Genomic DNA, 114,997 nt, shown 5'->3' on the forward strand with positions numbered 1-114,997 from the left:
CGAGGTAGCCGCCCTCCACCAGCCAGCTCACGGACACCTCGTCGCGCAGTTGGGGCGACTCGGGGATGAGCCTGCTCACCAGGTGGTACTGGTCCCCGCCGCCCGGCTGCTGGAACGCCGAGGCGATCGGACCGGCGTCGACCGCGAACTCCCTGCTCACCCGGTACGCGTGGTAGCTGCAGGGATACTGCGGCGCGGCGGGGAAGGTCTCCAGGTTGGTCGGGGGAATGCCGCGCTGGGAGAACGGTGTGCCGAGCGGCGCCAGGAAAGCCCCGTCCTCGCCCCCGAATCGATCCACTTTCTCGCCGACGAGGAGCGTCATCGGCGTGATCAGGGGCCGGCCGCTCGTGTATCCCCCCGAATGGGCGAAACCGAAGTCGGGCGGATAGCGATAGGAAGCCTCCGCCCAGTTCCAGTAACGGTTGAGGAACTTCTGCGGAGGGAGACCGCCAAGCGGCACGTAATCGCTGAGGATCTTGCCGAGGGCCCCGTACATCGGAAGGTTCTTCGGCCCGAGCCGCTTGTCCTCATTGACGTACGGCGCGGTGCAGACGGGTTCGGCCGGGTCCTCCGTCGCCACCGGCGTTCGGCCGGGCGGGAATGCGGAGACGGCGGGAGCCCAGGCGGAACCGGCCCGCGAAGCAGCGGCGGCCCTGGTGCCGGCCTGTGCCGGGACAACGCTGAGAGAGATGGCGACGATGCCGAGAGCGGCGGCCAGCGACGCGCGTCGGCGAAAATTTCGCAATGGATCCTCCTGATGATGGGAAGCCGGATTCCGGCATGTCTCCTCGATGCGTTAATCGAGAGAAACGGTGGGATCTGCCCTTTTCATCTGGACGGCTTCCCGCCGGTTTCCACAGCCGTCCGGAGACCGGCGGCCCGGGAATTCGAGCCGTTTCCGAGATGAGCGGAGCGATTGATCCCTGCGTACCCGTTTCTTGATCAGGAGTCCTGCGAGCGAAGCAATGAAACCACAAAAAACAAACGCCAAAAGGCGCAATCAACTGGAAATGTTAATCACAGTCGGGATACGCCTGGCCCGGGCCCACCGCGACGGCGCGGCAGGCGGATGCCGCCGAGCCGGGCGCCCCATGTTGGGTGAACCCGGCTCAGGCGGAAGAATGCAGGCAAGCGCCCATGCGAGGAGGTCAACGGTGACCCGCCAGATCGTCTCCGTCGTCGGTGGCAAGGCCGCCGACGACCCCAACGCCACGACCTACGACTCGGTCAACCCGGCCAGGACCGCCGAGACCGTGGCCCGGGTCCAGCTCGCCGGGGCCGCCTCCTTCGCCTGGGCCTGTAGCGTCGCCGCCGCCGCGCAGCGCGAGTGGGCCCGGGTGCCCGCGCCCGTACGCGGCCGGGTGATCGCCTCGATCGGCCGGCTGGTCGAGGCCAACGCCGAGACCCTGGCGCGGCTGGTCACCGCCGAGATCGGCAAGCCGTACGCCGAGGCGCTGGGCGAGGTGAGGGAGATCGTCGACACCTGCGACTTCTTCCTCGGCGAGGGCCGGCGCATGTACGGCCAGACGATTCCCTCGGAGATGCCCGACAAGAACCTTTTCACCTTCCGGGTGCCCGTCGGGGTGGCCGCGGTGATCACGGCGGGCAATTTCCCCGTCGCGGTGCCGAGCTGGTACCTGGTCCCCGCCCTGCTGTGCGGCAACGCCGTGGTGTGGAAGCCCGCCGAGTACGCCTCGGCCTCCGCGCACGCGCTCTACCGGCTGTTCGTGGCGGCCGGGCTGCCCGACGGGGTGCTGAACGTCGTGTTCGCCGACGGCCCCTCCACCTTCGCCGGGCTGGACGCGGCGCTCACGGAGGGCACCGTGCAGAAGGTCGGCTTCACCGGGTCGACCGCCGTCGGCCGCGAGATCGGCGCGCTGTGCGGGCGGCACCTCCAGTCGCCCTGCCTGGAGCTCGGCGGCAAGAACCCCATGGTCGTCATGCCCGACGCCGACCTCGACCTGGCCGTGGAGGGCGCGCTGTTCTCGGGGTTCGGCACGGCGGGGCAGCGCTGCACCTCGCTCGGCACCGTGCTGGTGCACCGGTCGGTGCACGACGAGTTCGTCGGCCGGTACGCGCGCGCCGTGCGGGAGGCGACGGTCGGGGATCCCGCCGGCGACGTCCTCTACGGCCCGATGCTCGACCACCGCTTCGCCGAGCGCTACGAGGAGTACCTCGGCTGGATCCAGCCGCACCACACGGTGGTCACCGGCCCGACCGGGCGGATCACCGGGGACAACCCGCGCGGCGGCTTCGACGGCGCCGGCGGACTGTACTACCACCCGGTCGTCGTGGACGGCCTGCGTCACGGGGACCGCCTGTTCCTGGAGGAGACCTTCGGGCCCATCGTCGGCGTCACCTCGTTCGGCAGCCTGGACGAGGCGGTCGAGCTGGCCAACCGCCCCGGCTACGGGCTCTCGTCCTCGATCTACACCACCGACCCGAAGGCGGCGTTCCGGTTCCGCGCGGGCATCGGGGCGGGCATGGTCAGCGTCAACAACTCCACCTCGGGCGCCGAGGCGCACCTGCCCTTCGGCGGCAACGGCAAGTCGGGCAACGGCAGCCGCCAGTCGGGCGTGTGGGTGCTCGACCAGTTCACCCGCTGGCAGGCGATGAACTGGGACTACTCGGGCCGCCTCCAGAAGGCCCAGATGGACGTCGCCGAGATCATCCCCGACCTGGAGTTCCGCCTCTAGACGACCCCGGCCGCCGCGCCCGCCGGAATGTCAGGCTCCGTCCCGCCGACGTCGGTTCCAGTCGTCGCGCCCGCCGGAAGGTCAGCCTCCGTTCCGGCCGACGCGGCCGTCGCGGTCGTCGTTCAGCCTCCGTTCTGGCTGTCGCGGCCGTCGTAGCCGAGGAGGCGCATGGCGGTCTCGGGCTCCATGGCGGCCGCGAGCAGCTGTGCCCGCTCGACGGCGCGGTCCCTGGACTGCTCGGCCCTGAGCCGCCCGGCCTGCTGGCCGCGGATCATGAGGGCCGCGACGCCGGCCCCGGCCAGTAGCAGCACCGCCACGACGATCACCGCCACGATCCCGCCCGTGGACGAGGCGGTCGCCGCGCCGTCCGCGCCCGTCGCCGGGTTCCCCCCGAACAGGACCAGCCCGAGGAGCACGAACACCACGAGCGCCGCGGCGGACGCCAGGGCGATCAAGACGGGCCGTCGCGACCTGCGCGGAGCCGGAGGCGGGACGGGCAGCGGCGGCGACTGGGCGGCCTGGGGCCGTTCGGGGCTCCACGGGATGAACTCCGGCGAGGAGCCACCGTTGGCCGAGGGAGCCACGGCGGCGGTGTGACCGTTGCCGGGCGGCGCGAACCACGGGCCGTCCGCGACGCCCGGCTGCGGTGTGCCGTAGGGGCCGGTCTGCGGGGCGCCGTACGGGCCCTGCTGCGGGGCCACCTGGCCGGCGATGACCGGCTGGGGAAGCCTGGCCGGCCTCGGCTGGGGCAGCGCGGAGGTGACGTGGCTGTGCGTGCGGTGCGCGGCGGCGGCCACCTCGTGGTAGGCCTCCAGCTCCTCGTAGAACTCCTCCGAGGTGTAGAGCGAGCCGTCGACCAGCGGGCCGCGTGTGCCCTCGATCACCGCGATCACGTCGTCGCCGTTGAGCGTCTTGTGCTGCTCCAGCGCGTGCGCGACGCACAGCACCTCGCGGCGGTTGTCCTTCAGCAGTTCCTCGGTCTTCTTCAGGATCCTGGCGAGGTTGTACTCGATGCGCTCGGCGAGCATGTCGGGGGTGAGGTGATCGCGGCGCCCGCCGGGCTCCTGGGTGTACCCGATGCCGCCGGTGCCGCCCGGCCGGGGGGCCGCCTTGCCGTCCCTGATGCCGAGCTGCTGGAGCGCGGCCAGCGACGCGACGCCGACGCCCATGCCCCAGTAGGCCTCCATGAGGCCGGTGACCATGGTCGCGCTCTCAAGGTCGCCCGAGACGCCGGAGGAGTTGTCCTCGCCGAAGAACATGCGCTCGCCGGCCAGGGACGCGAGCGACACGATGATGTCCGACTCGTACTCGCTGCGCCAGCGGGTGAACTGGTCCTCGGGCTTGATGCTGGAGACCATGCCGAGGTAGTCGGCGCCCTTCTCGATGGTCGCGATGTCGATCTCCAGGTGCTGGCGGGTGCGGTAGGCGGCCACGGCGTGGCAGGCCTCGTGCACGGCCACGGCGTGGCGCTCGCGCTCGATGTACTCGACGTCCTCGGGCGGCCCGAGCTGCTTCAGCCGCTTGGCGGTCGTGACGTCCGCCCAGGTGATGACCTCGCGCCCGCCGCGGATGGCCGTGATGAGCGACTCGTTCACCAGGTCCTTGATGGTGGCGCCCGTGGCGTACGGAGTGATCGTGGCGAGCTTGTCCATCTGCTCGGGGGTGAGCTCGTGGCGGACCTTGTCGAAGTAGCCCTGGTAGGTACGGACGCGCCCGGCCTTGGACGGGTAGCCCACCTTGTAGATGCGGTCGATGCGGCCCGGCCGCAGCAGCGCCTCGTCGAGCGAGTTGGGCATGTTGGTGGCCATCATGACCATGATCCGGTACTTCGGCGGCGGCTTGGGGCGCATGCCGAGCAGCCGCCGGACGTAGCGGTTGATGAAGCCGCGCGGCTTCTTCAGGCCGGACAGCTCGGTCAGGAGCGCCTGCAACGTGCCCTGGTCGCCGCTCCCGCCCATCATGCCCATCGGGGAGACGACGCGGTCGCGGCCGGGCTCGGACGCCGCGGCGCCGGACCCGGCGAGCGCATGCCTGGTCAGCACGTCCCTGGTGTCGCTCGACAGGTAGGTGAACCCGTGGCAGCCCGCGGTCTGGAACGGCGCGCCCACCGCGAAGCCGCCGCCTCCGGGCGGCCCCTGCTGGGCGAGCGCGCCGCGCCTGCCGAGCGAGTCGGCCTCGTCGAAGAAGACGATCACGCCGCCGTACCGGAGCGCCAGCTTGCGCAACTTCCTGAACAGTGACTTCACCTTCAGGATGCCGATGCCCATGAACATGTTGACGAAGGCGCCGGGGTCCACGAAGACGTACGGCCGCCCGGTCTCGCCCGCGACCGCCTCGGCCATCAGGGTCTTGCCCGTGCCGGGCGGGCCCCACAGGAGCAGGCCGCTCGGCACGTACCCGCCCTTGGCCTCGATCTCGTCGGGCTTCTCCAGGAAGACGATGTTCTCCTTCACCCGCTCGACGACGTGGTCCTGGCCCCACACGTCGGAGAAGCGGGTCTTGATGTCGTCGGGGAAGTAGGTCTCGACGCCGCCCCTGGACATGAACCAGAAGAGCCCGACGAACTGGATGATGACGAAGAAGAACCCGAAGGCGAGCTGCAGCCCGTACGGGAGCACCTGCCAGAGCAGGGCGGGCGCCTGGAAGAGCGCGAGCGCCGGGGAGACGTCGAGGATCTGGCCCAGCACCAGCGCGAGGAGCACAATCCAGAACAGCCACTTCAGCGCCCTGGCGATGCGGTAGCGATTCCAGTCGCTGAACCGGCGCCGCGTCCACCTTTCGAAGCCTCCGAAGATCTTCGTGGTCCAGAACCGGTGGTAGGACGCCGACCGCTCGCTCATCAGGAAGTGGATCTGCCGTACGACCTCCGCGCCCATCAGCGACAGGATGATCGACCCGGCCCGGCTCGCCGTGACGTCTCGCACGGCGTCGCCGAACGGCATGATGCCCTCGAACGAGGCCATGTCATGCCAGACGAGCACGAGCAACGCGAGCGCCAGCACGAGCAGGATCTTGATCCGGTCCCAGAAGGCCATGGTGCGCCTGGTGGTGGAGTCGGGCCCGGAGTCGGGTGCGCGCAGTCCCGTGGGCTGCTCAGGCGCGGGGGCGTGTGTCATCGGGGCTCCTCATCCGGTCACCCAGGAATTCGCTTGACCTTGAAGGACTGCGCGATCCTGTCGAGTTCCTGCGTCCGGCTCTGGTAGCACGTGGCGGAGCAGCGGATGAGGAGGACGGATACGCGACTGCCGTCCGCGGCGAGGTAGGCGGTCTGGTCGAAGGTCTGAACCGGGCCTCCGAGCACCTTGAAGTTGTAGACCAGGTGGACGCCTCGCACGCCGTCCTTGGGTGGGAGCACCTCGTCGCTGAGGAGTTCGAAGTCCTTGAAGGGATACCCGGCGGTCTCCTCCATCTGCTTGCGGAGGTCGTCGCTGACCACGACCGGCAGCATCGCCGCGTTGCGCAGGACGTCCAGGGAGACCGCGTCCCGCTCCGACTCGGTGAGGTTCGACACCATCGCGAAGGCGAAGGGCTCGTCGGAACCTTCCGAGTCGAGCAGGTGGTCGGCCGACGGCCGGCTGAAGCCGTCGTAGGCGACCGTCCAGGAGAGCTGTTTTCGTACCTGGGCCGTGGCGGAGGTCATGTCGCCGAAGACCTTCCGGTCGAGCGCTTTCTGGTCTACCTTCTGCCACGTGGCGGGCACCTTGAAGTAGCTCTGCCCGTCGTTGCCCATGACGTATGTGAAATCGGCACCACCACAACCGGCCACCCCGGCGATCAGCACAGCGGACATCGCCGCCGACCTGATCAGCCGAGACCCCACCCGCGCTCTTTCCACAGGGGCCTTACCTCCGCTTTGCGGGCCAACATGGTTGTTGTGCCCGCTTTCCCGGCGTCCTCCCCTCCGAAGATTTTGGAAATCTTGACCAAATCTTGCCGGAAACCTAGCTCGTCTTGTTACAGAGCCCAGCATCGCGACCGCCGGGAATAGTTGAAACGTCAACTTCTGTTGTGCGGAGCATCCTCGTCCACGAGGCGCGACGCCCGACCGGGAAGGTCGGGCGACGCACGCCACAGCCAGGAAGAAGGGCTCCCATGCCGGCCGTCACCGCTGACACCCTGACTCTCGCAAGGCTCCCGCGACTGCCCGAGGCCACCACGGCCTGGCGTCCGGTGGCCAGGGTCATCACCGCGCGGCACCACCTTGAGGGGGAAGGTTTCGCCGTGCGCCGCCCCTTCCCGGGAGTCGACCTCTCGCTGGCCGACCCCTTCCTCCTGCTCGACCATATGGGCGCGGTGGAGTACGCGCCGGGCGAGGCGATGGGCACGCCCTGGCACCCCCACCGAGGCTTCGAGACGGTGACCTACATCATCGACGGCGCCTTCCAGCACCAGGACACCACGGGCGGCGGCGGCCTGATCTCCGACGGCGACACGCAATGGATGACGGCGGGAAGCGGGTTGCAGCACATCGAGCAGCCGCCTCCGGAGCTGGTCGCCTCGGGCGGCCTCTTCCACGGCGTGCAACTGTGGGTCAACCTGCCCCGCGAGCAGAAGTGGGTGCCCCCGCGCTATCAGGACATCAACAGGAGTGACGTCAAGCTCCTGTCGAGCGCGGACGGCTCGTCGCTGGTCCGGGTGATCGCGGGCTCCCTCGCCGGACACGAAGGGCCGGGCGTCACCTACACGCCGATCACCTACCTGCACGCCACCGTGGCGCCGGGCGCGCGGCTGGACCTGCCATGGCCGGCCGACTTCAACGCGATGGTGTACGTCCTCAACGGGCGGGGCACCGTCGGTGCGGAGAGCACTCCGCTGGACGAGGGGCGGCTCGCCGTCTTCGGGCCGCGCGGCGAGGCGCTGACCCTGCGCGCCGCGGATTCCCAGCCGGTGGCCGGCGCGCGTGGATGGGAGGTCCTCGTCCTCGGCGGCCTGCCGATCAGGGAGCCGATCGCGCGGTACGGCCCGTTCGTGATGAACACCCGGGACGAGATCGTCCAGGCCTTCGAGGATTTCCAGGCGGGACGCATGGGCGTGGTCCCCGCCGAGAGGATCCCCCACCGCTCCAGCCGCGACGAGACCCTCTGATCCCGTGACCCCCGGTGGCGGGTGTGCCGACGCCTCTGCCACCGGGGGCCGGCGCGGTGCTCATGCCCCGTACCGGGCCGGCATGCCCGCGCGCCGGGCCGCCCGCGTGGGTCCGGAAAGCCCATATCCTGACGGGCATGCCTACCGCACTGATCACGGGCGCGACCGCCGGCCTCGGCGCCGCCTTCGCACGCAGGCTGGCCGCCGACGGGTTCTCCCTCGTGCTGGTCGCCCGCGACGAGAAGCGACTCGCCTCGGCGGCCTCCGAGCTGCACCGCCGGTACGGCGTGGCGGCCGAGGCGCTCGCCGCCGACCTCGCCACCGGCGAGGGGGTCACCGCCGTGGAGATGCGGCTGCGCGAGGGGGTCGACCTGCTGGTCAACAACGCGGGCTTCGGCCACTCCGGCGCGGCCCTCGACGTGCCGGTGGCCGACGAGGTGACCATGCTGCGTGTGCACTGCGAGGCGGTGCTGCGGCTGACCATGGCCGCGCTGCCCGCCATCCGGGCGCGGGGTCGCGGCGGAGTGATCAACGTCGCCTCCGTGGGGGCGTTCTTCCCGCATGGCACGTACAGCGCCTCAAAGGCCTGGGTGGTCACCTTCAGCGAGTCGCTCGCCTCGCAGGTCCCGGAGTCGCGCGTCCACGTCATGGCCCTGTGCCCGGGGTTCGTGCGGACCGAGTTCCACGAGCGGGCGGCGATCGACACCTCCGGCATTCCCGCGTTCCTCTGGCTCTCCGCCGATCGCGTGGTGGACGCCGCCATGCGCGACTTCGCCCGCGGCCTGCCCGTGAGCGTGCCGGACCCGAGGTACAAGGTGATCACGGCGATCGCGAGGTACGTGCCGCGTGGCGTGGTCAGCCGGGTCTCCGCGGGCATCGGCCGCTGAACGGCGTGGCCACAGGTGCCCGGCCCCCGGGCGATCACCCGGGGGCCGGAAGCACCCGGACTCACAGGCACTCGACGTTGGGGCCCCTGCAGCGGTTGCGCGCGTCGAAGACGAAGGGGCTCGCCCGCTGCACGAGGCCGTAGTCGAAGCAGTCGTGGTCGGTGAGGACCAGGACCGCGTCCGCCTGGGCCAGCTCTGTCTCGGTGAACCGCACCATGTCCATCTCGGCCGGAAGCAGGGAGCTGTCGACGTACGGATCCACGACTCTCACATCCGCGCCGAGCTTGCACAGGGCCTTGGTCACCTCGATCGCGGGCGACTCGCGGCAGTCTCCCGCGTTCTTCTTGTAGGCGACTCCGAGCACGAGGACCCGGCTGCCGTTGATCGCCTTACGCCTCTGGTTGAGCGCGAGGCTCAGCCGCTGCACGACGTTGTCCGGCATGTGGTCGTTGATATCGTTCGCCAGCTCCACGAACCTGAAGTTGTGCCCCAGACTGCGCTTGACCCTCCATGACAGATAGGACGGGTCGATCGGCAGGCAGTGACCGCCGACGCCGGGCCCGGGGGTGAAGCGCATGTAGCCGAACGGCTTGGTGGAGGCGGCGTCGATCGCTTCCCAGACGTCGATCCTGAGCTGCTGCGCGAAGATGGACAGCTCGTTGACCAGGGCGATGTTGACGTGCCTGAAAGTGTTCTCCAGAAGCTTGCAGAGCTCGGCGACCTGCAGGGAGGAGACGGGGACGACCTCCTGCACTATTCGCCGGTAGAACGCCTGAATCCTGTCCAGGGAAGCCTCGTCGATGCCGGACACGACCTTCGGCGTGTTGTCGAGCCGCCACCGGCCGTTCCCCGGGTCGATCCGCTCCGGGCTGTAACCGAGGAAGAAGTCCTCGGGCGTGCGCAGACCGGAGCCTGTCTCGAGCAGCGGACGCAGGTGCTCCTCGGTGGTGCCCGGATAGGTGGTGGACTCGAGGATCACCGTGGCGCCCCGCCGCACCAGCGGCGCGATGGACTCGCCGGCCGAGCCGATGTGACGCAGGTCAGGAGCGCCGTCGCGGAGAGGCGTGGGCACGGTGATCACGCAGACGTCGAACCCTTCCGCGGCGGTGTAGTCCGTACTGGCGAGATAACGTCCAGACGAATGCGCGGCGGCGAGCACGCGGCCGCTGACGTCCTCGACATAGGACTCGGCGGCGTTCAGCCGCTTGACACGCCACTCGTCCACGTCGATGCCCACGACGTCGAATCCGGTCTCGACCGCCCGCATCGCCAAGGGCAGGCCCACATAACCCTGCCCGACGACGACCAGCTTGTCTCCCATATCAGATACCCCCGACGTTTCGAAAAAGTACAGGAACGACTGTAAAAGGCGGGCCTTCTTATACCGTCGATCCTGCGGCGATCCGGGCGTGTCGTTCGGGCAGGCGCCGCAAGACCGGCAATAGTGACGTGGGTCGCCGATTCAAATGACATTGATAACGGAGAAGGAACGACAGCATGATAAGTACCACTTGCCCGCGTATTCTCGGCAGGAATACCGGTCGTTCCCGGTCGGCGGTGATCGTCTCGGCCGTCGTCATGGCGGTCCCGTCCCTCGCTCCGCCCATCTCGGGCGCCGTGGCGGTCGGCCCGGCCGCCCCGCGCTCTTCGAGCGCCACGGCGGACGCGTCCCGCGGCCCGAGTGCCGCGGTGCGACCTGTCGAGCTCGGCGACGCGATGGACTGCACGGTCATGGCCGGGAGGGCGGTGACCGCCAGGAACAAGGTCACGGTGACCGGGGACCTCAACGTGACCCCGGGAACCTTCGTGAGCGGCTTCCCGCCCGGCCAGGTGCGGGGGTCAATGGATCTGAACAACGCCGAGGCGCAAAGGGAGATGGCCGCCGCGGCCGCCGCCTACAACGACGCCGCGAGCCGGACGCCCACGGCGACCGTGCCCGCGGCCCTCGGCAACGGCTCGACGATGACCTCCGGTGTCTACCGCACACCGGGCGGCAACTTCACCCTGAGCGGGACGCTCCACCTCGACGCCCAGGCGAACCCGGACGCCACCTTCATCTTCCAGGCCACATCACTGGTCGCGGAGAGGGTCAGCAACATCGACCTCGTCAACGGCGCCCAGGCCGACAATGTCATCTGGCAGGTGGGCGACTCGGCGACCCTGGGAAGGTACGCCACTTTCCGGGGGAACCTCATGGCGGCGAACTCGATCGCGGTGACCACGGGCACGGCCATGTACGGCCGCACCATCGCCCTCCACAACATGGTCACGATCGACGGCACCACCAGCGGGCCGGCCACTCGCATCACCGCCCCGGACGACCCGCCGACCACCACGACCTTGACCTCCTCGCCGAACCCATCCCAGCAGGGCGATCCCGTCACCTTCACCGCCACGGTTCACGGGAACGTCGATTCGTTCCTCCCCACCGGTGTGGTGAGCTTCAAGGACGGCGCCACCGTCATCGGCTCGGCGCCACTCAACAGCTCGGCGGTCGCGACGTTCACGACCTCCGCACTCCTTGTCGGCCCACGCCAGATCACCGCCGTGTACGTCAGCGGGGGCACCGCCGTCGACGATCAGTGGGTCCACTTCGCGCCGAGCCAGTCACCCGTACTGGTCCAGCAGGTGCTCAACCGCGGGAGCTAGCGACTCGCGCACACCAGGTGTCTCCCCACCACCTCGCTTGAACGGGCCGAACGCCAGACTCCCCTAAATCACCATATGAAACACGCGAAGTCTATTCGAGCCCCTTAAGTAATGGAGATAAGGCCATGCGAGTGTAAAGTCCACAACACAGCACAACACCAGAAATCTCCTATGATCGAACGTGGGCCCGTAGTCGACATCATTAAAAGGCGCAATTGTTACACATCCGATTAATTGTCAATCTGTGTAACAACCGTTTCTTCGCCATGTACGACAGATAAGACGACTCGGACACCAGCTCCGCCACGATCACAAGGCCGAGCCTCAGCACGGCTCAGGCCGGCCACTGACCAAGCGCCACGTCGTCGAAAAGTTGATTACCATGTCGAAGCCCAAGCGCAGCGCCAGCAGTTCCTCCATCCGTCCACACATCGGCAGGTCGTGCCTCGCCGCCGTCCTCTCCTCCCTGCTCGCGATGGTCGTGGTCGTCACGACCCCATCCGGCGCGAGCGCGGCACAGTCACCGGTGAGCCTCGGCAGCGCCGCGTCCTTCGGGGTCCTGGCCGGCACCGCGGTGACGAATACCAACCTCACCTCGATCACCGGAGACCTCGGAACCAGCCCCGGCACCTCGGTGACGGGCTTCCCTCCCGGCACCGTGAGCGGCGCGACCCACGCGGGTGACGCCACCGCCTCGGCGGCCAAGAGCGATCTGGTCGCCGCCTACAACGACGTCGCCGGACGGACTCCTGTCGTCACCGTCGCCGCCGAACTCGGCGGGACCACCCAGACGCCTGGGGTCTACACCCCCACCGGCGGGAACTTCCAGATAACCGGGACGCTCACGCTCGACGCGCAGAGCAACCCGGATGCCATCTTCATCTTCCGATCCGTCACCCTCACCACCGCGAACGTCAGCAACATCGATCTCATCAACGGCGCCCAAGCGAACAACGTGTTCTGGCAGCTCACCGATTCGGGCACCCTTGGCACGCTTAGCACCTTCCGGGGGAACGTGCTGGCCACGAACTCCGTCACGGTGAGCAGCGGTGCCGCCGTCTTCGGCCGGATCTTCGCCCTCAACGGCACGGCGGCCCTCCAGGGCACCAGCAACCCTCCGAACACCCGCGTCACCGTGCCGAACGACCCTCCGACCACGACCACTCTGACCACGACGGCCAACCCCGCCCAGAGGGGGCAGTCGATCACCTTGACCGCCACGGTCAGCGCGGTTTCCGGCTCGGTCGTGCCGCAAGGTCAGGTGGCCTTCAAGGACGGCGCGACCATCATCGGCTCCGGCACCCAGTCAGGCTCGGGACCGGCCGTGCTCACGGTATCGAGCCTCGCGGCGGGACAGCATCCGATCACCGCCGTCTACCTGGGTGGCGACACTCCCAACGGACAGGCGATCATCCACTTCGCCCCGAGCTCATCGGCCCAGGTGCTCCAGGCCGTCACGACCGCTCTCTGGGACAGTACGGCCACGCCGGCCGTCGCATCCAATACCGACACCCTGCCCGTCGTGCTCGGCGTGAGGTTCAAGGCCACGGTCAGCGGCACGATCACCGGCATCCGGTTCTACAAGGGGTCGCTGAACACCGGCACCCACACCGGCAGCCTGTGGACCAGCGACGGCTCGCTGCTCGCCAACGCGACCTTCACCGGCGAGACCGCGTCCGGCTGGCAGCAGGCGAACTTCGCCACCCCCGTGCCGATCACCGCCGGCACCAGTTACATCGCGTCCTATCTCACGACGAGCGGGCATTTCTCGTACACGCTGCAGTACTTCACCACGCAATACACGAATGACCCGCTGCTGGCACTCGCGGACGGCGCGGAGGGCGGCAACGGAGTCTACAACTACAACTCGACGAACGCCTTCCCATCCAACACCTATCAGTCCAGCAACTACTGGGTCGACGTCGTCTTCGTGCCGTCGAAAAGCCTGTGGGACAACTCGGCCACGCCGGCCGTGCCGTCCGTACCAGACTCCCGTCCCCTCGTGGTCGGCGTGAAATTCAGGGCCACCACGAACGGGACCATCAACGGCATCCGGTTCTACAAGGGGTCGCTGAACACCGGCACCCACACCGGCAGCCTGTGGACCAGCGGCGGCTCGCTGCTCGCCAACGCGACCTTCACCGGCGAGACCGCGTCCGGCTGGCAGCAGGCGAACTTCGCCACCCCCGTGCCGATCACCGCCAACACCACGTACGTGGCCTCTTACCAGACCACATCAGGGTTCTTCTCGGCCACGGTCCCCTACTTCACTTCTCAATACACGAGCGGCTCCCTGTACGCGCTGGCGGACGGCGATGAGGGCGGAAACGGGGTCTATGTCTACACTCCGACGAACACTTTCCCCACCAGCACCTACCAATCCGCGAACTACTGGGTGGACGTCATGTTCACCGCCAGCTAACGGGCGCACCGGGGTGAGCCGGAGGGCGGCTCCGCGATGTAGGCGTAAGGCTTGGGTAAGAGCTTGCCACGTGGTGCGGTCACCTCGTGTGTCGGCAAGGCCGGTCAATGTTCAATGCGATGGTGAGCATGACCGGTCTTGCGACCATTCCATTCAATCGACCGCATATCTCGAAGAACGAGCTCCCTTACCTCGCGGAGGTCCTGCGCCAGGGATTCACCTCCGGCGACGGGCCGTTCACCCGGCGGGCGGCCCAACTTCTGCGGGAGATGACGGGGTCGTGCCAGGTCCTGCTGACCACGTCCTGCACTCACGCGCTGGAGATGTCGGCGATCCTGCTCGACCTGCGACCCGGCGACGAGGTCATCGTCCCGTCGTTCACCTTCGTGTCGGCGGCCAACGCCTTCGCCCTGCGCGGGGCGGTGCCGGTGTTCGTCGACTGCCGGCCTGACACCCTCAACATCGACGAGAGGCTGGTCGAGGCCGCGATCAGCGAACGGACCCGAGCCATCGTGGTCGTCCACTACGCCGGTGTCGCCTGCGCGATGGAGGCCGTGGGCGAGATCGCCGAACGGCACGGCCTCACCGTGATCGAGGACAACGCGCACGGACTCGGCGGGCACTACCGGGGCCGGCCCCTCGGGTCGTTCGGCCGCATGGCCGCGCAGAGCTTCCACGAGACGAAGAACGTGCAGTGCGGCGAGGGCGGCGCGTTGCTCCTCAACGATGCCGCCCTGGTGGCCCCGGCCGAGATCATCCGGGAGAAGGGCACGGACCGCAGCCGGTTCTTCCGCGGCCAGGTGGACAAGTACCGGTGGATCGACATCGGCTCCAGCTACCTGCCGTCCGACGTGCTCGCCGCGCAACTGACCTCCCAGCTGGAGTGCTTCGACGACATCCAGTTCCGCCGCCACGCCATCTGGCGCCGGTATCACGAGGAACTGGCGGGCTGGGCGGCGAAGCACGAGGTCGCCCAGCCGGTGGTCCCGGATGGGTGCGCGCATCCGGCCCATCTGTACTACCTGCTCCTGCCTGACCTGCGGAACCGCCAGGCGCTCATCGACCACCTGGCCGGTAAGGGCGTACAGGCGGCGTTCCACTACCAGCCGCTGCACACCGCTCCCGCCGCCCTGCGGTACGGGCGCGTGGCCCCGGGCGGCTGCCCGGTCACCGAGCAGGTCGCCGACCGCCTGGTACGGCTGCCGCTGTTCGCCGATCTCGGCGAGGCCGGGGTGACACGGGTGATCGACGCCGTCCAGACCTACAAGATGCGCTGACGGTGGGGTGTGACGGGCTCGGCACGCGGGCCGTGGCCTCGCCTCTGGAGTCCGCTCGTTTCGGATGCTCGGTCGAGCGCCTCACCGTCCACGCCGAGCACCCCGCCTCGTTCACCATGGTCCGGGAAGCCGTGCTCCTGTCCGCGGCGGACGTCATCGTGCTCCGTTACCCGGCGGACCGGGTCGACTGGTTCGCGAAGCTCGCCCTGCTCGGCCGCACCGCGATATTCGCCGACTCCCTTTCGTACTGGCGTCTGCGGCCGGGGGACGGCCGCCGGCCCGAGCCGGCACAGGGCCTGCGGACGACCACGCTCACCGACGCGGCCGCCGTGGCCACGCTCGTGTCCGAGATCTTCGCCGCTTACGGCAGTCACTACTCGGCCAATCCCCTGTTCGGCGCCACCGAGGCACTCGCCGGGTACCAGGAATGGGCGCTGAGGTCCGCCGCCGAGGGGAGTTGCCTCGCACTCGGGACCGCCGCCGCCCACCTCGGACTCGCGACGCTCGACGAGCAAGGCCCGCGGACGGAGATCCTGCTCGCCGGGGTCGTGCCCGAGGCGCAGGGGCAGGGCCTGTACGCGCACCTGCTGAAGGGAATCGAGGACGGCACGCTGGCCCGCGGCGCCGAAGAGATCCTCATCTCCACCCAGGTGCACAACACCCGGGTGCAGAGGGCGTGGGCGCGATACGGGTTCGAGCCCGTGAGCGCCGTCCTCACCGTTCACCTGGTCAAGAGCAGGCGCATCATCCCCTGAACGCTGTGCTACTTGACTCCGCCCTGCTGCCAGGGGACGTCGGCGGGGGCCGGTGAGCCGGCACGTTCACGCACCACATAGGTGGGCCGGCCCATGCCGTTGCCGTGAATCCGGCCGACGTACTCGCCGAGGACTCCGATGGACAGCAGCTGGGCGGAGGAGAAGATGGCGACCATCGAGGCGATCGTGGTGAATCCGGCCACCGTGGTGTCGCCCGCGAGGAAGCTCCACAGGACGGCGCAGCCGAGGAGCAGGCCAACGACACCGACGAGGAACCCGAGGCAGCTCGCCACCCGGAGGGGCGTGGTGCTGTAACCGAGGAGCATGTTCATCGCATGCCGGACGAGCAGGCGCGGCGTGTAGGCGGTTCGCCCGTGATGGCGCTCGCTCATATGGACCTTGACCGAGCCCACCCGAGTGGTCGCCCAGGACAGAGCCACATCGATGGACGCATGCGGTCCCGACAGCTCCTCGAATCCGTCGCGCAGGCACGTACGGAAGGCACGGAAGGCGCTGATCGCGCGGGCGGCCCGCACTCCCAGCGCGACCGCCATGGCGCCCTTCACCGACCGGGACGCGAGGCTTCGCACGGACCCGTGCTCCTCCTCGTGCGGCACGCCGTACACCAGATCGAGCCGGTCGCCTTCGAGAGTGGCCAGCAGGAGAGGAATCTGCTCCGGCAGGTGCTGCAGGTCGTCGTCCATCGTGACGACGACGTCGAACACCGCCTCCCTGATGCCCGCCACGAGGGCGTTGTGCTGGCCGTAGTTGCGCGAGAGATGGATCGCGCGGACGGCGCCGACCCGGGAGGCGAGCTCGGCCGCGGTCCTCCAGGTGTCGTCCGGGCTTCCGTCGACGACGAGGATCACCTCGTGACGGACGGAGAGCTGACGGAGAACCGGTATGAGCCTGCCCACCAGCGCCGGAAGAGTTCTCGCGGAGCGGTAACACGGTATAACGACCGACACCGACATTGATCCCCCGATCATCTCCCAGATGCCGCCCACAATCCTCTCTCGTGGACCTTCCGCGGTCGCGGGAAGGCATGCCTGGTACCGGCAATCCGGCGCACATTCTTCGGCAAAGGCGGACGTCGTCCGGGAGCTCTGAATCCCGTCGGCCATAGATTCGGGCCGACAGCCGGCCCACCGTGGCCATGTGCTCCCCGGGAAGGATGAGGTCAGCGATGAGAGCGCTCGTTCTGGCCGGCGGCAAGGGGACGAGGCTACGTCCGCTGACCCACACCTCGGCGAAGCAGCTCGTCCCCGTCGCCAACAAACCGGTGCTCTACTACGGGCTGGAAGCGATCCGGAACGCCGGGATCACCCAGGTGGGCATCATCGTCGGCAGCACCGGCCGTGAGGTTCGCGACGCGGTCGGCGACGGCTCGGCGTTCGGTCTCGACGTCACCTACATCCAGCAGGAGGCCCCCCTCGGGCTCGCCCACTGCGTGCTCATCGCACGGGAGTTCCTCGCCGACGAGCCCTTCGTGATGTACCTGGGCGACAACTTCCTGGTCGGCGGCATCACCGATCTGGTCGACGCCTTCCGCGAGGGAGACTACGACGCCCAGATCCTGCTCACCAAGGTCACGGAACCGCAGTTCTACGGGGTCGCCGAGCTCGGACCGGGAGGCGAGATCCTCGCGCTCGCGGAGAAGCCGGACGATCCACGCAGTGACCTCGCGATCGTCGGCGTCTACACCTTCTCCCCCCGGATCCACGAGGCGGTCCGGGCGATCTCGCCGTCCGCGCGCGGCGAGCTGGAGATCACCGACGCGATCACGTGGCTCGTCGACAACGGCTTCCGGGTTCATTCGCACCTCGTCAGCGGCTACTGGAAGGACACCGGCCGCCTGCAGGACATGCTGGAATGCAACCGCATCGTCCTGGAGGCCCTAGAGCCGCGGACGCACGGAACAGTGGACGCACTGTCGGACATCACGGGGCGCGTCGTCATCGAGGCGGGAGCCTCGGTACGGGACTCGGTGATCCGCGGCCCCGCGCTCATCGGCGCCCACGCCCGGATCAGCGGCTCGTACGTCGGCCCGTACACCTCGATCGGGGACAGGTGCGTGGTGGAGGACGCGGAGGTGGAGTACGCCATCGTTCTGCAGGACTCCACCATCAGGGGGGTCTCACGGCTGACGTACTCCCTGATCGGCCGCAACGTCGAGGTCACCAGGTCCGAAGGCGTGCCCAACACGCTCCAGCTCATGGTCGGCGACCACAGCAGGGTGCAGGTGCGGGGATGAGGATCCTGGTCACCGGCGGGGCCGGGTTCATCGGCTCCCACTACGTGCGGTCGCTGCTGTCCGGCGCCTACCCCGCCTGGGACGGCGCCCACGTGACGGTGCTGGACAAACTCACCTACGCCGGCAACGAGGCGAATCTCCAGCCCGTCGCCGGACACCGGCGCTACGTCTTCAGCAAGGGGGACATCGCCGACGCCCGGCTGCTCCGCGAGGTCGTGCCCGGCCATGACGCGATCGTGAACTTCGCGGCGGAGACACACGTCGACCGGTCGATAACCGGCGCCGCGGACTTCGTGGTGACCAACGTGCAGGGCACCCAGCGGCTCCTGCAGGCGGCTCTGGAGGCCGGCGTGCCCACCGTCGTCCACGTCTCCACCGACGAGGTGTACGGGTCCGTCGCCGTGGGGTCCCGGAGCGAGTCGGCGCCCCTGCTCCCCAACTCGCCCTACTCGGCCGCGAAGGCCGGAGCCGACCTGCTGTGCCGCGCCTACCACCAGACCTACGGACTCGATGTACGGGTCACGCGCTGCACCAACAACTACGGCCCCTACCAGCACCCGGAGAAGATGATCCCGCTGTTCGTCACCAACCTGGTCGACGGGCTGCGGGTCCCCCTGTACGGAGACGGCGAGAACGTGCGCGATTGGCTCCACGTCGACGACCACTGCCAAGGCATCCAGCTCGTGCTGGAAAAAGGCCTGCCCGGCGAGATCTACAACATCGGCGGCGGGGTGGAGCTCACCAACCGGGCGCTCGCCGGACGGCTGCTCGCCGCGTTCGGCGTTGGCCAGGAGCGGATCGCCCGCGTGCCGGACAGGCTCGGCCACGACCGGCGCTACTCCGTGGACAGCACCAAGATCCGGGCGATGGGGTTCGAACCCCGGGTCGACTTCGAGCGGGGACTGGCGGAGGTCGTGGCCTGGTACCGCGACCGTCCGGACTGGTGGCGCCCGCTGAAGACAACCGGTCACTGATCGCTTGGAGGGAACATGGATGCCACGGAGATCCGCCGCACGTTCGAACTCGAGGACCGGCACTGGTGGTTCCGCGAGCGCCGTGCCATCCTCGCCCGTGAGCTTCGCCGCCTCGGCAGGCCGGGCCGGGCGCTGGACATCGGTGCGGCCGGGGGTGGCAACACCCGCGTTCTCATCGAGCACGGGTGGGACGCGCTGGTCGCGGACTTCTCGGAGACCGCCGTGCAACTCGCGCGCACGCGCGGCCTGCCGGCGATCCACGCCGACGCGAGGCACCTGCCTCTGCCCGACGGGCACTTCGACCTCATCCTGGCGTTCGACGTGCTGGAGCACATCGAGGAGGACGACAGGGCCGTCCGCGAGCTCGTGCGCGTGCTCCGGCCGGGAGGCACCGTGCTGGTCACGGTGCCCTGCGACATGGCGCTCTGGTCGGCGCACGACGTCGCGTCCGGCCACTTCCGCCGCTACACCCGGGACGGGCTGCGCGCGCTGATGACCGGGGAACGCCTGGTCCTGGAGCGCATGTGGAGCTGGAACGTCCTGCTGAGGCCGATCGTCGCCCGCCGCAGGAAGCACATCTCCGGGTCCGACGTCATGAAGACGCCGCCTCTCGTCAACATGGCCCTCTCCGCCGTGGTCGTCGCCGAACGCTATCTGCCGGTCAGGTCGCTGCCGGGAGTCTCGCTGATCGCGAGAGCGCATCGCCCGTGCGACTCAGGAGTCTCTGGCCTCATGGCCTCCGACGCGGGAGAGTGGAATGCCGGCTGAGGTGACGGTCGCCGACATCGGCATGGTGCGGCCGTCCACCCTGGTCGACACCTCGGGCCGGAGATACGTGGATTTCCGCCGTACTCTGCGCCCGCGCTGGGGCGTGGTGTGGGGAACCCTTCTCGCGGGGCACCTGGGACTCGCGCTGTCCGCGGTCGCGGTCGCATGGCTCGGGAGCACCGCCGCCGGCAGGCTGCCCACCGCGATCGCGCCGGCCGTCGCCGGCGGCCTCGCGATCGGCTTCTGCCTGCACTACCTGACGACCTACCTCCACGAGGGCGCCCACTACAACCTCGCGCCTGCCCGCCGGGCCAGCGATGTGCTGACGAACATCTTCGTCGGGAGCCTCGTCGGAATGGACGTCAAGGCCTACCGGAAAGTGCATTTCGATCACCATCGCTATCTCGGGACGACGCGGGACCCCGAGCGCAGCTACTTCCTTCCGCTCGATTCGCGGTTCCTCCTCGAAGGGGTCACCGGCGTCCGCCTGGTCCGCGCCCTGAAGGAGTACCGCGAGCTGATGAGGAGCAAGTCACCGACCGCGGAGACCGGCAGGACCGCGTCCTTCGGCCCGGTGTTCCTGGCCGCCTGCCTGGTCAACGGCTCGATCGTGGGCTGCGCCCTGTGGCGGGGGGCGTTCGCGCTGGCCGTCTCCTGGGTGCTCGGCCAGCTCGTGTTCCTGCCGCTGATCAACACGGTGCGCCAGGTGCTCGAACATCGCAGCGAGTTCGCCGATGACAGCACCGACTACCGGCGCGTCGCCCACGGGCCGGTGAACCGGCTCTTCGGCGGCGGCCCGTTCGCGACGGTCTTCGGTTCGGCGGGATTCAACCGCCACCTGCTGCACCACTGGGACCCGAGCGTGTCCTTCACCCGGCTCGGAGAAGTGGAGAGATTCCTGATGGGCACCGAGATCGCCCCTCTGCTGCGGCAGCGCCAGACCACCTACTACCGCGCCTGGCGCCAACTGGACCGGATATGAGCGAGTCCACCGCGCCGCGGCCGGTGGCGGGCCGGTACAGCGGGAATCCGGCGCCCACGTGCCCGGCGTGTGACGGTGAAACGGCACGCCGGTGGGCGCGGGCGCGCGACGTCGAGTACCGCACCACCGACGAGGAGTTCGACTACTACCGCTGCGACTCGTGCGGCGTCGTGTTCATCGACCCCATGCCGGTCGACCGGCTCGGCCAGATCTATCCCCCCAACTACTACGCCTACAGCGCCGAGGAGCGGTCGTTCGTCCACCGGATCAAGGACTCCCTGGACGCCCTGCGCTTCCGCCGCATCCTGTTCGGGCTGTCCGGCACACGCCTGAGCGTTCTGGACGTGGGCGGCGGGGACGGCCGGCAGCTCGACGTGGTGCGCGGGCTCGACTCCCGCGTCACGTTCACACAGGTCGTCGACCTCGACCCGGAAGCCCGTACCCGGGCCGTCTCGCGGGGGCACCACTACTTCTGCGGCCGTGTCGAGGACTACGCCACAGACGACCGCTTCGACCTCATCCTTCTCATCAACCTGATCGAGCACGTCAGCGAGCCTGGCCAGGTGCTGCGCACGCTGCGCCGCCATCTCACCCCTCAGGGCACGGTTCTGATCAAGACGCCGAACACCGACAGCTGGGACGCGCGGCTGTTCCGGCACCGCGACTGGGGTGGCTACCACTGCCCGAGGCACTGGGTCCTGTTCGACCGGCGGAACTTCACGAAGCTGGCCGAGGCGAGCGGGTTCGTCGTGCGCCGGTTCTCCTACACGCAGGGGGCGCCGTTCTGGGCCACCAGCGTACTGGCCGCGCTGGCGCGCAGGGGGTGGGTGACGATTTCGGCCGAGCGGCCGGTGACGCGGCACCCGCTGTTCCCCCTGCTCGCCTCCGCGTTCGCGGGCCTGGACCTGGTGAGGATGAGGATGAGCGGACGCCCCTCCCAGATGTTCCTCGAACTGGTGCCGGTCGAGTACGGCAGCCGCCCGTAGGTAACGCGGCAGGACCCTTGCCCGGCCCCTTCTCCCCGTCTTCCGCCCCCCACCTGACGTCCCCTCCCCCTCCCCGATCTCAGGGAGGGGGGAACCCAGGGCTAACTGCTGGGATCGAACAGCACGTCGACCCAGTAGTTGGTGGCCTGGTAGGTGTTCGACGGGAACGCGTTCGTCCCGCTGTAGTTGTACACGCCGTTGCCGCCGGACGCGCCGTCGGCCGGCGCGAGGAGCGGGTTGTTCGTGTACTGGGCAGTGAAGTACTGAAGTGTGTACGAGAAGTGCCCGGTCGTCGTGTTGTACGAGGCGACGTAGGTGGTGCCCGCGGTCACCGGGACGGGAGTGTCGAAGAACACCTGCTGCCAGCCGGAGGCGGTCTCGTTGCTGAAGGTCGCGCTGGCGAGCAACTGGCCGTCGGTGGTCCACAAGCTACCGATATGGGTGCCGACGTTGAGCGAGCCCTTGTAGAACCGGATTCCCCTGATCGTCCCGCTGGTGGTCGCCTGGAACTTCACTCCCAGCACGACCGGACTGGGATCGGGCGAGTCGACGGCGGGAACCGTCGTGTTGTCCCAGAGGGTGTTGGACGGCGCGAACACCACGTCGACCCAGTAGTTGGTGGCCTGGTAGGTGTTCGACGGGAAGGTGTTCGTCGAGTTGTAGTTGTACACCCCGTTACCCCCCTGCGCGCCGTTCGCCAGTGCCAGGAGCGGCGGATTGCTGTACTGGGTGTTGAAGTACTGCAACGTATACGGGAAATGTCCTGACATCGTATAAGTGGACGCGATGTAGGTGGTGCCGGCTGTGACAGAGATGGGCGTCGAGAAGTTCACCTGCTGCCAGCCCGACGCGGTCTCGTTGGTGAAGGTCGCGCTGGCGAGCAACTGGCCGTCGGTGGTCCACAGGCTGCCGACATGGGTGCCGGTGTTCTGCGTGCCCTTGTAGAAGCGGATTCCCCTGATCTCTCCGGTGGTGTTCGCCTGGAACTTCACACCGAGCGTGACGGGGGTGGAATCCGGGGCGGCGCCGACGGCCGGAACCGCCGTGTTGTCCCACAGACTGTCGGAGGGCGTGTAGACCACGTCGACCCAGTAGTTGGTGGCCTGGTACGTGCTCGTGGGGAAGACGCTGGTCGCTCCGTACTGGTAGACGCCGTTACCCCCGTCGACACCGTTGGCGAGCGCCGTGAGCGCCCCGTTCACCACTCCTGTCTGGAAATACGCGAGGTCGTAGGAGTACCTGCCGTTCGGCGCGAAGTAGGAGGCCACGTAGGTGGTGTTGATGCTCACCGGGACGGGCACCGAGAAGTTCACCTGCTGCCAGCCGGACGCGGTCTCGTTGGTGAACGTCGCGGTCGCCAGCAGCTGTCCCGTGGAGGTCCAGAGCTCGCCCGTGTGCGTGCCGTTGTTCGTCGTGCCCTTGTAGAACCGGATGCCGGTGATGAACCCCGCGGTCGTGACGCGGAACTTGACGCCGAGTTCGACGGACTTGGTGTCGGTCGCCGAGACGATGGTGGGCACGGCGGTCGGCGGCCAGATCGTGCACGGGCACTGCACGGTGACATTGACGGTGATCGAGGTCGGGACCACCTGGAGGTTGCCGATGTCGTCGACCGCGCGGACCATGATGGTGACCGGTCCGGAGATGTCGGGTGGGGCCCAGTTGTACTGCCAGTTGGTGAGCCCGGTGGCCTGGAACCACCGGGTCCCGCCGTCGAAGGAGATCTCGATTCCCGCCACGACCCCGCCCCCCGTGTCGGCGGCCGTTCCCTGGACGGTGACGGTCGTGCCGCTTATCAAGGAGGCACCGGTCGACGGAGAAGTGATCGCCGATGTCGGAGGAGCGGTGTCCGTCGACTGGGTGGCCAGGACCAGACCCGGTTGCAGGGTCACCGGCTGGCAGTTGCACATGTCGGCGAAGAGGTTGACCGTCGCCTGCTGCATAGCGACGCTGGTGGGAGAGCCCGGATAGGTGTGGTTGGCGTCCAGCCCCCACGCCCACTGGATGCTTCCGGCTCCGAAGACCAGAGAGCCGCTCGCGGTCTTGTAGAGCTTGAGGCTGTGCGTGGCGACCCCGGCGCCGAACGTGCTGCCGAAGTCCAGCAGATACTGCGTCGGCTTCGCCAGGGTCGTGCTGGAAAGCTTCACGGGCCCCGGCTGCATGAATCCGTTGTCCGGGGCCTCGTCCCACTCGAAGCCGAGCGTCCCCGCCGGGAGGGTCGCCACCTGGCCCGGCTGGAGCTGCGCGACGGAGGTGTTCCGCCACAGCCGCATCTGGGCGAAGGTGGCGGGCACGGTCATCGAGTCGTTCACGACGCCGTTCACCATGAACAACGTCCCCGTCACGGCGTTCTCCGGTCTTCCGCCGTTGGACGGCGGGGAGAAACGCGGATCGCGCCACGTCCCGGTCCACTGAGGGCTCGGGTCGATCTTGGCGTTGGCGTGTGTCTCCTTGTAGCAGACCATCGTGCGGAACGCGGTCGAGGTGCCGTCGATGCTGGGCTCCCACCTGGTCTTCCAGAACATCTCGTTCCCCGAGAAGAAGGCGATATTGACCCCGCTATCTCGGGCGTTCTCGATGTTTGTTCTCATGTCGTCGGACCAGTACTCGTCGTGTCCGACGGACATGACGACCTTGTGCTGGAGCAGGAGAGGTGCTCGTGCGGCGGTGTCGACACTCGAGAAGTAGCTGACGTCGTAGGCGTTGGCCTCCAGCCACCTGACCATGGGGTATTCGATGGTGAAGAACCAGGTGTTGTTCTCGCCCAGGCAACAGGGGCAGCAGTTCGTCGTGAACGGGCGGTTGTAGCTGACCTTGTAGGCTCGGCCGATCGGCGCGTTCCCGTAGTACAGGCTGTTCCCGCCGTACGCGTTGTACGCCTGCCAGGAGGCGTCGGAGGTCTTGAACAGCAGGTCCGATTTCCGGACGTCGTCCCGGAGCACGAAGATCACATGGCTGGCGCCGGCCGTCCCGTCCTCCCTGACCAGCTTGCCGATGTAGACGCCGGAGACGGCGGTGTTCGGCACCGCCCAGGACGCGGACACCGCCCAGTTGCCACAGTCGACCAGGGCGGTCGCCGGGTCGGTCAGGCACGCGGGCTGGGTCTGCGGGAGCGGCACCGAGGGCTGGATGGTCGCGATCAGGCGAGCGCCCATGCCTCCGTAGTAGCCGATGCGATAGATGTCCATGCGGTAGGCGGTCGCATCGGTGTCGACCTTGAACTGCACGGTCTCACCGATGTTGACGCTCATCTGCGTGGCATAGCCCTGGATGTTGCTGTCCCCGGCGCCGGGGACGTCCCACTCGGAGGCGGGGTTGCCCGGGAGGCTGTTCTCTATGCAGATGACGGAGGTCGGCGGGCAGGCGGCCGCGCGCCCGCCGCGCGCGCTTCCCTGCTTCTCCGCCCTCCGGAAGCCGACCCCCCTTCCCCGCCCGTACGCCTTCTGGAAGTCGGTCGCCGCCTTCTCCAGATTCCGCGTTCTCCGCAGGCCGCGCGCCACGTCCTCGGGCCCCTGCGCCTTCGGGGATCGCGCCCGCTTGGCAGCCCCGTGCCCCCTGCGGGAGCCCGTGGGCTTCTTGGCCCGGTGCGCCTTCCCTGAGCCGCCCGCCTTCTTCCCTGCGGCCGGGATGAGCTCCGGCCGGACGTTGGCGACCCGGCCCGCGTTCGCGAGCGACTTCGTCGCCCGGCCGGTTCCGAGAGGTCCGATGGCGGCCACGAGCGCCCCACAGACGAGCAGAGCGACCCAGAGCGTCCATGTCCGTTCTCGGCCCGCCCGGTTGTACGGCCCGGTCGCGCGTGGGCCTGGCGAGGAAGGACGAAGAGGCCGAGTCGTGGTCATGGCGCAAGCGTGACAACCGCAGCATCACCCGAATCACGTGGACGCTCCGCCACAACACTATTCTTACCAGCCTTTGTCCAGGTCGAGAGGTCGCGCGTTACCCGCCAAAAGGGGCGGACGCCGCCGGGGCGCGGCCTCCTGCCGGTCACGGCGGCACGCCCGGAGACACGGCCACCACGTGAACGCAACTATGCGGTCACGTTCCGTAGCATGGGCTGGTAATCCAAGATCCGGCCGCGCGTGGCCCCTTTTCCTTTCTCTCTGGATTGGCAGTCTGATGACGCTTTCGAAACATGTGCACGGCGACACGGGTGTCGGGATTCCCTGGTACCACGCGCTGCGCTGCCCCCGCTGCCACGGTGCGCTTCGCAACGGGAGCGAGCTGCGCTGTGACGCGTGCCGGGTCGCGTACCCCATCGACCGCGGCATCCCCCGGTTCGTTCCTCCGGACAACTACGCCGAAGGATTCGGATACCAGTGGAACCGGCATCGTCTGACGCAACTTGATTCCCATTCCGGCATGCCGATCTCCCGCGAACGGCTGCTGGGCGCGAGCGGCTGGACCGCCGGCGAGCTGCGCGGAAAGTCGGTGCTCGAATGCGGTAGCGGCGCCGGGCGTTTCACCGAGGTGCTGTGCGAGGCGGGTGCCCTCGTGACGTCGTTCGACATTTCGAGCGCCGTCCACGCGAACGCCGCCTCGAACGGCCGTTTCCCCGACCTTCGGCTCGTCCAGGCCGGCATCTACGAGATGCCCTTCCCGGAGGAGTCGTTCGATTTCCTGTTCTGCTTCGGGGTCATCCAGCACACGCCCGACGTGGAACGCACGTTCAAGACGCTTTTCCGCTATCTGCGGCCGGGGGGCCGGTTCTGCATCGACGTGTACGCCGCGCTGATCGCCTATCCGCACCCGAGACAACTGCTGCGGCCGTTCACCAGGAGCATGCCTCCGGCCAAGCTCTACGGGATGGTCGAGCGCGCCGTGCCATGGCTGCTGCCGATCTCCCAGGCCCTCGGCGCCGTCCCGAAGGCCGGACCGTGCCTGGCACGCCTCGTCCCGGTGGCGACCCATCGCCATCTGGGCCTGAAGGACGCCCGGACGATACGCGACTGGTCGGTGCTGGACACCTTCGACTGGCTCGCGCCGCGATACGAGAGACCGCAGACCCGCCGGCGCCTCGCACGGTGGACCAAGGACCTGGCCCTGCACGAGGTGTCGATCCAGCGGCGCCGCGGGCTTCACGTGATCCGCGGTGTCAAGTAGATGTGCGGGATAGCGGGGATGGCGTCGACGTCATGCCCCGACCCCGACCTCGTCCGGCGCATGTGCGACGTGATCGTTCACCGGGGCCCCGACGGCTCCGGCTTCCACGACGACGAGCACGCGTCGCTCGGCATGCGACGGCTCGCGGTCATCGATGTGGCGAACGGCGACCAGCCCGTCTACAGCGAGGGCGGCGATGTCGTCGCGGTCTACAACGGCGAGATCTACAACTTCGCGGAGCTGCGGAAGGAGCTCGCCCAGCAGGGACATCGCCTGCGCGGAACCGGGGACTCCGAGTGCCTCGTCCATCTGTACGAGGAGCACGGCGCCGACATGGTGCACCGGCTCCGGGGCATGTTCGCCTTCGCCATCTGGGACCGCGCCCGGCAGCGCCTGACCCTGGCCCGGGACCGCGTCGGGAAGAAGCCGCTTTACTGGCGATCCGACCAGTCCTCGATCTGGTTCGGATCCGAACTGAAGTCCCTCGCGCAGGACCCCACGATGCGCCGCGAGGTGGATCCGGTCGCTCTGGATCACTACCTGACCTACCAGTACGTCCCCGCGCCCTGGTCGATCTATCAGGGCGTGCACAAGCTCCCACCGGCGCACCTGCTCATCTGGGAGCAGGGCCGGGTGACGACGCGCCGCTACTGGCGGCTCGACCGCGCGACTGAGCCGGTGGTGGACGAGCGGGAGGCGGAGGAGCGGCTGCGTGAGCTGCTCTTGGAGGCCACCCGTGTCCGGATGGTGAGCGAGCGTCCCATCGGCGCGTTCCTGTCCGGCGGCATCGACTCGTCCGCGATCGTGGCCGCCATGGCCATGCAGAGCCGGGAGAAGGTCAAGACGTTCTGCGTCGGCTTCGAGGACAGCTCCTACGACGAACGCCACAAGGCGCGGATGGTGGCCGACCGGTACTCTACCGACCACCACGAGCTCGTCGTGACGTCCGATCTGCTGGACGTCCTGCCACGCCTGGCCTGGCACTTCGACGAGCCCTTCGCCGACTCCTCGGCGATTCCGAGCTTCTACGTCGCGCGGATGAGCCGGCAACACGTCACCGTCGTGCTCAACGGGGACGGCGGCGACGAGTGCTTCGGCGGCTACCGGCGCTACGCCGTGATGAACCAGTCGAGAAGGATCCCACGCATACCTCACGCCCTCGCGGCCGCGACCGACCGCGCCGGCTCTCTCATCGTCGAGCGAAGCGAGTTCGGATCCTTCGCCCGGCGCTTCGGCCGGACGCTGCAGTTCGCCGCGACGCCTCCCGCACGGCGCTATCCGCGCCTGATGTCGTGCTTCACACCGGAGCAGAAGTGGGAGATCTACGGCGACGCGCTCCGAGAGCGGCTGGAAGGCGTGGACAGCTACGGGCTGCTGGAGGATGTCTTCGACGCCTCATCGGCGGACTCCGACCTCGGCCGGGTCCTCGACGTGGACACCCTCACCTACCTCCCCCACGACCTGCTGGTCAAGGTCGACATCACGACCATGGCCAACTCCCTGGAGGCCCGCTCCCCCTTTCTCGACCATCATCTGATGGAGTGGGCGGCACGCCTCCCCGCCGCGTACCAGGTGCGCGGCGACCAGACCAAGGTGCTGCTCAAACGGGCCGTCGCCCCCTGGCTGCCGGAGAAGCTGATGCGCTATCCGAAGCAGGGGTTCGGCGTTCCCCTCGCCGCCTGGCTGCGCGGCGAGCTGCGTGAGCTCGCCCATGACGTGCTCACCGACGACACCGCCCGCGCCAGGGGCCTGTTCAGGCAGTCAACGGTCCGCGATCTGCTCCGGCGGCACCTCGACGGCGGCGATCACGGCTCTCGTCTGTGGACGCTCCTGCAGTTCGAGCTCTGGCACCGGGCACATGTGGCCCCGAGCGGTGCCGTCCCGGCCGATGCGGTATGCCACTCGCCCTCCTTGGCACCCGCGAAGGAGTGATCACTCCCCGTACGCACAGGCGACCACCGCCGCGTACCGCGATGGGTGGCATCTCCTTTTGGCGCGGATAAAGGAGTGACAAGGACATCGCCGGGCGCGGGCGTCCACGCTGCCCCGGGGTCACAGCGTCGCCAAGCTTGCACCCATGGCCCACACTCCGCCCGTTCAGGGCCCGGCGGCGAGCGCGCTCGAACCGGTGAGACCCGCCCAGGCGCACGAGCCACGCCGGAGGCCGCCCCACCTCCCGGCGTGGCTGCCAGGGCTGTCCATGCTGGTTCTCGTCGCGGTGGTGCTGCGCCGGTACGGCGTCTCCGTGCCGGACATGGCCGCCTTCGGCCTCTACGTCGCGCTGGGGCTGGCCCTTCCCGGCACGTTGCTCGTCCGGGCCCTGTACGGCGGAGCGCGCACGCGGGCGGAGGAGATCGCACTGGGGGTGACCCTCGGCTACAGCGTGGAGGTCATCCTCTACATCGGCGCACGCGCCGTCGGGATGCCATTGCTCGTGCTGGTGTGGCCGATCGCCGTCTCTGTGCTCTTCGCCGGCGTCCCCCGCCTGCGGCCGCACTGGCGAGGCGCGCGCGAGGCGCGACGTGCGCCTCTCTGGTGGTCATGGTGCCTCGCACTGCTCTTCGCGTTCCTCCTCGTCTGGAGCGCTCTCACCTTCTTCCGTACTCATGCCATCACGTGGCCGGAGCTCGGCGCCGCCTCCATCGACATGCCGTTCCACCTGGCTCTGGTCGGTGAGCTGAAGCACCACGTGCCCCCAATGGTACCGATGGTGGCCGGCGAACCCCTGCTGTACCACTGGTTCGTCTACGCGCACCTCGCGGCGGCGAGCTGGATCACCGGTGTGGAGCCTCTGGTGCTGGTGTTCCGCCTGGCCATGCTGCCCATGCTGGCCGCTCTCGTCGTCCTGCTGGGGATGACCGGACGGCGCGTCACCGGCTCGTGGGCCGGAGGGGCGCTGACCGCGGCAGGCACGATCTTCGTCGCGGTGCCGAGCCTGTACCTGGGCACGAACGGGTCGTTCACGTGGGGAGGCGTGCCCGACCTCGCGTGGACGAGTCCTACCCTGACCTTCGGCGCCCTCCTGTTCGCCCCGGTCGTCCTCATCCTCATGGACGTCCTCACGGGCCGGCGGCAGACCCCCGGTACGTGGGTCCTGCTCGGCGTCTTCCTCCTGGCGGTGATGGGGGCCAAGGCGTCCTATCTGCCGCTGCTCGCGGCGGGTCTGGTGGTGGTGACCGTGGTGGAGGCGGTCAGGCGGCGCCGCGCGCCCTGGCCGGCGCTCGCGGCCCTCGGCATGACGACGACACTCTGCCTCTATGCACAATTCGTCCTTTTCGGCGGCGTCCGGCAGGGTCTGGTGGTCTCCCCTCTCTTCACCATGCGCACGACATGGGGTGAGCTGACGGGGCTGGGGGACCAGGCCGACCCGCCGGTGGCGGCGGTCACCGGCATCACTCTCATATACGTACTGTGCTGGTTCGTCGTGCTGTGCGGCGTCCTTGGGTTGGCGAGCAGGCCGCGTTCGCTCGGACGGCCCGGAGTGGTCCTCATGCTGGGCATCGGCGCGACGGGCCTCGGCACGATGTTCCTGCTCGGGCATCCCGGCCGGAGCCAGCTCTTCTTCCTCTGGGGCGCCTACCCCTATCTGGTGACCGTCACGGTCCATGGGCTGCTCGTCCTGCTGCGGCGAGCGCGGGTCTCGCAGAGGTCGGTGCTGTGCTCGGCCGGCGCGGGGGTGATCGCCGTCTACCTGATCCCTGTCGCCTGCGGGGTCAGGGTGCCCCTGAGCCCGGGCCAGGCGGACACGATTCTGTACCGTCCCTACGTGGCCCTGTCGGCCGTCGCCGTCGTGGTGTCGGTGGTCCTGATCGCCACAAGGGGAGCCCTTCGCGCGTGGGCTCTGGTGACCACCATGCTCACGGCCATCGGACTGCCCGCCGACCTGCACGCGCGCGTGTTGTCGACCGTGGGCCGCCTCGCCGGGCACGACCCTCAGGTGGCGGCCGTTCCCGTGGCCGCGCCGGCGGTCCCTCCGGGCGCCCTGACCGCCGGGCGGTGGCTCCGCGACCACTCGGATCCGGACGACCTGGTGGCCACGAACGCCCACTGCCGCTGGGGATACGAGGACCCATGCGACAGCCGCCACTTCTGGGTGGCCGCGCTGAGCGAGCGGCGCGTACTGGTCGAGGGATGGACGTACACCGCGGCCAATCTGCGCCGCTGGCATCAGGGACAGTCGCCGGAGCACATTCCCTTCTGGGACCAGGAGTTGCTCGGGGCGAACGACGCGGCCTTCACGGCGCCCTCCGAGGCCGCCTTCCAGCGCCTGCGCGACCGTTACGGCGTGCGCTGGCTGTTCTTCGAAGGAAGCCGGACCGTCCAGAACCCCGCTGCCGGAAGATTCGCCTTCCGGTCCGGCGACTACACCGTGTACGAGCTGAAGTGATCCGCGGCCTCTGGCATGCGGGGCCCGTACGGCGGGGCTCGCGCCGGCGGGCCGATCGAATCTCCTGTCCGACCTCCGGGCGCGACGCGGCCGGAGATCCATCCGAAAGTGGTTGCCATGCGAATTCTGCATATCGGATATCGGCTCCCGCCAGAGCCCGGCGGCCTTGAACGTCATATCCAACGCCTCACCCATGAGCAGCTCCGCCACGGCCACAGGGTGGTCGTCGCCCACAGGCGGGGGGTGGCGCCGGACGGCGTCGAGACTCTGCCCCTTGTGCCGAACCGTCTCAGCCGTACCGTCTCCAGGAGGTCCGACGTGGTCGCCTTCGGCATGGAGTGCGCGCGTGCGCTGCCTCACGCCGGAGACCTCGACGTGGTCCACCTGCACGGCGACCACCGCGAGGCGCTGGCCCTCGGATCCGCCGCCCGGCGACTGGGGGTGCCTCTGATGCTCACCGTCCACGGAGCGCTCACGACGCGCCACCGGCGGATCATGCCGTACGCCTTCCGCCACGTCGACGAATTCGTCGCCATAGGCGGCCGGCCGGCGGAGGACCTGGTCAGAGCGCGTGTACCGGCCCACAAGATCTACACGATGTCCAGCGGCCTCGATCTCGACCGCGTCACCTGGTTCCGCGGGCGGAAGCCCGTCGAACCAGGATTGATCGTCAGTGTCGGCTCTCTGAACAAGGTGAAGAACCATGCGTTGACGATCGAGGCCTTCCACGAGCTGCGCGCCGACCATCCCGACGCGCGCCTGGTCATCGTCGGCGACGGCGACGAGCGCACCGCACTCGAAAGGCTCGCGGGAACAGGCTCCGGGATCCGGTTCGCCGGGCACCTCTCCGAGGACGGCGTCTACTCGCTGGTGAGCCGCGCCCAGGTTTTCGTGCTCTCCTCACGCAGGCTGCCCTCCATCGGGGAGGGAATCCCCACCGCCGCTCTGGAGGCCCTCGCGCTGGGCACCCCCGTCGTCGTCTCCTCCGACGCCTCACTCGGGCCGGTCATCGAGCCACGCGCGTATCGCACCTTCCGCAGCGGGTCCGTCGCGGCCCTGGTGGCGCAGCTGCGAGCGGTGCTAGACGACGAGACATCCCGTGCGCGACTGATCGAACGCGGCAGGCGGGCCGCGTCGGCCCTCGACTGGTCGGTGGTGGCGGGCCGCGTCGAGGAACGCTACATGAACCTCATGCCCGGCAGGCCGCGCCTGTACACGGAGACGTCATGAAGGGAGATACGGCCGGCTCCCCGGCAAGCCGCGCCCGTAGACCATGGTGAGCCCGCTCGATCACACGGTCGGCCGGGTCCGCCCGCCCGCCGGGCGCCATCTGCGGACGTTCACCTTCCTGGCCGCCGCCGGCCTGGTCGAGGCCGTCCTGTCCTCGCTGGGCCTGGTCGCTCTGGTGCGGATGACCGACACCGCGATTTCAGGGCAGGTCATCTTCGCCCAATCGGTGGCGAGCGTCTGCTTCCTGCTGTGCGACCCTCGTCTGGACAACACGGTCCAGCGATACGTCCCCCTCGAAGAGCGGCGGACCGGGCAGGGTTTCGCGCTGTTCACGCGGCTGCTCCGCTGGGATCTGACGATCCGCGTGAGCGCGATCGGCGTCTGTCTCGCGGGGGTGCTGACAGCGCGCCTGCTGGGCTTTGTGAGCACCGACCTCGCGCTCATGCTCGCTCTCGCGTTCGTCGCACGCGGATCCCTGGCGGCAAACGGCGCCGTCCGCGCCGCCTTCCCGTTGTCCAACCGGCTGCATGATCTCGGACTGCTCCGGGTGGGCTGCGCGATCCTCGCGTTCCTCCTGGCCTTGGGCGGGCTTCTGACCGGCGGCCCCCTGGGCTATCTGATCGGCCAGGCACTGGGCTCGGTGGCGACCGCCATGGTGGTGGGCACGCTGGGCACCCGCAGGTTGCTCGCGGAGATCGGGCCGTCGGCGGCCAAGGTCCCGATACCGGCGGGTCTGGTCGCCTTCACCGTGAAGGCGTCCAGCGGGTCCGCACTGGCCGAGGTGTCTGATTCGGGGATCCTGACGGTCGCGGGACTGCTCGGAGGCTCCACCCTCGTGACCATCATCAAGATCGCATCAGCCCCTGGCCGGCTGTATTCCACGTTGGTCATGCCCGTCGCGTCCATGCTGCATCCCCGCCTCGCCCGCGCCGCAGCGGCGGGAGAAGAGAGGACTCTGGCCCGCAGGGACCTCCTGCGCGCGACCGCCCTGCTCACCGTGGCGGGGGTCCTGACACTCCTCGTCGTGCTCCCGGTCATCGGCGACGTCCTGCGCCTGGTCTACGGGCGGGAGTACGCCGGGATCGGCACCGTGGCGGCGGCGCTCGTCGCGGCGGCATGCGTCAAGGGAATCGTGTGCTGGTCCAACGTGCTGCCCCTGGCCCTCGGCAGGCCGGGCTGGAGGCTCGCCTACCTCGCGGCCGAAGGGGTCCTCCTCCTCGGCGCCCTCCTCATCGCCGACCGGGCCTCCTCAGGCGCCCTCCAGACCGCGCTCTCCTTCGCCTGGGGGACGTTGCTCGTCTCCGGTATCGGCACAGCCGTCTGGATGGCCTTGCTCCAGCGGATATCGGCGCCGGCGTGCGACCGCGCGGACACGGCGGAGCACTGTGCGGCCCACGTGCGGCGGTGAGACCGCCGCCGCTCTCAAAGGTGACGCTCTCAAAGGTGACGCTCTCAAAGGTGACGCGTCGTCCGCGCGAGCTCCTCGTACAGGTCCTCGAACCACTCGGCCGTGCCGGCCATGTCCACGGTCGCCGAGCCGGCGTTCGCGGCCCCGCGTAGCCGGCGATGCGTCGCGGGCTCCATCGCCTCAAGGATGCCCGCCGCCAGCGCCCCGGACGACCCGGGATCCGTCAGGATACCGTTGTGGCCCGAGTGGACGAGCTCGCCGATGCCTCCCACCTCGGTGGACACCACCGGCACCCCCGCCGCGAGCGCCTCCATGATCACCACGGGGAGTGCCTCGTGAAGCGAGCTCAGCACCACCAGGTCGGCCGCCGCGACCAGCCTCTTCGCCCCCGGCACCCGGCCCAGGATGCGCACCTGACCGCCGACCCCGTGCCGCTCGATGTCGCGGGCGACCTGGTCCCGCAGAGCGCCGTCCCCGACCAGGAGGAAGACGGCGTCCGCGCGGGTCAGGAGGACCCGAGCCGCGGCCCGGACCAACAGTGAGTGGTTCTTCTCCGGCCTGAAGTTGGCGACGCAGACCACGAGGAACGCCCCTTCCGGCACGGCGAACTCGTGCCGGACCGCGTCGCGCCGCTCCACCCAGAACCGCTGCTCGGCGACGTCCACGCCGTGGACACGGGTCAGCACCGGGCGGGCCCCCCGGGTGGACGACAGTGCGACCCGAGAGGACACCGCCACGATCTGGTCGTCAAGGCGCCGGGTCAGGCAGTCGAGGAACGTGCTGGCCCTGGTCGTGACGCGTCCGAGGAGCGCGTCCGGCCGCCGGGCCCTGAGAAGGTCGTCGCGGATGTAGTGGACGGTCGAGACCATGACCGGGCGCCGGCGGCCGAGCCGGGCGAACGGCCGCAGGATGAAGGCGGGCAGCGGGGAGTGCACGTTGAGGACATCGGGCGCGAGACGGCGAACGGTCGTGACCAGCCTGACGCAGGCGAGGAGCCGAGCCCGTGACCCGAGGTCGACGACGTCGACACCGAGGTGTTCCAGCTGGTCGATCAGCTCGCAGGTCGCAGCCCGCATACACACGACCGTGTAGCGGTTGTTCCTCTTACGGGATTGCCGGAGCCGCTCGACGAGAAGTACCTCGACGCCCCCCATGTCGAGGGTCTTGACGACCTCGCACACGTGAAGACCACTCGTCTGGGGCCTCCGCCTCATCGCGGGCCACCGCCGAGGACGGGCTGACGGCCGCCTCCTGGTGTCGCCGGAACCGGGCGGCCCCGGTCACGCCTGGCCGCCGTGGACCACGCGACCGCGGCCAGCAGGCTCGTGACCATGACGATCGGTATGCGCTGGCGGAAGATGAGGCCGACGTTCGCCATGGTGGTCGCGTAGACGATGGTGCTGGGAACGATGAACAGAAGGAGATAGCAGGCGGTCGCTCGATCGTGGCGCCACAGCCAGACGGTTCCACGCACCGCGCTGTAAAGGAGGAAGTACCAGATGAGCGCATCGAGCTTGCCCAGCTGCAGTGTCAGGCTGCCGTCCGTCCAGGGGAACGGGGAAAGGAGCGTGTAGACCACCTTGAGCCCGAGTTGGTTCCAGGGGTTGCCGCCGTCGTCGAAGGTGACCCCCGAACCGCCGATGGCGTTGCTCTGCCGAAAGGTCTCCGACTGGCCGTAATCCAGCTGGTGCTGCATCGCCTCGACCGGTGCGCTGTCACCGAGGTTCCCGAAGGGAAGCACGATCAGCAGTGTCATCAGCACGAACATGCCGCGCAGGGAGAACGCTCGCCTGACACCGGCGAAGCCGAGGAGCATCGGCATCGCGCACATGAACACCATGTACGGGCGCACGTACCACAGCGCCCACAACGACAACGCCAGCAGGAGCACTTTTCGCGGGTCGAAACGCCGCAGGTTGGAGACTCCCAGGCCGAGTGAGGCCACGACGAGGAACGCGTTGAACCCCTCCTTGAACATGTCGGAGGTGTGCAGCAGGAACGCCGGCATGAACGCCGTCAGGGAGAGCAGCCAGAAGGCCACGCGCCGGTCGGCGCCGACCAGACCGGCGAGCTTGTACATGATCAGGCACAGCGCGCAGGCGAGCAGCGCGACAACGGCCGTGCAGGCCAGCGGGGCGGGGCCTCCGCACAGGTAGATGACGAGCGCGAAGACATTGCAGGGCACTGCCGCGGAATAGAGCGAGCCGATGTCGTCGGCCGTCACGAACTGGAATCCCTCGCGTTTCCAGAACGCCACGACCTCCATGGCCCTCGACTCGTAGGTGATGTTGTCGCCGCCGTATTCGATGACATGGTTCTGCATCACCAGGACATGGATCGCCAGGCGGACGGCGAACGCGATGAGGAGCACCGGCAGCACACGCTGGACCGACTGCCCGTCCAAGGTCGCGTGGACCAGCCATATGAGAGCCAATGCCGCGGCGGCGACGACGACATATTCCATGAGAAGTACCCTTAATTCGCCTCGATGTAGGACCGCAACGTCCAGCGATCCGCCTGAGCCGCCGGTGTGGAACCCTTCGGGGCAGACGCTAGCGCCGAAGCACAAGCGACGGCGCTCGCGGCGGACGAGCCCCGTTCGACCATTACCTTTGTTTGCGACTTCTTTTTACCGGGTCTGAATACGGCGCCGTGACCTTTTGACGGCAATCCGTGGGATCCATCCGTGATGAGCGCTAAGCCCGATGGAATACCGATTTCGGACTCGGCAACCGGGTGCTCATCACGTGAATCACGATGCTTGTGCCGCTGCCTCCGCCTGCCTCCGATGTTCGCCGGCTTATGAGGTCAGCGACCCTCCGGGAATGCGTTTCGATCATGCCCGGGTAGGGATAGGGAAAATATTTCGCCGCTACCACGACAGTGAGGGCGAACAGATCAAACGGCGAGCTAGCTTCTCGGATGTGACCAGTCCGATTCGTGTCATGGAAATCATCGCCCGGATGAACGTAGGCGGCCCCGCCACCCAGGTGTCGGGGCTTTGCGAGCTGTTCGACCAGGAGGAGTTCGACCATCGTCTGTACACCGGTGACGTCCACAATGGCGAGGAGGACCGCCTCCGGTTGCGGAAGGTGGCCGTCCAGGTCCACCGGGTGCCTGGCCTCGGCCGGTCCATCGACCCGGCCGGAGACCTCCGCGCCTTCCACAGGCTGGCCGGCGCCATGCGCGCCTTCCGGCCGCACATCGTGCATACCCGGACGACCAAGGCGGGCGCTCTCGGCCGTATGGCGGTCACGGTCTCCGGTGTCGGAGCGGCCAGGATCCACGTGTTCCACGGCCACCTCTTGGACGGATACTTCTCCAGCCCCAAGCGCTGGGCGTACGTGCGTGCGGAACGGTTCCTCGCCACCATGTCCGACCGGCTGGTGACCGTCGGCTCCCAGATCCGTGACGACCTCCTCCAGGCCGGGATCGGGCGGCCGGAGCAGTACGTCGTGATCCCACCGGGGGTGCGGCTCGGCCCGGTTCCCGGCCGCGCCGGGGCTCGCCACGCTCTGGGGCTCTCCGTCGGCGCACCGGTCGTCGCGTACGTCGGCCGGCTGACCCGGATCAAACGGCCCGACCGGCTCGTGGCCGTGGCCGAGGCGGTGCTACGGCGCGTGCCCGACTGCCGGTTCATCATCTGCGGAGGCGGCGAACTGCTCGAAGAGGTGGAACGGTGGATCCGCCCCATCCGCGGATCCTTCCATCTGCTCGGCTGGAGAGCCGATGTCGAGACCGTCTACGCCGGGGCCGATGTGGTCCTGCTGACGTCCGACAACGAGGGCGCGCCACTGAGCCTGATCGAGGCGGGCATGGCCGGGATACCGGTCGTCTCCACCCGCGTGGGAAGCGTCGCCGAGGTGGTACGTGACGGTGAAACCGGTCTGCTCGCCGCGCCGCGCGTGGACGAGCTGGCGGCGCACGTCGTCCGGCTGCTGTCCGACCAAGCGCTCGCGCACCGGATGGGCCGGAGCGCCCGCGACTGGACGACGGCCGCGTTCGGCGTGGAACGCCTCGTCGCCGACACCGAAGCGCTTTACCGGACCCTCCACGGCGCGTCCCGGCGGCGCACGGCCCCAGAGACGAGCCACATGTGAGAATCCTCATCACCGGTGGCGCCGGGTTCATCGGCGCCAACCTCTGCGATGCGCTCAGGCGCCGGCCGGAGGTCGAGGCCATCACCGTGCTGGACGACCTCAGCAGCGGGGGGCTGCACAACATCGACCACCTGGGTGTGGACTTCGTGCTGGGCAGCATCCTGGACCCGGATGTGCTCCGGCCCCTGGTCTCCGACGCCACGACGGTCGTCCACCTCGCCGCGCGCGCCTCGGTGCCGCGGTCCCTCGACGATCCCCTGGCCACCCATGCCGTCAACACCACCGGCACCCTTCAGGTCCTTGAGGCCTGCCGGGCGACCAGGCCCCACGTGATCCTCGCGTCCTCCTCCTCGGTCTACGGCGCCTGCAGGGAGCCGCTCAAGCACGAGGACCTCCCCACCCGGCCGCTCAGCCCCTACGGCGTGAGCAAGCTCGCGACGGAGGCCTACGCCCTGGCGTACGCGGAGAGCTTCGGCCTGCCGGTTCTGCCCTTGCGCTTCTTCAATGTCTACGGTCCCCTGCAGCCGGCGGGGCACGCCTACGCGGCCGTCATCCCGGCGTTCGTGTCGGCGGCGCTCGAGGGCCGCCCGGTGCCGGTCCACGGCGACGGGCGCCAGTCGCGGGATTTCACCTACGTGGGATCGGTGACCGACGTCCTCGTCCAGGCGACCCTCCAGCGGGTGACGAGCGACAAGCCGGTGAACCTCGCGTTCGGCACCCGCGTCACGTTGCTGGAATTGAAGGACGTCCTGGCCGAGGTGCTCGGCCGGCGGATCGACACGACGTTCCTCCCACCACGGGCGAGCGACATCCGCGAGTCCCAGGCCTCCACCCGCCTGCTCCGCCGGCTTTTCCCCGGCGTGCGTCCCATGACGCTGGCCGGCGGACTCCGCATGACCGTGACCTGGTTCGACCAGGCGATGAGTTCCCAATCAGCCTCGCACATGTAATGGGAGAAGTCGGTGAGCACCCAAATAGGGAACACCTATCTGATCACAGGAGGGAGCGGCTTCGTCGGCTCGCATCTGGCCGACGCGTTGCTCGCTCGCGGTGATTGCGTCGTGGTCGTGGACAATCTGTCCACCGGACGACTGGGCAATCTCCGTCCACACCCAAGACTGCGGTTCGTACAGGGGTCCGTCCTGGACGAGCTGGTGGTCGACGAGCTGGTCCACCGGTGTGACGTCGTCGTGCACCTCGCCGCCGCCGTCGGTGTCAAGCTGATCGTCGACCAGCCGCTGCGGTCTCTGACCACCAACATCCGCGGGTCGGAGATCGTCATCGAGGCGGCGCACCGCTATCGCCGTAAGATCCTCGTCACCAGCACCAGCGAGATCTACGGCAAGAACTCCTCCGGGCCCCTGCGGGAGAACTCCGACCGCGTCCTCGGGAGCCCTGCCGTGGTGCGATGGGCCTACAGCACCGCCAAGGCCGTCGACGAGATCCTCGCCAACGCCTACCACAAGGAACGCGGCCTGCCGACGATCATCGTGAGGCTGTTCAACACCGTCGGGCCACGGCAGAGCCCGGCCTACGGCATGGTCATCCCCCGCCTCGTGCGGCAGGCGCTCAACGGCATACCACTCACCGTCTTCGGCGACGGGACCCAGACCCGCTGCTTCGTCCACGTCGCGGACGCCGTCGACGCGTTTCTTCGCCTGCTCGACGACGAGTCCGCGATCGGGCAGACCTTCAACGTCGGATCCGCCGACGAGATCAGCATGCTGGAACTGGCCAAGCTGATCATCGAGCGCGTGGGATCCACGTCCGGAATCGATCTCATCCCCTACCACGAGGCCTACGAACATGGCTTCGAGGACATGACCCGCAGAGTTCCCGACACCACCAAGCTGCGGGAGCTGACCGGCTGGACGCCCCGCCGCGACCTGGACACGATGCTGACCGAGATCATCAGTGAGGCCCGCGAGGATCTCGAGGTGTCCACGCGGTGAACGGAACGATCACCCTGGCCGCCGCGGCCGCCTGCCTGCTGAGCGCGGCGGCCGCCCCGCCGCTGAGGCGCCTCGCACTGCGGTGGGATCTCACCGACCGTCCCGGCGGGCACAAGGCACACCACCATCCGACCCCCTACCTGGGCGGAATCGCCATCGTCCTCAGCACGGTCATTCCCGCGGCCGTGGCGCTCGGGCTCTCCGACCGGCGGATCACCGTGATCCTGGTGGCCGCGACGGCGGTCGCCGCGCTCGGCCTGATCGACGACGTCGCGTCGCTGCCCGTGGTCACCCGGTTGACCGTGGAGGCGGTGGCGGCGAGCGGGGTCGTGCTCTCCGGCGTCCACATCACGCTGACCCAGACATGGGTCGACAAACCCATCACGGTCATGTGGATCGTCCTGATGACCAACTCCTTCAACCTGCTGGACAACATGGACGGAGTGCTGGGCACCGTCGGCACGGTCACCGCCGCCTTCCTCGGCGGAGCGGCCCTCGTGAACTCCCAGGGTTCCTTCGCGGTGCTCTTGGGGACCCTGGCGTTCGCGTGCCTGGGCTTTCTGGCGCACAACTGGCCGCCCGCGAAGATATTCATGGGAGACACCGGCTCCCTTTTCATCGGGTTCGTTCTCACCTGTTCCGCGATAGTCCTCGTGGCGGGCCAGAGCGTCGTCATGACCGTGGCCGGGCTGCTCCTGTGGACCTTCGTCGCGGTCGTCGACACCGTGGTCGTACTCGTGTCCCGGATACGCGCGGGTCGCTCGCCGCTGTCAGGCGGCACCGACCATGTCTCCCACCGGCTCCGCCGGGTCGGCCTCGGCGCGCGGACGGTTCCCGCGACCCTCGGCATGATCACGGCGTTGCCCGGTGCGCTCTGCCTGGCCGTCGCTCTCAGCTGGATCCCGCCGCTCACCGCGGCGATCGTGGTGGGCGGGATCGCCACCATCCTCATCTCCCTGCTGCAGGGCGTCAGCGTGTACCCCCCTGCCCAACTCCTCGAAAATCTTCCGAAGATCACCGAAAGGCGGCGATGATCCGGTGGATCTGCTCCACTTCATACGACTCGCGCGCAGGAACTGGCCGCTTGTCATCCTGTCGCTGGTCCTCTCGGTGGGCGCAGCGCTTGTCGTGACGGCGAAGACACCGCCGAAGTACGTCGCCACGATCACCATGATGGTCTCCGGTTACGACAAGGTAGGGAGTCTCACCACCGCGTACCAGGCGGGCATGTTGTCGACGCAAAGGGTCCAGTCCTACGCCAACCTGCTGACCAGCCGCCGGGTGATCAGCCAGATCGCCGGAGGCGAGGACGTCCGGCGGCTGCAGGCCGGCGTCAAGGCGGAGGCCATACCGGCCACCATGCTGCTCCGGGCCATGGTCACCGACGGGAATCCCGCACGCGCCGCCCGCCTGGCCAACGCCCTGGGCGACAGGTTCGCCCGGCTGATCGACCAGATCGAGCGGCCCACGCCCAAGAGCTCGCCCACGGTCAAGATCACAGTGGTGGACCCGGCCGACGTCCCGAGGACCCCGGTCAGCCCCCGTCCTCTGGTGAACATCGCGCTCGCCGTGCTGATCGCGTTGCTGCTCGCGTTCGGCTCACTCGTCGTCCGCGACCGTCTGGACACGACCGTCAAGACCTCCGAGGTCCTGCAGCAGATGTCCAGGAGCTCGGTCCTCGGGGTGATCACCTATGAGAGGGACGCTCGCCGGTTCCCCCTGATCGTCCGGGAGAACGGCCGGTCGACCAGGTCGGAGGCATACCGCTCGCTGCGCACCAACCTGCAGTTCATCGGAGTCGACCGGCAGCCCAAATCGCTGGTGGTCACGAGCTGCCTGCCGGGTGAGGGGAAGTCCTCCACCTCGGCCAACCTCGCGATCACGCTGGCCCAGGCCGGATGGCGGGTGATCCTGGTGGACGGCGACCTCCGCAGCCCGCGCATCCCGGACTACCTGGGGATCGAGGGCTCGGTCGGTCTCACCGACGTGCTGATCGACAAGGCGCGCCTGCAGGACGTCATCCAGACCTGGGGCGAGCCGAGCCTGTCCGTGCTGCCCGGCGGCCAGATTCCCCCCAACCCGAGCGAACTGCTCGGCTCGCGCGGGATGCGCGCGGTGCTCTCCCAGCTCGTGGACGACCACGACATCGTGATCGTCGACGCGCCGCCGCTGCTCCCCATCACCGACGCCGCGGCGCTCGCGGCCATCTGCGACGGAACGCTGCTCGTCGCCCGATACGGAAAGACCCGGCGGGAGCATCTCGTCCGGGCCGTCGAGACACTGTCCTCGATCAACGCCCGTCTCGTCGGGGCGGTGCTCAACTTCGCGCCGGGCAAGCGCGCGGCGTACTACGGGTACGGGTACGGCTACCGGGCCAGGGCCGAGGTCAAGACCCCGGTGAACGTGTGAGCAACTCGAGTGGGACGGCGAGCGACTCCGCGATCCGCCGTCCCGCCACCCGGTAGGCCCGCGAGCGGCCGCCGTAGGGGTCGGCGATGTCGGGCCGGTCCACCCGGACCCGCCCGCGCAGCGCCCTCACTTCGGCGACCAGCGCGCGGGCCCTGTGCACGGCATCCCGGTGGCAGGTGACCACCTCGGCCGGCACGGCCAGGGCCAGGATGGCGAACTCGGCCAAGGTGAACGTCCGCGCGGCGGCCAGGGGGTGCATCTCCACCGTCCTGGCGCGGTGCTCCGAGGCGGCGGTGAGCACGAGATCGGCCGCGGCGACCAGCTCAGGGGTCAGGGGGCGGGAACGGAAGCCTCCGGGGTCCGCCCCGAACCGGGCGAGCACCCGTTGTGCGCGCTCGGTCATCGGTCTCCCCCGCTCGGCGCCGGTCCCCGCGCTGATCACCTCGACCGCCGGGCACGGCCCGAGAGCCGACCTGGTGAGCCGCTCCGCCAGCGGAGAGCGGCAGATGTTGCCCGTGCACACGAACAGGATGCGGAAACGCGTCTCCTGCGGCTCGGCGGGCGCCGCCCCCGCGTCTCTCCAGCATCGTGGACCGCAGCCCGCGTGCCCGGGAGGCAGGGGAGGGACGATCCCGGCCGACCTGTCGGGCACCGCGGTCATCAGCGAGCGCACCCCCGCGCGTCGGGGGTGATCCGGGTGTACTGCGGGCGGACCAGGGGCTGAACCGGGACCACCGGCGGCTCCGCGGAGGCGGGCTCCACGAGATCGAACCGCAGTGTCCGCGACTGCCGGGGGTCCAACTCCAGCAAGGTCGAGTACACCGGATGCGAGCGCTCGACCTCCCTGATGACCTTGACCCGGTCGCCGTCGACGGACACCGCCCTGATCTCGGCCCCGACCCCGGCGTACAGCGACACCCACAACAGGTTGGAGCCGATCGGACGGGGACGCGAAGGAGCGTCGAGCCTGTCGGTGACGTAGGAGGGCAGCGGCCCGCGCGGCACGTCGTTGGTGAGCCTGACCCGCACGGTCGTGGAGCGGCGCCCTGCCTGGCACGGGCCCAGCTCGTAGTCGAGCGAGCGGTTCAGGTAGTAGTCGAGCTTCCCGCCGGCCGAGTTGTTGACCACCAGTCCGGCGTACGGCCCTGGCCGGCGCGGCACCACGCCGCCGAGTGCGGTGGAGGACAGGCGCCGCTGCTCGGCGTCGTGGCGGCTCCACATCTGGATCCGGTGCTCCTCCACCATGGGCTTCAGAACGGCCAGCACCCGGGATGGGTCCTCGAAGGACCTGGGCAGCGCCTCGCTGACGGCCTTCGCGATCCCGACAAGGAACCGCTTGCGCGCCGCCGGGTCGGTGTAACGGGCGTACGCGGCGCGCTCGGTCAGGTCGACGACGTTCGTCGCGGTCACCTTCTCCCCACCGGGGAGGGTGACCGGCCCGATCAGGCCGAGCAGGTAGGACAGCCCGACCGGGTCGATCGCGATGGCACCGTCCAGCCCCTGGCGGGTCTGGCGCTCCCACAGCGCGGTCCAGGTCTTCGCGGCGTACGGAAAATGCGGGGAGAGGTTCGAGACGGAGAGCAACTCGACCGCGCCGGCCCCATACCGCGCGAGGAACGCCGGGCCGTGGTCGGCGACGGGGCGCGGACTGCCGTCCAGACCGGTGTTGGCGGCGATCCGCTTGACGGCGATCCGGCCGTGGTCGGCGGAAAGGATTCCGAAGGCGCCCACGAGGCCACCGGTCCCCCGCGACTCGGCGTTGGTCTGAAAGGCCAGGAAGTAGCGGCGCGGGCCGCCGTTGCCCAGCATCGGAGGAATCAGGGCGGCGGCTGCGGCCCCGCCGCCGATCCAGCCGCGCAGCCGGCCGGCTTCGTGCAGCGCTGTGCCGCGTGCCTGATCCACCGAGGCCAGCCCGGTATGCGCAGGGGTGGCCTCAAGGCGGGTGTACATGACCCCGAGCCGGGCGGCGGCGCCATCCAGGACCGGCGCCGCCGCCTGGAGTCCGGCGAGCAACCGGCTCATGTCGTCGAGGGAGCCCGATCCGGCCGTGACGAACGACGCGCCGGCCCGCTGGACGACCGTCAGCACGTCGGTGAGCTCCGCGGCGCTTTCAGCGATCCCCCGTACGGTTTTCGCACCGTCCCCCGCCAGGGGCATGTACGTGATCAGCGACCAGTCCGGGCCGCTGGTGAGGCGCCGTGCCTCCATCGCGTGCCGCCGGGCGGTCGCCAGCGTCACGGCGATCCTATCGAGGTCGCGCGCGCTCACCACCGCGCGCAGATGCTCCAGCGCGTCCCTCGTCGCCTGCAGATGGTCACGCACGCCAAGACCGAGATGGACCGACCAGCCCCCGCCCAGCACCAAGACCGCGACGGGGGCGAGCAATACCGCTGCGACGACCCGGCGACGACGCCTAGCGCGCACCGGCGGATCGGCGACGCCGTACGGAGATCAGGACGCCGGCGGTACCCGCTGCCAGAAGGCCACCGCCGATCCCCGCGATGGCACCCACAGGCGCTCCCGTGAACGGCAGCCTGTTACCCGCTTTCTGCCCGCCGGGCTTCTCACCGCCGGGTGCGCCGCCACCGGCTTGGCCGCCTACCGCCTCGTGACCGACGGCCCCGCTACCGGACTCGGCACCGCCAGAGTGATGCCCGCCGCCGTCGTCCGAATGCTCCTCGTGAATTATCTTCCCGCCCTGGATCACTTCGTCGCCGTCCGCCGCATGGTGGTCGTCGAGTTCGTTGAACACCTTCTTGACATCACTGGCAGGGCGCGGCGGATAGGGATTCGGATTCGAAGCGTACGACGATGACGGCAGCCCGGGTCCGGCGACGGCCGTTCCCGCCGTTCCGACTACCACGCCACATCCGGCGACCAGCGCGAACAGAACAGGCACCGCGCGTTTCCCAGCCATTTGAACTCCCCGACGGCGATGATTCAGACCACCGAAATATGGCCCGAATACGGGCAACGTTTCCCTAGAAGCATGTATATCGATCGTCGCAGGAGGGCGTACCTGTCCGACTCGCGGCCTTTACCGAAGCATCGCCGGACCTTGCCGCCCAAAAAGCCCCTGCCGTGAGGGTTCACGGCAGGGGCTTCTCGCTGGGTAGAGCGGTTTCCTACTCGGAGCCTCGTGGAACGCGGCCCCCGGGTCAGCGGCCGACGTTGGCGGAGTGGCCGATGGCCAGACCGCTGTCGGTGTCGAAGAAGTGGAGGTTCTGGGTGTCCACCACGAGGTCGACGTTCTGGCCGGGACGGACGTGGCTGCGGGCGTTGACGCGGGCGGTCCACAGCGACTTGTCGCCGATCAGCGGCAGCACGGCCGCCTCTTCGTCGTCACCGGTGTCCTGGGCGGCCACGGTGTCCTTGTGCTCGACCGGCGGGGCGTCGATGAGGAACAGGACGTTGATCTCGCTGCCCAGCTCCTCGGTGACCTCGGCGCGGGTCGGGATGTGGGCCCAGCCGGTGGAGCTGCCGTTGGCCGCGGAGGCGTCCTCGAAGTCGGAGGGACGGATGCCGAGGATCAGCTTCTTGCCGAAGTACTGGTCGAGGCCCGGCTTCTCGGCGAACGTGGACTCCGGCACCGGCAGCTTCAGGCCGGCGAAGGACACCGCCGCGCCGGCGTCGCCGCGTACCAGCTCGGCGTTGACGAAGTTCATGGACGGGGAGCCCATGAACCCGGCGACGAACAGGTTGACCGGGCTGTCGAAGAGGTTCTGCGGGGTGTCGACCTGCTGGAGGATGCCGTCGCGGAGGACGCAGACCCGGTCGCCCAGGGTCATGGCCTCGACCTGGTCGTGCGTGACGTAGACCGTGGTGACGCCGAGGCGCTCGTGCATCTGGTTGAGCGAGGCGCGCATCGAGACGCGGAGCTTGGCGTCGAGGTTGGACAGCGGCTCGTCCATGAGGAACGCCTGCGGCTCGCGGACGATCGCGCGGCCCATGGCGACACGCTGGCGCTGGCCACCGGACAGGGCGGCGGGCTTCCGCTTGAGGTACTGGTCGAGGCCGAGCATCTTGGCGGCCTCCTGAACGCGCTTGGCGATCTCGGCCTTGGGCATCTTGCGAAGCTTCAGGCCGAAGGCGAGGTTCTCCTCGACCGTCATGTGCGGGTAGAGAGCGTAGTTCTGGAAGACCATCGCGATGTCGCGGTCCTTCGGCGGCAGGTGGTTGACCACCCGGTCGCCGATGGCGATCTCGCCGCCGCTGATGTCCTCCAGACCGGCGATCATGCGGAGCGCCGTGGACTTACCACAACCAGACGGGCCGACGAGGACCATGAACTCGCCGTCATGGATGTCCAGGTTGAGGCCGTTCACAGCCTTCACACCGCCGGCATAGATCTTGTCGACGTTGCGCAGAACGATTGATGCCATGACAGTCCTTCGTGCGTCCGGGTGCCGCCGGATGTGGATACGTTTTCATGAATCTCATCTGAACCGGACATCTCTGTCAAGCCTTTCTGAAATATAGGCTTCTCACACCGCCCGGATGGCGGCTCCATCTTGGCCGTTGCGTGGAAATCATGATGGAATCGTTTCCATGAAGGTGAGTGGACAGCGTCGTACGACCATCAAGGACGTGGCCGAGGCGGCGGAGGTCGGAGTGGCGACCGTCTCGCGCGTGCTCTCGGGCACGGGCTCGGCCAGCCCGGCCACGAGGGAGAAGGTTCTGGCCGCCGCCGCGCGGCTCGACTACCGCCCGAGCGCCCTGGGACGGAACCTCCGCCGGCAGCGCACCGGTGGTATCGGTCTGCTCGTCCCCGACATCACAGACACCTTCTACGGAAGGCTCACCGACGGTGTGCTCGCCTGCGCCCAGTCGGCGGGCGAGCCGGTGATGATCGGGACCACCGGCGACGACCCCGAGCGGGAGGCCGAGCTGATCGGCTCGCTCCTGGAGGAGAGCGTGGAGCGGGTGATCGCCGTGCCGTGCGGCGACGGCGAGATGTGGGGGCCCGCGTTCCGCGCCGGGCTCAGCGTGGTCTTCGCCGAGCGCCCGGTGCAGGGGCGCGAGAACGTCCCGTCCGTGGTGACCGACGACCGCACGGGGGTCCGCACGGCGGTCGAGTACCTCGCGGGGCTCGGGCACCGGCGCATCGCCTTCCTCTCTCGGCACGGCCAGGCGCAGCGCGTGCGCGCGTTCCGCGAGGCGCTGGCCGCGCTCGGGGTGACGGTCGATGAGGAACTGATCGTGCGCGCGCACGCGACCCGCGACTCGGCCTACGCGGCCGCCGCCGGGCTCTTCCAGCACCGCCCCGACCTCACGGCGGTGCTGGCCGGGGGCAACCTGCTGGGCGAGGCCGCCGTCCTCGCGGCCAAGGAGCTCGACTTCCGCGTCCCCCGCGACATCTCGCTGATCATGTTCGACGACGTGCCCTGGGCGGAGCTGTGTCATCCACCGCTCACCGTGATCTCCCAGCCCGCCCAGGACATGGGGTACCGCGCCGCCGAGCTGGTGCTGCGCGAGGGACGCCGGTCGCGCACGGTCACGTTGCCGACCGAGCTGATCGTCAGGGGCAGCTGCGGGCCCCGCCGCTGAGGGCCGTCAGCCGACCACCTTCTCGATGGCCTCGACGACGGCGGCGTCCTCGGGTTCTGTGCGGGGACGGAACCGCGCGACGACGTTCCCCTCCCGGTCGAGCAGGAACTTCTCGAAGTTCCACTGGACGTCACCCGCGTCGCCCGAGGCGTCGGGGACGGCCACCAGCGACGTGTAGAGCGGGTGGCGGCCCTCGCCGTTGACGTCGATCTTCTCCAGCAGTGGGAAGTCCACGCCGTAGGTGGTGACGCAGAAGTCCTGGATCTGCTCGGACGATCCCGGCTCCTGGCCGGCGAACTGGTTGCAGGGCACGCCGACGACCGTGAAGCCCCGGTCGCCGAACCGTTCCTGGAGCCGGACCAGGCCGGCGTACTGCGGGGTCAGACCGCACTTCGACGCCACGTTCACCACCAGAGCGGCCTTGTCGCCGACGAGCTGTCCCAGCGTGGTCGGCGCGTCGTCCAGCGTGCGCACCGAAATATCCCGAAGACTCATGAAGCCACCCTAGTCAGACACACCCGGCGTGCGCGGCTCGCCGGGCGCCGAATCGCATCGGTCCCGTGTCCACGGGCGGTACCGCGCCAAACCTCAACTCTCCGGCAATTCAGGATCATGTGGTGATCATGTGGGGCACGACGCGCGCCAACGAGGCACCGCGAGACGGCAGAGATCTACCGCGATGATCGCAAACAACTGTCCCAGGCGTGTCGCGAATCGCGGGCCACGGCCGGATCGGCCACTAGAAACCGCCCTAGAACACGTCGCGGCGCCTTCCGGGGACACCAGTGTCTTCAACCGAATCGGAACGGCCACGCGGACGTCGCACGCCCGAGCCACGGGCGCGCGACGGAGGTGGCCGCCCGCGTGCGGCCGCCTTCCGCACGCGACCCTACGAATAGGACCGCTTTGGACAGTAACCGCGCTTTTCGTGGCGCAGTAGCGGCCGTCATCGCCGCCGCCGCCCTCAACGGGACGGCGGGACCGGCACAGGCCCTCGTGGGGCCGGAGGGAACGGCCGACGCCATCAGTGGCACAGCAGAACCAGCCAATGCCCGGACCGGACCGGTCGACACGGCACTGGCGGCAACGGTCCCGGCCGAGGTGGCGACAGCCACAGGCCCGGCCGGAAGGCCCGCGGGCCCGGTCACGGGGCCCGTCACGGGGCCCGTCACGGGCCCGGCGACGGCAGGCGTCCTAGAGGGCGCGACCGTCGCACAGGCGCCCATCGCTCCGGCGCCGCTGCCACCGGAGCACCTCGCTCCGCTGGACACCGCGAACGCGACGACGATATCCGTCATCGCCCCGCGAGGAGCGACCACTCTGCCCGCGGGGACGATGTGGTCCCACGTCCAGCCGGTCTGGACGAGGACCCGGACGGCGAGGCCGATCTGGACCCGCGCGGGGCTGGCCGGAATGGCCGAGCTCATCGGGGCACCGAAGGCGACGGTGACGACCGGCGCCAGGGTGGCGAGGGCGGCCAGGAGGGCGCCCTACCGGGTGCACCGGGCGGTGTGGAGGACTTCGGCGCGTCCGAACGTGCGCGTGTGGGCGCCGAGGACGCCCAAGGGCAGGAACAAGGCGATCGCGTACCGCCTGGTCACCCAGCGATCCTGGCCCGTGACCCAGTTCCGCTGCCTCGACAGCCTGTGGACCAGGGAGAGCAACTGGAACCACCGTGCGCAGAACCCCTCGTCAGGGGCCTATGGCATCCCGCAGGCACTGCCGGGATACAAGATGGTCGGCATCGGGCACGACTGGCGCGTCAACCCCGCCACGCAGATCCGATGGGGACTGAAGTACATCAAGGGGCGCTACGGCTCGCCCTGCGGCGCCTGGGGTCACTTCCAGTCGCACAACTGGTACTGAGAGAGCGGAAGGGGAGTGCCCAGGGGAAGGGCGCACTCCGGCGCCCGGGGGACATCACCCCCGGGCGCTTCCCTCCTTGGATTCCTGGAGTTGCACGGCGATCGCCCTGATCAGCATGTCGAGTCCGAACTCGAACGCCTTCTCGTGGTCGCACACGCCGAGCAGCGGCGCGAGGGTGCCCACCTCGGGGAACAGCGAGGTGTCCACCTGCGGCAGCTGGACGTCCGCCTGGTGCACGGGGGCGAACGTGGGCGTCACGCCGACCTCGCGCAGCAGCGACCCGATGATGTAGGCGATGAAGGTGCGCAGGATCTGGACGGCTTCCTCGCCGTCGAAGCCGGCCTCGCGCAGCGTGGTCAGGGCGCGCTCGACGGGGAACAGCCCGGCCGGCGAATTGAGCTGGCGGCTCACCACGACCATCGTCGAGCGCGGATAGTGATGGGCGATCTGCCGGAACGCCCGTGCCTGGATGCGCACCCGTTCGGTCCACTCGGCCGAGGGGTCGTCGGTGAAGGTGATCTCGGACAGGACGGTCTCGGCGACCGCGTCGAGGAGCGCCGCCTTGTTCGGCACGTGGTTGTACAGCGACATGACGCCCACGCCCAGCTCGGCCGCGATCCGCCGCATCGAGATCGCGTCGGCGCCCTCTCGCTCGATCAGGTCGATGGCGGCTGCGACGATACGGGATCGTGTGAGGGCTGGCATGAGGTCATTCTCTCCCAGTGCATTGACGTACGTACAGCGTACGTGTCACTCTCCACGTATACGTACGGTGTACGTTCTCCCTTGGAGGCCGATGTGTCGACGCACGAGCTCTACACGATCCCCGCCGAGCTCTCCACCTGGGACGTGGAGATGGCCGGCTCCTCCCGGTTCACCTGGGAGTACGACGAAGGCCGTGACCGCATGCTCGCCCTGTACCAGAAGGGCAAGGACAAGCAGTGGGACTCGGTCAAGCGCATCGACTGGGGACTTGAGGTCGACCCCTACGACGTCCTCGGCGTGCCCGACCAGTCCATCGCCATCTACGACACCCCGTTGTGGCACAAGATGGACGAGAAGGCGCGCATGGAGGTCAGACGCCACGGCGCCGCCTGGCAGTTCTCGCAGTTCCTCCATGGCGAGCAGGGCGCGATGATCTGCTCCGCCCGCATCGTGGAGTCGGTGCCCGACCTGGACTCGAAGTTCTACGCCGCCACGCAGACGATGGACGAGGCCCGGCACGCCGAGACCTACGCCCGGTTCCTCCAGGAGAAGGTGGGCATCGCCTACCCGATCAACAAGTACCTCAAGGCCCTGCTCGACGACACGCTCAGCGACTCGCGCTGGGACATGCCCTACCTCGGCATGCAGGTGCTGATCGAGGGCCTCGCCCTGGCGGCGTTCGGAGTGATGCGCGACGTCACCACCAAGCCCCTGCCCAAGCAGATCCTCGCGTACGTCATGCAGGACGAGGCCCGGCACGTCGCCTTCGGCCGGATGGCCCTGCGCGACTACTACAAGCAACTGTCGGAGGCCGAGCTGCGCGAGCGCGAGGACTTCGTGATCGAGGGCTGCTACCTCATGCGCGACCGGCTGCGCGGGGTCGAGCAGTGGGAGACCCAGGGCTTCTCACCCGAGGAGGTGAAGCAGGCCATGAAGGCGGTCGACGAGTCGGAGTACCTCCAGCTCTTCCGCTCGCTGCTGTTCAGCCGGATCGTGCCGTGCGTGAAGGACATCGGGCTGTGGAGCGAGCGCCTGCAGAAGGCCTACGCCGACATGGGCGTGCTGGACATGGCGGGGCAGAACCTCGACGCCCTGATGCGGCAGGACGAGGACATCGCCGAGAAGCTCGACGCCGAGCGGTTCGCCGCCGAGCAGGAGGAGCGCGCGGAGGAGATCGCCGGGACCATCACGCTCGGCGGCGCCGGCTGAGAACCGCGCACGACCCAGCACGGCCCGACAGGGGTCAGGACACGGCTCACCAGGGCTCGGGCGCGGCTCAGGAGAGCGTGAGCACGAACACGATGGCGCCGGTGGAGACGGCCACCACGCCCAGCCACGCCAGCGCCGCGTCCGCCCGGACGTCCAGCGGGAGGCTCTCGCCGATCGCCCGCTGGACGCGCCGGTGCCGCACGCCGCTCCTGGCCAGCAGGACGGCGCCGCAGAGCGCGGCGAGCACGAACGACACCACGGCCAGGCCGTCTCCGGAGTGCCTCCCGGCGATGCCGGCGGCGATCAGCCCGCCGGCCCCCAGCGCGGTGGCGGTGCGCGTCCATGCCAGGGCGGTGCGCTCCATGTGCAGGCCGTCCGGCCCCTCGCGCCGCTGCGCCGCCCGCATCAGTGGGCCACGACGATGAGGACGAGCGCGAGCACGGCCACCGCCGCGACGCCGTACCCGAACAGCGGGGCCAGGGCGAGCGGCGGAAGGGGCGCCTTGCGCCGCAGCGCCCGCTGCACGTGGCGCCAGCGCGGGTACGCCATGGCGGCGGCCAGCGCGGACAGCAGCACCAGGACGACCGCCAGGGCGGTGCGCACCCAGGGGATGAAGACCGCCTCCGGCACCGCCGCCATGGCCACGCCGCCCGCGCTCAGGGCCAGCGACGTGCTCAGCCAGGTCAGAAACGTGCGCTCGTTGGCCAGCGTGAACCGGGGGTCCGGTTCGTTCCCCTCGATGTCCATGAGGAAAGGCTAATTTACGAGTACTCCCCCTAGAGTTGACGGGTTTTTTGGGCCTGTCAGGTACATTCCTGGGCAATCGTCTTGACCGCCTGGGCGCTGTCGGTGGCGACCTTCTGCGCGGCGTCGACCGCCTCGTTGGCGTCGTCGACGTTGAGCTTCTTGAAGCTGTCGGCCAGCTTCTGCAGGGCTTCGTTCAGGGTGGTGTTCCCGGCCGTGTTCGCCACGTCCTCCAGCTTGGCGGCCCCGTCTTCGAGTGCCTTCTCCATGGCCTTCGGGTCGCTCGCCAGACTCGCGACCTTGGCGCCCGTCTCGCTGATGACCTTGTTGGCCTCGATGCAGGCCTGGGCTTTGTCGACCGTGCTGCACCCGGTGGTCAGCAGGGTGAGACCGATCGCGGAAGCTGCGGCTAGGGGGAGGAATCGCATGGTGAAGACACTAGCCAACTTCGTTCAGCACTGGCCGCCGGAGAAATACTCTTCCAGCTCCGGGGAGAGGGGCGGCACGTCGAGGGGCACCGAGCCGCCGCGGAGCGACTCGGTGGCGAGCAGACCGGCGGCGACGCTGTCCCTGGCCGCCACCGGGGAGGTGTCGGTGGCTCCGCCCTCGCGGGCGAACCGGACGAACTCGGTGACCAGTTCCTGGTCGGCGCCGCCGTGGCCGCCCTCCCCCGCGAAGACGGGTACGGTCAGGTCGCCCTCGGGGTCGTAGCCCCTCCTCCCGGCGTTCCACACACGGACCACGCTCCCGGTCCCGGTGTCGCCGAAGTTCTCCAGACGCCCCTCGGTGCCGATCACGGTGTAGTTGCGCCAGTAGTCAGGGGTGAAGTGGCACTGCTGGTAGCCGGCGTAGACGCCGTTCTCCAGGCGCATGTGCATCATCGACAGGTCCTCGACGTCGACCACGGGGTTGAGGCCCTTCTGGGCGAGCGGGGGCCAGTTGCGCGCCGGGTCGTACCAGTCGGCGGGCAGCCCCTCGGCGCGGTCGGTGATCCCGCCGTACACGGTCAGACCGCCCATGCCGGTGACCCGGACGGTCCGGGAGCCGGCCAGCCAGTGGATCACGTCGATGTCGTGGGCGCCCTTCTGCAGCAGCAGCCCGCCGGTGTTGCGCCGGTCGGCGTGCCAGTCCTTGAAGTAGTAGTCGCCCCCGTCCCCGACGAAGTGCCGGCACCAGATCGCCTTCACCTCTCCGATGGCCCCCTCGGCGATCAGCCGCCGCATGGTGCGCACGACCGGCATGTGCCTCATGTTGTGGCCGACGTACAGCCGGGTGCGCCGCTCGTGGGCGGTGCGCAGGATCAGGTCGCAGTCGTCGAGGGTGATCGCGAGCGGCTTCTCTACGAAGGTGGGCTTGCGCGCCTTCAGCGCCCGTACGGCCAGCTCGGCGTGCGTGTGGTCGGGGGTGAGGATGATCACGGCGTCGACGTCCTCGTCCAGCAGGCGGGCGAAGTCCGCCGTCGTGCGGAGCCCGGGGCCGAGGTCGCGGCGCGCGGCGTCCAGCGCGTCCTGCCGGGGGTCGCAGACGGCGGCGACGCGGCTGCCCCGCCCGGGGCGATGCGCCTCCAGCGCCACCGACCGCCGCAACCCGAACCCCGCCACCCCGATCCGCAGATCCCCTCCCCCACCCCCGGAAGACCGCCCGCCGTCCTGCGACCCCTCGCCTCCCGAAGACCGCCCGCCGTCCTGCGACCCCTCGCCACCGGAAGGCCGCCCGCCGTCCTCCGTAGCCGCGCTCCCGCCGCTCATTCCCTGGCCCGCCTTCCCGCCGATGCCTATTTGTGCCGATTTTTTAGCATAAATAGGCACATTAGAGCACAGTGCGGTCGTTCCAAGACGGCGAGAGCTGGCTCTGGTGCTACGTGCACGAGATCGTCGGCTACCCCAAAGCTCCCCAATAGGCACCGGCCTCCGCCCGGCAGGCCGTACGATCCGGCGGGCAGGCAGGCCGTACGGACCGGCGGGCGAACGGCCGCGGGCGGGCAGGCCGTACGGACGGGCGGCGGGCGGGGAACGGGGGGTCGCTAGTCGCGCGCCAGGGTCGCCTCTTCGTAGTCGAGCTCCCTGGTGACCCGGCGCAGCACCTCGTCGTCGATGCGGCGCTCGTCGCGCATCCGCACCAGCACCGAGCGCTCCGCCTCCAGCATGGAGCGGCGAAGCCTGCGGTAAAGCGCGCTCGGCGTCTCCTCGCCCTCGGGGCCGACACCGCCCCCGAGGCGCTCCCAGGCTCCCATGGCCCGGCGCTCGGCGTTGTTGCGCAGCCGGTCGACCACCTCGGCGTGGGTCTCGATGATCCCTTCCTTGGTGAGCTCGTCGAGCCGGGCGAGCGCCGCGCCGGCGGCGGCCTGCTGCGCCGCCGCCTCGGAGAGGTTGTCCTTGTAGATCTCCTGGTCGCTGGTGACGCCCATCTTCCTGATCAGCCAGGGGAACGACATCCCCTGCACCAGCAGGGTGCCGATCACGACGACGAAGGTCAGGAAGAGCAGCAGGTCGCGGTTGGGGAAGCCGACCGGGAGGGCGAAGGCCGCGGCCAGCGACACCACGCCCCGCATGCCCGCCCAGCCGATCACCGCGACGTGGGCGGCCGTCGGCCTCGGCTCCCGCTCGCGGATCTTGCGGAACAGCATCCTGGGCAGGTGGACGCCGGGGATCACCCAGAGGATGCGGGCCACGACGGCCGCCGCGAAGATCGCAACGGAGTACCCCGCGACGCGCCAGGGATCCTGGCCCTCCAGCCCCTGCAGGATGAGCGGAAGCTGGAGCCCGATCAGGGCGAACACGATGATCTCCAGGAAGAAGTCCAGCACCTTCCACACCGAGTAGGAGACCACCCGCGTGCCGTAGTCGGCGCGGTTCATCCGGTGGCCGAGGAAGACGCCGACCACCACTACGGATAGCACTCCCGAGGCGTGCACCGCCTCGGCCGCGAGATAGGACGCGAACGGGATCAGCAGAGAGATCGTGTTCGTGATCAGCGGGTCCTTCAGGCGGTCGAACAGCCGGCCGAAGGCGTAGGCGAGCACGAGGCCGATGAGCAGCCCGCCCCCGGCGGCGTACGCGAACTGACCGCCGGCGCCCAGGAGGCTGACCCCCTCCCCGCCGACCGCGGCGACCGCGACGCGGTAGGCCGTCAGCGCGGTGGCGTCGTTGAACAGGCTCTCGCCCACCAGGATGGTGATGATCTTGCGTGGGAGGCCCAGCCTGCGGGCGACCGCGACGGCCGCCACCGCGTCGGGCGGGGCGACGATGGCGCCGAGGGCGAAGGCGGCGGCCAGCGGCAGGCCGGGGACCAGGACGTGCATCAGCAGGCCGATCACCGCGGCGCTGAAGAGGACGAGCCCGACCGACAGCAGTCCCACCGGCCGGCGGAAGTCCCGCAGGCGCAGGTAGGAGCTGTCCAGCGCCGCCGAGTACAGCAGTGGCGGCAGGAAGACGAGCAGCACGACCTCTGGGTCGAGCTTGTATTCGGGCATGCCGGGGATACGGGATCCGACCAGCCCGACGATCAGTCCGACGAGGACCAGCAGCAGTGGAGCCGGCCAGCCCCGCCACCGGGCGAACGCGGCGATCGCCACGGCACCGGCGGGGAGCAGCACGAACTGGAGCGCTGTCGAGATATCCATCGATCAGAAGGATATGCCGGGTCCGAAGGCGCGGAGGCTCGGCGGCATCCCCGAGCGGCCTTCACCCCCGTACCGCCCGCGGCGGCCATCGCCCGGCCCACCTCGGATCACCGCTCGCGGCCGTACTCCCGTCCGCCGAGGGTCACCGCTCGCGGCCGTACTCCTGCGGGTAGGGGCGCCCGGCCTCGTCGGTGTGGGGCCTGCCGTCGGTAGGGACGCGCTCGCCGGTCGTGTACATCGGGTCGTGGACGTACGGGCGTGACAGCCGCGGGTCGGTGGAGTCCCCGGGCGGCTGCGCCAGGGAGCCGAGGCCGAGCGGGTCGGAGGGATCCACGGCGGACTGCGCGGGCACCTGCGGAGTCCAGTCGTACCCCGGGGACTCATCCGCCGCCCGGTACTCCTGGCCGGGCTGACCGGGGGCGGACGGCTGACCGAAGGGCAGGGAGTCGTTCACGATCATGTTCTCTCGCGGGACCGCGTCCCCGTACCGGGACGCGCCGCCGTACTCAGGGAGCGGGGGGAACTCCGGCGATGAGCCGTAGCTCGGCGGGGCCGAGTAGTCGAGAGGAGGCGTGCCGTACTCAGCGGGCGCGATGGGATCCACCGGACGGCCATACTCGGGCTTGGACCCGAACTCACCGGCCGACCCGAACTCGCGCGGCGACCCGTAGCCGGACCCGGTAGACGACCCGTAGCCCGACTCGGTGGGCGCACCGTAGCCGGGCTCGGCGGAGGGGCCGTAGCCGGGCTCGGCCGTCGAGCCGTAGTCGGTGTGGGGTCCGAAACGGCCACCGGGGGTGAACTCGGCCTGGGCGCCGTAGTCGGTCCGCGTACCCGGCTCGCCCTGGGGCCCGAACTCCCCGAGGGTCGCGTAGTCGGCCGGCACCCCGTAGTCGCCGCGCGCCGCGTGATCGGCGGGCGCCGCGTAGTCGCCGGTGAACGTGAAGCCGCTGGGGGGCGTGTAGTCGGGGTTGACGCCGTAGTCGCCCGAGGCGGCGGCCGTCACCTGCTGCTGAGGGCCGGTCTCGGGCATCGGGGCGGGGCCCTGGTGGCTGAAGGGCGGCGGGGCCTGCGGGGGGAACTGCGGCGGGACCAGCCCGAGCGCCGGATCGGCCTGCGCCGGGTAGTCCGCCTGGGCCGCGAAATCGGCCTGGGGCGCGTAGTCGGCCTGGGGCGCGTAGTCGGCCTGGGAGGCGAAGTCGGCGGCGTAGCCGGGCTGGGCCGGGTAGTCGCCCTGCGAGGGGTATCCCGCGTAGTCGCCGTGGGAGGCCGCCTGCGCCGGGTAGCCGGAGTAGTCGCCCTGCCCGGAGTAGTCACCCTGGGGAACGGCCTGCCCGGGGTAATCGCCCTGGGGAACGGCCTGCGTGGCGTAGTCGCCGTGGCCCTGCGGGCCGAGGTCCTGCGGGAGGTCGCCCGGCGGGCCGTACTCGGCGGGGCGGGCGCGGGGGGCGACCAGCTTGTCACCGGCGGGCGCGGCGCCGCGCGCCACCAGCACGTCCTTGGGCCCGAGCACCGGCACGGGGGCCGCTACCGTGTCCTCCTGCGGGTACGCGCCGGCCACGCCGCGCGCGAAGGCGGCCTGCTCCTCGGCGTACGAGACGGCCTCGGGGTACTCGTCCTGTTCGTCGGGAACGCCGGACGGACGGGCGTACTGCCCCGTTCCCGGGTACGCGGGGTATTCGGCGTACTCGGGGTGCTCGGCCCCGTCGTCGTAGTCCTCTTCACCCTCGGCGTACTCTCCGCCCGCCTCCGCGTACCCCACGTCGAGCGTGTCGAGGAGGCGGCCGACGTCGTCCATGGGCATACGGAAACTGGCGGTGCACATCTCGCCACGCCACAGGCTGAGGACCAGGGTGCCCTCGTGCCAGGTGACCCGGAGAACACGCTCCTGGCCACGGGCGTCGAAGAACACCTCACCGAACGATGGCAGTGGGACAACTTCCGACATGGCAGACATCGTGCTTTAACCAGCCTTTATTCGTCCACTCGACCTCAGAAACCCTACCGAACCGTTCGTGTCGCCGTCATGGCAGACTCCGCAGCTCACCCCTCGCACACCGTTCCTCGGTAGGGCAGGAGTACGGTAGATCTTCTTTGACCCCCCGGCACCCAGCCCCGTCAGTCTGCCACGCGAAGCGTGATGCGGCTTCCGGAATGCCGAGATGGACCCGGAACGCACCGCGAGTCTCGGCCGGTTTCGGGGCGCGCCGACCCCTCGGGGGCCGGTAGCGTTGCGTGTCGTGCTCGACGACTCCCTCAGCTCCGCCGACGACGTCCTCGACGACACCGAGGTCGTCCCGCACGACGACGACACCCTCGATGACGACGAGACGTTCGAAGAGGAAGAAGACCTTCCGCCCGTCGAGCAGCTCCTGAGCGCCGCCGTCACCGGTGTCGGAGGAGCCGAGAGACCCGGCCAGGTCAAGATGGCGCAGGCCGTTCGGCACGCCATCGAGCACGACGAGCACGTCGCCGTCCAGGCGGGCACCGGCACCGGCAAGTCGCTGGCGTACCTCGTGCCCGCGATCCGCCACGCGATCGAGTCGGACAACGCCGTCGTCGTCTCCACCGCCACCATCGCCCTCCAGCGTCAGCTCGTCGACCGAGATCTGCCCCGGCTCGCCGAGGCGCTCGCCGACTATCTTCCCCACGAGCCACAGTTCGCCATCCTGAAGGGAAGGCGAAACTATCTATGTCGTTACAAGGTGACGGCCGCCTGGCCCGACGAGGACGGCGACGACCAGCTCTTCGACCCTCGCGAGGTCAGCGCCACCGGGCGCATGGTCCAGCGCATCCAGGAGTGGGCGGAGGAGACCGAGACCGGTGACAGGGACGAGCTGGTGCCGGGGGTCAACGAGCAGGCCTGGCGGCAGTTCTCCGTCACCGCCAGGGAGTGTCTCGGCGCGCAGCGGTGCCCGAGCGGCGCCGAGTGCTTCGCCGAGCGTGCCAGGGAGCGCGCGGGCAACGTCGACGTCGTGGTCACCAACCACGCCCTGCTCGCGATCGACGCCATGGAGGAGTTCGCCGTCCTGCCCGAGCACGACGTCGTCGTGGTGGACGAGGCCCACGAGCTCGTCGACCGGGTGACCAGCGTGGTCACCGACGAGCTGTCCGAGGTCGCCGTCGCGACGACCGTACGCCGCGTCGGGCGTCTCATCGAGCAGGGCGTGGCCGACCGCCTCCAGGAGGCGGGCGAGGACCTGAAGGCGCTGCTCGCAGCCGCCCCGCCCGGCCGCCTCGACCAGCTCCCGCAGGTCCTCGGGGACACGCTCTCCGTTCTCCGCGACTCCGCGTTCGCCTGCATCACCGCGATGGGCTCGCGCGGCGGCGACATGTGGGGCGGAGGGAAGAACGACGACCCCGAGAAGGCCGGGCTGCGCAAGGCGGCGTTCACCGCGCTCGACGAGCTGCACGACACCTCCGTCCGCATCCTTGAGGCCTTCGGGGGCGAATCCGAGGTCGACAGGGCCGAGGTCGTGTGGCTGGAGGGGGCGACCGACCGCCGTCCCGCCCTGCTGAAGGTCGCGCCGCTGAGCGTCGGCGGCATGCTGCGCGACAAGCTGTTCGCCGACCGCACCGTGATCCTCACCAGCGCGACGCTGGCGCTCGGTGGCACGTTCGAGGGCATGGCCCGCCAGTGGGGCCTCGGCCCCGCCCGCCCCGACGACGGCCGCCAGGCCCACCCCGAGCAGGACGGCCCCGGCGCCTCCCCCGAGCAGCACGGCGAGGCGGGTCCCGAGCGGAAGGCCGGCCAGAAGCGCAAAGACTGGGTCGGGCTCGATGTCGGCTCGCCCTTCGACCACGCGCGCAGCGGCATCCTCTACGTCGCCAAGCACCTCCCCCAGCCGGGGCGCGACGGCCTTCCCAAGGAGTACCTCGACGAGATCACCGAGCTGATCGAGGCGGCGGGCGGCCGTACGCTCGGCCTGTTCTCGTCGATGCGCGCCGCGAAGGCCGCCACCGAGGCGCTGCGCGAGCGGTTGGGCGTGCCGCTGCTGTGCCAGGGGGACGACTCCACGTCGCTGCTGGTCAAGCAGTTCGCGGAGGACCCGGCCACCTGCCTGTTCGGCACGCTGTCACTGTGGCAGGGCGTCGACGTGCCGGGGCCCTCGCTCAGCCTGGTGATCATCGACCGCATCCCGTTCCCCCGGCCGGACGACCCGCTGGCCTCCGCCCGGCAGCGGCACGTGGCCGCGAAGGGCGGCAACGGGTTCATGGCGGTCGCGGCCACCCACGCCGCGCTGCTGCTCGCCCAGGGAGCGGGAAGGCTGCTGCGCGGCCAGAGCGACAAGGGCGTGGTCGCCGTCCTGGACCCCCGGCTCGCGACCGCGCGGTACGGAAGCTTCCTGCGTGACTCGCTGCCGCCGTTCTGGACGACGAGTGACCCCGCCAAGGTCCGCGCCGCCCTCCGCCGCCTCACCGCATAGGACCACCCCGCCGCCGGGGCCCGCCGGTACGTCCGGCCCGGCTCGCGTTCGAGACCTCGGGCGCACGACCGGGGCGGGCAGGGCCGGATCCGCCAGACGCGTGATCGCGCAGGACCGCCCGGTGGCCGCGCCTTCAGGCGTACGGCTCCAGGTGGGGGCGTTTGGGGTCGACGGCGTCGCCCGATGAGGTGCCACGCAGGCGGCGGCCCACCCACGGGAGAAGGTGCTCGCGCAGCCACAGCCGGTCGTCGCGGAGCTTCGCCCTGCGGTCGACCCGCTCCCTGGGCGGCCAGGCATGGCGCCAGTCGTCCTCGGACGGCACACCGAGCACCTCGCACACCTTCGCGGCGACCAGGCGGTGCCCCTCGGCGTTCATGTGGAGCCGGTCCTCGCTCCAGGCCCGCCAGTCGCGGATCGACTGCATCGACCACTGGTCGACGACGTGGCAGCCGTAAAGGTCGGCGATGGACCTTATGTGCAGGTAGAACACCGCGAACCTGCCCCTGACCTGGCGCATGAGCGGGGTGTCACGCGGGTCCACGCCGGTGAACAGCACGACGTCGGCGCCGGTGCTCCGCAGGTCGCGCACGGCCCTCGCCAGGGTCTTGGCCATGCGGTCGGGGTCGCCGCCTGGCCGCAGCAGGTCGTTGCCCCCGGCGCAGAGGCTGACCAGGTCGGGCTTCAGCTCGATCGCCGCCGGCACCTGGTGCTCCACGATCTGGTCGATCAGCTTGCCGCGCACCGCGAGGTTGGCGTACCGGAAGCCGGGCTCCAGCGCGGCGAGCCGCTCGGCCACCCGGTCGGCCCAGCCACGGAAGTGCCCGTCAGGGCCGGGGTCGTTGAGCCCCTCGGTGAAGCTGTCGCCGATCGCGACGTAGGAGGTGTAGGCCCTCATTGCCCGTCCTCCGCGATGGCCCGCAGCGCCAGCTCGTACGAGCGCAGGCCGAACCCCGCGATCGTGCCGGTGGCGACCGAGGCGACCACCGAGGTGTGCCGGAACTCCTCGCGGGACGCGGGGTTGGAGATGTGCACCTCGATCAGCGGCGCCGTGCGCTGGGCGATGGCGTCACGCAGCGCGTACGAGTAGTGGGTGAAGGCCGCGGGATTGAGGACCACGGGGATCGACCCGTCGGCGGCCTCGTGGAGCCACGACACCAGCTCGGCCTCGTCGTCGGTCTGCCGGACGTCCACGGTCAGGCCGAGCTCCCTGCCGGTCTGGCGGCACAGCGCGGCCAGGTCGTCGAAGGTATCCGCGCCGTACACATCGGGCTCGCGGCTGCCGAGCCGCCCGAGGTTCGGGCCGTTGAACACGAACACGGTCCTCATCGCGCCCTCGCCGTGCTTCCCCTGCCCGAGCCGAGCACCGTCCTCATCGCGCCCTCGCCGTCCCCTCCGTGCCGGAGACGACCGTCGTCGTCGCGGCCTCCGCCGTGCCGCTCGCGTGCGCGGCCGTCATCTTCCGACCTCCCGGTAGGCCGCTTCGAGCAGCTCCTCCGGTGGGTCCTCCAGGCGCGCGACCTTGCCGATGTCGTCGAGGATGACGAACCGCTGCTTCGCCCCGCGGTTCTTCTTGTCGACCCGCATGTGGTCGCGCAGCTCGGGCCAGGCCTCGTGACGGTAGGCCGTCGGAAGGCCGACCGAGGTCAGGATCGACCGGGTGCGCTCGACGAGCCCCGGCCCGGCGTGGCCGGACAGCCGGGACAGCTCCGCGGCGTAGACCATGCCGATGGCCACGGCCTCGCCGTGCCGCATGTGGTAGCTCTCGACGCGCTCGATCGCGTGGGCCAGCGTGTGCCCGTAGTTCAGGATCTCGCGCATGCCCGACTCGCGCAGGTCGGCCCCGACGACGTCGGCCTTGACCTGGATCTTGCGTTCGATCAGCGCCCGCGTGTGCCGGCCCTCGGGCACCCGGGCGCCCTCGGGGTCGTCCTCGACGAGCAGCAGGATGGTCGGGTCGGCGATGAAGCCGCCCTTGATGATCTCGGCGAGCCCGGCGACGTAGTCGTCGCGCGGCACCGACACCAGCGTGGCGAGGTCGCACAGCACCCCTACGGGCGGGTGGAACGAGCCGACGAGGTTCTTGCCCTCGGGGGTGTTGATGCCGGTCTTGCCGCCCACCGCCGCGTCGACCATGCCGAGCAGCGTGGTGGGCACCTGGACGACCTTGACGCCGCGCAGCCAGGTGGCCGCCACGAAACCGGCCAGGTCGGTGGTGGCTCCCCCGCCGACGCCGACCACGGCGTCCGAACGGGTCACCCCGTACCGGCCCAGGGCCGACCAGAGCTCGGCGGCGACCTCGACCGACTTGGCCCGTTCGCCGTCGGGCACGGGAAGCGCCACCACGGAGAGACCGGCGGCCTCCAGCACCCCGCAGACCGGCCGGGAGATCTCGGGAAGGCTCGCCGGGTGGACCACCGCCACCGTGCGGACGCCGTCGCCCAGCAGGCCGGGCAGCTCACCGAGCACTCCCGCCCCGACGACCACGTCGTACGGGCGCTCGCCCCTGACCGTGATGCGGGTGCTCGTCACGCCGGGAGCCCCTTCATGATCTCGTCGGTGATCTCCTCGGGCGCGCGGCCGTCGGTCGCCACGACGATCGACGCGAGCCGCTCGTAGACCGGGCGGCGCTCCTCCATGAGCCTCTTGAGCTGGCTGCGCGGGTTGAGCACGAGCAGCGGGCGCGCCTGGGCGAGGCCCACGCGCTGCACGGCGTCGGCCAGGCCGACCTGGAGGTAGACCACCGAGTGCCCGGCGAGGAGCTCCTGGGTGGCCTCGCTCAGGATGGCGCCGCCGCCGAGCGCGAGCACGCCGTCGTGCTCGGCGAGCGCCTGGCCAACCGCCGCTGCCTCCAGCTCGCGGAACCGCTCCTCGCCGTCGTCGACGAAGATGTCGGCGACCGGCTTGCCCGCCACGGTCTCCACGTCGGTGTCGGTGTCGCGGAAGCTCGCGCCGAGACGCTGGGCCAGCAGGCGGCCGACGGTGGACTTGCCCGACCCGGGCGGGCCGACCAGCACAGCTCTGGGAGACGTCACTTGATCACCATCGACGACAGGTAGCCGGAAAGGTTACGGGCGACCTCCTCAACGGAGTCGCCGCCGAACTTCTCGACGGCCGCGTCGGCGAGCACCAGCGCGACCATCGCCTCAGCGACGATACCGGCGGCCGGAACCGCGCACACATCCGACCTCTGGTTGATGGCCTTGGCGGGCTCGCCGGTGAGCACGTCGACCGTGGAGAGCGCGCGGGGCACGGTGGAGATCGGCTTCATCGCGGCGCGCACCCGCAGCGGCTCGCCGTTGGTCATGCCGCCCTCGACGCCTCCGGCGCGGTTGGTGACGCGGCGGACGCCCTCGGCGGTGTTCTCGATCTCGTCGTGGGCCTGGGAGCCCCGCCGCCGCGCGGTGTCGAACCCGTCGCCGACGCCGACGCCCTTGATCGCCTGGATGCCCATGAGCGCCCCCGCGAGCCGCGAGTCGAGGCGCCGGTCCCAGTGGACATAGCTTCCGAGGCCCGGCGGCAGGCCGTACGCGACGACCTCGACCACCCCGCCGAGCGTGTCGCCTTCGCGCTTCGCGGTGTCGATCTCCTCGATCATCGCCGCGCCGGCCTCCGGATCGAGGCAGCGCGCCGGGTGCTCGTCGACGGCGGCGAGCTGGCCGGGCGCGGGGATGAGGCCGTCCGGGGCCTCGGCGGTGCCGATGGCGATGACGTGGCTGACGATGTCGACGCCGAGCGCCTGCTTGAGGAAGTTGCGCGCGACCTGGCCGAGAGCGACCCGGGCGGCGGTCTCGCGGGCGCTGGCCCTGTCGAGGATCGGGCGGGCGTCGTCGAAGCCGTACTTCTGCATGCCGGACAGGTCGGCGTGGCCGGGACGCGGGCGCGACAGGGGGGCGTTGCGGGCCTGGGCCGCCAGGAGGCCGGGGTCGACCGGGTCGGCCGCCATCACGGTCTCCCACTTGGGCCACTCGGTGTTGCCCACGCGGATCGCGACCGGGCTGCCCAGCGTGCGGCCGTGACGCACGCCGCCGACGATCGTCACCTCATCCTGCTCGAACTTCATCCGCGCGCCGCGGCCGTAACCCAGGCGGCGTCTCGCCAGGGCCTGCTCCACGTCGGCGGTCGTCACTTCGACTCCGGCGGGCATCCCCTCAAGGATCGCGACGAGCTCGGGGCCGTGGGACTCACCTGCGGTCAACCAGCGCAACATGATGACAAGTCTTCCATGCACGGCCCAGTGCCATCGCCCGCCCATGAACCGATCAGCGAAGGACCGCCGCGAGGGCTCCGAGGAGGATGAACGGCCCAAGGGGGAACTGGCTCTGGAGAGTGCCCCTGCGGGTGATCAGCAGCGCGACGGCGTAGAGCGCGCCGAGGAACTGCCCGCCGACCGCGCAGACGATCCAGGGGTCCAGGCCGAGCGCGCCGGTCAGCATCCCGGCGAGCCCGGCGAGCTTGACGTCGCCGAGGCCGAGCGCGCCGGGCCGTACGAACCACAGGACCGCGTAGACGCCGGCCAGCGCGAGACCGCCGAGCAGCCCGGCGACCAGGTGGCCCGTGGGGACGAGCAGGAGGGCGATGATCGGGTAGGACGGCAGCGTGATGGCGTCCGGCAGCCGCTGGGTCCGCCAGTCGATCACCGCGAGCGCGCACCCGGCCACCGCCGCGTACGACCAGGCGGCGAGCGCGGGGGTCCACGCGAGCCTCCAGGCGACCAGGGCGCAGGCGGCGGCGGTGCCCAGCTCGATCAGCGGCGGCCACGCGGGCACGGGCACGGCGCGAACCGCGCGGCCGAACGCCTGACGAGCCTCCACCCGGTACGCCCGCCGCCGCTCAGTGAAATCGAGCTCCGGGGCATCGAGCCGCGGGGCGTCGAGCTCAGGGGCGTCGAGCTTCGAGGCATCGAGCTCAGGGCTGTCGAGCTTCGAGGTGTCGAGCTTCGGGGTGTCGAGCTTCGGGGTGTCGAACTCCGGGGCCGGGCCGAAGCCGCCCGCCAGGACGCGGACATAGACGCCCGCGAGAAGCCCCAGAAGGGCCGCCCCCGCGACGATGAAACCCACCCGCCGACCTTACGGGGATCTCAGCTCGGCGTACGCCGGAAGTGGCGGAGAAGCCCGCGTTTGGGGGTGGGAAGCCGTGCGACGGTCACCTCGGCGTGCTCCGACAGCCCGCGCAGCAGGGCCTGGATGCTCTCCTCCTCCGCCGTGACCTGCCCGATGGAGGCCAGGGCGTGCAGCATGGCGCCCTCGATCGCGAACGGCACAGGACCGGCCACGTCGATCACCACGGCGGCGGCCTTCTCGCCGAGCGCGGCACGGCAGACCTGCGGGGTCACGGCCTGGATGGGCCGGGCGTCGGCGCGCCAGAGCTTCAACGACGCGGCCCCGGTGAACGCGGGGACCGCCTTCCTGCCGTCGGCGCCGACCAGCACCGGCAGGGCCATCTCGCTTTCCTTCTCCTGCTTGAGCCCGTGCTCGCCGACCTCGGACTCCGTCAGCAGGGCCACGACGGGCACGAGCAGGCGCGCCGTGCTCAGGGCCGACATCACACCGGCGGAGTCGGCCTCACCGGTGGCGAAGGCGGCCAGCGCCGCTGAGACGGACGCGTCGGCGCTGCCGTCGTCATCGGGGACCAGAGGCTGCGGAATGCTGGGCACGACCCGCGAGCCTACCCGCCGTCGCGACCCCACCGCGTCATCGGCGGGTGCTCCCACCCTGGGCGCGTGGCGGGGGCGCGGTTCGCCCCGCCACGCGCCCCCGTACCCACGGGACCCGGGCTTCAGCCGAGGTCGGCGATGGCGGCCACGGGGCCGCCGCCCGAGGGGCCCTGGTGGACGGCCGCGACCGAGACGAACACGGCCGGGTCGCCGGTGACGCTGGCGGCCACGCCGCCGACCGTGGCCTTGATCTGCCGGTGCCAGTGCACGTCGGAGTCGTCGAGCATGATGTTCCTGCGCCCGCGCACCCGTCCGCTGGGGTCGGCCTCGCACTTCATGAACACGTTGACGAGCTTGTCGCCGAGGTCGCTCGGGTGCGGGCGGTCGGGCAGCTCGATGCCGCTCCCGCGGATCGCCTCCCAGATGCCGTCGGCGTCCAGCGCGTCCTTCATCACGCTGTGCCCGATGCGGTAGCGACCGCCGATGCCCCGCACGTTGCCGACCACGACGATCTGCGCGCGGTCGAGCTCGACGCCGGAGGAGCACGAGGCGACGCTGGAGTAGAGGGACAGATCCTTGTGGATCTGGTCGGCCGAGGGCATCTCGATCTCGCCGAGCGCCACCGCGATGCCAAGGGCGGTCGTGGAGTTGGAGATGTCCATGGACGGGCCGGTGTCCTCGATCACCACCTCCTGGCCGCGCGACTTCGCGTCGGTGATCGTGGCCAGGGTCAGCAGCGGCGTCTTGGTCTGCACGTAGTGGACGTCGGCCGGATCCTCGATCCCCGCGATCTTCATGGCCTCGCGCACGCCGGCGGCGACCTTCTCCACCATGGCGGGGCGGCCGATGTCCTCGGGCAGGATGACGTCGCTCATCGCGACCCCGACCGAGACGCGCGGCTCGTCCGAAGGCTCGACGCCCGAGGGGTCCACGGAGGCGAAGATCGTGGCGTGCGGGCTCAGCACGCCGTCGGTACCGCCCGACCACACCAGCGGCACCTGCGCGGCCTCCTCGGGCGTACGGGTGCCCTTGGCGACGAGCACCTCGCGGAAGGCGCGGTCGGCGAGGATCCGGGTGTAGTCGTTGACGCCGCCGTTGCCCTCGGTCTTGCCGATCACGGCGAGCACCCGGTCGGCCTCGATCACCCCGTCGTCGATGAGTTTCGCGAGCCCGGAGGCGTCGGTGACGCTCTCGATGGCGACCTTGCGCACCTCGATCGGATCCGGCATATCTCCTACCTCTCAGTCATTCCAGTAATCGCAGTCATCTGGTCCATCACGCATCGAATCAGCACGGCTCACGCCGTCGTCGGTCACGGCTCGACGATGGTGCCGACGTCGCCGGTCAGCGCCCCGCCGATGTGCTCCAGTGAGGTGATCACCGCCCGGCCTCCGCTTTCCGCGAACCGCAGCGCCGCCTCCACCTTGGGGCCCATGCTGCCACTCGCGAAGTGCCCGGCCGCCTGAAGCGCGCGCATCTCCCCGAGGCTCACCCGGCCGATCGGGCGGGCGCCGGGCGTGCCGAACCCGGCGACGGCCCCCGGAACGTCGGTCGCGAGGACGAGCACGGTCGCCCGTACGGCGGGTGCGAGCACGGCGGCCGCGGTGTCCTTGTCGACCACGGCCTCGACACCGCCGAGCGACCCGTCGGCGCGGCGGACGACGGGCACTCCCCCGCCTCCGGCGACGACCACCGTGTAACCCGCGTCCATCAGGGTGAGGGCGGCGGGCGCGTCGAGGATCTCCACGGGGCGCGGCGAGGCCACGACCCGCCGGAAGCCCCTGCCGGGGAATTCGAGCCAGGTCTGCCCCAGCTCCTCGAACCTGCGCGCCTCGGCCTCGGTGAAGTACCTGCCGATGGGCTTGACCGGGTTCGTGAACGCCGGATCGCCGGCGTCCACGAGCGTCCGGGTCACCACCACGGCCGTACGGTCGCCGAGCGCGTTGAGGATCAGCACGCCGATCGTCGCCTGGGTCTGCGCGCCGCACCAGTCGAGCGGCACCGGGGGCACCACGTCGGCCGCGAGCTGGTTCTTCAGGAGCAGGTTGCCCACCTGGGGGCCGTTGCCGTGCGTCAGGATCACCTGGTGGCCCTGGGAGATCAGCGCGGCGACATGCGCCATCGCCCCTTCGACGGCACACCGCTGATCGACCGGCGAGGCGCTGCCGTCGGGCGCGGTCATCGCGTTGCCGCCGAGAGCGATCAGTACGCGTTCACCCACAGCCCGAAGCTATCCACACTGACACGCCACCTCATTGTCCATAATTGCCCACAAACCACGAATCCTTCAGAGAAACTCGCCAAGCGAAATCCGGCCATGACCACATAGAAGCCCCGCCGCCACTATTCGGTTACCCGGGACCGGCGTATCGGTGAACACCTGTTCAGGTAGGGGTCCACAGTGTCATAATGATCAAGGTCGGCCATCCAGCGGACCGCCCGTCCCACGCTCCCGCAGACCGCACGGCTCGTGCCCGATCTCATGGCGGTTCCCATGACCTCGTCCGACGCGCTCACCGAGTGGCGGCGACTCGACGCCGTGACGAGGAAGTCCGTGAAAGACCAGGCCGCCCGCGGGCGCCGCCACCATCGGCCCGGGGTCGCCGCCACCTCGGCTCGCTACGCCGGCGCCTCGCTGTCCAGGCCGACGGCGTGGATCTACGCGGCCGTCGCGGGAGTCCTGGTCGTCGTGCCGCTCGCGCTCCTGTGGAACGCCGAGGACATGTCGTGGGCGGACAAGCTCATCGCCATCCTCCTCGCGAGCCTCCTCCCCCTGCTCGCCACCACCGAGCTCCTGCGGGCGAGGCGCGTACGGCTGCTCCAGATCCTCACCGCGAACCGTGAGCCCACCGCGTTCGTACCGCTCGCTTCCGCGTCCGGCACGGCCGTCGAGGGCTCGGGCGCGACCCTGATCGTCCGCGTCACCGCCAGGCGGCTCCTGCGGGCGGATACCGTCCCGCTGGGCATCGCCCTGTGGCTGCTGTCCGGCCTGGCGTTCCTGTTCATCCCGGGCGACAGACCGGACGCCGTCGGATACGTGATCATCATCGTGATCATGCTGTTCCGGGGAGCCCCCGGGGTCGTGCGCTGGCTGTACTGGCTCATCGGAAACCGCACGGCCCTGATCGTGAGCCCCGACGGCATCGTGCTGCCGGGAGTGAGGGACATCCGGATGGCCTGGGAGGACATCACGGAGATCAGGCTCCTCCCCTTGTCGGCCGTGTACCGGAACGGCCGTGCGGGCGACACGGTCCTGGCTTTCGTGCCGGCGAACCCCCGCAGGGTGTCCGCTGCGAACGACGACCCGCCGCGCTGGGGAGATGTCCGCTCCGGGTTCTTCGCCCTGCCGGACGGATGGCTGGCACCGGCCGCCGACGAGATCGGATCGGTGGTCGTGCGGATGTCGGGCGTGCCGGTGTACGACTACCGGTGACCGTCGGCGGCCGTCGGGCGGACCCTCCAGGCGGGTGACCCGGTGAGCCGGCTGCTAGACGGGGGCCACGAAGCCCCAGAGGACCTGGGCGATCTCGTCCACCTCGGCGAACTCGCCCGAGGCCACGGCGGAGACCAGGTCGTAGACCGAGTCGTCGTCGGTGTCGAGCTCGACGCCGTTGTACTCGAGGAAGACCACCGTGCACACCCAGGCCAGCCGCGTGTCGCCCTCGGCGAACGGAGGGTGGACGGCAAGGGAGTGGAGCAGCGAGGCGGCCTTGATCAGCAGGTGGGGGTAGGCCTCGTGGCCGAACATGGACGCCTGCGGCCGGTGGACGGCCGAGTCGAGAAGCCCGGCGTCACGGAACTGCGGAGGCCCCCCGGCCGTGAGCTCGGCGAGGTCGATCACCTGCTCCACGGTCAGGTAGCGCGTCATGCGCCGCCCTCCGCGGCCGGGTCTATCAGCCGGCGACCCGTGACCGGATGGATCAGGCAGGAATCCTTGGCCAGGTGGATCGGGGAGGGATCCTTGGCGGGGCGGATCACGCAGGGACCCTTGGCCAGGTGGATCGGGGAAGGAACCTTGGCGGGGCGGACCACGCCGGGCCTAGGTGCCGGGCCGGCCGGGGGGCGTGTCACTCGCCGAGCCGGTCGAGGACGGAGCGCCAGCGCCTGACCGCGGCGACCCCCAGTCGCCGCACCTCCTCGTCGGCGTCGTGGCGCGCGATGTACTCGTCCACTGCGGCCTGCACGACCTGCTGCACGCTGCGCCCCTCCTTCTCGGCGCGCCGGCGCAGGGCATCTGTCTGCTCGTCGCTCAGGCGAAGCGTCATGGCCATACCTCCACGGTACGCATCCGGCATCAGGATGATTTGGACACGGCGAGTGTATGACTATTTACAGAACGCTGTCAGATGATTTCCCGTCCAGCCGGCTCAGCCGGGCGACCGCCTCGTCGATGATCTCGTCCTTCTTGCAGAAGGCGAACCGGACGAAATGCCTGCCCAGCTCGGGCCGGTCGTAGAAGACCTGGGTGGGGATGGCGACGACGCCGGCCAGCTCCGGCAGCCGCCTCGCCAGGTCGGCGCCGTCGGCGAAGCCGAGCGGCCGGATGTCGGTCTGTACGAAGTAGGTACCGGCGGGACGGTACACCCCGAAGCCCGCCGCGGAGAGCCCCGCCATGAGCCGGTCGCGCTTGGTGGCGAGCGCGTCGCGGAGCCCGGCGACCCAGCCCAGCTCCTCCCGGAGCGCGTGGGCGACGGCGAGCTGCCAGGGACCGCCCGCGGTGAACGTCAGGAACTGCTTGACCGTCTGTACGGCCCGCACCAGCTCGGCCGGCGCACAGATCCACCCGGTCTTCCAGCCGGTGACGGAGAAGGTCTTGCCCGCCGAGGAGATCATCACGGTGCGCTCGCGCATGCCGGGAAGCGTGGCGAGCGGGATGTGCTCCACGCCGTCGAAGGTCAGGTGCTCGTACACCTCGTCGCTGATCGCGACCAGGTCGTGCTCCTGGCACACGGCGGCGATGGCCGACAGCTCGCCGAGGGTGAAGACGGTGCCGGTGGGATTGTGGGGTGAGTTGACCAGGATCGCCCGGGTGCGCGGCCCCACAGCGGCGCGCAACTCGTCGGGGTCGAAGGCGAACCTGCCCTCGACCGGCCGCAGCGTCACGGGCCTGCGTACCGCTCCCGCGAGAGAGATCGCGGCGGCGTAGGAGTCGTAGTAGGGCTCGAAGACGATCACCTCGTCGCCGGCCTCGCACAGCGCGAGGACGGAGGCGGCCAGCGCCTCGGTCGCGCCGAGGGTCACCAGGATCTCGCCGTCGGGGTCGTAGACGAGCCCGTAGTGCTCCTTGCGGTGCTCGGCGACCGCCTGCCGCAGCTCGGGCAGGCCGGGCCCCGGAGGGTACTGGTTGAAACCCTCGCGTATCGCCCTCACGGCCCGCTCAAGCATCGCCGAGGGCCCGTCCGTGTCGGGGAAGCCCTGCCCCAGGTTGATCGACCCGGTCCGTACGGCAAGGGCCGTCATCTCGGCGAACACCGTCGTGCCGAACTCACGCATGCGGGCCACCAGAGGTTCGTTCACGCCGGTCAGCCTATCGGGCCGCCGCGCGCTAGCCTCTTCGGGTGATCGCCTGTTTTGCCCCCAATTGTGGGACGTATCGCCTTGGCCGGCCCCGGTGACGCGCATCCGGGAACTGGACGCGCTGCGCGGCTTCGCCGTCTGCGGGATCACGCTGGTCAACACCTGGCAGCACACGGTCGGCGCCGTGGAGCGGCGGTCGGTCACGCCCACCGACTGGATCGTCGAGAACCTCCTGCAGAGCCGCTTCTTCCCCATCTTCTCCTTCCTCTTCGGCGTGAGCTTCGTCCTGTTCCTCCGGTCCGCGGCGCGCAGGACGCCCCGCCCTCGGCTGGTCCTGCTCCGCAGGCTCGCCGTGCTCGCCTGCCTCGGGCTGCTCCACCGGATGGTCAGCCCCGGCGAGGTGCTCCTGCCCTACGCCGTCACCGGGGCGATCGTGCTCATTCCCGCGTCCTACCTGCACCGCCACCTCGTACTCCTCGCGGGGATCGGCGCCACGCTGTGGGCGGCGCTCGCGCACGCCGGAGGGGTGTGGCTGATCCCGGGCCTCTTCCTGCTCGGTATGGCGATGATCGAGTACGGCCCGGGGCGCCGCGCCCTGAGACCGGCGTTCATCGCAAGTGCCCTGCTCGGCGTGATGCTCACCGGGGCGTGGGTGTACCTGTGGGGTCGTCCGGAGACGTTCGACTTCCCCTACACGGTGAGCGTCTACCCGCTCGCCGGCCTCGCCGCCGCGACGGCCTACTGCACGGGCGTACTGCTCCTGGTGCGCCAGCGGCCCGGGTTCCTGGCGTTCCTCGAACCGCTCGGGCGGATCGCGCTCACCGCTTACCTGTCCGGCACCCTGGCGATCCTCGCGGCGCTGCCCCTCCTTGTCCAGGACGGCAGCAGGGCCGGCGTCGTGGCCGTCGCGGCGGTCACGATCGCCGCGCAGGCGGCCTTCGCCCACTGGTGGACGGCCCGCTTCAGGTACGGCCCGCTGGAGTGGGGGTGGCGCTGCCTCACCTGGTGGGAGATCGTGCCGAACCGGCGCCCGGCCGGCGGGCCCCCCACCTGACCCGCGGCCGTGCCCCTCGGCCGTGGCTGTCGGCCGTGGCTGTCGGCCGCGCCCCTCGGCCGTGTCCCTTGGCCGTGGTCGTCGGCCGTGTCCCTGCCGTGTTCCTCGGCCGTGGCTCTCGGCATGCGCGGCCTCCGGCCTTAGGCTTGTGCGGTGACCCGCATCGCCCTGTGCCAGATCCCGGTGTCCGAGGACCCGAAGACCAACCTCGAATGCGTGCGCGACGCGCTCGGAAGGGCGGCCTCGCGAGGCGCCACCCTGGCCGTGTTCCCCGAGGCGACGCTGACCCGGTTCGGCAAGGGCGTCGCCGAGCACGCCGAGCCGCTCGACGGCCCGTTCGTCACGGCCGTGGCCGACGCGGCGCGGGCGCACGAGGTCGCGGTGATCCTCGGCACCTTCGAGCCCGCCGGCGGCCGGGTCCACAACACCGCCGTCGCCCTCGACCGGCGCGGCCGGATGCGGGCCGCCTACCGCAAGATCCATTTGTTCGACTCCTTCGGCGCCCGCGAGTCCGACCTGGTCGCACCGGGCGACACGCCGGTGGTCGTGGAGCTGGAGGGCCTGCGTCTCGGCCTGATCACCTGCTACGACATCCGGTTCCCCGAGCTGGCCCGCGCCCTGGTCGACCAGGGCGCCGACGCGTTCGTCGTGATCGCCGCGTGGGGCACGGGCCCGATGAAGGAAGAGCACTGGGCCACGCTGGTCAGGGCGCGGGCCATCGAGAACACCATGTGGACGGTCTCCGTCGGGCAGGCGCCGCACCCCGAGTTCAGGGACTTCGGAATCGGCAGGAGCATGCTCGTCGACCCGATAGGAGTGGTCCGTGCCGATCTGGGCACCTCGGGCGCGGTCCAGGTCGTCGAGATCGATCCCGCCGAGACCGAGCGCGTGCGCTCCACGCTCCCGAGCCTTTCCCACCGGCGCCCAGATATTTATCGCGCCGTGCCGAACACCGAGGTCGCCAGATCGTAAAATGCGGGATGTGAGCGAGCCGGCACGAAGTACTCAGATGCAAAAGGTCATTCCGCCTCGCCTGCTGGTGCCCTATCTCGCGGGCCAGCGTACGATCATCTCCGGCTATGTCTACCGCGTCCAGGACTGCTCACGGCTGACGAGCCCGGAGCAGATCGTCTCGGCTCTCGACCTCTCCTTCGAGGGCTCCGAGCTCACGCCCTCGGTCCCCGAGCTGTACATCCTCCGGTGGCAGGTGCGCGACACCGACAACTACGTCGTCCCCTACGGCCCTCATATGGGCGGAGATTGGAACGATTCGCCGCCCTTCGCGGGCAACGGGTTCACCACCTCCCGCCAGCACGTCGTCCCCCAGTTCCACACCACCCCGATGCCCATCCCGGCGGGAGCGGAGATCCAGCACGTGACCACGCGCGGCGAGCGGCGGTTCGCCGAGTACGACGGGCTGACCTGGCGGCGCGCGGCATGAGCGACATCGAACCCGTGGGCCTCGGCTTCATCGCCCACCAGCACGAGCAGACCTACGCCGCAGCCCTCGGGCCGGGCCCCGACGACGTGATCCTGTTCAGCGAGGACTCCAGGGAGGGGTTCGCCCAGGTCGGGGGCTACTGGCGGCGGCAGGTCCGGCGGGGCGAGCTTGAGTGGCTCGTCCTGCTGCGCACGGTCGGCGCGTTCGGCGGGGAGCCCTGCGTGGTGCTCGACGAGGACGACGACGGGCTGCACATCGCCTACACCGGCCACAGTGGCCTGAAGGCCGAGGCCCTCGGCTACTGGATGGTCGACCACGGGGCGTACGAGGTGGTCGTGCCGCACGACGAGGTCCACTCCATCCGCGTCGAGCGGATCCCGATCCCCTGTCAACCGACGAAGGGCGCGAGTGTCTCTGGAGTGTGACCGAAGCTCAAGTCCTTTCCCGCGAGCGCCCCACCTTCGCCGAGATCTTCGCCGCGCACTACTCGGCGATGGTGCGGCTGGCGGGGCTGCTCGGCGCGGACGACCCGGAGGACATCGCGCAGGAGTCCTTCGCGCGCCTGCACCTGAGACAGGCGCGACTACGCGATGACGCGGCGGCCGTGCCCTACCTCCGCTCGACCGTCTGCAACCTGACCCGCAACCGGATCCGGCACCTGAGGATCGTACGGCTGCGCAGACCGGATCCGCCCCCTCCTGAGAGGAGCGGCGAGCAGACCTTCCTGCTGGCCGAACGGCACCGCGACCTGCTCGCAGCGGTCGACCGGCTGCCACGGCGGCAGCGCGAGGCCCTGGTGCTGCGCTACTGGCTTGATCTGTCCGAGCGCGAGATCGCCGACGCCATGGGCGTCTCCCCCGGCTCGGTGAAGAGCCACACCAGCCGCGCCATCGCGGCCCTCGGCCGTGCCCTCAAGGAGGACAGCGATGACTGACGAGCCCTCAAGGAGGACGGCGATGATCGAGGACGACCTCCGCGACGCCCTGCGCGCCCGCGCCTCGACCTACGAGGTCAGCCCGCACGCGTGGCTGGAAGTGCGACGGCGCGCCGCAAGGTCGCGCCGCCTGAGGTGGACGCTGCTGGCAGCCGTCCCACTGGCGACGGGCGCGGTGCTGGCCGGGATACCCCTGGTCGTCACGCACGGCGGGCCGGACGCGGTCACCGGCGCCACGACGGCGGTCTCCGGCGAGCCCACGCCGACGTACAAGGACGCCTACGCGGCAGGCGTCGCGGAGAACCCGCCGATCGGTGAGACGCTCACCCTGGTCAATCCGGCGGACGGCAAGTCGATGCTCCTGTGGTTCGCCCGCGCGAAGGCGAAGGGCGCCGCGGGGTTCGCCGACCTGTGCTCGGCCACTCAACTGTCGTCGGGCGGCACCATCGGGAGCTGCGCGTACGACTCGCGAAACCCCGCCCACACCGGTGAGGTCGGCTGGTACGTCGGGGGCACGGACGGGATGCTGCCACGCCCCGGCAAGCTCATCACCTATGGCGCGGCCCGCGACGCGGTGACCAAGGTCGAGGCGGTCGCCGACGACGGCTCCCGGTTCCCCGGCACGATCTACAGGCCGAAGGGCGCCCCGCTGGCGATCTGGACTGTTTCCTACCCTGCCCAGGCCAAGCTGACGGCGTACGAGCTCTCCGGCGCCGGCGAGAAGGTCCTCCAACGGGTGAAGACCGATCCCATGCCCGTCCCGGGCTCGACCGCGGAGCCCGTCGGACCGGCCGCGAAGCTGGGCGGAGGGGTGACCGCACGGCTGCACAGGGACCAGAGTCTGGTCTGGCGGCAGGACGGGAAGGTCGTCGCGCTCTTCGTCGTCGCGTCCACACCCCAGATCGAACCCGGCGAGACCCTCGCGGACGCGCTCAAGGGGAACAGGAGGCCGGTGATGTCGCGGTTCACCCACGACCGCTGGCTGGGCTATGCCAGGGCCGGCACCGGCAGGGTCGTACTGACCTTCAAGGACGGCACGTCCATCGAAGCGGACGCGATGCCTGACCCATGGGGTGGGGACGCGGTCCTGTTCTCGGCGCCGTACGCGCATGAGGGCGACATCTACGCCGAGGGTTATGTGATCACCGGGTACGACCGCGACGGCGGGGAGGTCTGGCGCGACGAGGCCAAGCCGGTGTCCGATCTGTGGGCGTCCCCCGCCCCGGGCGACCCGGCCTTCTCGGGTCCTGCGGGTCAGACCGGGCCGCCGAGGTGGCGGTAGCGGGTGAGGCGGGTGGCCAGGCGGTCCTCGGGAGGGCGTCGCATCAGGCCGATGATCTCGTATTCGAGGGTCCTGGCGACCCGCTCGCAGAAGGCCTCGGGCTCGTAGGCGGCGTCCGGTAGCTCGGGGATGATCCGGTCGACGATGCCGTCCCGTTTGAGGTCCGTCGCCCGTACCCCCTGCGTCTTGGCGATCTCGGGGGCGAAGTCGATGGTCCGGTACAGGATCGCCGACGCGCCCTCGGGCGGGAGCGGGGACAGCCAGCCGTGCTGGGCGCAGAGCACCCGGTCGGCGGGCAGCAGGGCCAGGGCGGCCCCGCCCGCTCCCTCGCCGAGGAGCAGGCAGACGGTCGGCGCGTCGAGCATCACCAGGTCCGCGAGGGAACGGGCGATCTCGGCGGCCAGCCCGCCCTCCTCCGCCGCCTTCGACAGCGCCGCTCCGGCCGTGTCGATCACGGTGACCAGCGGAAGGCCCAGCTCCGAGGCCAGGTGCATGCCTCTGCGGGCCACCCGCAGCCCGGCGGGACCGAGATGGCGGCCCGCGCTCTGCTGGCGACGGTCCTGGCCGAGCACGACCGCGGGCGCCGTGCCGAACCTGGCCAGGGCGAGCAGCAGGCCGGGGTCGTTCTCGCCCACGCCCGTGCCGTTCAGCGGGGTGACGTCGGAGGCGCCCAGCTTGAGCAGGGCCCTGACGCCGGGCCGGTCGTCGCGCCGCGACCGGCTGATCGCCTCCCAGGCCTCCACGGCGACGGCCCGCTCACCCGGCTCCGGCACTCGCGTGAGCCCCTCGCCGCGCTCCCCGACCTCCTTGGGCGCGCAGAGGACCGACAGGGCGCGGATCGCGATCTCGCGGGCGTTCTCGGCCGACACCACGGCGTCGACGAGACCGTGCTTGAACAGGTTCTCCGCGACCTGCACGTCCTGCGGAAAGGGGTATCCGTACAGGGTCTCGAAGACCCTCGGGCCGAGGAAGCCGATCAGCGCGCCCGGCTCGGCGGCGGTGACGTGGCCGAGCGACCCCCACGACGCGAACACCCCGCCGGTCGTGGGATGGCGGAGATAGACGATGTACGGCAGGCCGGCGGCGCGGTGGGCGGAGACGGCGGCGCTGATCTTGATCATCTGGACGAAGGCGAGCGCGCCCTCCTGCATCCGGGTGCCGCCCGAGGCCGGGGCGGCGAGCAGTGGCAGCCTCTCGGCCGTCGCCCGCTCGACGGCGCGGACCAGCCGCCCGGCGGCGGCCACCCCGATCGACCCGGCGAGGAAGGAGAACTCGCAGGCCATGATCGCCACGCGCCGTCCGCCCAGCAGCCCCTCGCCGGTCACCACGGACTCGTCGTAGCGGGTCTTCGCGCGCGCGAAGGCCAGCTCCTCCGCGTACGGGGAGCCGGGCGGCGCGGGGTCCACGGTGGGCTCGTCCCACGACTTCCAGGAACCGGGGTCGAGGACCGTGTGGATGAGGGTGTTGGCGTCCGGACGGGCCGGGCTCATCGGCGGCCTCCCATCACCGGCCGGATCACGCTTCCCGCTTCGCCAGCCAGTCGAGCACGGCCTGGGTGTCCTGGCCGAGCGCGGGCGGGGCGAGGTGCTCGGCGGGCGGCTCGCCGTCGAACCTCAGCGGCGATCCCGGCAGTTCGATGACGCCGAGCTCCGGGTGCTCGACCGTGACGACGAGATCCTGCGAGCGCGTCTGGTCCCAGGCGTAGACCTCGTCGAGGGTGCGGATCGCCCCCGCCGGGATGCCCGCGCCGGCGAGTTCGGCCAGCCAGTGGGCGCGGTCATGGACGGTCAGCGCCTTCTCCATGTCGGCGATCAGCTCGTCGCGGTGCGCGAACCTCTCCCTGTTGACGGCGTACTTCGGGGTGGCGGGGTCGATGCCGAGGATCGGGGCGAGCTTGCGCCACTGCGCGTCGTTGGCGACCGCGATCTGGATCATGCCGTCGGCGCAGTGGAACGCCCCGTACGGGGCGATGGAGGCGTGGTGGTTGCCGCCCGCCCCCGGGACCTTGCCGCCGACCGTCCAGGCCGTCCCGTGGTAGGAGTGCACGCCCACGACCGAGGCGAGCAGGGACGTGCGCACGACCTTGCCCCTGCCGGTGCGCTCCCTCTCGTACAGCGCGGCCAGCACGCCGTACGCCCCGTGGATGCCCGCGAGCAGGTCGGCGATCGAGGCCCCGACGCGGTACGGCTCCGCGGGCGAGGGGCCGGTGAGGCTCATCAGCCCCGCCTCGCCCTGCGCGATCTGGTCGTACCCGGGACGGCCGCCCTCGGGGCCGTCGTGGCCGAAGCCGGTGATGGAGAGGATCACCAGGCGCGGATTGAGCTCGTGAAGACGCTCCACGGGAAAGCCGAGCCGGTCCAGCACGCCCGTACGGAAGTTCTCGACGAGCACGTCGCTCTGCTTGATCAGCCGGGTGAGGAGCTCTGCCCCCTCCTTGGACTTGAGGTCGAGCGCGATGGAACGCTTGTTGCGGTTGGCCGAGAGGAAATACGTCGAGATGTCACCCGAGGGGCCGACGAAGGGCGGGCCCCAGCCACGCGACTCGTCGCCGCCGTCCGGATGTTCCACCTTGATCACCGTGGCGCCCAGGTCGCCGAGCATCTGCGCTCCGTGCGGCCCGGCGAGAGCACGGGACAGGTCGAGGACGACGACGTCACTGAGAGGTCCCTGCAAGGTCAGCCTCCACGGGGGCTCGGGGGGAATGCGCGTTCCGGTCTCACTGGCAAGCCTGCCAGGTCCCCCCACCCGCCAGACACCCAGGTCCCCCCGCGATCACGGGCTCCCGATCATCCCCATCGTGCGCGCGGCCCGGCCGACGCCGGTCACGCGCGTCCATTATCCCGATCTTCCACGCGCCCGCACCGGCAGCCGGGTCCCTACGACCGGGACGTCCAGGACGTTCGCGTACGTCCTGGACGCCCGGGAACCTGCTGGAACCCTCGGGGCATTCCCTGGATCCTCTACATCGTGTCCGGGCTGTCCTATCTGTGCGTCTTGCGCCCGCGCCACTTGTCCATGAACTCGCGCAGCTTGCGCTGGTTCTGCTGGTCCTTGGCCATCGTCTTGACCTTCTCGACCTGCTCGTGGCCCTTCGGGCTGCGCAGGTAGTCCTTGATGCGGTCCACCATCGATGCCATCTCTTCACCACCGTCTGTTCGGTCACCGTTTCCATTGAACGGCTACCCAGGACGACCCTCGCCAATCACGCATTGTGCTCAGTAGCTGCAAAAACAGGACAACCAGTGACGGAACCACGACGAATCCACGATCGCGGCGTGACGATTCCCGCTGTGGGCCGGAGGCGCCCGGCCCTCCACCATGACGTGGGCTAGGTTGGTGACCCGCCGGGTCGTCGGAGGGGGCGGGAACGCGATGGGGACACCGTCAGGGAAGGGCCGGCCTTCGCCCGGTGCGCCGGTGAGGGTCCGCTGACCGGCCCCGATGGGCCGTCCAGGACCAAGGTCATGGAGCGGGTCCGGCGGCTGCTGGACCTGGCGGAGCACCCCGGCACGGGCGAGGAGGAGGCGGCGATCGCCTCCGCGCACGCGGCTGCGCTGATGCTCAGGCACGGCCTGGACGCGTCCGCCGTGAGACGGGGGTCCACGGGCCGCGCGGAGACCATCGACGGCATCGAGTTCGAGGTGTCGAACCGCGGCGGGCACGCCCGCGAACGCTGCTGGGCCCTCCACCTCGTCTGCGACGCGCTCGGATGCAAGGGCGCGCAACGCTGGACCGGCGTCAAGGGCCGGGGCATCCGCGGCGCGAGGCACGTCACCATGACGGTCGTCGGGCCGGAGGCCGTCCTCGACAGCCTGCGCGTTCTGCTTCCCTCCATAAGCCTGCAGATGGAGAACCAGGCCAGACCCGCCCTCCGGCGGTTCACGTCGTGCGAGCTGGAAACGGTCACGGCCAAGGACCGGCGCGCCCGCGCCGCCGCCGACTTCCGGCGGGCCTTCTACGTCGGCTTCGGCTCGGGCGTCTCCGCCAAGCTCCGCGACCGCGTGGCCGAGGTGGCCGAACAGGTCGCGGGAACAGGGGCGGAGCTCGTACTCCTGGACCGTACGGCCCTGGTGCGGGCCGAGTTCGACCGCCGCTTCCCCGGCCTGCGGCCTGCCCGCGCGACCGCTCTGGACCGCGACGGCTACGCCACCGGACGCGAGGCAGGCCGCCGCGCCGACCTCAGCGACCGCGACCTCGGCGGCCTCACGGCCGGCGAGCTGCCTGCGACGCCCCGCCCGAGATGACCCTTGACGACAGGTGAGGCCCACGGGCGCCCGCTGTGGCGCCCGTGGGCCCGCCCGGCTCGATGTCGGACGCCCTCGGCGTCAGGACCTCGGCGTCAGAACGTGGAGACGTTCAGCAGCTTCTCCGGGATGCCGGCGAGAGTCGTTCCCGCCGCCTGGAGCGCGGCCTTCACCGCGGCGGGACCGGCCGTCGGATGCGTAGCCTTGTAGAGGGCCGCTCCACCCGCGACGTGCGGGCTGGCCATTGAGGTACCCGAGATGGTGTTGGTCCCGCTGCCCGTCCACGTGGACAGGATGCACACGCCCGGGGCGATGAGGTCCACGTCGGCGCCGAAGTTGGAGAAGCTGGCCCGCGTGTCGTCGGCGCCGTAGTTGGCGCAGGTGGCCGCCGCTCCACCGCCGGGAAGCCCGTTGTAGTCGGCGAGCGCGCTGACCGTGACGACCTCGTCGTAGGCGGCGGGAACGTGGTTGGCCGCGTTGTCCGTCTCGTTGCCGGCCGCCACCACGAACGTCACGCCCGCCGCGACGGCCGCGCAGATCGCGCGGTGCATCGCGTCGGCGTTGGTGTTGCCGCAGTTGCCGTCGTCGGTTCCGAGGCCTCCGAGGCTCATGTTCGCGACCTCGATCTCGGAGGCGTGAGCGGTGACGTAGTCGATGCCGCAGATGACCTGGGACCAGGTGCCGCTGCCGCTGGCGTTGAGCACGCGCACCGGCCACAACCGGGCGCCGGGTGCCACCCCGACGACGGTGCTGGTGTTGTCCAGCGCGCCGATCGTGCCCGCCACGTGCGTCCCGTGGCCGTTGCCGTCGTTGGCGCTGGTCCCGTTGTTGCAGTTCTTGGCGCCCGCCGTGTAGACGTTCAGGTCGGGGTGGGTGAGCTGGATGCCGGTGTCGATGATCGCCACGTCGACGTTGACGCGCGTGTCCACGCCGTTGATGGCGGCGGTGGGGCTGAGCTCGGCGTCGACCCGGTTGATCCCCGTCGGCAGGGTCTGGGCGTCGATCGACACCACGCCGTCGGGCTGTACGAACTGCACCTGCGGGTCACGGGCGAGATCGGCCGCGGCGGCGGCGGTCATCCGCGCCGAGTAGCCGCGTAGCGCGTGACTGTAGACGTTCTTGAGGGTCGCGCCCTTGGACCGCGCCTGGGTGTTGGCGACGGCCGAGGGATCGGCTCCGTCCCGCAGCACGACGATGTAGTCGCCGGCGGGCGCGAGGCTGGTGTCCACCGCGGCCGTGGCCGGGCTCACCGCCATGACGAGGGAGCTTGCGAAGAGGATGGTGAGGAGCGTTTTGCGCACGGGGGGATCCTCCACTCTGCGGTCCGGGTGGACCGGCAAAGTCGACATTGACTACCTAAGTCAGACCTTTCCACCCCAAATCCAGATTTGTTACATGAATTTGACATTTGTCATTTGGGTTGTCAGATTTTATGGAAAAAGGGTGGAACAAGAGATAAATCATGATCAGCCGGTCCGCAATGGTCACGGGTCCGGTTTGATCACCGGGGTAGACCACGCCCGAGGCATGATCGGGGAATTGCTTTCCGGCCCGTACCGCCCAGCCGCTCGTCCAACGAACATTCCTGGGGGCCTACAACGGCGCTCGGCGCGCCGACCGAACCTGCGGTCGCGTTTCGAGAGCTCCACCGATTGCGACACGGCGACGACACCGATCCGACGCCTGGGTGCCGTGTCACGACCCATCCGGACATCACCGACAGCCGCGTCGGCGACTTAGCGTCGCCGGGTGAACCCGAGAAGTGATGACCCGACCCCTTGCGAGTCCTTCGCCGCCATCCAGCGCATCCGATACTCCGTGTGGTCCGTCGGACTCTCCCTGATGCTGCTGGCCACCAGCGTCCGACCATGGGTGCGCTCCGCTGAGCCGTCCGCCGGCACCGTGCTCTCGCTGTGGGACCTGCCGACCTCCGACCTCCGGATCATCAGCGAGAACGGCACCAGCGCTTTCGGCATGCTGGTACTCGCCCTCTCCCTCGCCATGGTCACGGCGCTCAACCCCGTACGCCCGATGATCCTGGGCACTCTGCTGTCAGCGATCCTGAGCTTCCTCAATCTCATGTGGCTCCATCAGGCCCTCCCCAGGCCGCACAGCCGCTTCCCCTGGAGCACGGCGTGGGTCACGCCGGGATCCGCCCCGACCGCCGCGCTCGTGGAGACGCTCGCGCTCATAATCGGCCTCGCCCTGGTGGCCGTGGCCGACTCGTCGGACGAGCGGGACGTCATCCAGCAGACGTCGCCGGACCCCGCGGAACAATCTGGAACCTCCGCGTGGTCGCCTTACCCCACCCACAGACTCGCCCAGGCGGCCCGGGGGATGGTCCTCGTCCTCCTGCTCTTCTTCGCGGGCACCCTGCCGTGGATGCGCTTCCGCCATCACCTTCGCGACGGGAGCGACACGATCAGGCACCTGTCGCTGTGGGACCTGTCCGACGCGTCCATCAGCGACAAGGTGACCACGGCAGGCCAGGTGACGCTCACCCTGCTGGTCGCTTCATGCCTTCTCGTCTTACTGGCCGCCGCCGAGCCCCACCGCATGGTCGCCGCCTGCGGCGCCATGTCGCTCTGTCTCACCGTCGCGTCGGTCATCCGGCTCTGCTTCATGGCCACCGACCTCCACCGCCGGTACCCAGCCGTCGAGTTGACCGCGCTCCCGGGCCTGGTCCTCACGGTCGCCTTGCTCCTGGTATCCACAACCGTCCTCGTGGGGCCGTCGCTGTGCCGGAGGCTGCGAACAACCGCCAGACGCCCTTACGCGGAACGCCACCCGGTTTGACACACGCCCTCTCCACGCGCCGCCGACTGCGTTAGGTTTGTGGTCCGGCAACTGGGGCGTCGGAGGGGGCGTGAGCTCGTGAACACCGTGCCGTCAGGAACGGGGCCACTGTCACCGGAGTTCACCGGGATCGATCCCGCCCTGATGGACCGGTTCATCAGCGAGATGGAGCACGCCCGGGGGCTCATCGGCGAGCACACGCAGGCGATCCGCCAGGTGTTCGCCACCGAAGGCGTACCCGCCACCTCGCTCGACCCGATCGGCGAGGTGGAACGCTGGATCGACGAACACCTCCCCGACCTACGCCGCCGCAGCAAACTAGCCCACAACACCGCCCAACTCCCCAACTGGTCCCCGGGGGCGGCGAATGGCCTGATGTCCTACGAGGAGAAAGACGTCCTGCCTGCGGCGGAGGCACGCCGCCTGGGCGCGGAGCTGGCCGCTAAATACAAGAAGCTGGACTCCGGCGTCTTGTCACCCCTCGGCCGGGACCAGAGCTACCAGCAGATCGTCGACACCCTTGCCGCACATGTCAACGATCCCGAGTACACCGCCGCGTTCTTCGCGGCCCTCGGGCGGCAGGGCACGCTCGACCTTCCGGCGACGCTGCGCCACAACCTCGCGCCTCCCGGAGAGGCGACCCTCGCGCCACCCCGATCCGACGACGGCATATTGAGCACCGTCAGCCAGGCTTTCGGCACCGCCGTCTCGGCGGGGTCCCACGTGCCCGGATTCTCCAAGATCAAGGACTCGCTGGCGCACACCGCGCTGTCCGGCGCTGATCAGGTCAATGCCGGCCTGCTGCTGAGCGCGGGATCCTTTCCTGCGAAATGGCTCGCCCAGGTTGCCGTGACGCAGGGGCTCGGAAAGCCACGTAACGTCAACGCGGGACTTCTGTACGCCCTGGGAAACAACCCCGGCGCGGCACGCCTCGCCCTGAGCACCGTCACAGGGCAAGATCAGTCGAAACTAATCAAGCTCCTCAAAGACTTCACCGCCCACACCAGTGGCCCGTCGGCGCTGGCCGGTGAGGCCGACGCCTTCGGACGCATGCTGGCCGCCGCCTCCGGCACCTACGACGAGAAGGACGGCCAGCACAGCAAAGACGCGGCGGCATTCGCCTTCACCGTCATGACGACCCTCGGGGGCCTCAACATCGGCAGAGCCACCCGCATACACCTATCGGAGATCGCCGGCGCGTACGCGACCGAGATAGCTGAGGGAGCGGATTTCAGCGACGCCAACCACCTGCTGCCTAGCGCGTTCGGAGAAGTGACATCCCAGACCCCAGGGTTGAAACCCATATTCCGTCTGAGCCCGAAGGACACCTACCGGTTCATCGAGACCTTCTCTGACAGCACAGCAAACCAGCGACCGTTCCGGGAAGGCATGGGAAACCTGGCTCGCAGGCTGGTCAATGCTGAAGTTCCCGCCATGCTGAAGAGCAAGGATTCCACCCGCTTGAGCGACGTTTTCGCTGCCTTGGGCAATGTGGCCGGACTCCAGTTAGCCGCTGAAAAGAAGCACAGCAAGGCTGCGGATGACGCCGACGACGCAGCAGGGAAGAACTTCAGCACCATATCCGGCAATGCCTTGGGTGTCATCGGCATCTTTATCCCAGGCGAGGAGTTGGGAGCGACCTTATGGACCTTGCTGAGTGGGGCTTGGTCGGCATGGGACACATACAAGCCCGATAGGGAAAAAGAGGGCGAAAAAGTCGATAAGGCCAATCATGAGGAAACACTCGGCCGCCAGCATGGCATAGCACAATCACTGATTGATGCCGGAATCAAACCGAAGGTGTCGCCGCGCGACTATCAGACCATGTACCCATCTGATGCCTCTATCGTTGGCGACGATGACAAACTTCACCCCTTCGCCGAGATCCTTAAGTCCAAGAACAACGGCAGCCTGGAATCCCTTGACCGTTGGTTACTGGAGAACGGCATGGGCAAGAGCAGCCAGCTCTCAATCGGCGAATTGTCCAATCGCTTTGCCGATAGATTCGAGGGCAAAAAAGAGCGCACAAAAGAACGCGCCCTCGACTTCGAATAACAACTCAAGAGGGCCGCAGACACTCAGTCTCACCCCGTATCGAGTATTCACCCTTCGTGTGCGAGTTTAGAAGCAGAACAGTCGCCGTTGAGTTGTCGGCAACCGTCACCGTCCCGATGCCACCGTTCCCATCAACTATGGAGTAGTCTCCAACTCGTTTGACGGCTCCAAGCATCATGTCGTTAAGCGCATCCGGTGCCGTCCCTGCTTCAAGGTCACGACCTGTTGCAGCATAAGTTTGTTTGGCTTTTCCTTCGGCACACGGGATGTCTTTGCCGCCTGGATCCGAGATAGTGACACTCTTAGCATTTCGTTCCTTCAAGAGTTGAAGGATGTGAGCTTTCAACGTCTGCCCCGCTTGGGCGGCGGTGGGGCCTTTGTCGGATGTGCAGGCAGTCAGGGACAAGGGCGTGAGCAGTGCGAGTACGGCGGCCTTGCGGCGGAGCTTTACGGGACTGGTCAGGCCGAGCATCGTTTTCGCCTCCAGGTCTGGCCGGGGAACCGGTCGAGCCCACATAATCTCAGTGAGAACCCCTGCGCCATCTAGTATCTACAGTTTCATCGATCCTTCCACCGCAGCGGGAGCCAGGGTTGCCCCTTGACGACGATCTGGTGCCGAACCCGAAGTATCGGGATCTGGAGACGGCGCTCGCCGCCGTGCGTGCGCACATCCACGTGCTGGAGACCGCCCTCGATCCCGTCTGCGCGCACTTCGGTGGCCAGGCCGTATGGGTGGGGCCTACCGCGCGGGCCTTCGGAGAAGAACTGAACGGCCGCAGAGCAAGGATCAGAACAGCGGCGCAACACGTCCTCGCCGAGCTTGAGGCAGAGTTGCGCGCCACCCCCACCAAGGTCTCCCGAGCGGCGGCGTCCAGCATGAGTGGTTGGGGTTGACCCATCGCGTTCGCCACGGGTACGGACTGCCAGTCGCCGCCCCAAACGACGGCCGGCCCTGAGTGAACATAGTGACAGGGTTGAAGTACCGGGTCAGGCTCTCGAAGGTGACATGGCCTGGAGCATTGCCGGGTCCGGTGCCCGTACATCGGCCAGTGCCTCGCGCCAGTCGGCGCTCGCCGCCCCAGTGGGATTAAGCAGGGCGTCGAAGTCGTGTGCCCGTACCACCACGGTGATGCTGGGCCCGGTGGGAGGCGTCTCCCGGATGGCGTCGGTGGCGAATCGACAGGCCTCCTCGATCTCCCCAGCCTTGGCCAGAGCACATGCGTAGGCGAAGCGCACAAGCGCCGGATCGTTGGAAGCACTGTTGTCGTACGAGGCGAGCGCGCGGCTCACGGCCTCCGCCGTGCCGTCCAGGTCACCGAGATCGGCTCGCCCACGTGCCTCGTAGAAGGTGTGCCTTTCGGGTTGGAACGACAGGATGCCCGGCTGAAGCTCGTCGGCTGAGCATCGCTCCAAGGTGGTGCGGGACCTGCTGATGGCTCGTTCGAAGGCGGTCCGATCGCCCAGGGACGCGTGGGCCAACGCGGCGAGCCCCCACATCCACGCGATAGCGGGAGTGGCGCCCACCGCGTGCTCCAGCCTTGCGGTGACGGTCGTCAGGACTGAGCGTGGGTCCGCCGAATATGTCGGCATGAGTGCGGCGCTGGTCAGCGCGAGGTCACCGAGGTAGAGGTCTCCTGCCTCGTCCGCCGCCCGCCTCGCAGCGGCGTACCAGCGGCGAGCCAGCGGAAAGTGATTGGCGCAGAACATGATCTCGCCGACGACGATGGAGAGCTTGGCTCCTACTCGCGTCAGCCGACGTTGCGCCTCGGCCGGCTGCCTGTAGGCGAGCAACTCCCTGACGCTCGCCAAATGAAGGAGCGCTTCCGGCAGCACCGACGGCGGTGGAACCTTCTGGCCGAGCCGGTCGGCTTCGTTCTCCAGAAAGAGCAGCCGAGCTTCGCCGACGTTACTGGAGTCGAGTGCCTGCTCGAACAGGTCAGGGCCGCGCAAGATGCTCTCGCTGAGGCCGATGGCCAAGGTGGTCGCGCCGAGTTGGAATACCTCTCGCCGTCTCGTGGCCGCCTCCCGAGGGTCGGGGCGCATGGCATGAACGCCGGAGTCCTTTCCTACAGGGTCGTACGGCGCGAGGAGTTCCGCAACGGTGTGGCCGGGAAACATCCGCTCTAGGACCCGGCAATGGTCGGCATGCGGCTTGGTCTTCAGGTGGCCTTTGAGCCAGCGACCGAAAGCCTCCCGGCTCGGCGACGACCCGATCAGGTTGCGATCGAGGCTCCGGGCCACCTTGTCGTACTCCAAGCAGAACGCCCGATGCGTCTCCTGATGACGCTTCATCAGCAACACCTTCAGCAACGTCTGCCGGCCAGACATGGGCGATACCCACCCTCCGCTATCGATCACCTACAATAAGTCACCTCTGCACACGGTAAAGCTTCTCACCACCGCGTTCAGCTTCTTTCCTACGACGACACAGACAAGACACACCGGCGACAGCCCGATGACCTGTCACGCCGAACCGGACCGCTCCGCGTGATCCTCAGCGGCCCGACCCGAGCTACGCAAACGGCCCGAATTAAACCGGTACACGAAATCACCGGACACCCCGAGGCAGACAGGGGTGACCCAGGCACATCATCGGAGCCACTCCGCGCGGCGCCCAGACCCCCAAACGGCGACTGGCCCTGGGCGAACGTAGTGAAAGGGCTGAGATAGCGGCTCCGCTTCATCCCGTATTAGCCAGAGTCGATTTCACCCTAAGTAGCAACCCAGCTCCGGATGGTTACGAGATGATGACCGCGTGCATCCCCCCCGCATCGACTTTGGCCGGATACATCGACGAATCGATCCACACCGGTGCCCGCCTGTACGTGATCGGTCTCGTAGTGGCGGACCCGGGCATCGCGGACGACGTCAGACGTCATGTGTCGGCACTGGTTCCCTCCGCGCGCCCGCCGCACTGGGCGATGGAGGACGAGCCGACCCGTGCTGCACTGATCAAGGAGATCGGTGCCATTCCGGTCGAAGCACATGTGTACGGCTGCCGCTTCGAACGGCCGAAGCGCAAAGAGGCCGCGCGAGCGCGTCCCTGACGTGGCTGGCGCAGGACCTGCCGCGCCAGGCCCGTGAGGTCGTGGTGGCCGAGCGGGAGGCAAGCCAGGACCGACAGGACCGGAAGGTTCTTGGCGGGCTGGCAGGACGACCGGCGCGCTTCGCGTACCGGCATGCTCCCTATGCGAAGGAGCCACTGCTCTGGCTGGCGGACGTCATCGTGAGCAGCACGGCCAAACTGCTGGCACTCGATGAGGACATGACGGGCCGGGGACTTGACTCCGTGCTCGATACATCGGCTGCGAGCCCGAGTAGTCTGCGAACACGCGAAAGCCGGGCCACCACCTGCGGAGGTTAACCCGGCTCCACTTCATGACCCCGAGTGGGCCATGCATCACCCATGGTAGCCGGGCCGTCGCAGCGTCTGTCAAGCCGATAGCCCACATGGCCGAGGAACACCGCGCTCATCACGTCCCGCCCTGTCAGTTATACGGCTCGCGTCTGGCGATACTCGGGTCGTGCCCGCCGCTTGCTCCGTTCTCGGGCTGACCAGGGCCGGTCGGCGAGTATCGCTTACCGTCGATGGCCCACACCATGGGCTTGGAGCGGTCGTTCGCCCAGGCGGCCCGGACATTCCGGAAACCCAGCAGACCCAGACCTTGCTGGAGAATCTGGAGCAGCTTTACCACTGACGCAACCCGCCCCGACCTAGGCATACCGTCCATGGCGATCTCTCGCGTCCGGGCTCGTCCATGGCCGTTATCACCCAGATATCACTCAGCCACGGTCCAGGCGAGGGGTTGAGGGACACTATGCATGCCTAGACATGGAACCTGGGCAGTTGGAGCTCGATATGATCTTCAACTGGATAACAAAGATCAAGCTACATCCACTGCACGCGGACGATGTATACCTCGCGTTGGGGCTCCAACACTAGATAGGTCACGAGTCCACGCTCTCCAAACGGCATGACCCGCATGTTGCCATCGGGCTTGCTGGGCGCTTGCGGTCCGCCGGCCCAGGGCTCCAGCTCAACCAAGTCCAGCACCCCGACCAGATACCGTATGGCATCCTCGGGGAGGGCCGCGATCTGTTCTTGAGCGACAGGATCGGGCTCAACGATCGAGTACACCTACCGCTCGACCCCGCGCTCAGCCAGCAGTTGGCGCCACGTCTTGTCTCCCCGAGGGAGCGGCTTGCCGACGTCAGCCAGTTTCTGGACACGGGCAGACCGCTCGTAGAGATCTCTACGACCCTGCGGATCCTTGATCGAGTCGCACGCGATAAGCCACCAGGTATGGATGAACTCGCTTAGCCGGCCGAGGTCCAAACTGGCGCGGACCTCAGCCAAGACGACGTCAAGACCCGCGTCGAACCCATCTCGGTCCTGCGGCACGACCAACGCTCTGCGGATGGCGCGCAGATTCTTCTCCGGCAGGGGGCCTTCGGGGGTGAACTCGTGCGGTTGCGCGCTCATGCCGCCAGTGTACTAACAGGTACTTAGCGCGGCCCAGCCAATCGCAGGACCTTACGCAACATCGAGTGGCCACTCATCGCTCCCGAAGCCGCCAAGGTGGAAGCTGCCGCCCCACTCTCTCAGTCGGCCTGTGGGAGGGAGCTGACCACCGACGAATCGATGCCGGCTCCACCCACACCGTGAAGACTGACGTGCTACGGCACGGAAGGGACACGGGAGGGACAGTTCCACGACCTTTCGCGGCGCAGCGGAACGCTGCTGGCAACCTCCTCCGCTTCCTAGCGTCACCGCCGAACGACAAGCGAGTGATGGAGGTAGCGCAGATGCCCGGTGAAGACGCCGGAGCGGGCCTGTGGGGGCACTGGGACAGTGATACGAGGCGCGGACGCCTGAGCGCCGGGGTCCGGTCGCTGGAGAAGGCGGTGTTCCGGGCCGGGGAGGTGAACGTGGGTGAGGCGCGGCTGTGGATACGCAAGGTCCTCGACGGTCATCCGCGCTGTGACGACGCGGTGCTCCTGCTGTCGGAGGCCGTGACCAACTCGGTGGTCCACACCCGTTCCACGGTGATCGGGACGGTGGTGCGCATGGAGGAGGACGGCCGCGTACAGATCGAGGTCGTCGACGACGGCGCGGAGACCATGCCCTCCACCTGCCGCCACTCCCCCGGCGACCTCGTGGAGTCGGGACGCGGGATCGCGCTGATCCGCGCACTGTCGGACCGGTGGGGGTTCAGCGAGGAGAGCCCCCGCTGCGTCGTCTGGTTCGTCCTCGATCCGTAGTGGTTCACGGGACCCGGGGCGGAGGCCGGGCGGACCCCGCCGCCGGCCTGCCGCTTCACATGTCGGTGGCGGCCCGCCACCGGCCTGCCGCGTCACGTGTCGGGGGCGGCCCGCCACCCGCCTGCGGCGTCATGGTGTCGGCGTCGGCCTGTGGCGGGCGTGGCGTCAGGTGTCTACGTCTGCCTGTGGGCGGCCGCCGGACAGGAGCGGGTAGCCGGGTCCCCGGTCGAAGAATGCGGGTGGCCGCGCGGTACGGAGCTCCGCGCGGAGCCTCTCCGTGGCGTCGAGGTCGACCCGAGGTTCCCCGCCCGAACCGGCCGAACCGGCCGAACCGGCCGAACCGGCCGAAGCGTCCGAACCGGCCGAAGCGTCGGAGTCGCCCGGGTCGTGCAGGATGACGCCGTAGTCGTCGTGGGCCGCTTTCGCCGAGACCTTGCCGTCGCGGACGTCCGCCGCCACCAGCGCCGGGTCGCGGTCGTACGGTGAGCCCCAGCCGCCGCCCCCGGTGGTCCTGACCCGGACGATCTCGCCCTCCTTCACCGGGAAGTCGTCGACGAGCCCCTCCATCTCCCGGTCGCCGACGGTCACGAGGAACGGACGTCCGGCCCTGCCGCCGTTCACTCCCCAGCACGCGAGGATCGAGCGGTCGGCGATGGACATGAACGAGGCGTCCCGCAGCATGCGGATGTGCTTGTCGTACCCGAGACCGCCGCGGTAGAGCCCCGGGCCTCCGGAGTCGCGGGCGAGCCCGAGCCGCTCCACCCGGAAGGGCCAGCGCGACTCGGCGAACTCCACGGGGATGTTGCGCGAGTCGGGGACGACGTGGATCGTGTCCTCCCCGTCGGCGTACCAGCGTCCGCCCGAACCGCCGCCGAGCACCTCCCTCATGAGGTACGGCCGGCCCTCGTGGTCGTCCCCGTACACGCCGGTGTAGCGGATGGTCTCCTGGTCGGCGGGCATGCGCCCGCCGGTGGCCTTGGCGAGCACCCCGGCGAGCACGCCGAGCAGGCGCAGGATGACGAAGGTACGGGCGTTCGTCGGCGCCGGGAAGATCGGCGTCAGCAGGGTCCCCTTCTCGGGGAACCTCATCTCGATCAGCGGCACGACGCCCTCGTTGACGTCCAGCTCCGCCATCCGCTCGGGGGTGTCGGCGAGGTTGCGGAGGATCGGCGCCAGCCACTTCTTCAGGAACACCCCGTCGGCGTAGTCGCCGGCGTGGTTGATCGGGCCCTTGGCCTGCGGCGAGGTGCCGGTGAAGTCGATGACGAGCGGCTTGTCCGCCGCGTGGTCGACGGTCAGCGTGATCCGCTGGGCGTGCAGTCTCGGCTCGTCCACGCCGTCGTGCTCGGCGTAGTCCTCCCAGACGTGGACCCCCTCGGGGATCTTGGCGAGCAGCTCGCGGCGGAACGTCTCGGTGGTATTGGAGATGATCGCGTCGAAGCACGCCTCGACCGCGGCCCTTCCGTACCGGCCGAACAGCTCGCCGAGGCGGCGGGCTCCCATCAGGCAGGCCGAGCACTCGGCGTCGAGGTCCCCGGCCAGGGAGTCGGGCATGCGGGAGTTGCGGGTCATGATGGTCAGGGCGGCGCGGTTGGGCTCGCCGCGGTCCCACAGCTTGATCGGGGGGACCATCAGCCCCTCCTCGAAGGCGCTGCGCGCGTGGGAGGGCATCGAGCCGGGCACGGCCCCGCCGATGTCGTCGTGGTGGCCGAACGCCTGCACGAACGCGACCACCTCGCCGTCGTGGAACACCGGCACGGTGACGCACAGGTCAGGGAGGTGGCCGATGCCGCCCTCGGACAGGTAGACGTCGTTGTGGAAGAAGACGTCACCGGGGTTCATCTCGGATACCGGGAAGTCGCGCACGATCGGCTGGACGAGGGCGGAGTACGAGCGGCCGGTCAGCTTGCGCAGCCGTACGTCGTGGATTCCCGCCCGGAAGTCGTGCGCGTCACGGATCATCGGGGAGCGGGCCGTGCGGGCGATCGCCGTCTCGACCTCCATCTCCACCGACGCGAGCGTCCCTTCGACGATCTCGACCAGCACCGGGTCAACCGTTGTCACTCGCCCGCTCCGTCCTTGTGCGCGGTGGTCCGGCGGACCACGAGGTTGGCGTGCCGGTCCACCTCGGCGGTGAAGCCCGGATGCAGGGGCAGCGTCGAGCCATACTCCTCGATCACCGCGGGCCCGGTGACGACGTCACCGCGGCGCAGGTCGCCGCGCCGGTGGACGGGCGCGGTCCACCAGCCGTTCTCCTGGAGCGGCGAGTCCGGGTCCTCGTCGAAGTACACCAGCCGGTCAGCGGGGGGCACGCTCACCGCGTCACCGGCCGCGGGAAGCCCGCGGGACTCGGGAAGCGCGCGGAGCTCGGGAAGCCCGTGGGACTCGGGAAGCGCGCGGAGGTCGGGGAGCTCGGGGATGGCCGGGCGGGTGATGGGGCCGATGCCGGAGACCCGCAGGTTGACCCATTCGACGGCGTGCCGGGGATCGTCGCGGTAGCCGTACCCGTAGAGCTTGTGGTGGGCCTCGTGGAACCGGTCGAGCACCTCCGCGCGCCACGCCTCGTCTACCGGACCGGCGGGGGCGGGCACGCGCACCTCGTACGCCTGGCCGTAGTAGCGCAGGTCGGCGCTGCGCGCGTAGACGTGCCGGTCGCCGGGGAAGCCCTCGCGGTCGAGCGTGGCGGCGGCCTGGGCCTCCAGCTCGCCGAGGATGCCCGCCGCCGTGTCCAGGGAGAAGTCGCGGGTGACGTGCGTGCGGACGTAGTCGTTCTTCACGTCCACCGTGAGCAGCCCGAACGCCGACACGTTGCCGGGGTTGGGCGGCACGACGACCGCCGGGACGGACAGGATGTCGATCAGACGGCAGACCAGCAGCGGCCCCGAGCCGCCGAAGGCCACCATCGGGAAGTCCCGCACGTCGAGCCCGCGCTTGACGGTGATCTGCCTGATGGCGTTCGACTGGTTGAAGGCGCTGATCTCAAGGACGCCGACGGCCGTGCGCTCGGGCGACAGGCCGAGCTTGCCCGCGAGCGCCTCGATGCCGGCCCTGGCCGCGTCCGCGTCCAGGGGGATCTCGCCGCCGAGCAGGTGGGGCGGCACGCGGCCGAGGAAGACGTGCGCGTCGGTGACCGTCACCTCGGTGCCGCCCTTGGCGTAGCAGATGGGGCCCGGGTCGGCTCCGGCCGACTTCGGCCCGACCTTCAGTGTGCCCTCGGGGGAGATCCACGCGATGGAGCCGCCGCCCGCGCCGACGGTCACGATGTCGATCATCGGGATCTTGCACGGGTAGCGGCCGATGGAGCCCTCGGTGGTGAGGGTGGGCTCGCCGTCGACCACGACCGCGACGTCCGTCGAGGTGCCGCCGCCGTCGAGGGTGATGACCGAAGGGTGCCCGCCCGTGCCCGCGATGAGCGCGGCGCCCAGCGCGCCCGCCGCCGGGCCCGACAGCACCGTCGTGATCGGCTGGTGGACCACCTCCGTCGCCGACAGCACCCCGCCGTTGCTCTTCATCACCGAGAACGGCATGCCGAGGCGCGAGGACAGGTTCGCGATGTAGCGCCGCATGGTGGGCTTGACCGCCGCGTCGACCAGGGTCGTGACCGAGCGCTCGTACTCGCGGTACTCGCGGAGCACGTCGCTCGACAGGGACACGACCGCGTCGGGATGCTCCCGCTCCAGCACGTCGCGCATGCGCCGCTCGTGCGCGGGGTTGGCGTACGAGTGCAGGAAGCACACGCCGAGCGCGGTGACGCCGCGGTCGCGGAACCACCGTGCCACCCGCACGGCCTCCTCCTCGTCGAACGGCCGCACCTCCTCGCCGAGGTGGTCGAGCCGCCCGCCGACGGTCCTCACCCGGTGTACGGGCACGATGCGCGGCGGCTTGACCCAGAAGTATGAGTTCCCGTAGCCGTCCGGCACGCTCTGCCGGGCTATCTCCAGGATGAACTCGAAGCCCTCGGTGGTGACGAAGCCCAGGTCGACCGGGCGGTCTTCGAGCAACTGGTTGGTCGCCACGGTCGTGCCGTGCACGATGCCGCCGACCTCCGACAGGCTCCTGCCGGCCAGGACCTTGTGCACGCCGTTCATGAACCCGTCGGCGGGGTTGGCCGGAGTGGAGGGGGTCTTGGTCGTGATGATCTCACCGGTCTGCTCGTCCACCGCGACCACGTCGGTGAACGTGCCCCCGGTGTCGACGCCGATTCGGACGCTGCGCATGCCTTCAGTGTCTACTGAACCCCTCCGGATTCAGGAATCAGCAACAACCGCCAAGGAATCATCCACCCGTAGGCAGATCTCGCTTCCCCCATCGTCACCGCGTCCTCGCAGGCCATGGGCGCCACCGTCGGCCGCCCCGGGCGTCTTCCTACTCCGTCACGCGTCGACCCGGCCGGAGGGATGAGCGACCGAACTGTATGCTGACGCCCCGTGAGTGAAATGTCCGCCCTATCCGCCGCGCCCGCACATCCCCACCGCGACGGCGTTCTGAGGTTCTTCCACGGCCCCATGGACTGCGGGAAGTCCACGCTGGCGCTGCAGATGAACTACAACCACGGCCGCCAGGGCAGGCGGGGGCTGGTGCTCACCAAGCACGACCGTTCGGGCGGACCTCAGGTCACCAGCCGTATAGGGCTCGGGCTCGAAGCCATCGAGGTCCTCGACGACCTCGACCTGGTGGAGCTCGTACGGGCGCACGACCCCGTCGACTACCTCATCTGCGACGAGGCGTGCTTCTACACGGTCGCCCAGATCGAGCAGCTCGCCGACCTGGTCGACGCGCACGGCGTCGACGTCTACGCGTTCGGCCTGGCCTCGGACTTCCGGTCGCGGATGTTCCCGGCGGCGCAGCGCCTGTTCGAGCTGGCCGACGAGGTGTCGCGGTTGCAGGTCGAGGTGCTCTGCTGGTGCGGGCGCGAGGGCAGGCTCAACGCCCGCGTCGTCGACGGGATCATGGCCCGCACCGGTGAGCAGGTTGTCATCGCCGACACCGACGGCGCGCAGGTGCACTACCGCGTGCTGTGCCGCCGGCACTACCGCACCGGCGACCTCGGCGTCGCGGTCCACGCCTAGCGTTCGCTCGCCTGCGAGAAGCCTTCGGGCCAGGAGCCTTAAACCGAGCGGGTGTCGCCCTGGTCCGGCGGCGCCTGGCCGGTGAGGGAGGCGACCTCCCGCAGGGCGGCGAGCAGCGTGTCCTCGGGTTGCGCGCCCGAGACGGCGTACTTGCCCTCGAAGAGGAAGAGCGGCACACCGCTGATGCCGAGCTCACGGGCGCGGTCGAGCTGCGCGCGGGTCTCCTCGGCGCCGTCCTCGCCGTCCAGGGACACCTGGACCCCCTCCTCGGCGGCGAGCCGGGCGAGGGTCTCGCGGCTGCCGATGTCCAGGCCGTCGCTGAAGTAGGCGCGGAACAGGCGCCGGGCCATCCGCTCGCCCCTGCCCTGTTCCGTCGCGGCCAGGATGAGCCGGTGGGCGTCGAAGGAGTTCGCCTGGACGGCCCGGTCCATGTGCAGGTCGAGGCCGGACTCGGCCGCTACCCCCGTCACCCGCCCGGTGAGCTCCCGCACCTTGTCGGGCCCGCCGAACCTGCGCTCCATCCACGTGCTGAGCGGCTCCCCGAGGGACTCCGCGTCCGGCGCGAGCTGGAAGGGGCGCAGCCGCACCTCCACCTCGCCGCCCTGCTCGCGGTAGCGCTCGGCGGCGCGGGTGAAGCGCGTATGGCCGATGTAGCACCAGGGACAGACGACATCAGAAAAGATCTCAACCTTCACAAGATGCTCAAACCCCAAGTATCAGGCGAACATTCCGGGGCGACCGTCAGGGAGCGGAGGAGATGTCGTCCATACGGGCCGCGAGCTGCTCGGGGTCGCCGCCGAGCAGTGCCGAGGTCGCGCGCCACCAGGCGAACCACTCGCCGCTGCGCCACATCCAGTCGACGCGCTCGACCGCGGCGATGACGTCGCCCTTCGCCTGCCACCACGGACCGACCTGCTCGCCCGTGGCGCCGTGGCGCAGCGCCCAGTGACGTAGCCGCTCGGCCGCGTGCTGGTCGACGGTCACGGCATACGGGTCGGGGTCCTCGCCGGGAAGCGGGTGAGGGCCGAGCCCCGCCGCCACTCCCCAGCTCCACTGGGCCTCGGCGGGCCCTGAGTAACGCAGCGTGGCGAAGTCGAGGTTCGACCCGAGCCCACCGCCGGGCCGCTCCAGCACCACGGCGTCCAGGCGCCCGCCGGCGTCGAACGAGACGACCAGGCGCTGCCCGGGGATGACCTCCTCGGGGAGGTCGATCCGGTCCTGCTCCTGCCAGGAGTTGAGGTCGACCGACGCGACCGGCGCGCCCCACGCCACGTCGGCGGTGTCGTCGGCGATCCAGGCGGCCAGCATCTCCAGCACCGTGAGGTCGGTCCACGGCTCGATGGCGGTGTTGGCGGCCAGTACCTCGTCGGGGGCCGGGATCTTCCCGCCGCGCCCGGCCGTCCACCATCCCGTGCCGAGCGCGCCGGTGCCGATGAGCAGGCCGGCGATCGCGGCGAGCTCGGAGGACCGCCTGGTGAGCGCGGCGCCCTGCGCCAACTCCACACAGCGCGCCATGCGGTCGTCGCCGAGCGCGGCTCTGGCCTCGCTCAGCAGCAGCGCAGCGGTCGGATGCTCCTCACCCAGGAGGTCGTGGATGAGTCGCCGGGCCTCCGATCGAGCATCCTCTGCACGGAACTCACGCATATCACCACGTTACGCCCGGAGATCCTCTTCCGCGAGGTTCCGTAACAACCCTGGGATCTACCTGTCACGTACGCGCGTGAACGTTGCCGGGAACAGGCGAAGGATCTAAGCAGGGCCGCTAGCGCCCGCGGCCGGTGCGCCCGAGCAGCCATCCGATGACGGCGCTGCCGAGGGCGATGCCCGCGCCCATGCCGAAGGCCGTCAGCACCGGCCAGACCGGGGCGCCGCCGCGCGACCGCTCGGACGCCTCGCCGCGGGGCCGTTCGAACACCTGCCCGGCCTCGGGCCGCTCCGCCGCCTGGCTCCTGCCGCCGTTCGCGGAGGGGACGGGCGGGGTCGCGGAGGGGACGGGCGCCAGGCCGCCGGGAACCACCGCCGGAGCGAGGCCGTCCTGGAGGTGCTGCTCGACCGCGGTGAAGAACTCCCCGGCGGTCTTCTTCGCGACGGAGCCGAGCATGCGCTGGCCGACCCCGCCGATCATGCCGCCGACGACCGCCTCGGCGTCGTAGTCGACCCGGGTCGCGCCGCCATCGACCTCGCTCAGCGTGATGCGCACGGTGGCGTCCACGGTGCCGGGGGCTCCGGCGCCCCGCGCGCGCAGCGTGAACCGCTCGGGCTCCTCGGGGTCGGAGAGCGCGACCTCACCCTGGTAGATGCCCTTGATGGAGGCGACGCCCGCGCTGACCGTCATGCGGTAGGTGTCCCCGCCCGTGGCCTCCAGCCGCTCGCACCCCGGGATGGTGCGCACCAGGACCGCCGGATCCTGCAGGGCGGCCCAAACGCGACCCCGGTCGACTCCGACCACGGCACTGCCAACGACCTTCATGGACACCTCCGATGCCGAGAGACTAGAGACCCACCCGCGACGCGGATAAGGGCAACTTCTGCCCGCCGATGACGCCGGGCGTCGTCAGGTCTCGCTGGCTCACTGCCATCCGTCTCACGTGGGGATCACGCTAACACCGGCGTGACGCGGCCGCCTTTGAAGGCCACCACGGCCATTCCAGGGACAATCAGGGACATTATCCCGATAACGTCCCGACTTCGGCCCAGATTCATGAGCGGTCTTCGTCTTACCGTGAGTTCGGGATATAACTAGCCAATTGTTCCGCAGCTGCGGAGGGGGCGACACGCTGGGGGGCGGATCACCGTGAGTGCTCAAACGACGGGGCTTCACTTCTCTGTCCTGGGGCCGCTCACCGCGACCCGCGACGGGGAGGTACTCGACCTCGGGGGCAACCGCGTCAAGGCGGTCATCGCGACTCTCCTCATCGCCCAGGGCAAGATGGTGACGGCCGAGCGGATCGTCGAGGCGGTCTGGGGGGAGCAGGCGCCGAACAGCGTCATGGCGAGCCTGTATTCCTATATCACCAAACTCCGCAAATCCCTCGAACCCGACCGGCCGTCGCGGTCCCCCACCGGCATCCTCGACCGCCAGGGACCCGGGTACGTACTGCGCGTCAGGCCCGATTCGGTGGACGCCGAGCGCTTCGCCGCGCTGGCCGAGCGCGGCGCCCGGCTGCTCGTCGACGACCCGGCCACCGCGGCCGACAGCCTCGCGACCGCGCTCGGGCTGTGGCGCGGGCCCGCGTACGTCGACCTCGGCGACAGCGACGTGGCCACGGCCGAGGTCGCGCGGCTGGACAACGCGCGGCTGGCCGCCCGCCAGGACCACGCGGCGGCCCTCCTGGCCGTGGGCACCGCCGTCCTGGCCGTGGGCGAGCTGGAGCCCCTGGTCCGCGAGCACCCGCTCGCCGAACGCTCCTGGGAACTGCTGGCCCTCGCCCTGTATCGCACGGGACGGCAGGGGGACGCGCTCGCCGCGCTGCGCACCGCGCGCGAGCGTCTGATCGACGATCTGGGCGTGGATCCGGGCCCCTCCCTGCGCGCCATGGAGGCGGCGGTGCTCCAGCAGGACCCCGGCCTGGATTGGCAGCGTCCCCGCGAGACCGTGGCGCTCGCCGAGCCGGCCGAGCAGCGGGAGGCCCCCGGACCTCGCCTTCCCGCGCCACTGACCCGCCTCATCGGAGGCGAGGGCGCGGTGAGCACGGTGAAAGGCCTCCTCGCGACGCAACGCCTGGTGACGATCACCGGCGCCGCCGGCACGGGCAAGAGCCGCATGGCCCTGGAGGTCGCCCACCAGCACGCGGACCAGGCGGAGGGCGAAGGGCCGTGGCTGGCCCTGCTCGCCGACGTGGCCGACGAGGCGCTGCTCCCCGGCGCCATCGGCGCGGCGATGGGCACGGCGATCACCAAGAGCGCGGACGAGCTCGCGGCCTCGATCGGCGACCGCGAGATGCTCCTCGTGCTGGACAACTGCGAGCACCTGATCGACGCCGTCGCCGGCCTCGCCGAGAGCCTGCTGTCCCGGTGCCCCGGCCTGCTGCTGCTGGCCACGAGCAGGGAGCCGCTGTCGATCACCGGGGAGGCGACCTGGGATCTGCCGCCGCTGGATCCCGGCGGCGCGGGCGTCGAGCTCTTCGTGGAACGCTGCCAAGCCGTACGTCCCGGCTGGCGGCCCCGGCACGCCGAACGCCAGCTGATCTCCCAGATCTGCCAGGAACTGGACGGCCTGCCCCTCGCGATCGAGCTCGCGGCGGCCCAGACGCGCATCCTGTCGCTCCAGCAGATCGAAGAGGGGCTCAACGACCGCTTCTCGCTGCTGGCCGGCGGGTCGCGGACCGCTCCCGCGCGCCATCGCAGCCTTGAGGCGGCCATCGAGTCGAGCGTGAGCCTGCTCACCCCGCCCGAGCGGCGGCTCCTCGGCTGCCTCAGCGTGTTCGAGGGCGGGTTCGACCTGGAGGGTGCCGAGCGGCTGGACGACAGGCCGCCCGTGCTGCCCCGGCTGAGCGGGCTGGTCTCCAAATCGCTCGTCACCGTGGACGGCGCGGGAGGGCCCCGCCGCTACCGCATGCTGGAGACGATCCGGCGGTACGCGATGCGCGCCCTGACCGGAGACGAGCGGTCCGGCTGGGCGAACCGGCACGTCGCGTGGGCGGTAGAGCTGGCCGAGACCGCCGACCGCCGGCTGCGGACGTTCGACGGCGAGCGGTGGATGCGCAGGCTCCGGCACGAGCAGGCCAACATGCGCACCGCGCTCGGCCACGCCCTCACCGCAGGCGACGGGGACTCCGCGCTGCGGATCTCCACGGCGCTGGCCTGGCACTGGTACCGCGCCGGGAACGTGCATGAGGGCATCGGGTGGCTGACCAAGGCCCTGGACTCCGCCGGCCCCGACCATCCCAGCCGCGGGCAGGCCCTCATCGGACGGGCGCAGCTCCGCTACCTCGCCGGGGATCCGATCACCGGCAACGACGACGTCGAGGTCGCGCTGCGGCAGGCCGAGGCCGCGGGCGACATCGAGGTCATGGCCCGCGCCCTGCCCTACAGGGGGTACTTCCTGCAGCTCAGCGGCAACCCCAGCCAGGCGCAGCTCGCCCTGTCGGAGGGGTGGAAGCACGTACGGGCCGCCGGGCTGCCCTGGGTGGAGGCGGAGCTCATGATGGTGCGCGGGCAGATCACCCGCGTCGCCGGGGACCCCGCGCTCGCCGCCGGGCAGCTCCTGCAGGCGGCCGACATCGCCGAGGCGTGCGGCCACGACTGGGCGTACTGCTCGTCCGGCTGGGTCGGCGCGAAGGTCGCCATGGACCTCGGCGAGGCCGACCGGGCCGTCCAGGAGGCGGCGCGGCTGGTGGTGTACCTCGACCGCACCGAGGACATGACCTTGTGGCTGGCCTGCGCCCACGTGCTGGCCGGGGCCCTCGGCATGGCGGGCCGGGCGATGGAGGGCGCCGTGCTGCTCGGCGCGGTGTCGGCCATCGGCTCCCGCGTGGGCCACTCGCCCCAGCTGATGGACCCGCTCGACGGCCCGCGCAACGTGGCCGTCGTGCGCGCCACCCTCACGGTGGAGGCGTTCGAGGAGGCGACGGCGATGGGGGCGAGCCTCAGCAAGGAGGACGCCACCTCGATGGCCCGCCGCCTCCTCGTCCGCTCCCCCGGCGTCGAGGAGCACCGGACGGCACTCCGCGTCGACCGCTCCTGACCCCCGGGGCGGGCCCGGAGTACCCGCGCGGAACCGATGTGGCGCTCACGGGGTGCCGGGGGACTCTTCCGGGTTCCGGGTCATCGCCGTTCCGCCGTTGAGGCTGTACGGGCGGCGGGGTCCGGACACGATCGCGCGGTGCCCGGCGGCGACGCCGTTGTAGGAGCGGTTGCCGGGCCTCGGGCGCTCCTCCGCCGTCCGCCGGCGCTCCCAGGCCGCAAGGCGCCGCCGCGGCTCGGCCCCGTCGAGGAGGCGCGCCTCTCCCATGGCGGCCAGGGTGACGTTTCCGTACGCTCCGGCGAAAGCCCCGCTCAGCAGGCGCGCGATCAGCTGATGGTCGGCAGGGCGCACCTTGGACACGGCCTCCCGGATGTGCCGCCGGAAGGCGTCGAGGTCGTGCAGTTCCTCGTCGATCATCGCCAGGTTCAACGGCGGGCAGGGGCTCTCCGGGCAGAGCCGAGCGGCCCTGAGGAGGAAGGCCCGTGCCCGGTCGTGGTCCTTGGGCGGGTCGAGCGCGATGAGCGCCGCCTCCACCAGCAGCCCCCCGGCCGCCTCCCGCGCCTCCGCCCCCACGGGCTCCTCGGGCCGCGCGTGCCGGGGCTCGGGGCGCGGCGCCTGTACGACCTCCGCGAGCGACCCCTGTACGGGCTCCGCGCGGGAGGCGCGGCCGGGCGGGGCGATGAGGGAGCTCCCGTGTTCGAGCAGTTCGAAGGCGGCGGCGCGGTCGCTGTCCGCGAGCACCCGCGCCAGGGAGATCCACGCCTCGGCCACCAGGGGCCGGTGGGCGAGGACGGTCTGGAACGCGCGCTGGGCCCCCGGCTCGTCCCCCATCTCCGCCAGGCACGTGCCGAGCAGATACCAGGCGAGGGGCGCCGGATCGACGCCGGGATCGGGGAACACGGCCACCGACGCCGTCAGCTCGGCCGCCGCCTCGGAGTACCGCCCGAAGTACAGACGCAGGCGCGCCCGCTGGATCCCCACGCGGGCACGCCTGCGCGGATCCACCACCACCGCGTCCGCCAGGTCGAGCGCCCGCGCCGCGTCCTGGAGGCTCACGCCGTGGTCGATCCAGATCTGCGCGGCGTTCGTCAGCGCTACAGGGTCGTTCGGTGACAGCCGCAGCAGGGCGCCGTACCGCCGCAGGGCCTCGGCGGGCATGCCGTCGGCGTGGTGCAGGATCGCCGCGTTCAGCTCCTCTCCGTACTGGCGCCGTTGCCACTCGGCCGGCTCACGCCCGTGCTCGTCCCTGAGCCGGAGCGACGCCCTGTGCGAGTGCAGCGCCCGTACGACGGCCAGTCCGGCGACGGCGATGAGCGGTCCCATGCCGTTCCCGACGTCCTCGCCGTCCATGGCCGTTTCCGTCAGTACTCGTCGATGTTGACGATGGGGCCCGTCAGGCCGGCGCTCATCCGCGCGGGGGTGACGCGGACCCGGGGCGGGAGGTCGCGCCCGCCCCGGGCGGCGTCCGGCACGCTGATCCACGCCTCGGTGACGACGTCCTTGGAACGCACGGTCACCCGGCGGAACAGGTGCCTTCTCAGGTCGCGGTGCTCGTGCTCGATGACGTCCTCGAAAAGCTGCGCGGACAGGATGACGGCCAGGTCGGCGTCCGGATGCTCGTCGAGCGCCCCCCGCAGCTCGTCGCTGTCGCGCAGGCGGCACACCATGTTCACGGCACTGCCGGTGAAGCCGCCGTCGCCCACCCGCGTCGGACCCTGGTGGAACGCCACGCGCAGCCGCAGCCGTACGGGCGCGTTCCTGCCGAGATGGCGGTTGTGCTGGCGCAGGGCGACGCGCAGCTCACCGGCGAACCCGGCGATCGCGCGGGCCTCGTTCACCCCCGACGGCAGCAGCAGCACCAGCCCCTCGCCCTGCTCCCCCCGGAACATGACGGTCGCGGTCCCCGGCTGGGCGGGCTCGCGCCACTCGGTGAAGTAGAGCCGGTCGAGTCCCGCCTGCCCGCTCGCCTCGGCGATCACCTCGACGAGACGGCGGCGGAGCTCCTCCTGCCCGGGATCGTTCCATCGGCCGCGATTCTGGACGTCGAGGGCGATGCAGAGCCGACGGACCTCACCGCTCAGGTCGTTCACCGGTTCTCTCCTTTGGACGGGGCGGGACTGCTGGAGCTCACACAGCGTCCCGCTCCGGTCACGCCGGAACCTCATAATCCAACGGGTTGTCGCCGAGTCCGGCGAAGGTCTGCAGCCTGCGGATGTCGTGGACGACGATGCGGCGGTAGCCCGTGCCGACGACCCCGGCCCTGCGCAGCACGGTCAGGGCCTTGTGCACCGTCGGGTCGGCGGCTCCCACGAGCGCGGCGAGCTCCGGCTGCGTGAAGGAGACACCGATCATGATGCCCTCGTTCACCGGCTCGCCGTACGAGCAGGCCAGCTCGACGAGGATGCGGGCCAGCCGTGTGAGGGTGGAGAACGTGCCGTACTCGACCCGGCGGCGGGTGGTCCAGCGCACCTTGGTGACCACCGCCCGGTTGACGGCGAGCGATGCCTCGGGACAGCGGCCGAGGAACGTTACGAAGGCCTCCTGGGAGATGAGCCGCACCAGGCAGGGGCCCGCCGCGGTGACGGTGGCCGCCCGGGGACGCCCGTCCAGGGCCGCGAACTCCCCCACGAGATCGCCGCCGACGCGTACCCCCAGCAGCGCGACCTTGCCGCTCTCGGTGTTCGCCGTGATCTTGACGCAGGCGTCCACGAGGAGGAAGACGTCGGTCGCCCTGTCCCCTTCGAGGATCATCGTCTCGCCCGCGGTGAACTGCCGGGGGCGCCCCAGCCCGAGCAGTTCGTCCCTGGTGGCATCGCCGAGGCCGCCGAGGAGGCTGCCGCGCGGCCATGGGCCTACCTTGCGAATCACACGGCGCCGCCCGGGTTCGGGGCCGTTCATGGTGATCCTCCCAGCGTGATGGTGGCCGGCTCGCGGCCGATGGACGACGCCCGGACCCCCACCCGAGCTTTCCGGCGATGAGGAAGGCCACGTCCACGGTGATCCGAGGAGCTGGGCGGCCGTCCTCGCCTGAGCGCGCCGTCCTTTCCGCGCGCTCGGGGTGCCGCGATTTTCGTTCGCCCTACGACTATGGGCGGAGGTCCTTGCGAAGACCTTGCGGCTGGGTGACGGGCCCCCGGCCGTGATCTCGGGTTTGCGGCAGAGGATCACCGCGATGGCAAGATGGCTCACCATGATCTGGGGACGGAAGGCGTTACGCGTCGCGCTTGGAATTGGACTTGTCGGGATATGTTCGGCGAGCGGCACCGTCCTCCCCGCCACCTCCGACGCCGCGCCACCCCTCCCCACCGCGCCGCCCCTCCCCACCACGCCGCCCCTCCCCACCGCGCCGGACGCGACCGCCGTACCGGACGCGACCACCGCCTCGGACCCGGCCGCTGCCCCTGACCCGGCTGCCGCGGCGAGCCCGTCGCCCCCCTCGCGGGTGGGGGCGCTCCCCCGGCCCGGCGAGGTGGACCGCGTACGGAAGCGCGCCGGACGGCTCCCTGTGGTCACCGCCATCCCGACCAGGCGCAAGGTCGTCTTCCTCACCATCGACGACGGCTGGGAGCAGGACCCCGGGTTCGTCGAGCTGGTCAGGGAACGGGCGGTCCCGATCACCGTGTTCGCCATGCGCGACGCGGTGGAGGCCAGGGGCGTGCCCGACCCCTCCGCCGCCGGCGGGCACTACGTGGGCGCGGGCAAGTGGTCCTACTTCCGCGAGCTGCGCGACCTTGGCGTGCCGATCGAGGACCACACGCTCACCCATCCGAACCTGTGGGGTCTCGGCTACGCGGCCCAGAAGGCCGAGATCTGCGGCTCCGCCAAGGTCATCGCCAAGCGGATCGGGCGCCGCCCCACGCTCTTCCGCCCGCCCTTCGGCAACTTCAACGACACCACCCTCCGCGCCGCCAAGGCGTGCGGCCAGTCGGCCCTGCTCCTGTGGACGGCCAGCGTCCAGCCGGGCGGCAAGATCTCCTACCAGGCCCCCGACAAGAAGCTCCACCCCGGCGACATCCTGCTGCTGCACTTCCGCGCCGATCTGGCCAGGGACTTCCGCGTCCTGCTCGACAAGATCGAACGGCGCGGCTTCGAGCTCGGCGATCTGGACGCCTACCTCAGGGCCGCCGGATTCCTGCCTCCGGCTCCACCGGGGGGCGTACCCACGAGTCAGCCTGTGGAGTGACGCCATACGGGCGGCCGGGAACGATCATTGGACAGGCCGCCGGGAACGCCCGGGGTCCATCCGGGGAAGACGGGGCGCGAGTCCCTTGTGACCGGGGCGCCCCGGCGAGCATTCTCGGTTCCGCGGGGACCGGGTGCCGCGAGTGGGGGCCGGTGTGCCTGTGGGGGGCCGCCGGGCCGATGTGACGAAGATCGCATGACTCGCGGCACCCCCAAATGCTCTACAGCCTGTAGTACTACCTAAAGTAGAACTACGACGTGTAGAGCTCCTGACCCGTGAGGGGAAGATGGACGCATTGGACCTGGCTCGGTGGCAGTTCGGGGTCACCACCGTGTACCACTTTCTCTTCGTACCCCTGACGATCGGCCTCGGCGTCTTCGTCGCCGGGCTGCAGACGGCCTGGCACCGCACGGGCAAGGAGCACTACCTCAGGCTGACCAGGTTCTTCGGGAAGCTGTTCCTGATCAACTTCGCGATGGGCGTGGTCACGGGCATCGTCCAGGAGTTCCAGTTCGGGATGAACTGGAGTGAGTACTCCACCTTCGTGGGCGACGTGTTCGGGGCGCCGCTGGCGATGGAGGCGCTGCTCGCGTTCTTCCTGGAGTCGACCTTCCTCGGCCTGTGGATCTTCGGCTGGGAGCGGCTGCCCAAGCGGATCCACCTGGCGTGCATCTGGGCCGCCGCCATCGGGTCGAACCTGTCGGCGTACTTCATCCTCGCGGCGAACGCCTGGATGAAGCACCCGGTGGGCTACGAGGTGGTCGACGGGCGGGCCAGGATGACCGACCTGTGGGCCGTGCTGACCAACTCCACGGCCACGGCCCAGGTCCCGCACGTGATCGCGGCGGCCTTCATCGTCGCCGGAGGGTTCGTCGTCGCGGTGAGCGGCTACCGGATCCTGCGCGAGCGGCGCCTCGCCGCCGACGGGGACGCGACCGTGCCCCTCACCAGGGTGGCGCGCGGACGGGCCGCCGGCCGCGTCCCGCGCGACCCGGCCATGTGGCGGACGAGCCTTCGCGCCGCGCTGGTCATGACGGCGATCGCCGGAGTGGTCGCCGCGGGCAGCGGCGACCTGTCGGGCCAGCTCCTGCGCGAGCAGCAGCCCATGAAGCTCGCCGCCGCCGAGGGGCTGCGGCACGACGTCGAGGGCGCGCCGTTCTCGCCCGTGCCGGGCCTTGAGGTGCCGAAGGTGCTCAGCCTGCTCGCCGCGCACGACCCGGACGCCGAGGTCCAGGGCCTCGACGACCTCCAGAAGCGGTACGAGGAGCAGTTCGGCCCCGGCGACTACCAGCCCAACGTGCCGGTCGTGTTCTGGTCGTTCCGGGTCATGATCGGGTTCGGGCTCGCCACCGTGGGCCTGTCGGTCCTCGGGCTCTGGCTGACCCGGCGCCGCCGCGCGACGCCCGCGTGGTTCGCCAGGGCCTGCCTGCTGGCGCTCCCGCTGCCGCCCCTGGCGATGATCGCCGGATGGCTGCTCAGCGAGATCGGGCGGCAACCCTGGACCGTCCAGGGCGAGTTGCTCACGGCGGCGAGCGTCTCGCCGGGGGTCACCCTGAGCGAGGTGGCGATCTCCCTGGCGATCTTCACGCTCCTGTACGGGGTGCTGGCAATCGCCGAGGCCAGACTGCTGGTGCGGCACATCAAGGCGGGACCCGAGCCCGTCGAGCCGTCCGTCGACCCCCGCCTCCCCGACGACCTCGACGCCGAGGCCGCCCGCCTCGCGCCGACCCTGATGTACTAGGAGACCGCCATGGAGCTCACCACCTTCTGGTTCCTGGTCGTCGCCTTCCTGTGGACCGGCTACTTCGTGCTCGAAGGCTTCGACTTCGGCGTCGGCGCGCTGCTCCCGCTGCTCTCCCGCGACGAGGCCGAGCGCGAGCAGATGCTCGCCACGATCGGCCCGGTCTGGGACGGCAACGAGGTCTGGCTGATCACGGCCGTGGGCGCCATGTTCGCGGCCTTCCCGGTCTGGTACTCGGGGCTGCTCAGCGGGTTCTACCTGCCGCTGGTCATGGTCCTGATCGGGCTGATCGTGCGCGGCGTCGCCCTCGAATGGCGCGGCAAGGTCACGGCGCGGGAACGCGTCCTGTGCGACGCGGGCATCGTGACCGGGAGCGTGCTGACCGCCTTCCTGTGGGGAGCCATCTTCGGCAACCTGCTGTACGGCACCACGGCGGCGACCGTGCTGGGCGGCGCTCTCTCGCTGTCGCTGGCCGTCCTGCACGGCGCGGTGTTCGTCGCCCTGAAGACGGCCGGGCCGCTCCGCGCCAGGGCGCGCCGCGCCGCGCTCGCGGTGGCGGCGCCCGCCCTGCCGATCGCCATCGTGGCGCTCCCCGGCCTCCCGTCGGCGGGACCGGCGGCCACCGCGGACGCGGCCGGCCAGGCCGGTACGGCCGGTCAGGGCACGGCCGGCCAGATGGGTACGGCCGGTCAGATGGGTACGGCCGGTCAGATGGGTACGGCCGGTCAGATGGGTACGGCCGGTCAGGCTCAGGTGGACGGCGTCGGCTGGACCTCGCATCCGCTGCTGTGGGTGGCGGCCCTGGCGGCCATGATCGCCCTGGCCGCCGCCGTCGCGCTGATCTGGCGCCACCGCGAGGGCTGGGCGTTCACCGCCACCGCCGCGTCCATCGTGCTGATGACCGGCGCCCTGTTCGGGACGCTGTGGCGGGCCCCGCTCCCCGGCCTCACCGTCGCGGAGGCGGCCTCCGGGCCGTACACGCTCGGCGTCCTCACCTGGATCGGGCTGATCGCGCTGCCGTTCGTGCTGGCCTACCAGGGCTGGACGTACTGGGTGTTCCGTAAGCGCGTCACGGTCTGAACGCCCCTACCAGGGCTTGACGTACCCGGTGATCCGCAGGGGCGTCACGGTCTGAACGTCCCACGGTCGCGCCCTGCCCGGCCGCCGACGTGCCGCGGGCGCGGACCCCAAGGTCCGCGCCCGCTTCGCCGCCGGGGATCAGCAGGTGGGAGCCACCGCGTCGATCTTGCCGCCGAAGTCGTTCTTGTACACCTGGCGGTAGTCGCCCTTCCTGACCACGCGCGTCTCCTTCTTGTCCGGCACGTGGATCCAGTTGATGAAGCAGCCGTCGGCGTCGGCCTGGAAGGACCCGACGTTGTCGTGAAGGGCCGACGGCACGTCGACGTAGCCGTTCCCCGGGTTCCAGCACCATGACGCGCCCGTGTAGTCGCGCCCCGCCCAGAGACAGATGTCACCCGGTCCCCTGTTCTCCGGCGCGCCCTGGGCGCCGGCGGACGCCTTCGAGGGCACTCCCGACGACGCCACCGCCTCGGGAGCCGGGGTGGCGAGCGCCACCACCATGAATCCGATCATGCCCGTCGTCGCGGCGATACGCGTCCTGCGTGTCATCGGCTGCACTCCGCTTCCTCCTCGTGTACGGCGGTGCCCAGGTGATCCGGGCGGCTTCCGTCACGAAATGTAGCAGCGTGAATACACAGAGCGACCATCTCCGTCCGGCCATATCGACCAGGCGGCCGGGCCTGTGAAGGCTGGCCCGCGGGATATAGACGGGATACAGACGGGTCAGGGAGCCGCGAGTCCCCGCAGTTCGTGGAGCTCTGAGGGGGAGATGGGCATCCGGGCGATCGTGATCCCCTCGGCGTCCTCGACCGCGGAGGCGATGACGGCCGAGACGGGGATCACCCCGGCCTCCCCCGCGCCCTTGATCCCCAGCGGGTTCAGCGGCGACGGCGTCTCAAGGTGAGCCGTCTCGATGAACGGCACCTCCGTGGCGTACGGCATCAGGAAGTCCATGAACGAGGCGTTGAGCAGCTGACCATGGCCGTCGTAGACCATACGCTCGTACAGCGCGCCGCCCACGCCCTGCGCCACTCCCCCGTGGATCTGCCCTTCGACGATCATCGGGTTGATGAGCCTGCCGCAGTCGTGCACGACGGCGTAGCGCAGGATGTGGATCTCCGCGGTGTCCGGGTCGGTCTCAACGATGGCCGCGTGCATGCCGGAGGCGAAGGTCGAGCGGATGGGCGAGTAGTAGTCGCGCCCCTCCAGCCCCGGCTCCTCCCCCTCAGCGACGGGCGGCCGGTCCATCGAGGACACGCCGGAGAACTGGGTGGCCCGCTTGGTCTCCTCGTCGAAGGCGTACCGCAGGGGGTTGGACAGCACGGCCACCGTCGCCAGCGGGATGGACGCCCCGGGGTTGCCCACCACGCGGACGAGCCCGTCCTCGATCTCCAGGTCGCGGGGATCGGCCTCCAGCGCCTCGGCGGCGATGCGCAGCGCCTTGTCGCGCACCTTGCGGCAGGCCAGCGCGATCGCGTTGCCGCTCATCACGGCCGCGCGCGAGGCGAAGGTGCCCACGGCGTAGCCGAAGCGCCGCGTGTCGCCCGTCACCACCGAGACCTTCTCCAGCGGCACCCCCAGCTCGGTCGCGGCGATCTGCGCGAACACCGTCTCGTGCCCCTGGCCCTGCGAGGTCAGGCCGGTCGACACGTGTACCCGCCCGTCGGAGGTGACCTGCACGTGGCCGCCCTCGTACGGGCCGACGCCCGTGCCCTCGACGTAGCATCCGAGGCCGAGGCCGATGCGGCGCCCCTCGGCGGCGGCCCGGGCCTTGAGCTCCGCGAAACCGTCCCAGCCGATCAGCTCCTTGAGCATCCGAAGCGACTCGGGGTAGTCGCCGCTGTCGTAGATCAGCGGCCGGCCGTCCTGGAAGATCAGCCCCTGGTCGTACGGGAAGTCGCCGGGCTGGATGAAGTTGGCCGCCCGTACCTCCGTGCGGTCGAGCCCGAGATGGGCCGCGATGCGGTCCATCGTGCGCTCCATGCAGAAGACGCCCTGCGGGCGCCCGGCCCCTCGGTACGGGGTGACCTGCACCGTGTTGGTGTAGATGGAGGAGAACTCCACGCGGTACGCGCCGACACGGTACGGCCCGAGAAGCTGGGTGGCGGTGATGATCGGCACGATGATGCCGTACGGCGTGTAGGCGCCGTGGTCGTGAAGGATCGTGACGTCGAGGCCGAGGACGCGGCCCCGGTCGTCGAAGCCCACCCGCACGTGCTGCACCTGGGCCCGCTCGTGGGCCGAGGAGATGAAGTGCTCGCGCCGGTCCTCGGTCCACTTGACCTCCTGGCCGAGCAGCATCGCCGCCCAGGGGACGAGGACCTCCTCCGGCCACGGATGCACGATCTTCACGCCGAACCCGCCGCCCACGTCCGGCGCGATCACCTCCACCGAGGGCAGCGGGAGCCCCAGCTTGGACGCGATCGCCATGCGGACGCTCGTCGAGGTCTGGGTGGAGGAGTAGACGCGAAGCGATTGGTCGTCGGGGTCCCACCGGGCGTACACGCCCCTGCCCTCCAGCGGCATGGACGCGCTGCGCTCGAAGTCGAGCCGGAACGCCAGCGTGTGCGGCGCCGCGTCGATGGCCTCGCTCGCACCCGCGCCCGCCGCCGAGGGCACCTCCTGGACGAGGTGGGCGCCGACGTTGCCGGGGACGTCCTCGTGGACGAGGTGGGCGCCCTGCGCGGCCTCCTCGATGCCGACGACCGGCTTGAGGAACTCGTACTCCACCTCGATGAGGGCGGCGGCGTCCTCGGCGAGGTAGCGGTCGCGCGCCACGACCATGACCACCGGTTCGCCGACGTGCCGGACGATGTCCCTGGCGAGGGGGTACGCGGTGCGCCCGTGGGTCAGCGCCGGGTGCGGGATCAGCAGCGGCAGCGGGTCGCGGACCCGCTCGGGCAGGTCCTCCCAGGTGTAGACGGCGACCAGGCCGTCCACGTCCAGCGCGGCCGACACGTCGATGTCGCGGATGCGGGCGTGCGCGTGCGGCGACCGTACGAACGCGGCGGCGAGCGCGTCGTGCCCGAGGTCGTCGACGTAGCGGCCCTGCCCGGTGATCAGCCGCAGGTCCTCCCTGCGCTGGACCCGCTCGCCGAACAGCTTCGTCGTCACGCCTCATCACCCATCAGCTCGGCCGCGCGGTGGACCGCCTTGACGATGTTCTGGTAGCCGGTGCAGCGGCACAGGTTGCCCGAGATGCCCTCGATCACCTCGTCGTCGGTCGGCGAGGGGTTGTCGCGCAGCAGGGCGGTGGCCGTGCACAGGAAGCCGGGGGTGCAGAAGCCGCACTGCAGCGCGTGGCATTCGGAGAACGCCCGCTGCACCGGTGACAGCGTCCCGCCGGGCCCGCTCAGTCCCTCCACGGTGGTGATCTCGTGGCCGTCCACCGAGACCGCGAAGGTCAGGCACGACCGCACCGGCTCACCGTCGAGCAGGACCGTGCAGCACCCGCAGACGCCGTGCTCGCAGCCGACGTGGGTGCCGGTCAGGCCGAGCTCGCGGCGCAGGCAGTCGGACAGCAGCCGCCGGCCCGGCACCGTGGCCTCGCGCACGACGCCGTTGACGGTCAGCGTGATCTCGTGCAGCGCTTCACTCATTCGGGTACTCCCCAGCTCGCTCGTCCGCGGCCTCCTGGGCGGCGATGCGCAGCGCCCGCTCGGCCAGGACCCCGGTCAGGTGCCTCCGGTAGCCGGCCGTCGCGTGGATGTCCCCGTCGGGGTCGATGAGGTCCCGTACGGCCCGCGCCACGGCGGCCCAGTCGACGGAGGCGGCGGGCCGGTGGGCGCACACCTCCGACACATCCAGCAGCACCGGGACCGGGCCGACGCTCACGCAGGCGACCCGGGCCGAGGCGATGCGCAGGTCCTCGTCGAGCGTCACCACGGCGGCGGCGCCCGCCATCGCGTAGTCGCCGTGCCTGCGCGCGACCTCGCAGAAGGCGGTGCCGGTGCGGGCGGGCAGGGACGGGAAGAACGCCGAGACCGCCAGCTCGCCCGGCTCCAGGGCCGACTCCATCGGGCCGGTGAAGAACTCGCCGGCAGGGACGTCGCGCTCGGGGGCCCCGTGCCGCGCCAGCCGTACCGAACCGTCGAGGACGGTCAGCACGGCGGGCAGCTCGGCCGATGGGTCGGCGTGGACGAGGCTGCCGACGACGGTGCCGCGGTTGCGGATCACCGGGTGCGCGACCAGTTTGAGCGCATCGCGGAGCAGGGGCTGGGCCCGCGCGACAAGGGAGGACCGCTCCACGGCCGCGTGCCTGGCCAGTGCCCCGACCCGCACGCCGCCGTCCTCCACCGCGATGGTGTCGAGCGCGGCGACGCGGTTGATGTCGATCAGGTGCGACGGGGCCGCCAGCCGCATGTTGAGAAGGGGGATCAGGCTCTGGCCGCCGGCCAGCACCTTGCCGTGCGCCCCGGCCCCGGCGAGGACCGCAAGGGTCTCGCCGAGGTCGCGGGGCGCGTGGTAGTCGAACGCCGAAGGCTTCACGAAGTGCTGTCTCTCCCTTCCACGAGGGCCTGCGCGGGACCTTGCTCGCCGGCGGTTCCCGACCGTCCGGAGATCACGCGCAGCAGGTGGTATCCGCCGAGGACCACGATCGTGCCGAGCGCGATGCCCGCCAGCGAGAAGTCCTTGGTGATCTGGTGCGACACCGGCCCGATGGCGAGGATGATGCCCGCTCCGATCGGCACCATGTTCACGGGGTTGGAGAAGTCGACCCGGTTCTCGATCCAGATCTTCGCGCCCAGCAGGCCGATCATGCCGTACAGGATGACCGTGATGCCACCGAGCACGCCACCCGGCGTGGCGGCGACCAGCGCGCCGAACTTGGGGATCAGGCCGAACAGGATCGCGACCACGGCGGCGATGTAGTAGGCGGCCGTGGAGTAGACCCGGGTGGCCGCCATCACGCCGATGTTCTCGGCGTACGTGGTGGTGGGCGAGCCGCCGACCGCGGTGGCCACGGCCGTGCCGACGCCGTCGGCGAAGACCGCGTGGCCCATGTAGGGGTCGACGTCGGCGCCGGTCATCTCGCCGACGGCCTTCACGTGCCCGACGTTCTCGGCGATGAGGGCGATGACGGCCGGGAGCACCAGAACGATGGCGGACCCGGCGAACTGCGGCGCGTGGAACTCCGGCAGGCCGAACCAGGGCGCGTCCGCGACCGCCTGGAAGTTCACCCGGGGGTGGGTGTCGACCTTCCCGATGCCCGCGTTGAAGGCCGTGATGTTCCCGAAGGTCTTGTCGGCCAGCCAGGACAGCACGAAGCCGATGACCAGGCCGAGCAGGATGGCGATGCGCCCGATGAACCCCTTGAAGGCCACGATGATGACGAACGTGACGACCATGGTGATCAGGGCGATCCACTGGTCCTGCGGCCAGTACACGTCGGACACGACGTAGGCGAGGCCGAACCCGATGAGCATGACCACCGCGCCGGTCACGACGGGCGGGAAGATCTTGTCGATGGCCCGGACGCCGAGGTAGTGGATCGCGACGCCGCACAGGGCGAGCACGACACCGGCGACCAGGATCGCGCCCGTGACCGTGGCGCTGTCGCCCCCGGCCGCGCGGATCGCGACCACGGCGCCGACGAACGACGCCGACGTGCCGAGGTAGCTCGGGATCTTCCCCTGCACGATCAGCAGGAACAGGATCGTGGCGACGCCCGACATCATGATCGCTAGATTGGCGTTCAGCCCCATGATCAGGGGGAACACGAACGTCGCGCCGAACATGGCGATGACGTGCTGCGCGCCGAACCCGACCATGCGCGGCCAGCTCAGCCGCTCGTCGGGCTTGACCACCTCCCCGGGAGCGAGACCGCGCCCGTCGCCGTGCAACTTCCATCCGAAGGCCATATGAGCCCCTTCACTGACCGGGCCGGGCGGTCGGTGGCCACCCCGCAGGCGGACCTCCGCGGCGTATTGCCATCTCTTCGCGTTGTTGTCTCTTCGCGTTGCCGTGTCGCGTGCCGCGCACTGCCGCCGGGTGAGCACACCTCACCCGCCCGCGATGAGCGATGGGAAGACCTCTCCCGTTGCGGGCACATTAGACCTGTTAGGGGCCGTCCACATGGTAAGGATCTGCCAAACGTGCCCGCCCCAGAAGCAGTCCTCTTGCGCACCGGCACCTCCGGCCCGCCGTTAGCCTTCCTAGATGCCGCGCATGCGGAGGACGTGCAGGGCAAGGGTCAGGTTGAGGCGCAGGTGGGCGTCCTCGGTGAAGTTGCCGAGCATGCGTTCCAGCTTCCCGATGCGGTAGCGCAGCGTGTTGTAGTGGAAGTGCAGGCGGCGGGCGGTCTCGGCCACGTTGAGGTTGGTCTCCAGCAGCACCTGGAGCGTGCGGCGCAGGTCGGCGTTCTCGGCGTCCTCGTCGAGTGCCAGCGGCCCGAGCGTCTCCTTGACGAACGCGTGCAGCTCCGCGGTGTCGTTGACCAGCGACAGGAGCCGGTAGACGCCGAGCTGGTCGAAGTGGGCGACCGCGCCCGGCCCGTGGAGCTGGCGGCCCACCCGTGCCGCCTTCAGAGCCTGGCCGTAGGCGTCGGGCAGGAGCTCGG

General features: G+C 69.9%; 98 protein-coding genes (3 of these 98 cut by a window edge). 45 read left to right on the top strand and 53 right to left on the bottom strand.

From position 1 onward, the window contains the following. On the top strand, positions 1–8 hold the final stretch of the coding sequence (locus ACGFIV_RS18020) for a hypothetical protein (protein WP_392836078.1). The gene continues 277 nt to the left of window position 1, outside the view; 8 of the gene's 285 nt are visible here — the last part of the coding sequence; its start codon lies off the left edge, out of view; it ends in the stop codon at positions 6–8. Here ACGFIV_RS18020 and ACGFIV_RS18025 read toward each other — a convergent pair. Beyond that, positions 1–745: the 5' portion of a TNT domain-containing protein gene (locus tag ACGFIV_RS18025; protein WP_392836081.1), read on the bottom strand. The gene continues 14 nt to the left of window position 1, outside the view; only the first 745 of its 759 coding nucleotides appear in the window; its start codon is at positions 743–745; the stop codon falls past the left edge of the window. The genes ACGFIV_RS18020 and ACGFIV_RS18025 overlap by 22 nt on opposite strands. Positions 746–1,154: 409 nt before the next feature. Between ACGFIV_RS18025 and ACGFIV_RS18030 the strand changes: the two genes are divergently transcribed. Then, positions 1,155–2,696 carry an aldehyde dehydrogenase family protein gene (locus ACGFIV_RS18030; RefSeq protein ID WP_358550220.1) on the top strand — a complete coding sequence of 514 codons (1,542 nt, stop codon included), beginning with the start codon at positions 1,155–1,157 and terminating at the stop codon, positions 2,694–2,696. Positions 2,697–2,818: 122 nt separating this feature from the next. Here the strand turns inward: ACGFIV_RS18030 and ACGFIV_RS18035 are convergent, their stop codons facing one another. Both ACGFIV_RS18035 and ACGFIV_RS18040 read right to left on the bottom strand, forming a co-directional pair. Further along, a complete protein-coding gene (locus tag ACGFIV_RS18035) occupies positions 2,819–5,812 on the bottom strand; it encodes an AAA family ATPase (protein ID WP_392836085.1) in 2,994 nt (997 codons plus the stop codon). Positions 5,813–5,829: 17 nt separating this feature from the next. Continuing rightward, positions 5,830–6,486 (bottom strand): hypothetical protein, encoded by a 657-nt coding sequence (locus tag ACGFIV_RS18040; RefSeq protein ID WP_358550224.1) that lies wholly within the window; start codon positions 6,484–6,486, stop codon positions 5,830–5,832. Positions 6,487–6,788: 302 nt separating this feature from the next. Between ACGFIV_RS18040 and ACGFIV_RS18045 the strand changes: the two genes are divergently transcribed. Both ACGFIV_RS18045 and ACGFIV_RS18050 read left to right on the top strand, forming a co-directional pair. Further along, positions 6,789–7,781 (top strand): pirin family protein, encoded by a 993-nt coding sequence (locus ACGFIV_RS18045; RefSeq protein WP_358550226.1) that lies wholly within the window; start codon positions 6,789–6,791, stop codon positions 7,779–7,781. A gap of 137 nt (positions 7,782–7,918) precedes the next feature. After that, complete coding sequence (locus ACGFIV_RS18050; protein WP_358550228.1) at positions 7,919–8,668, top strand: SDR family NAD(P)-dependent oxidoreductase; 750 nt, start codon at positions 7,919–7,921, stop codon at positions 8,666–8,668. Positions 8,669–8,729: 61 nt separating this feature from the next. Here the strand turns inward: ACGFIV_RS18050 and ACGFIV_RS18055 are convergent, their stop codons facing one another. Further along, a complete protein-coding gene (locus ACGFIV_RS18055; protein WP_358550230.1) occupies positions 8,730–9,989 on the bottom strand; it encodes a nucleotide sugar dehydrogenase in 1,260 nt (419 codons plus the stop codon). A gap of 176 nt (positions 9,990–10,165) precedes the next feature. On the opposite strand from ACGFIV_RS18055, the gene ACGFIV_RS18060 reads away from it, so the two are divergent. The 4 genes from ACGFIV_RS18060 to ACGFIV_RS18075 all read left to right on the top strand — a co-directional run bounded on the left by ACGFIV_RS18060 (position 10,166) and on the right by ACGFIV_RS18075 (position 15,771). Next, positions 10,166–11,317, top strand: coding sequence for an ice-binding family protein (locus ACGFIV_RS18060; RefSeq protein ID WP_358550232.1), 1,152 nt, complete (start codon positions 10,166–10,168; stop codon positions 11,315–11,317). 382 nt (positions 11,318–11,699) lie between these two features. After that, on the top strand, positions 11,700–13,739 hold the full coding sequence (locus tag ACGFIV_RS18065; RefSeq protein WP_358550234.1) for a DUF4082 domain-containing protein: 2,040 nt from the start codon (positions 11,700–11,702) through the stop codon (positions 13,737–13,739). A gap of 128 nt (positions 13,740–13,867) precedes the next feature. Beyond that, positions 13,868–15,016, top strand: coding sequence for a dTDP-4-amino-4,6-dideoxygalactose transaminase (gene rffA, locus ACGFIV_RS18070; RefSeq protein ID WP_392836093.1), 1,149 nt, complete (start codon positions 13,868–13,870; stop codon positions 15,014–15,016). Between the two features lie 2 nt (positions 15,017–15,018). Next, the gene (locus ACGFIV_RS18075; RefSeq protein WP_392836096.1) at positions 15,019–15,771 is read left to right on the top strand and encodes a GNAT family N-acetyltransferase; all 753 of its coding nucleotides are present in this window, start codon (positions 15,019–15,021) and stop codon (positions 15,769–15,771) included. 8 nt (positions 15,772–15,779) lie between these two features. On the opposite strand, the gene ACGFIV_RS18080 is transcribed toward ACGFIV_RS18075, so the two are convergent. Beyond that, positions 15,780–16,760, bottom strand: coding sequence for a glycosyltransferase family 2 protein (locus ACGFIV_RS18080; protein ID WP_358550240.1), 981 nt, complete (start codon positions 16,758–16,760; stop codon positions 15,780–15,782). Positions 16,761–16,957: 197 nt separating this feature from the next. Between ACGFIV_RS18080 and ACGFIV_RS18085 the strand changes: the two genes are divergently transcribed. From ACGFIV_RS18085 to ACGFIV_RS18105, 5 genes are read left to right on the top strand one after another with little or no spacing between them, the layout of a single operon-like run. Then, a complete protein-coding gene (locus ACGFIV_RS18085; RefSeq protein WP_392836100.1) occupies positions 16,958–18,025 on the top strand; it encodes a glucose-1-phosphate thymidylyltransferase in 1,068 nt (355 codons plus the stop codon). After that, positions 18,022–18,999, top strand: a complete 978-nt coding sequence (gene rfbB / locus ACGFIV_RS18090; protein ID WP_358550244.1) for a dTDP-glucose 4,6-dehydratase — start codon at positions 18,022–18,024, stop codon at positions 18,997–18,999. The genes ACGFIV_RS18085 and rfbB overlap by 4 nt, the downstream gene beginning before the upstream one ends. A 15-nt stretch (positions 19,000–19,014) precedes the next feature. Next, complete coding sequence (locus ACGFIV_RS18095; protein ID WP_358550246.1) at positions 19,015–19,767, top strand: class I SAM-dependent methyltransferase; 753 nt, start codon at positions 19,015–19,017, stop codon at positions 19,765–19,767. Beyond that, positions 19,757–20,749, top strand: a complete 993-nt coding sequence (locus ACGFIV_RS18100; protein ID WP_358550248.1) for a fatty acid desaturase — start codon at positions 19,757–19,759, stop codon at positions 20,747–20,749. Before ACGFIV_RS18095 ends, ACGFIV_RS18100 begins: the two co-directional genes overlap by 11 nt. Next, positions 20,746–21,735 carry a methyltransferase domain-containing protein gene (locus tag ACGFIV_RS18105; RefSeq protein WP_358550250.1) on the top strand — a complete coding sequence of 330 codons (990 nt, stop codon included), beginning with the start codon at positions 20,746–20,748 and terminating at the stop codon, positions 21,733–21,735. The genes ACGFIV_RS18100 and ACGFIV_RS18105 overlap by 4 nt, the downstream gene beginning before the upstream one ends. A 101-nt stretch (positions 21,736–21,836) precedes the next feature. On the opposite strand, the gene ACGFIV_RS18110 is transcribed toward ACGFIV_RS18105, so the two are convergent. Continuing rightward, entirely contained in the window at positions 21,837–25,451 is a 3,615-nt protein-coding gene (locus ACGFIV_RS18110; protein ID WP_358550252.1) for a DUF4082 domain-containing protein, read from the bottom strand. 400 nt (positions 25,452–25,851) lie between these two features. Here ACGFIV_RS18110 and ACGFIV_RS18115 point away from each other — a divergent pair, with 400 nt between their 5' ends. From ACGFIV_RS18115 to ACGFIV_RS18135, 5 genes are all read left to right on the top strand, one after another. Continuing rightward, positions 25,852–26,835 (top strand): methyltransferase domain-containing protein, encoded by a 984-nt coding sequence (locus tag ACGFIV_RS18115; RefSeq protein WP_358550254.1) that lies wholly within the window; start codon positions 25,852–25,854, stop codon positions 26,833–26,835. Further along, complete coding sequence (gene asnB, locus ACGFIV_RS18120; protein WP_392836108.1) at positions 26,836–28,767, top strand: asparagine synthase (glutamine-hydrolyzing); 1,932 nt, start codon at positions 26,836–26,838, stop codon at positions 28,765–28,767. A 145-nt stretch (positions 28,768–28,912) separates the two neighbouring features. Continuing rightward, positions 28,913–31,222: a hypothetical protein gene (locus tag ACGFIV_RS18125; RefSeq protein WP_358556895.1), complete on the top strand. Its 2,310-nt coding sequence runs from the start codon at positions 28,913–28,915 to the stop codon at positions 31,220–31,222. Between the two features lie 117 nt (positions 31,223–31,339). Next, positions 31,340–32,452, top strand: coding sequence for a glycosyltransferase family 4 protein (locus ACGFIV_RS18130; RefSeq protein WP_392836112.1), 1,113 nt, complete (start codon positions 31,340–31,342; stop codon positions 32,450–32,452). Between the two features lie 46 nt (positions 32,453–32,498). Further along, a complete protein-coding gene (locus tag ACGFIV_RS18135) occupies positions 32,499–33,860 on the top strand; it encodes a hypothetical protein (RefSeq protein WP_358556889.1) in 1,362 nt (453 codons plus the stop codon). A gap of 44 nt (positions 33,861–33,904) precedes the next feature. On the opposite strand, the gene ACGFIV_RS18140 is transcribed toward ACGFIV_RS18135, so the two are convergent. Beyond that, positions 33,905–35,041 carry a glycosyltransferase gene (locus ACGFIV_RS18140; RefSeq protein WP_358556886.1) on the bottom strand — a complete coding sequence of 379 codons (1,137 nt, stop codon included), beginning with the start codon at positions 35,039–35,041 and terminating at the stop codon, positions 33,905–33,907. A gap of 29 nt (positions 35,042–35,070) precedes the next feature. Next, complete coding sequence (locus ACGFIV_RS18145; RefSeq protein WP_358556883.1) at positions 35,071–36,324, bottom strand: hypothetical protein; 1,254 nt, start codon at positions 36,322–36,324, stop codon at positions 35,071–35,073. A 499-nt stretch (positions 36,325–36,823) separates the two neighbouring features. Here ACGFIV_RS18145 and ACGFIV_RS18150 point away from each other — a divergent pair, with 499 nt between their 5' ends. The 5 genes from ACGFIV_RS18150 to ACGFIV_RS18170 are packed head-to-tail and all read left to right on the top strand — an operon-like array spanning position 36,824 to position 42,321. Further along, positions 36,824–37,960: a glycosyltransferase gene (locus tag ACGFIV_RS18150; protein ID WP_358556880.1), complete on the top strand. Its 1,137-nt coding sequence runs from the start codon at positions 36,824–36,826 to the stop codon at positions 37,958–37,960. Then, on the top strand, positions 37,957–38,910 hold the full coding sequence (locus tag ACGFIV_RS18155) for an NAD-dependent epimerase/dehydratase family protein (protein WP_358556878.1): 954 nt from the start codon (positions 37,957–37,959) through the stop codon (positions 38,908–38,910). The genes ACGFIV_RS18150 and ACGFIV_RS18155 overlap by 4 nt, the downstream gene beginning before the upstream one ends. 12 nt (positions 38,911–38,922) lie before the next feature. Continuing rightward, the gene (locus ACGFIV_RS18160) at positions 38,923–39,912 is read left to right on the top strand and encodes a GDP-mannose 4,6-dehydratase (protein ID WP_358556875.1); all 990 of its coding nucleotides are present in this window, start codon (positions 38,923–38,925) and stop codon (positions 39,910–39,912) included. Then, positions 39,909–40,946, top strand: a complete 1,038-nt coding sequence (locus ACGFIV_RS18165) for an MraY family glycosyltransferase (protein ID WP_358556872.1) — start codon at positions 39,909–39,911, stop codon at positions 40,944–40,946. Before ACGFIV_RS18160 ends, ACGFIV_RS18165 begins: the two co-directional genes overlap by 4 nt. Positions 40,947–40,950: 4 nt before the next feature. Beyond that, positions 40,951–42,321, top strand: a complete 1,371-nt coding sequence (locus ACGFIV_RS18170) for a polysaccharide biosynthesis tyrosine autokinase (RefSeq protein ID WP_358556869.1) — start codon at positions 40,951–40,953, stop codon at positions 42,319–42,321. On the opposite strand, the gene ACGFIV_RS18175 is transcribed toward ACGFIV_RS18170, so the two are convergent. The 4 genes from ACGFIV_RS18175 to ACGFIV_RS18190 all read right to left on the bottom strand — a co-directional run bounded on the left by ACGFIV_RS18175 (position 42,299) and on the right by ACGFIV_RS18190 (position 46,703). Continuing rightward, a complete protein-coding gene (locus ACGFIV_RS18175; RefSeq protein WP_392836122.1) occupies positions 42,299–42,982 on the bottom strand; it encodes a hypothetical protein in 684 nt (227 codons plus the stop codon). The two genes, ACGFIV_RS18170 and ACGFIV_RS18175, sit on opposite strands and share 23 nt — an antisense overlap. After that, a complete protein-coding gene (locus tag ACGFIV_RS18180) occupies positions 42,982–44,643 on the bottom strand; it encodes a DUF4012 domain-containing protein (protein ID WP_358556864.1) in 1,662 nt (553 codons plus the stop codon). Before ACGFIV_RS18180 ends, ACGFIV_RS18175 begins: the two co-directional genes overlap by 1 nt. Positions 44,644–44,734: 91 nt before the next feature. Then, positions 44,735–45,220: a hypothetical protein gene (locus tag ACGFIV_RS18185; protein ID WP_392836125.1), complete on the bottom strand. Its 486-nt coding sequence runs from the start codon at positions 45,218–45,220 to the stop codon at positions 44,735–44,737. 259 nt (positions 45,221–45,479) lie between these two features. Next, positions 45,480–46,703, bottom strand: a complete 1,224-nt coding sequence (locus ACGFIV_RS18190) for a sn-glycerol-3-phosphate ABC transporter ATP-binding protein UgpC (RefSeq protein WP_358556861.1) — start codon at positions 46,701–46,703, stop codon at positions 45,480–45,482. A 166-nt stretch (positions 46,704–46,869) separates the two neighbouring features. Between ACGFIV_RS18190 and ACGFIV_RS18195 the strand changes: the two genes are divergently transcribed. Next, the gene (locus tag ACGFIV_RS18195) at positions 46,870–47,868 is read left to right on the top strand and encodes a LacI family DNA-binding transcriptional regulator (protein WP_358556860.1); all 999 of its coding nucleotides are present in this window, start codon (positions 46,870–46,872) and stop codon (positions 47,866–47,868) included. A gap of 6 nt (positions 47,869–47,874) precedes the next feature. Here ACGFIV_RS18195 and ACGFIV_RS18200 read toward each other — a convergent pair whose 3' ends face one another. After that, the gene (locus ACGFIV_RS18200) at positions 47,875–48,363 is read right to left on the bottom strand and encodes a glutathione peroxidase (RefSeq protein WP_392836130.1); all 489 of its coding nucleotides are present in this window, start codon (positions 48,361–48,363) and stop codon (positions 47,875–47,877) included. 606 nt (positions 48,364–48,969) lie between these two features. Between ACGFIV_RS18200 and ACGFIV_RS18205 the strand changes: the two genes are divergently transcribed. After that, a complete protein-coding gene (locus ACGFIV_RS18205) occupies positions 48,970–49,734 on the top strand; it encodes a hypothetical protein (RefSeq protein WP_358561930.1) in 765 nt (254 codons plus the stop codon). Between the two features lie 54 nt (positions 49,735–49,788). On the opposite strand, the gene ACGFIV_RS18210 is transcribed toward ACGFIV_RS18205, so the two are convergent. After that, positions 49,789–50,439 carry a TetR/AcrR family transcriptional regulator C-terminal domain-containing protein gene (locus ACGFIV_RS18210; protein WP_358561932.1) on the bottom strand — a complete coding sequence of 217 codons (651 nt, stop codon included), beginning with the start codon at positions 50,437–50,439 and terminating at the stop codon, positions 49,789–49,791. 93 nt (positions 50,440–50,532) lie between these two features. Between ACGFIV_RS18210 and ACGFIV_RS18215 the strand changes: the two genes are divergently transcribed. After that, positions 50,533–51,648 (top strand): ferritin-like domain-containing protein, encoded by a 1,116-nt coding sequence (locus ACGFIV_RS18215; protein ID WP_358561935.1) that lies wholly within the window; start codon positions 50,533–50,535, stop codon positions 51,646–51,648. Between the two features lie 67 nt (positions 51,649–51,715). Here ACGFIV_RS18215 and ACGFIV_RS18220 read toward each other — a convergent pair whose 3' ends face one another. The 6 genes from ACGFIV_RS18220 to ACGFIV_RS18245 form a co-directional block, all read right to left on the bottom strand. Beyond that, positions 51,716–52,054, bottom strand: a complete 339-nt coding sequence (locus ACGFIV_RS18220; protein WP_358561938.1) for a DUF202 domain-containing protein — start codon at positions 52,052–52,054, stop codon at positions 51,716–51,718. Beyond that, positions 52,054–52,395 carry a YidH family protein gene (locus tag ACGFIV_RS18225; RefSeq protein ID WP_392836136.1) on the bottom strand — a complete coding sequence of 114 codons (342 nt, stop codon included), beginning with the start codon at positions 52,393–52,395 and terminating at the stop codon, positions 52,054–52,056. Before ACGFIV_RS18225 ends, ACGFIV_RS18220 begins: the two co-directional genes overlap by 1 nt. 56 nt (positions 52,396–52,451) lie before the next feature. Continuing rightward, positions 52,452–52,820, bottom strand: coding sequence for a hypothetical protein (locus tag ACGFIV_RS18230; RefSeq protein WP_358559284.1), 369 nt, complete (start codon positions 52,818–52,820; stop codon positions 52,452–52,454). Between the two features lie 24 nt (positions 52,821–52,844). Next, positions 52,845–54,140, bottom strand: coding sequence for a Gfo/Idh/MocA family protein (locus tag ACGFIV_RS18235; RefSeq protein ID WP_392836140.1), 1,296 nt, complete (start codon positions 54,138–54,140; stop codon positions 52,845–52,847). A 275-nt stretch (positions 54,141–54,415) separates the two neighbouring features. Beyond that, a complete protein-coding gene (locus ACGFIV_RS18240) occupies positions 54,416–56,014 on the bottom strand; it encodes a Na+/H+ antiporter (RefSeq protein WP_392836143.1) in 1,599 nt (532 codons plus the stop codon). A gap of 142 nt (positions 56,015–56,156) precedes the next feature. Beyond that, the gene (locus tag ACGFIV_RS18245) at positions 56,157–57,962 is read right to left on the bottom strand and encodes a hypothetical protein (protein WP_392836146.1); all 1,806 of its coding nucleotides are present in this window, start codon (positions 57,960–57,962) and stop codon (positions 56,157–56,159) included. Between the two features lie 424 nt (positions 57,963–58,386). Here ACGFIV_RS18245 and ACGFIV_RS18250 point away from each other — a divergent pair, with 424 nt between their 5' ends. After that, positions 58,387–60,441, top strand: a complete 2,055-nt coding sequence (locus ACGFIV_RS18250; RefSeq protein ID WP_392836296.1) for an ATP-dependent DNA helicase — start codon at positions 58,387–58,389, stop codon at positions 60,439–60,441. Between the two features lie 133 nt (positions 60,442–60,574). Here ACGFIV_RS18250 and ACGFIV_RS18255 read toward each other — a convergent pair whose 3' ends face one another. The 9 genes from ACGFIV_RS18255 to ACGFIV_RS18295 form a co-directional block, all read right to left on the bottom strand. Then, positions 60,575–61,336 (bottom strand): SGNH/GDSL hydrolase family protein, encoded by a 762-nt coding sequence (locus ACGFIV_RS18255; protein ID WP_358559292.1) that lies wholly within the window; start codon positions 61,334–61,336, stop codon positions 60,575–60,577. Continuing rightward, positions 61,333–61,767 (bottom strand): type II 3-dehydroquinate dehydratase, encoded by a 435-nt coding sequence (aroQ, locus tag ACGFIV_RS18260; protein ID WP_358559294.1) that lies wholly within the window; start codon positions 61,765–61,767, stop codon positions 61,333–61,335. Before aroQ ends, ACGFIV_RS18255 begins: the two co-directional genes overlap by 4 nt. A 126-nt stretch (positions 61,768–61,893) precedes the next feature. After that, positions 61,894–62,970, bottom strand: a complete 1,077-nt coding sequence (gene aroB / locus ACGFIV_RS18265) for a 3-dehydroquinate synthase (RefSeq protein WP_358559296.1) — start codon at positions 62,968–62,970, stop codon at positions 61,894–61,896. After that, the gene (locus ACGFIV_RS18270) at positions 62,967–63,473 is read right to left on the bottom strand and encodes a shikimate kinase (RefSeq protein ID WP_358559297.1); all 507 of its coding nucleotides are present in this window, start codon (positions 63,471–63,473) and stop codon (positions 62,967–62,969) included. The genes aroB and ACGFIV_RS18270 overlap by 4 nt, the downstream gene beginning before the upstream one ends. After that, positions 63,470–64,648 (bottom strand): chorismate synthase, encoded by a 1,179-nt coding sequence (aroC, locus tag ACGFIV_RS18275; RefSeq protein ID WP_358559299.1) that lies wholly within the window; start codon positions 64,646–64,648, stop codon positions 63,470–63,472. The genes ACGFIV_RS18270 and aroC overlap by 4 nt, the downstream gene beginning before the upstream one ends. 52 nt (positions 64,649–64,700) lie before the next feature. Next, positions 64,701–65,498 (bottom strand): prepilin peptidase, encoded by a 798-nt coding sequence (locus ACGFIV_RS18280; RefSeq protein WP_392836155.1) that lies wholly within the window; start codon positions 65,496–65,498, stop codon positions 64,701–64,703. Between the two features lie 20 nt (positions 65,499–65,518). Next, positions 65,519–66,094: an SseB family protein gene (locus ACGFIV_RS18285; RefSeq protein ID WP_358559303.1), complete on the bottom strand. Its 576-nt coding sequence runs from the start codon at positions 66,092–66,094 to the stop codon at positions 65,519–65,521. Between the two features lie 122 nt (positions 66,095–66,216). After that, complete coding sequence (locus ACGFIV_RS18290) at positions 66,217–67,323, bottom strand: ring-opening amidohydrolase (protein ID WP_358559982.1); 1,107 nt, start codon at positions 67,321–67,323, stop codon at positions 66,217–66,219. A gap of 83 nt (positions 67,324–67,406) precedes the next feature. Then, positions 67,407–68,315 carry a carbamate kinase gene (locus ACGFIV_RS18295; RefSeq protein ID WP_358559984.1) on the bottom strand — a complete coding sequence of 303 codons (909 nt, stop codon included), beginning with the start codon at positions 68,313–68,315 and terminating at the stop codon, positions 67,407–67,409. Positions 68,316–68,588: 273 nt separating this feature from the next. Between ACGFIV_RS18295 and ACGFIV_RS18300 the strand changes: the two genes are divergently transcribed. Continuing rightward, positions 68,589–69,527, top strand: coding sequence for a hypothetical protein (locus ACGFIV_RS18300; protein WP_358559986.1), 939 nt, complete (start codon positions 68,589–68,591; stop codon positions 69,525–69,527). Positions 69,528–69,581: 54 nt separating this feature from the next. Here the strand turns inward: ACGFIV_RS18300 and ACGFIV_RS18305 are convergent, their stop codons facing one another. From ACGFIV_RS18305 to ACGFIV_RS18315, 3 genes are all read right to left on the bottom strand, one after another. After that, entirely contained in the window at positions 69,582–69,962 is a 381-nt protein-coding gene (locus ACGFIV_RS18305) for a Fic family protein (RefSeq protein WP_358559988.1), read from the bottom strand. Between the two features lie 199 nt (positions 69,963–70,161). After that, on the bottom strand, positions 70,162–70,359 hold the full coding sequence (locus ACGFIV_RS18310; RefSeq protein ID WP_392836165.1) for a ribbon-helix-helix protein, CopG family: 198 nt from the start codon (positions 70,357–70,359) through the stop codon (positions 70,162–70,164). A 64-nt stretch (positions 70,360–70,423) separates the two neighbouring features. Then, positions 70,424–71,611, bottom strand: a complete 1,188-nt coding sequence (locus tag ACGFIV_RS18315; RefSeq protein WP_358559991.1) for a pyridoxal phosphate-dependent aminotransferase — start codon at positions 71,609–71,611, stop codon at positions 70,424–70,426. A 94-nt stretch (positions 71,612–71,705) separates the two neighbouring features. Here ACGFIV_RS18315 and ACGFIV_RS18320 point away from each other — a divergent pair, with 94 nt between their 5' ends. From ACGFIV_RS18320 to ACGFIV_RS18345, 6 genes are all read left to right on the top strand, one after another. Then, the gene (locus ACGFIV_RS18320; protein ID WP_358559993.1) at positions 71,706–72,665 is read left to right on the top strand and encodes a DUF418 domain-containing protein; all 960 of its coding nucleotides are present in this window, start codon (positions 71,706–71,708) and stop codon (positions 72,663–72,665) included. A gap of 153 nt (positions 72,666–72,818) precedes the next feature. Further along, complete coding sequence (locus ACGFIV_RS18325; RefSeq protein WP_358559995.1) at positions 72,819–73,637, top strand: carbon-nitrogen hydrolase family protein; 819 nt, start codon at positions 72,819–72,821, stop codon at positions 73,635–73,637. Positions 73,638–73,674: 37 nt separating this feature from the next. Next, complete coding sequence (locus tag ACGFIV_RS18330) at positions 73,675–74,106, top strand: hypothetical protein (RefSeq protein WP_358559996.1); 432 nt, start codon at positions 73,675–73,677, stop codon at positions 74,104–74,106. Beyond that, on the top strand, positions 74,103–74,531 hold the full coding sequence (locus ACGFIV_RS18335) for a hypothetical protein (protein WP_358559998.1): 429 nt from the start codon (positions 74,103–74,105) through the stop codon (positions 74,529–74,531). The genes ACGFIV_RS18330 and ACGFIV_RS18335 overlap by 4 nt, the downstream gene beginning before the upstream one ends. Then, positions 74,528–75,040 carry a sigma-70 family RNA polymerase sigma factor gene (locus ACGFIV_RS18340; protein WP_358560000.1) on the top strand — a complete coding sequence of 171 codons (513 nt, stop codon included), beginning with the start codon at positions 74,528–74,530 and terminating at the stop codon, positions 75,038–75,040. Before ACGFIV_RS18335 ends, ACGFIV_RS18340 begins: the two co-directional genes overlap by 4 nt. Beyond that, complete coding sequence (locus tag ACGFIV_RS18345) at positions 75,033–76,322, top strand: hypothetical protein (protein ID WP_358560002.1); 1,290 nt, start codon at positions 75,033–75,035, stop codon at positions 76,320–76,322. Before ACGFIV_RS18340 ends, ACGFIV_RS18345 begins: the two co-directional genes overlap by 8 nt. On the opposite strand, the gene ACGFIV_RS18350 is transcribed toward ACGFIV_RS18345, so the two are convergent. From ACGFIV_RS18350 to ACGFIV_RS18360, 3 genes are all read right to left on the bottom strand, one after another. After that, complete coding sequence (locus ACGFIV_RS18350; protein WP_392836176.1) at positions 76,295–77,812, bottom strand: carboxyl transferase domain-containing protein; 1,518 nt, start codon at positions 77,810–77,812, stop codon at positions 76,295–76,297. The genes ACGFIV_RS18345 and ACGFIV_RS18350 overlap by 28 nt on opposite strands. Positions 77,813–77,837: 25 nt before the next feature. Beyond that, a complete protein-coding gene (locus ACGFIV_RS18355) occupies positions 77,838–78,995 on the bottom strand; it encodes a CoA transferase (protein ID WP_358553324.1) in 1,158 nt (385 codons plus the stop codon). 308 nt (positions 78,996–79,303) lie between these two features. Beyond that, entirely contained in the window at positions 79,304–79,459 is a 156-nt protein-coding gene (locus tag ACGFIV_RS18360) for a hypothetical protein (RefSeq protein ID WP_358553322.1), read from the bottom strand. Positions 79,460–79,786: 327 nt separating this feature from the next. Between ACGFIV_RS18360 and ACGFIV_RS18365 the strand changes: the two genes are divergently transcribed. Beyond that, on the top strand, positions 79,787–80,566 hold the full coding sequence (locus tag ACGFIV_RS18365; RefSeq protein WP_358553320.1) for a DUF2786 domain-containing protein: 780 nt from the start codon (positions 79,787–79,789) through the stop codon (positions 80,564–80,566). Positions 80,567–80,661: 95 nt separating this feature from the next. Here the strand turns inward: ACGFIV_RS18365 and ACGFIV_RS18370 are convergent, their stop codons facing one another. Continuing rightward, positions 80,662–81,867: a S8 family serine peptidase gene (locus ACGFIV_RS18370; protein WP_358553318.1), complete on the bottom strand. Its 1,206-nt coding sequence runs from the start codon at positions 81,865–81,867 to the stop codon at positions 80,662–80,664. A gap of 448 nt (positions 81,868–82,315) precedes the next feature. On the opposite strand from ACGFIV_RS18370, the gene ACGFIV_RS18375 reads away from it, so the two are divergent. Further along, positions 82,316–83,362 (top strand): hypothetical protein, encoded by a 1,047-nt coding sequence (locus ACGFIV_RS18375; protein WP_392836183.1) that lies wholly within the window; start codon positions 82,316–82,318, stop codon positions 83,360–83,362. Between the two features lie 78 nt (positions 83,363–83,440). Next, entirely contained in the window at positions 83,441–85,417 is a 1,977-nt protein-coding gene (locus ACGFIV_RS18380; protein ID WP_392836186.1) for a DUF6571 family protein, read from the top strand. 4 nt (positions 85,418–85,421) lie between these two features. Here the strand turns inward: ACGFIV_RS18380 and ACGFIV_RS18385 are convergent, their stop codons facing one another. Next, on the bottom strand, positions 85,422–85,889 hold the full coding sequence (locus ACGFIV_RS18385) for a hypothetical protein (RefSeq protein WP_392836189.1): 468 nt from the start codon (positions 85,887–85,889) through the stop codon (positions 85,422–85,424). A 119-nt stretch (positions 85,890–86,008) separates the two neighbouring features. Here ACGFIV_RS18385 and ACGFIV_RS18390 point away from each other — a divergent pair, with 119 nt between their 5' ends. Then, positions 86,009–86,311 (top strand): hypothetical protein, encoded by a 303-nt coding sequence (locus ACGFIV_RS18390; protein ID WP_392836192.1) that lies wholly within the window; start codon positions 86,009–86,011, stop codon positions 86,309–86,311. Positions 86,312–86,404: 93 nt separating this feature from the next. Here the strand turns inward: ACGFIV_RS18390 and ACGFIV_RS18395 are convergent, their stop codons facing one another. Further along, a complete protein-coding gene (locus ACGFIV_RS18395) occupies positions 86,405–87,718 on the bottom strand; it encodes a hypothetical protein (protein WP_392836195.1) in 1,314 nt (437 codons plus the stop codon). A gap of 443 nt (positions 87,719–88,161) precedes the next feature. Between ACGFIV_RS18395 and ACGFIV_RS18400 the strand changes: the two genes are divergently transcribed. After that, positions 88,162–88,464: a hypothetical protein gene (locus ACGFIV_RS18400; protein ID WP_392836198.1), complete on the top strand. Its 303-nt coding sequence runs from the start codon at positions 88,162–88,164 to the stop codon at positions 88,462–88,464. A 1,091-nt stretch (positions 88,465–89,555) separates the two neighbouring features. Here ACGFIV_RS18400 and ACGFIV_RS18405 read toward each other — a convergent pair. Next, positions 89,556–89,900, bottom strand: coding sequence for a DUF6247 family protein (locus ACGFIV_RS18405; RefSeq protein WP_358553304.1), 345 nt, complete (start codon positions 89,898–89,900; stop codon positions 89,556–89,558). Positions 89,901–90,223: 323 nt separating this feature from the next. Here ACGFIV_RS18405 and ACGFIV_RS18410 point away from each other — a divergent pair, with 323 nt between their 5' ends. Continuing rightward, the gene (locus ACGFIV_RS18410) at positions 90,224–90,679 is read left to right on the top strand and encodes an ATP-binding protein (RefSeq protein ID WP_358553302.1); all 456 of its coding nucleotides are present in this window, start codon (positions 90,224–90,226) and stop codon (positions 90,677–90,679) included. A 165-nt stretch (positions 90,680–90,844) separates the two neighbouring features. Here ACGFIV_RS18410 and ACGFIV_RS18415 read toward each other — a convergent pair whose 3' ends face one another. Together ACGFIV_RS18415 and ACGFIV_RS18420 are read right to left on the bottom strand one after the other, a co-directional pair. After that, complete coding sequence (locus ACGFIV_RS18415) at positions 90,845–92,743, bottom strand: hydantoinase B/oxoprolinase family protein (protein WP_392836203.1); 1,899 nt, start codon at positions 92,741–92,743, stop codon at positions 90,845–90,847. After that, the gene (locus ACGFIV_RS18420) at positions 92,740–94,896 is read right to left on the bottom strand and encodes a hydantoinase/oxoprolinase family protein (RefSeq protein WP_392836206.1); all 2,157 of its coding nucleotides are present in this window, start codon (positions 94,894–94,896) and stop codon (positions 92,740–92,742) included. The genes ACGFIV_RS18415 and ACGFIV_RS18420 overlap by 4 nt, the downstream gene beginning before the upstream one ends. Before the next feature lie 219 nt (positions 94,897–95,115). Between ACGFIV_RS18420 and ACGFIV_RS18425 the strand changes: the two genes are divergently transcribed. Continuing rightward, complete coding sequence (locus tag ACGFIV_RS18425; protein WP_358553326.1) at positions 95,116–95,748, top strand: thymidine kinase; 633 nt, start codon at positions 95,116–95,118, stop codon at positions 95,746–95,748. Between the two features lie 38 nt (positions 95,749–95,786). On the opposite strand, the gene ACGFIV_RS18430 is transcribed toward ACGFIV_RS18425, so the two are convergent. From ACGFIV_RS18430 to ACGFIV_RS18440, 3 genes are all read right to left on the bottom strand, one after another. Continuing rightward, positions 95,787–96,443 (bottom strand): DsbA family protein, encoded by a 657-nt coding sequence (locus ACGFIV_RS18430; protein ID WP_392836209.1) that lies wholly within the window; start codon positions 96,441–96,443, stop codon positions 95,787–95,789. A gap of 46 nt (positions 96,444–96,489) precedes the next feature. Then, positions 96,490–97,392, bottom strand: a complete 903-nt coding sequence (locus tag ACGFIV_RS18435) for a hypothetical protein (protein WP_358553294.1) — start codon at positions 97,390–97,392, stop codon at positions 96,490–96,492. A gap of 118 nt (positions 97,393–97,510) precedes the next feature. Beyond that, complete coding sequence (locus tag ACGFIV_RS18440; RefSeq protein WP_358553292.1) at positions 97,511–98,218, bottom strand: carbon monoxide dehydrogenase subunit G; 708 nt, start codon at positions 98,216–98,218, stop codon at positions 97,511–97,513. A 324-nt stretch (positions 98,219–98,542) separates the two neighbouring features. Here ACGFIV_RS18440 and ACGFIV_RS18445 point away from each other — a divergent pair, with 324 nt between their 5' ends. Continuing rightward, complete coding sequence (locus ACGFIV_RS18445; RefSeq protein ID WP_358553290.1) at positions 98,543–101,434, top strand: BTAD domain-containing putative transcriptional regulator; 2,892 nt, start codon at positions 98,543–98,545, stop codon at positions 101,432–101,434. A gap of 45 nt (positions 101,435–101,479) precedes the next feature. Here the strand turns inward: ACGFIV_RS18445 and ACGFIV_RS18450 are convergent, their stop codons facing one another. Genes ACGFIV_RS18450 through ACGFIV_RS18460 form a run of 3 tightly spaced genes read right to left on the bottom strand, consistent with a single transcriptional unit; the run spans position 101,480 to position 104,332 of the window. Beyond that, complete coding sequence (locus tag ACGFIV_RS18450) at positions 101,480–102,784, bottom strand: tetratricopeptide repeat protein (RefSeq protein WP_358553288.1); 1,305 nt, start codon at positions 102,782–102,784, stop codon at positions 101,480–101,482. A gap of 11 nt (positions 102,785–102,795) precedes the next feature. Then, positions 102,796–103,524 carry a hypothetical protein gene (locus tag ACGFIV_RS18455; protein ID WP_358553286.1) on the bottom strand — a complete coding sequence of 243 codons (729 nt, stop codon included), beginning with the start codon at positions 103,522–103,524 and terminating at the stop codon, positions 102,796–102,798. Between the two features lie 58 nt (positions 103,525–103,582). Beyond that, positions 103,583–104,332 carry a Crp/Fnr family transcriptional regulator gene (locus tag ACGFIV_RS18460; protein ID WP_392836216.1) on the bottom strand — a complete coding sequence of 250 codons (750 nt, stop codon included), beginning with the start codon at positions 104,330–104,332 and terminating at the stop codon, positions 103,583–103,585. Positions 104,333–104,606: 274 nt separating this feature from the next. Here ACGFIV_RS18460 and ACGFIV_RS18465 point away from each other — a divergent pair, with 274 nt between their 5' ends. The 3 genes from ACGFIV_RS18465 to cydB all read left to right on the top strand — a co-directional run bounded on the left by ACGFIV_RS18465 (position 104,607) and on the right by cydB (position 108,438). Beyond that, a complete protein-coding gene (locus ACGFIV_RS18465; RefSeq protein ID WP_392836219.1) occupies positions 104,607–105,617 on the top strand; it encodes a polysaccharide deacetylase family protein in 1,011 nt (336 codons plus the stop codon). Positions 105,618–105,903: 286 nt separating this feature from the next. After that, entirely contained in the window at positions 105,904–107,358 is a 1,455-nt protein-coding gene (locus ACGFIV_RS18470; RefSeq protein WP_358553281.1) for a cytochrome ubiquinol oxidase subunit I, read from the top strand. A gap of 9 nt (positions 107,359–107,367) precedes the next feature. Beyond that, positions 107,368–108,438 (top strand): cytochrome d ubiquinol oxidase subunit II, encoded by a 1,071-nt coding sequence (gene cydB, locus ACGFIV_RS18475; protein WP_392836222.1) that lies wholly within the window; start codon positions 107,368–107,370, stop codon positions 108,436–108,438. 138 nt (positions 108,439–108,576) lie between these two features. On the opposite strand, the gene ACGFIV_RS18480 is transcribed toward cydB, so the two are convergent. The 6 genes from ACGFIV_RS18480 to ACGFIV_RS18505 all read right to left on the bottom strand — a co-directional run. Next, a complete protein-coding gene (locus tag ACGFIV_RS18480) occupies positions 108,577–108,987 on the bottom strand; it encodes a peptidase inhibitor family I36 protein (protein WP_392836225.1) in 411 nt (136 codons plus the stop codon). A 174-nt stretch (positions 108,988–109,161) separates the two neighbouring features. Further along, complete coding sequence (cutA, locus tag ACGFIV_RS18485) at positions 109,162–111,552, bottom strand: aerobic carbon-monoxide dehydrogenase large subunit (RefSeq protein ID WP_358561568.1); 2,391 nt, start codon at positions 111,550–111,552, stop codon at positions 109,162–109,164. Then, complete coding sequence (locus tag ACGFIV_RS18490) at positions 111,549–112,037, bottom strand: (2Fe-2S)-binding protein (protein ID WP_358561571.1); 489 nt, start codon at positions 112,035–112,037, stop codon at positions 111,549–111,551. The genes cutA and ACGFIV_RS18490 overlap by 4 nt, the downstream gene beginning before the upstream one ends. Continuing rightward, the gene (locus ACGFIV_RS18495; RefSeq protein WP_358561575.1) at positions 112,030–112,926 is read right to left on the bottom strand and encodes a xanthine dehydrogenase family protein subunit M; all 897 of its coding nucleotides are present in this window, start codon (positions 112,924–112,926) and stop codon (positions 112,030–112,032) included. Before ACGFIV_RS18495 ends, ACGFIV_RS18490 begins: the two co-directional genes overlap by 8 nt. Beyond that, the gene (locus ACGFIV_RS18500) at positions 112,923–114,299 is read right to left on the bottom strand and encodes a uracil-xanthine permease family protein (RefSeq protein WP_392836231.1); all 1,377 of its coding nucleotides are present in this window, start codon (positions 114,297–114,299) and stop codon (positions 112,923–112,925) included. The genes ACGFIV_RS18495 and ACGFIV_RS18500 overlap by 4 nt, the downstream gene beginning before the upstream one ends. Positions 114,300–114,593: 294 nt before the next feature. Continuing rightward, on the bottom strand, positions 114,594–114,997 hold the 3' end of the coding sequence (locus tag ACGFIV_RS18505) for a PucR family transcriptional regulator ligand-binding domain-containing protein (RefSeq protein WP_358554925.1). Its footprint extends 1,162 nt past the window's final position; 404 of the gene's 1,566 nt are visible here — the last part of the coding sequence; its start codon lies off the right edge, out of view; the stop codon is at positions 114,594–114,596.

Source organism: Sphaerisporangium sp. NPDC049003, from assembly GCF_043197795.1.
Taxonomy (GTDB): Bacteria; Actinomycetota; Actinomycetes; order Streptosporangiales; family Streptosporangiaceae; genus Sphaerisporangium.

What these genes read in the sequence shown, in the direction of transcription:
- ACGFIV_RS18220 (WP_358561938.1), bottom strand. Translation starts at nt 52,054, where the DNA reads ATGCGGGCGGCGCAGCGGCGCGAGGGGCCGGACGGCCTGCACATGGAG.
- ACGFIV_RS18190 (WP_358556861.1), bottom strand. Translation starts at nt 46,703, where the DNA reads ATGGCATCAATCGTTCTGCGCAACGTCGACAAGATCTATGCCGGCGGT.
- ACGFIV_RS18060 (WP_358550232.1), top strand. Translation starts at nt 10,166, where the DNA reads ATGATAAGTACCACTTGCCCGCGTATTCTCGGCAGGAATACCGGTCGT.
- ACGFIV_RS18330 (WP_358559996.1), top strand. Translation starts at nt 73,675, where the DNA reads ATGCAAAAGGTCATTCCGCCTCGCCTGCTGGTGCCCTATCTCGCGGGC.
- ACGFIV_RS18450 (WP_358553288.1), bottom strand. Translation starts at nt 102,784, where the DNA reads ATGGACGGCGAGGACGTCGGGAACGGCATGGGACCGCTCATCGCCGTC.
- ACGFIV_RS18405 (WP_358553304.1), bottom strand. Translation starts at nt 89,900, where the DNA reads ATGAGCGCGCAACCGCACGAGTTCACCCCCGAAGGCCCCCTGCCGGAG.
- cydB (WP_392836222.1), top strand. Translation starts at nt 107,368, where the DNA reads ATGGAGCTCACCACCTTCTGGTTCCTGGTCGTCGCCTTCCTGTGGACC.
- ACGFIV_RS18465 (WP_392836219.1), top strand. Translation starts at nt 104,607, where the DNA reads ATGGCAAGATGGCTCACCATGATCTGGGGACGGAAGGCGTTACGCGTC.
- ACGFIV_RS18470 (WP_358553281.1), top strand. Translation starts at nt 105,904, where the DNA reads ATGGACGCATTGGACCTGGCTCGGTGGCAGTTCGGGGTCACCACCGTG.
- ACGFIV_RS18200 (WP_392836130.1), bottom strand. Translation starts at nt 48,363, where the DNA reads ATGAGTCTTCGGGATATTTCGGTGCGCACGCTGGACGACGCGCCGACC.
- ACGFIV_RS18240 (WP_392836143.1), bottom strand. Translation starts at nt 56,014, where the DNA reads ATGGATATCTCGACAGCGCTCCAGTTCGTGCTGCTCCCCGCCGGTGCC.
- ACGFIV_RS18345 (WP_358560002.1), top strand. Translation starts at nt 75,033, where the DNA reads ATGACTGACGAGCCCTCAAGGAGGACGGCGATGATCGAGGACGACCTC.
- ACGFIV_RS18145 (WP_358556883.1), bottom strand. Translation starts at nt 36,324, where the DNA reads ATGGAATATGTCGTCGTCGCCGCCGCGGCATTGGCTCTCATATGGCTG.
- ACGFIV_RS18500 (WP_392836231.1), bottom strand. Translation starts at nt 114,299, where the DNA reads ATGGCCTTCGGATGGAAGTTGCACGGCGACGGGCGCGGTCTCGCTCCC.
- ACGFIV_RS18440 (WP_358553292.1), bottom strand. Translation starts at nt 98,218, where the DNA reads ATGAAGGTCGTTGGCAGTGCCGTGGTCGGAGTCGACCGGGGTCGCGTT.
- rfbB (WP_358550244.1), top strand. Translation starts at nt 18,022, where the DNA reads ATGAGGATCCTGGTCACCGGCGGGGCCGGGTTCATCGGCTCCCACTAC.
- ACGFIV_RS18175 (WP_392836122.1), bottom strand. Translation starts at nt 42,982, where the DNA reads ATGACCGCGGTGCCCGACAGGTCGGCCGGGATCGTCCCTCCCCTGCCT.
- ACGFIV_RS18095 (WP_358550246.1), top strand. Translation starts at nt 19,015, where the DNA reads ATGGATGCCACGGAGATCCGCCGCACGTTCGAACTCGAGGACCGGCAC.
- ACGFIV_RS18100 (WP_358550248.1), top strand. Translation starts at nt 19,757, where the DNA reads ATGCCGGCTGAGGTGACGGTCGCCGACATCGGCATGGTGCGGCCGTCC.
- ACGFIV_RS18490 (WP_358561571.1), bottom strand. Translation starts at nt 112,037, where the DNA reads ATGAGTGAAGCGCTGCACGAGATCACGCTGACCGTCAACGGCGTCGTG.
- aroQ (WP_358559294.1), bottom strand. Translation starts at nt 61,767, where the DNA reads ATGAGGACCGTGTTCGTGTTCAACGGCCCGAACCTCGGGCGGCTCGGC.
- ACGFIV_RS18130 (WP_392836112.1), top strand. Translation starts at nt 31,340, where the DNA reads ATGCGAATTCTGCATATCGGATATCGGCTCCCGCCAGAGCCCGGCGGC.
- asnB (WP_392836108.1), top strand. Translation starts at nt 26,836, where the DNA reads ATGTGCGGGATAGCGGGGATGGCGTCGACGTCATGCCCCGACCCCGAC.
- ACGFIV_RS18225 (WP_392836136.1), bottom strand. Translation starts at nt 52,395, where the DNA reads ATGGACATCGAGGGGAACGAACCGGACCCCCGGTTCACGCTGGCCAAC.
- ACGFIV_RS18045 (WP_358550226.1), top strand. Translation starts at nt 6,789, where the DNA reads ATGCCGGCCGTCACCGCTGACACCCTGACTCTCGCAAGGCTCCCGCGA.
- ACGFIV_RS18400 (WP_392836198.1), top strand. Translation starts at nt 88,162, where the DNA reads ATGATGACCGCGTGCATCCCCCCCGCATCGACTTTGGCCGGATACATC.
- ACGFIV_RS18195 (WP_358556860.1), top strand. Translation starts at nt 46,870, where the DNA reads ATGAAGGTGAGTGGACAGCGTCGTACGACCATCAAGGACGTGGCCGAG.
- ACGFIV_RS18125 (WP_358556895.1), top strand. Translation starts at nt 28,913, where the DNA reads ATGGCCCACACTCCGCCCGTTCAGGGCCCGGCGGCGAGCGCGCTCGAA.
- ACGFIV_RS18055 (WP_358550230.1), bottom strand. Translation starts at nt 9,989, where the DNA reads ATGGGAGACAAGCTGGTCGTCGTCGGGCAGGGTTATGTGGGCCTGCCC.
- ACGFIV_RS18105 (WP_358550250.1), top strand. Translation starts at nt 20,746, where the DNA reads ATGAGCGAGTCCACCGCGCCGCGGCCGGTGGCGGGCCGGTACAGCGGG.
- ACGFIV_RS18290 (WP_358559982.1), bottom strand. Translation starts at nt 67,323, where the DNA reads ATGCCGGATCCGATCGAGGTGCGCAAGGTCGCCATCGAGAGCGTCACC.
- ACGFIV_RS18050 (WP_358550228.1), top strand. Translation starts at nt 7,919, where the DNA reads ATGCCTACCGCACTGATCACGGGCGCGACCGCCGGCCTCGGCGCCGCC.
- ACGFIV_RS18040 (WP_358550224.1), bottom strand. Translation starts at nt 6,486, where the DNA reads ATGTCCGCTGTGCTGATCGCCGGGGTGGCCGGTTGTGGTGGTGCCGAT.
- ACGFIV_RS18235 (WP_392836140.1), bottom strand. Translation starts at nt 54,140, where the DNA reads ATGAGCGGCGGGAGCGCGGCTACGGAGGACGGCGGGCGGCCTTCCGGT.
- ACGFIV_RS18425 (WP_358553326.1), top strand. Translation starts at nt 95,116, where the DNA reads ATGTCCGCCCTATCCGCCGCGCCCGCACATCCCCACCGCGACGGCGTT.
- ACGFIV_RS18080 (WP_358550240.1), bottom strand. Translation starts at nt 16,760, where the DNA reads ATGATCGGGGGATCAATGTCGGTGTCGGTCGTTATACCGTGTTACCGC.
- ACGFIV_RS18065 (WP_358550234.1), top strand. Translation starts at nt 11,700, where the DNA reads ATGTCGAAGCCCAAGCGCAGCGCCAGCAGTTCCTCCATCCGTCCACAC.
- ACGFIV_RS18460 (WP_392836216.1), bottom strand. Translation starts at nt 104,332, where the DNA reads ATGAACGGCCCCGAACCCGGGCGGCGCCGTGTGATTCGCAAGGTAGGC.
- aroC (WP_358559299.1), bottom strand. Translation starts at nt 64,648, where the DNA reads ATGTTGCGCTGGTTGACCGCAGGTGAGTCCCACGGCCCCGAGCTCGTC.
- ACGFIV_RS18305 (WP_358559988.1), bottom strand. Translation starts at nt 69,962, where the DNA reads ATGACGCGCTACCTGACCGTGGAGCAGGTGATCGACCTCGCCGAGCTC.
- ACGFIV_RS18310 (WP_392836165.1), bottom strand. Translation starts at nt 70,359, where the DNA reads ATGACGCTTCGCCTGAGCGACGAGCAGACAGATGCCCTGCGCCGGCGC.
- ACGFIV_RS18350 (WP_392836176.1), bottom strand. Translation starts at nt 77,812, where the DNA reads ATGAGCCCGGCCCGTCCGGACGCCAACACCCTCATCCACACGGTCCTC.
- ACGFIV_RS18245 (WP_392836146.1), bottom strand. Translation starts at nt 57,962, where the DNA reads ATGTCGGAAGTTGTCCCACTGCCATCGTTCGGTGAGGTGTTCTTCGAC.
- ACGFIV_RS18255 (WP_358559292.1), bottom strand. Translation starts at nt 61,336, where the DNA reads ATGAGGGCCTACACCTCCTACGTCGCGATCGGCGACAGCTTCACCGAG.
- ACGFIV_RS18385 (WP_392836189.1), bottom strand. Translation starts at nt 85,889, where the DNA reads ATGCTCGGCCTGACCAGTCCCGTAAAGCTCCGCCGCAAGGCCGCCGTA.
- ACGFIV_RS18085 (WP_392836100.1), top strand. Translation starts at nt 16,958, where the DNA reads ATGAGAGCGCTCGTTCTGGCCGGCGGCAAGGGGACGAGGCTACGTCCG.
- ACGFIV_RS18480 (WP_392836225.1), bottom strand. Translation starts at nt 108,987, where the DNA reads ATGACACGCAGGACGCGTATCGCCGCGACGACGGGCATGATCGGATTC.
- ACGFIV_RS18435 (WP_358553294.1), bottom strand. Translation starts at nt 97,392, where the DNA reads ATGCGTGAGTTCCGTGCAGAGGATGCTCGATCGGAGGCCCGGCGACTC.
- ACGFIV_RS18035 (WP_392836085.1), bottom strand. Translation starts at nt 5,812, where the DNA reads ATGACACACGCCCCCGCGCCTGAGCAGCCCACGGGACTGCGCGCACCC.
- rffA (WP_392836093.1), top strand. Translation starts at nt 13,868, where the DNA reads ATGACCGGTCTTGCGACCATTCCATTCAATCGACCGCATATCTCGAAG.
- ACGFIV_RS18210 (WP_358561932.1), bottom strand. Translation starts at nt 50,439, where the DNA reads ATGCCAGCCCTCACACGATCCCGTATCGTCGCAGCCGCCATCGACCTG.
- ACGFIV_RS18420 (WP_392836206.1), bottom strand. Translation starts at nt 94,896, where the DNA reads ATGCGCAGCGTCCGAATCGGCGTCGACACCGGGGGCACGTTCACCGAC.
- ACGFIV_RS18115 (WP_358550254.1), top strand. Translation starts at nt 25,852, where the DNA reads ATGACGCTTTCGAAACATGTGCACGGCGACACGGGTGTCGGGATTCCC.
- ACGFIV_RS18410 (WP_358553302.1), top strand. Translation starts at nt 90,224, where the DNA reads ATGCCCGGTGAAGACGCCGGAGCGGGCCTGTGGGGGCACTGGGACAGT.
- ACGFIV_RS18300 (WP_358559986.1), top strand. Translation starts at nt 68,589, where the DNA reads ATGACCTCGTCCGACGCGCTCACCGAGTGGCGGCGACTCGACGCCGTG.
- ACGFIV_RS18230 (WP_358559284.1), bottom strand. Translation starts at nt 52,820, where the DNA reads ATGCGATTCCTCCCCCTAGCCGCAGCTTCCGCGATCGGTCTCACCCTG.
- ACGFIV_RS18150 (WP_358556880.1), top strand. Translation starts at nt 36,824, where the DNA reads ATGAACGTAGGCGGCCCCGCCACCCAGGTGTCGGGGCTTTGCGAGCTG.
- ACGFIV_RS18335 (WP_358559998.1), top strand. Translation starts at nt 74,103, where the DNA reads ATGAGCGACATCGAACCCGTGGGCCTCGGCTTCATCGCCCACCAGCAC.
- ACGFIV_RS18360 (WP_358553322.1), bottom strand. Translation starts at nt 79,459, where the DNA reads ATGGCATCGATGGTGGACCGCATCAAGGACTACCTGCGCAGCCCGAAG.
- ACGFIV_RS18365 (WP_358553320.1), top strand. Translation starts at nt 79,787, where the DNA reads ATGGAGCGGGTCCGGCGGCTGCTGGACCTGGCGGAGCACCCCGGCACG.